Origin of the sequence: Serratia sp. OS31 (assembly GCF_014164835.1) — a bacterium.
Taxonomy (GTDB): Bacteria; Pseudomonadota; Gammaproteobacteria; order Enterobacterales; family Enterobacteriaceae; genus Serratia; species Serratia liquefaciens_A.
Window position 1 is genome coordinate 230,687 of the sequence record NZ_JACJFQ010000002.1, and the last position, 85,389, is coordinate 316,075.

Genomic DNA, 85,389 nt, shown 5'->3' on the forward strand with positions numbered 1-85,389 from the left:
TGAAAAGGCGTTCTACCAAATGATCAACCAAAAGCAGCTGCGCGCCGGCGATACCTTCAGCGAACTGCAGCTGTCGCGTGCGGTCAACGTGAGCCCAGTGGTGGTGCGGGAGTTTCTGCTGCACTTCAGCCGTTACAACCTGATCGACAGCGTCCGACGTGGTCAATGGAGCATGAAGAAATTTGATCAACGTTACGCCGAACAGCTGTTTGAATTGCGCCAGATGCTGGAAACGCACGCCCTTTCCCACTTTATCAATCTGCCGATGCACGACGAGCGCTGGCTGCAGGCCAAAGAGCTGCTGAGCCGTCACCGCCAACTGCGGGAAAACATCAGCGACAACTATCGCCTGTTTTCCCAGTTGGATCGCGATTTCCACGGGCTGATCCTCTCCGCCGCCAACAACCCGTTCTTCAACCAGTCGCTGGAGATCATTTCCGTGATTTTCCATTTCCACTACCAGTGGGATGAAACCGACCTTAAACAACGCAATATCGTCGCCATTGAAGAACACATGACTATTCTCAGCGCGTTGATCTGCCGTAACGATCAGGAGGCCATCAACGGACTGCACCGCCATCTGGACACCGCCAAGCAGTCCATGATCCGCTCTCTCAATCAGAGCATCGCCTGACCGGGGGTGGTGTTCTTTATTGATAAAAAACACCCCTACAGCATTTAAAACCGATAAAAAGCAGCAAAATATTGGCTGCTGCACGGAACCGCGACAAAACACACCGCCAACCCCATTTCGCCCACTAGGCTTACTGCCGACCACCTGCTAATGCACTTCCCAGGGGAATACCCGGAATAATAAATATTATTAATGCGAAATTCTGGAGGCAAATAAAGATGGAAAGAACCCAAACCGTCGATAGCGGTAAACCACAAACGGATCCCTATTCCGATCACATAATTCCTATGCCGCCGGAGGGCATGTTAGTCCGCTCGGCAAAAATTAAAAAAATCCAAACTACGGCCATGTTGTTGCTATTTATGGCGGCAATAATCAATTTTCTCGATCGCAGCTCGCTCTCAGTGGCGAACTCCACCATCCGGGAAGAAATGGGCCTGAGCGGCACCGAAATCGGCTTGCTGCTGTCGGCTTTCTCCTTGGCCTACGGCATCGCTCAGCTCCCCTGCGGGCCGCTGTTGGATCGAAAGGGCCCGCGTCTGATGCTGGGGATCGGGATGTTTGTCTGGTCGGTGTTTCAGACGCTGTCCGGCATGATCCATAACTTCACCCAGTTTATCTGGGTACGTATCTATCGGGCTGGGGATCGGCGAAGCGCCAATGAATCCGTGCGGCGTCAAGGTGATCAATGACTGGTTCAACATCAAGGATCGCGGCATGCCCATGGGCATTTTCAATGCCGCTTCGACCATCGGGCTGGCGATCAGCCCGCCGATCCTCACGGCCATGATGTTGGCCTTTGGCTGGCGCGGTATGTTCATCACCATCGGCGTATTGGGGATTGCCTTGTCGATCGGCTGGTACATGCTGTACCGCAACCGGCAGGACGTCAGCCTGAGTGCTCAGGAACAGGCCTATCTGAACGCCGGTAGCGTCAGCGCGCGGCCTGAACCGATGAACTTTCGCGAGTGGCGTGGGCTATTCAGGAACCGCACCATGTGGGGCATGATGATCGGCTTTAGCGGCATCAACTACACCGCCTGGCTGTATCTGGCCTGGCTGCCGGGTTACCTGCAAACCACTTACCATCTGGACCTGAAAAGCACCGGGCTAATGAGTGCCATCCCCTTCCTGTTTGGCGCCGCCGGGATGTTGTCGAACGGTTTCGTCACCGACTTTTTGGTTCGGCGCGGCATGGCACCGCTGAAAAGCCGCAAAATTTGCATTGTGGCCGGCATGCTGTTGTCCGCTTCCTTTACCGCGGTGGTTGCCCAGGCTACCACTACCTACAGCGCGGTGTTGTTGATCGGCATGGCGCTGTTTTGTATCCACTTTGCCGGCACCTCCTGCTGGGGCCTGATCCACGTGGCGGTAACCTCGCGCATGACGGCCTCCGTCGGCAGCATTCAAAACTTCGCCAGCTTTATCTTCGCCTCGTTCGCGCCGGTAGTCACCGGCTGGATCCTCGATACCACCCATTCTTTCAACCTGGCGCTCATCCTCTGTTCCTGCTTCACCCTGATAGGTGCGCTGTCGTATATCTTCGTGGTTAAACACCCGATCGTTGACAGCGCCGCCTGAGGATTTCACCCCGCCGCCCTCTCCCTCTGGAGAGGGCGGACTTTCAACTCAGGCTAAAGAAATCCAGCCCCAGCGCGGCCTTCACCTGCGTCAACGTCTGCCTGCTAACCTGATCGGCACGTTGGGTGCCGTGCTGCAGAATGCGCAACAGCTCGCCCTTGTCGGCCAGGTACTCGGCCCGACGGGTACGGATTGGCTCCAGCAGGCTTTGCAGGCAATCTTCCAACAGACGTTTGATTTTCACGTCCCCCAGCCCGCCACGACGATAATGCGCCTTCAGATCGGCAACCAGATCGGCATCCTCACAGAAAGCATCCAGATAGGTGAACACCATATTGCCCTCCACGCGACCGGGATCTTGAACGTTCAGGTGGCCAGGATCGGTAAACATGCTCATCACCGCCTTGTGCACCTGCTCGGCATCGGCGCCCAGAGTAATGGTGTTGCCGCGCGATTTCGACATCTTGCCCTGCCCGTCCAGACCCGGCAGCCGGCTGACATTGCTCAGCAGCGGCTGGCATTCCGTTAGCACCGGCCTGTCAACGATGCGATTGAATCGCCGCACGATCTCGTTGGTCTGTTCCAGCATCGGCAGTTGATCTTCGCCGACCGGCACGTGGGTCGCGCCAAATGCGGTGATATCCGCCGCCTGACTGACCGGGTAAACCAGAAAACCGGCCGGCAGGCTGCGGGAAAAGTCCTTTTCGATAATTTCGCTTTTCACCGTTGGGTTACGCTCCAACCGCGCCACGCTGACCAGATTGAGGTAATACATGGTCAGTTCGGCCAGTGCCGGCAGCGCGGATTGCAGGCAAATCGTGGTTTTCTGCGGATCGATGCCGACCGCCAGGTAGTCGGCGACCAGATTCAGCACGTTGGCGCTGATTTTTTGCGGATTGTTACCGTTATCGGTCAGCCCCTGCAGATCCGCGACCAGCACCGTTTGCTGATGCTGTTGCTGCAGCTCAACGCGCTGGCGCAAGGATCCGACGTAGTGGCCTAAATGCAGGGATCCGGTGGCGCGATCGCCGGTCAAAATGGTGTAACTCATTGCATTGCTCCTGAAAGTAAATACACCACCGGATCAACGCAATAAAAATGCCGCCAGAACCGGCGGCATTGAAAAGAGGTGTGAATACCCGTGCCGCCTTCAGAGGAGGCGCCACCAAGACTGGCTGTGAGTGGAGTGCATCGGCATATTCATGCTTTTAAGGTATCCCCCCAACGCGCCGGTTGTCAATCACCGCGCGTTGCCAGGCCGCAGCCTGTTCGCCGGCGATACGGCAGAATGCCTCGGTCAGCGCTGAGGGGGTGCGTAAGGCCAGCGCCAGCGTATAAGGCACCGGGCTGCCCGCACCGCTCAGTTCGCGAAACACCACGCCGGGTGATTTCAGGACCGCAAACAGGGCTGGCATCAGCGTAATCCCCACGCCACCGGCCACCAGCCCACCGATGGTTTGCATCTGCCGCGCCTCCTGGACGATACGCGGGCTGAACCCCGCCACCGCACAGGCCTGCAAAATCGCCGCGTGCATCCCCGGCCCATAATGCGCCGGAAACAGTACCCAGGGTTGATCGGCCAAATCGCTCAGCGTCACCTGCTGTTGCGTCGCCAAAGGATGGTGGTCCGGTAGCGCCAGCACCATGCGGTCGTATAAAAAAGGCTGAATCTGCAGGTCATCCTGCGGTGCCACCGGCAGCACCACCATGCCGATATCGGCACGATCGTCGCGCAGCGCGATCAGCTGTTCGGCGGTGGTGGCCTCCTGCAAATGGAACTCCGCCAGGGGATGCGCCTGACGAAACTGACGCAGGATCCCCGGCAGCAGGGCATTCACCGTGCTATCGACAAAGGTCAGCCGCAGCGATTCCGTCAGGCCACGCGCCGCACGTCGGGTATTGCCAAGGGTGCGCTCAAACTGCGCCAAGGTCCGCCGCGCTTCGATCAGAAACACCTGTCCTGCCTCGGTGATGCGCGTGATCCGGTTGCCGCGTTCCAGCAAGGGGACACCCAGCTCCTGCTCAATCTTTCTGATGGCGGCCGTCAACGGCGGCTGCGCCATGTGCAAACGCTCGGCGGCGCGGTGAAAGCTCATCTCTTCGGCGACGGCGACAAATTGCCGCAGTTGGCGTAGCTCAATCACGTGATACCTTTTTCGTATTTTGGAAGTATAAATAGAGTATTGGATGTATCGATAGCGAAAGCCAATACTTTCCGAACCCTCAAGTGCTGCGCCATTCCGGCGTAGACCCCGGGCACAGGAGAATCAGCTATGACGCAACGTACAGCGGTGATTACCGGCGGTTCCAGCGGTATTGGGCTGGCCATCGCCCAGCAACTGGTACAACAGGATTACCGTATCGCCATCGTGGCGCGTAACCCCCAACGCCTGCAACAGGCGGCACAGCAAATTGGCCACGGCACCCGCTATTATGCGGCGGACCTGAGCCAACGTGGCGCGGTGGAAGAAGTGGCCACTCAGTTGGCCGCCGATCTGGGCACTTTGGATGTGCTGATCAACAACGCCGGTTTTACCCGGGTGATTGCCGCCGATACGCCCCTGGCGCAGGCCGAGCAGGAATGGGACGCGGTGATCGACGGAAACCTGAAAAGTACCTTTCTGTTTACGTTGGCGATGTTGCCTCACCTGCGTAAACCGGGCGGCCGGATCATCAACCTGAGTTCGATTGCCGCCCAATGCGGCAGCGGCAGCGCCGGTGCTCTGGGCTACTCCGCCGCCAAGGCCGGCGTGCAAGGTTTTACCCTCAGCCTGGCGCGCGAACTGGGCGAAGCAGGCATCACGGTTAACGCTATCGCGCCGGGTTTTATCGCCGATACACGCTTTTTCGGTGCCGGTTTGCCGCAGGATCGCATTGACGCTATCGCGGCCGAAACGCCGATGGGGCGCACCGGCCAGGTAGAGGATATCGCCAGCGCCGCGCTTTGGCTGGCTTCGAAAGAGGCATCCTTCATCACCGGAACCGTTACCTCGATTAACGGAGGTGCGCGGGTCGGTTAAGAAAGCGTTACATTCCGCCATTTGCGTTCCCCGGGCGTCGCGTTAGGGTGAAGGGAGATAACCTGAGAAAAGGAACGCGATATGAAAATCGGATTTGCCGGCCTGGGCGGTATGGGCAGCGCGATGGCCGCCAACCTGTTGCAGGCTGGCTATGAGCTAAAGGTATGGAACCGTTCGCCCCAGGTAGCGCAGCCTTTGGTGAGCGCCGGGGCCTTGCAGGCACGGCAGCCGGAAGAACTGGCAGAGGTGGACGTGCTGATCACCATGCTGGCCAACGATGCCGCCACCGAGCAGGTAGTGGTGGAAAGCGGGCTGCTGCAACAGCTGCGGGCGGGAGCCATTCACGTCAATATGGCGACGGTCTCGGTGGCGTTGGCCAAACGGCTGGCGTTGCTGCACGCGGAGCGCAACGTCGGTTATATCGCCGCACCGGTGTTGGGGCGGGTGGACGTAGCCGCCGCCGGCAAGCTGAATATTCTGGCGGCGGGCGATCCGCTGTTGCTCGCCAAAGTGCAGCCGCTGTTTGAGGTGCTCGGCCAGCAGACCTGGCATTTTGGCGACCAGCCCGAACAGGCCAATATCGTTAAAATCGCCGCCAACTTCACGCTGGCCAGCGCCATTGAGGCGATGGCGGAAGGCAGTGCTCTGGTGCGCAACTACGGCGTCTCCGGCGCGGATTACCTGCACATGCTCAGCAGTACCCTGTTTGCCTCCCCGGCTTACAAGGGTTATGGGGGGTTGATCGCCGAAGAAAAGTTTGAACCTGCGGGTTTTAAATTAAGCCTGGGGATGAAAGACGTCGGCCTGGCGCTGGAGGCCGGCGCCAACAGCCACACGCCAATGCCGTTCGCCAGCGTGCTGAAGGACAACTTCCTCGACGCGGTGGCGCAAGGCGACGCAGATTTGGATTGGTCGGCGTTAGCCAAAGTGGCGGCACGCAGAGCCGGATTGAAATAACCTTTGATGGGCCCGGATCGCTCCGGGCTTTTTTTTACCTGGCCGTCAGAAACGAATTTCTGCCGTTGGCAGTGCGTCGATCAGAACACCAAAGCTTTCGATATTCGACAGTGTGGCGTTGTGATGAGCGCGGATCTGCAAGCCGGAGGCGTGCGCCTTGTCGTGGCTGGTATGCGCATCGGCCGCCAGCGTCACCGGATAACCCAGCGCGGCGGCGCGGCGAGTGGTGGTGTCCACGCAAAACTCGGTAGAATAGCCGCAGACCACCAGATGCGAGATACCATTCGCAATCAACAACGGCCCTAATCCGGTACGCAGGAATGAGTCCGGCGTGGTTTTCTCTACCCGATGATCGCTGGCCTTTACCTGCAAACCAGGATCAATTTGCCAGGCATCGCTCCCGTGCGCCAACTCATCATCCGGCGTTTGATGCTGAATGAAAATCACCGGCACGCCGGCCTGACGGGCAGCGGCGCTCAGGGTGTTAATACGAGCAATCGTCGCTTCGGCATCCGCCGGCGGCGGTGTAAACAACCCTTTCTGCACATCAATAACCAACAGCGCTGACTTCATGATTGGCTCCAGAGAAGAAATTCCGCCTCAGCATACCGGCTGACGCGGGCGGAAGATATGGTCAACGCCCTGCTCACGCAGTTTGTTAACCAACTCATGCCCCCCATTCGGCGTCGCATGCGCCAGCAGGCGCTCGGCTTCAAATACCGGGCTGGCCCAAAAGATATTGACCGGATCGCCATACTGTTTCGGCAGGCTCAGATGCTCGTGATACGGATAAAAAGAGGAAGACAGCACGTAGCCCTCATAGCCCTGAGGTGCCACTTCGGACTCCAGGGTATGCCCTTCGCCAAACCAGGTGATTTTTGACCAAGGCACGTGGGCGAAACCGGCCAACGCGCTGGCCATCTGTACCGCATTTTCTTCGGTCATGTATTGACCGTCGATGGCGATGCCCATTTCCATGCGGCGATAGCGGGAGGCGTCGTCGTTAAACAGGATCTCTACCCACGGCATCGGCCGAATGCTGACACCCAGGGTAAGAAAATAGTAGATGCCGTCGCGTTCATGCTGAGTGATCGCCATCGGCGGCCACTTGCCCTGATCGATGGCGTAGTATTTCACCGAGGGGCCAAAATGCTGCTCGTAATGCGCCTGATAATCGCTCTGCATCTTTGGCCAGGGATTGCCCTCCTCCCGCTGCCAGCGGCGCCAGAACTGACGGGTACTTTCCGCCAGCGCGTACTGGGTATTGGTAGAGGCGGAGCCGAGCGGATAAGCCAACGGGCTCTCTTTGATGCAGCTGGCGGAATAACATACCGAATGGTCGATGTACAAACTCCAGCCGGGGATCACCGCCAGCAATTGGCCGTAATACCACAGTGCCGCGCCGTCGTCGCTCTCGGTCCAAACCACCGTCAGCCCTTCCGGGTTCAGCGGCGCTTCCCCTTCCAGATTGCGGCAAAACTCGGCCGCCAGCATCGGTGGCTGCCCCAGCGCCAGTGCGGCACTGTCTTCCTGCTGCGGCGCAGCGGCCAGGTTACGCAGCCAGCAAGCGCGCACCTGAAAACGTTCGCTATTTTCTTCTGAAGGGTAAATATAAAAATAAGCAGCCCGGTGATCTTGCTGAACCACTGCGACCAGCGTCTGGTTCTCATTACTGACTTCAGCAAGTACGTATGACTCGTTCATATCACCTCAATAAGGTCAAAGCGCGACAGAATGAACCATGCTGCACGCTAAAATGGAAATTGGCTTTTATCCAGTGTAAAGCGCATTACCGCTCGGATCACCCGTAAAAGTCTCAAAAGTGCCCCGAAACATCAGGTTATTGGTAAGAATTATAGTCTGCGCCGATTCAGGCCTGTCGGTTAATTCGGCGCAGCGCGCGCTGGTATGAACCATTACGCATTGAGGCGCGCAGCACTTTACCGACGCCCCCTGCACCGGTGCGTACCAGACGACGGCGCAAGGTTCCGGGATGAAAATCAAACTGCTGTTGCGCCCAGTCAGGCAACAGGTCGATGCCCGCCTGCATCACCAAAGCGCCAAAAGGCCGGGCCAATGCGCTGGGGGCCGGCGCGGCCAGCAGAATACGCGCGACTTCCCGCGTGCGCTCATCGCACACCAATTGCGGGCGCATCCGTTGCAGATAATCCTCCACCGCCGTGCAGGAGGTCGGGATTTCTTGCGCCCCCAGGGCTGCGGCTACGCGTGCGGCCTCACGGTAATATTCGTCCTGCTTTTCGCGGGGAAGAGACGGGTTGCGGTAGCGTATATGGCTGGCCAAAAAGCGGCTGCTTTCCACCACGTGCACCCAGGTAAGCAACTCAGGATCGCTGGCGGCGTAAGGCCTACCATCGCTGCTGACGCCGTTGACCCGTAAGTGAATAGCTTTGACTTTGGCAATCAGGCGTTCGGCTTCGGCGGTGGGGCCAAAGGTGGTGACGGAAACAAACTGGCTGGTACGGCGCAGGCGACCGATCATATCTTCGCGAAAGTTGGAATGATCCCACACTCCCGCCAACGCCAGCGGGTGCAGCATCTGCATCAGCAAGGCGCTGACGCCCCCACACAGCATCGAGGTAAAATCGTTGTGCACCTGCCAGATAACCGACTGCGGGCCGAACAGGCCCGGATCCCCCGGCGGATTTTCAAAATCAATGCCGCCGAGCGCCAGCCCGGTCAGGCTGATGACCTGTTTTTCTATCGCTGCGCGTAACACTTCCATCCTGACTGGCCCCGTTTAGCTTCTGGCGGCCAGTGTAACATGAAGCGAAATACCGCTTTTAACTCCGCGGGTCGCTGTCGTTGAGCAGCACAATTTTGCCGGCAAAGCTGCGATCTTCCAGGCGACGGTGCGCCGCCGCCCCCTCTCTGAGCGGGAAGGTTTCGATGTGCGGGATAGCAAACTCCCCATTCTGCCAACTGCGGAACAAACGCTCGGCCCGTGTACTTCGCGCCTCTGCGCTATTGAGGTAAGTCCAGAGATCGCCCCCCACTACGCCTTTGGAATCCATCATCAGCTGATAAGCAGAGATCGCCGGTGCCTCGCCCCCGGCCATGCCGAAGGTGACCACCCGACCGCCGGGGCGCAGCGCGTCGATGCTTTGCTGTAGGGTGATGCCCACGGAGTCAAAGCCGTACTCAACGCCGCCGTCGGTCAGGGCGGCAATTTGCGTGACCCAATCCTGCTGATAAGTGAAGGCCGCCATTGCGCCGTTGTTTAACGCAATCTGCTGTTTATGCGCCGAAGAGACAACGGCGTAAACCTGCGCGCCACGCGCCACCAGCATCCGGGTAAGGATCTGTCCGACACCGCCGGCGGCGGCATGTACCAGGGCGCGATCGCCCGCCTTGACCTGAACGCTGTCATTGATCAGGTACTGCGCCGTCAGCCCCTGCAGCAAAATGGAGGCGGCTTCAACGTCGCTCAATGCCTGCGGCAGACGCAGCGCGTGCTCCACCGGCACATTGATGCGGGTAGCATGACAGAAAGGCACGTCGGCGAAGCCAATCCGCTCTCCGAGCTGCCAGCCCTGAACGCCCTCACCCAAGGCGATGATGGTCCCGACCCCTTCGTAACCGCCAATATGCGGGGGATTGCCGTGCAGTACGTAATTGCCTTTGCGGCGATAGATATCGGCAAAATTCAGCCCGGCGGCCCCCATCCGCACCTGTACCGCCCCCGCAGGCAGCGCCGGCGTCGGCAGCTCCAGGTATTCGAGCACGTCCGGCCCGCCAAATTGTTCAAACGCTAATGCCTGCATGTCGCCACTCCGGAAAATTTCCGCCAATAACACACTGACGGTCGATAGAATCATTATCGCAAAGCGCTATACTCGGCAACAGTGGCCAAAAAAGCATTCAGAAAACACCAGAGGTTTATAATGGATCGATTAACCAGCATGGCGGTGTTTGTGCGGGTGGTGGAAAAAGGCAGCTTCGTCGCCGCCGCCGAAGAGATGGCGATCTCGCCAACCATGGTGGGTAAGCACATCCGCTATCTGGAACAACGGCTCAATGCGCCACTGCTTAATCGCACTACTCGCCGCCAGGGGCTGACGGAGGCGGGCCGGGTGTTTTACGAACGCTGCCGCCGGCTGTTGGCCGATGCCGATGCGGCCGAAGCCAGCGCAAGAGCGTTGCTAAGTTCGCCCAGCGGATTGTTGCGTATCAGTGCGCCGGTCACCTTCGGCAACCGCGTTTTGACGCCGATCCTCACCGAGTTCCTGCAACGGCATCCGGAGGTGGAAGCGGAAGTGGTGCTGTCGGATCGCAAGGTGGATTTGATTGAAGAAGGCTACGAAGCCGCGTTTCGCATCGGGCCGGTGGCGGACGACGGCCTGGTGGCGCGCGCCCTGCCCGATTACCGCATGACGCTGGCTGCCTCGCCGGATTATCTGGCACAGCACGGTGAACCGGCACGGCCGGAGCAGCTCAGCGCACACAGCTGCTTTGGTTTCAGCCAGTGGGAGGGCAACCACTTCTGGCGGCTGTTGGGGCCGCAGGGTGAGATCAGCATACCGGTCAGGCCGCGGTTGAAAATGGACTCCGGCGAAGGGGTACGCCGGGCGGCGCTGGCGGGTTTTGGCATCGCGCTGCATGCCGGTCTGCTACTGGACGAAGACATCGCCACAGGCCGATTGGTTCGGGTACTGCCGGAGTATTCCCCCCTGCCGCGATCGATGCACCTGGTCTATCTGCCCGAACGACGGCAATCCGCCAAGCTGGAAGCCTTTATCGCCCTGACCGTAGCCAGACTGTGGGGCCGGGTTTAAAATAAGTGAGTCCAAATACGGGAGTTACCATGTTCACAATCCGAGCTCGCGCGGCAGAAGACAATGCGCAACTGGTGGAAATTTGGCAGCGTTCGGTACGCGCCACCCACCATTTTCTTACCGAAGAAGACATCGCCAAGCTGTATCCGCTGGTGCTGAACGATTACCTGCCCGCGGTCAACGTATGGGTTGCCGTGGACAATACCGACCGCCCCTGCGGCTTTATCGGACTGAGCGGCAACAAAGTGGAAATGCTGTTTATCGACCAGGATCAGCGCGGCAAGGGAGTCGGCAAGGCACTGCTGGAGCATGCAGAAACTTTGCACGATGAACTGCAACTGGACGTCAATGAACAGAACCCGCAGGCCAGCGGATTTTACCGCCACTACGGGTTTGAAATCACCGGGCGTTCGGCGCTCGACGGTCAGGGCAACCCTTTCCCGCTGCTGCATATGAAACTCGCCAAACGTTAATTCAAACCCATCGGCCGGGGTTGGCTCCGGCCGTCGTTTCACCATCACTTCCGCTCATCATTTGATATACCAAATCAGAATAACTAATAGAATTTACATTCTTCCTGTCACTATAAACCCCCGGTAGGATTGGCCCGTATTCACCCGGCAACAGAGGTTCCGTCTGCCCCTAATCCCAAGAAGCCGACCCTTTATCCGGCGCTCCGGGCGGAACGCTGTGATGTATTAATAAGGATTCACTTCTCTATGATCGTTCTTTCGAACGTTTGCAAAACTTTTGACAGCGCACAGGGCCGCGTTGTCGCCGTGGATGACGTCAACCTGGCGGTCGAGGCCGGGCAAATCTACGGCATCATCGGCTACAGCGGCGCCGGTAAAAGCACGCTGATCCGCTTGCTCAACGGGCTGGAAACGCCCAGCAGCGGCAGCATTCAGGTTGAAGGTTTCGATATCGCCGGAGCCGAAGGCAACGCCTTACGCCAGGCACGGTTGAAAATCAGCATGGTGTTCCAACACTTCAACCTGCTGTGGTCACGCACCGTCAGCCAGAACATTGCTTTTTCCATGCAAATCGCCGGCGTGCCCAAAGCGCAGATTAAACCGCGGGTGGCGGAACTGGTCGCGCTGGTTGGGCTGCAGGGCCGCGAAGATGCTTATCCGTCGCAGTTGAGCGGCGGACAAAAACAGCGCGTCGGCATCGCCCGCGCACTGGCCAATAATCCGGGGGTTTTGCTGTGCGATGAAGCCACTTCGGCGCTCGATCCCCAAACCACAGACGCGATCCTCGATTTGCTGCTGGACATCAACCGCAAGCTGAACCTGACCATTGTACTGATCACCCATGAAATGCACGTCGTACGCAAAATTTGCCACCGGGTGGCCGTGATGGAAAACGGCCGCATCGTCGAGGAGGGGCCGGTAATCGACGTGTTCACCCGGCCGCAGCAGCCGATCACTCAACAGTTCGTCAAACAGGTTTCGCAGTATCAGGAGACCGAGGAAAGCTTCAATCCGCTGCTGAGCCAGCATCTGTCGGGTGCGATATTCAAATTGACGTTTGTCGGCGTGCAGACCCATCAGGCGGTGATTTCCGAGGTGATCCTGCGTTACAAGGTGAGCGTTAACATCCTGCACGGCAAAATCAGCCAAACCCTGAATGGCACCTTTGGCGAGCTGTATATCCACGTCGAAGGCAACGACCTGCAAATCGACAGCATGCTGACGCTGCTGAAAGAGCAACAGATCGCCGTTGAGGTTATTAAACATGCTTGAGTCACTGTTCCCTCACCTGCGCATTGAGCAGTTGCTGAACGCCACCTGGGAAACCCTGTATATGACCGGGATCGCCGGTTTGGCGACGCTGGTACTCGGTATCGTCCTCGGGGTGTTGCTGTTCCTGACCTCCCGCGGTCAGCTGCTGCAAAACCGCGCCATCTATTCGCTGATTTCAGTGCTGGTCAACGTGTTCCGCTCCATTCCTTTCATCATTCTGATCGTGTTGTTGATCCCGTTCACCAAGACGCTGATCGGCACCATTTTGGGCGCAGATGCGGCACTGCCGGCGCTGATTGTCGGCGCAGCACCGTTCTACGCCCGCCTGGTCGAGATTGGCCTGCGCGAAGTCGACAAAGGAGTGATTGAGGCGGCGCGTTCCATGGGCGCCAAAACCAGCACCATTATCTTCCGCGTGCTGCTGCCGGAGTCCTCACCGGCACTGGTTTCAGGCATTACCGTCACCCTGATCGCGCTGGTGAGCTACACCGCGATGGCCGGGGTGATCGGCGCAGGCGGGCTGGGCAATCTGGCCTATCTGGAAGGTTTTCAACGCAACCACGGTGACGTAACGCTGGCCGCGACGCTAACGATTTTATTGATCGTTTTCGTTATCCAGTTCATTGGCGACACCCTTACAACCACGCTCGATAAACGATAAATAACCAGGGAATAATGATGATGAAAAAACAAATTATGATGCTGGCCTTCGCCTCACTGACCACGTTGGCCTCTTTGGGTGCCTCGGCGGAAACCAAGCTGGTGGTCGGCGCATCCAACGTGCCGCACGCTGAGATACTCGAGCAGGCCAAGCCGATTCTAGCGAAGGAAGGCATAGATCTGGTGATCAAACCTTTCCAGGACTACATCCTGCCAAACACCGCACTGGCCAGTCACGATATTGACGCCAACTATTTCCAACACGTGCCTTACCTGAATTCGGTGCTCAAGGATCACGCCGACGACAAGAGCTACGACTTTGTCAGCGCCGGTGCCATCCATATCGAACCTATCGGCATTTACTCCAAGAAGTACAAAAGCCTGAAGGATTTACCGGACAACGGCAAAATCATCATGCGTGACGCGGTGGCGGAAGAAGGCCGCATTTTGTCGATCTTTGAAAAAGAGGGCGTGATTAAACTGAAGCCGGGCGTGAGCAAGGTGGATGCACGCATTTCTGACGTGGTGGAAAACCCGAAACACCTGAAGTTCCAGGCCAATGTGGAAGGTGCACTGCTGCCGCAAATGTACAACAACGACGAAGGCGATGCGGTGGTGATTAACGCCAACTACGCCATCGACGCCGGGCTGAACCCGACCAAAGACCCGATTGCGGTGGAAAGCGGCGAAAACAACCCTTATGCCAACATCATCACCGTGCACAAGGCTGACGTGAACAAACCGGAAATCGTGGCGCTGGTGAAGGTGCTGCACTCCAAGGCGATTCAGGATTTCATCCGCGAGAAATACCAGGGCGCGGTGATCCCGGTTAACCAATAATTACCGACCGAGGCCGCAGTGATGCGGCCTTTATCCCTGTCGCGCGCCCTTCCCTAGACCTTATTGCCCACCTGACTCAGGCGCGGCCAGACCAGCATCAACGCATCAACCAAACGCAACAAGTCTTCACGGCTGGCGCCTTCACGTGCCTGAGTCGACATGCCCTCAATGGTGCAAATGATAAATTTGGCCAGCAGCGCGGTATCGGTTTTCACCAACAGTTCGCCCTGTTCTACCTTGCGGTCGAAGCAAGTCTTGAGGCTGGCCTCCTGCATATGATGTTTTTTGCGCAGCATCTCGCCCACATCATTCGAAGAAGATGATAACGCCGCGGAGGCACAAACCATCAGGCAGCCGGACGGTTTTTCCGGATCGGTGAACAGCTGCGCCAAAGAACGAACATAATCCTCGACGATGTCCGCCACCGGCAAATCCTGCTCCAACAGTTGGTCGATGCAGGTGGTGTATTTTACCAGGTAGCGCTCTACTGCTGCGCGGAATAGCCCTTCTTTATTGCCGAACTCCGCATACAGCGTAGGCGCCTTGGCACCGGTTACCTCGACCAGATCGGCCATCGAGGTGGATTCGTAACCATGCTGCCAGAACAGATCGAGTGCGCTTTCCAGCGCACGGTCGCGATCAAACTGCTTCGGTCTGCCACGCGTTTTTTTGGCGCAGACTTCTTCATTGATGCTCATAGACCCTCTCTTATCCCGCTCTGCAGCAGGGCTTGCCAATTAAATTAACGGTCATTATAAAAAAATATTGCGCTCTCGTCGAGAAGAGATTAACATTTAGTTATCGATCGTTAAGTAATTGACGACAACCTATTCAAATATACCCATTTACGTTGATAAAACAGGAAATAACATCATGAAAAACTTAAAAATGACGCTCGCAGCCCTTGCGCTGGCCTCTGTTTCATTCGGCAGCTTCGCCGCCGACCTGGTTAACAGCCAACCGGCAGATCAGCAGGAAGCCGGGGTGATCACCGTCAGCGGCGCTTCAGACCTCACCTCTCTGGAAGCCGGTTTGGCGGCCAAGGCTGACGCAGCCGGGGCAAAATCGTTCCAGATCGTTGGCGCAGGCGGCAACAACCAACTGCACGGCACTGCATTAATTTATAAATAACAATAAGTTGATTAAATGATGCTGGAGCGGCTACGGCTTTTGGCCTCCCAGCAAAAACCAGTCAGAAAGAAATTAATTAACGAACACTAAAAAAATAGTTGCAAAGCGTCGAACAGGCGTCTAACATTAAATTATCGATCGTTAATTAATTTAACGACCCAACAGACAAAACCTTCTACAGACTATAAAGATAGGAATAAGACTATGAAAAACCTAAAAATCACCATCGCATCCATCGCACTCGCCACCGCTTCATTCGGCAGCTTTGCCGCCGATCTGGTTAACGCTCAACCGGCAGATCTGCAAAAAGCCGGCGTAGTCACCGTCAGCGGTGCATCCGACCTGACCAGCCTGGAAAACAAACTGGCGGCCAAAGCGGATGAAGCAGGCGCTAAATCATTCCAGATCATCTCAACTACCGGCGACAACAAGTTGCACGGTACTGCGATCATCTACAATTAATGGCTGAATCAGTCATTGCGCAAAGAGGCGGCCTTGGGCCGCCTTTTGTTTTATGGATAGTGCTCAGTCACTTTGCAGGTTCTTGAGCAGGTAGATATTGCAGCCGTGGTGGCCGGTATTGCCACGTCTTTCCGTCAGCAGCGTAAAACCCAGCGCATAATACAATCCCAGCGCCTCTTTCAACTGCTCGGTAGTTTCCAGATAACAGTAGCGGTACCCCGCTGCCCGCGCCGCTTTCAGCGCCTGCACCACCATGTAACGCGCCATGCCTAACCCGCGTACGCTGGGTTTGAAAAACAGTTTTTGCAGCTCGCAGTAACCGACGTCACCGCCCGCCAAAGGGGCAATGCCTGCGCCCCCCACTACCTGGCCTTGCTGTTCCAGCACCCAATATTTTCCGCCGTTATCCTGGTAAACGCCGGTCAGGCGATCCAAATCGGGATCGTGCAGACTAACGCCTTCCATTTTATCCATGCCGTACTCGCGGAATACGTTGCAAATAATCCCCGCCATCGCGGCATCATCATCCTGGGTTATCGGACGAACCCGCAAAGCGGCGTCACGCTGCTTACGTGCGTTACGTAATGCCGAGGTCATCTTTTTCATCGCGGCGGTAGTGGCAGCCAACTCATCATCGTCCAACTGCGCCAATGCATCCTGCATAAAACCATCGGCATTGGTGTCTATCGCCACCAGCGTTTTACGGCCCAAACGGGTCAGTTGATTCAGGTTGTGGCGTTTATCGTGCGGATAGTTCACCGCTTCAATCATGCCTGCGGCAACCAGGCTACGCACCGCCCGGCTGGCACTGGCCTTATCGATGCACAACCGGGTGGCCAGTTCGGTCACGCCCAGGGGGAGCATGCTGATCTCAATCAGAATATGGATCTGTAATGGTGAAAAACGGCTGCCGTTACTCTGTTTATTCAGCATGCCCAGTTCTCTGACCAGGTTGCGCGACAATGCCCTGAAATCTCTGATGTTCACAATCAATGTCCCCGTTGGTACCAGCGCTGAAACACTTCACTTAGTTGATAGTGTTACCTAATATTCATTACCATAACGGATTTTTAAACGGCGTGAAATCTCAACCTGACGAAACACCTGCAGCAATCTGTCGCCTCACGCAGAATTACATTCTTGAATGGATTAAATTTATAAAATAAAAAGCCATAAAATATACATTTTACAAATAATAAACCCATCAAAAACCGGACAATTCAGCAAACCAGATAAAATACGAATGATATCCTTACACAATCCATTGTATTTGAATGAGTTATTTAATCCCCAATAGCGCCAATTATGTCGATATTCAGTTGTATTTTGTTACATATCCATGGCAGGATTGCCCCGTTTAAATAGCACCTATTATTTCCCCTGCCGTTTAAATTCCTGGCGCAAAACGGTCTGTCTTGCGCGCTTTTATAATCATGGAGAGATTGTATTCCGATGAAAAAATCACTCGTTATCTGTTCGGCCGCCCTTTCCGTCAGCCTGCTGGCAGGCTGTGCTACTGAATCCTCGCGCTCTCTGGAAGTGCCTAAAGTGGCGTCCTACAACACCAGCTACCAGGGGCAGCGCAGCCCTATCTCCGTCGGCAAGTTCGATAACCGCTCCAGCTATATGAACGGCATCTTCTCCGATGGCGTCGATCGCCTGGGCAACCAGTCAAAAACCATCCTGATCACCCATCTGCAGCAAACCGGCCGCTTCAACGTGCTTGATCGCGCCAATATGGATGAGTTGAAAACCGAAGCCGGCATTAAAGGCCAAACCCAGACGCTGAAAGGCGCCAACTACGTGATCACCGGTGACGTGACCGAATTTGGCCGTAAAGAAGTGGGCGATCACCAACTGTGGGGCATTCTGGGACGCGGTAAAACGCAGGTGGCCTATGCCAAGGTCAATTTGAATGTGGTCAACGTACAGACCTCAGAAGTGGTTTACTCCACCCAGGGTGCCGGCGAGTACCAACTATCCAACCGTGAAATCATCGGCTTCGGCGGCACCGCCAGCTACGATTCAACCCTCAACGGCAAAGTGTTGGATCTGGCCGTACGCGAAGCGGTCAATAACCTGGTTGCCGGTATCGAAACTGGCGCATGGCGCCCTGCTAACTAACGGAATAGAAGCAGCAATATGATAACTAAAAAAATGGGTGGGGCGCTGTTCGCAGCGACCCTGCTGGCCGGCTGTGCCGCGCCAAAAACGCTCTACAACTGGGATGGCTATCAAACTTCGATTTACCAATATTACCAACAGGATGGTCAAAGCCCTGAACAACAGATTTTGACGCTAAAAGAAATTGTCGAAAAATCTCGCGCCAAAAATAAAGCCGTTCCCCCTGGCCTGCATGCGCAACTCGGGCTGTTGTACAGCAAAACCGGCAATATCGAGCAAGCAATGACCGAGTTCAATACGGAAAAAACACTGTTCCCGGAGTCAGCACCGTTTATGAATTTCCTGATGGCCAAGGACAAGGGGAGCTTTAAATGAAACGTGCATTAGCTTTCTTCAGCGTCGCCGTTACCCTGCTGTTGAGCGGCTGCGCCAAACAAGCACCTTACGATTACGCGGCCTTCCACGAGAGCAAGCCGAAATCCATCCTGGTACTGCCGCCAGTCAATCAGTCACCGGATGTCAAAGCCAGCCACAGTGTCCTTGCCAGCACCACGCTGCCGTTGGCGGAAGCCGGTTACTATGTGCTGCCGGTGGCCGTGGTCGAAGAGACTTTCCAGCAAAACGGCCTGACCAACGCCAACGATATCCGTGCGGTCAGTATCCAAAAGCTGCATAAGATCTTCGGTGCCGACGCTGTGTTGTATCTGGATGTCACGGAATACGGCACCAGCTATATCGTTATTAACAGCGAAACGCGCGTTACCGTGAAAGCCAGGTTGGTCGATTTGCGTAACGGCAAACAACTTTGGGCCGGCAGCGCTACCGCCTCCAGCAACGAAAATAACAACAACTCCAGCGGCGGTCTGCTGGGTATGGTAATCAGCGCCGCCATCGCGCAAATTGCCGATACCATCAGCGACAAGGGATTCGATGTGGGCGCCATCGCCAACACCCGCTTGTTGTCGGCTACCGGTCAAAACGGCGCCATTCTGTATGGGCCGCGCTCGCCGCATTACGCCAGCCAACGCTAACTCCCAAGGGCGGCATAGGCTGCCGCCCAAACCTGGTTTCCCTTTTACCAAAAGTAGCCCATGCTGTAACAGTGATGGGGTGAGCTACCGCTCATCTTGCACCTCCTTTTGGCAAACAGGACGGCTTGCTCATGACGAAAAAAACCACGTTGCTGCAGTTTTTCCATTGGTACTACCCCGATGGCGGTAAGTTATGGCAAGAGGCCGCCGAACGCGCCGAGCAAATTGCCGGGCTGGGCATCACCGATCTGTGGCTCCCCCCTGCCTATAAAGGTGCATCCGGCGGCTATTCGGTGGGTTACGACAGCTATGATCTGTTCGATTTGGGCGAGTTCGATCAAAAAGGCAGTCGCGCCACCAAATACGGCGACAAAGAGGCGTTGGCCCACGCCGCCGCCCAGCTGCGCGAAAATGGGGTCCGGGTCATTTACGACGTGGTGTTCAACCATAAGCTCGGGGCCGACGAAAAAGAGCAGGTGCACGTATACAAAGCGGATGCCAACAACCGCAATAACATCAACGATCAAGGTTTCGACGCTCTGGCCTATACCCGCTTCACTTTTCCGGGCCGACAGGGTACCTATTCCAAATTCATTTGGGATTACAAATGCTTTGGCGGGGTAGATTACGTTGAGCAGCCCGATGAGAAAGGCGTATTCAAAATCGCCAATGATTACGGCGACGACGGCTGGAACGATCAGGTCGGCGACGAGAAAGGCAACTACGATTATCTGATGGGCGCCGACGTTGAGTTTCGCAATCCCGCAGTGACAGAGGAGTTGAAATACTGGGCACGCTGGCTGATGGAGACCCTGCCCTGCGACGGTTTCCGGCTCGACGCCGCTAAACACATCCCGGCCTGGTTCTTTAAAGAGTGGGCTGATCATGTGCGTGACAGCGCGCAGCGCGACCTGTTTATCGTCGCCGAATACTGGTCGCATGATTTGGCGGCGTTGCAACAGTATATTGACCTGGTCGAGGGCAAAGTGATGCTGTTCGACGTAGCCTTGCACCTGAAGTTTCATCAGGCATCGAAGCAGGGAGACGGGTTCGATATGGCGCAGATTTTCACCGACACCCTGACCGCCGCCGATCCGGCCCATTCGGTCACGCTGGTCGCCAACCACGACACTCAGCCGCTGCAATCGCTGGAAGCTCCGGTCGAACCCTGGTTTAAGCCGCTGGCCTATGCTCTGATCCTGCTGCGCGAACAAGGCGTCCCCTGCGTTTTCTATCCCGATCTGTACGGCGCCAGCTACAAAGATGAAGGCAGTGACGGCCAGGAATACCAGATTGATATGCCGGTTATCCCGGAGTTGGAAAAGTTGATCCAGGCGCGTCAACGCTTTGCCAACGGCGCGCAAACCGATTATTTTGATGATAAAAACTGCGTGGCTTTCACCCGCAGCGGCACCGCCGACGCCCCTGGCTGCGTGGTGGTGCTCACCAACGGGGCTGAAAGCGGCAAAGCGGTTTCGCTGGGCGATGCTCTGGCACACAAAAGCTGGCGAGACCTGCTCGGCAACCGTCAGGATGAGGTCACCACCGACGAACAGGGACAGGCGACTTTCCCGGTTAACGGCGGCAGCGTCAGCGTTTGGGTGTTGGCGGAAACCCTGTAGCGGGTGCGCCGTTGCGGCCATGTGTCGCAACGGCGGCAAACTATTTTTTGCCTTTCAGGTCTAAATTAGGGTAACACCTTAGCAAACCATTCACACCGGAGCCTAAATAGGGTACAAGGCTGCATGAAAATTCCAAAACGACTCCAGCCATTGGTAGATGATGGTTTAATCGACGACGTCATCCGCCGTTTGAAAAGTGGCAAAGAAGCCGACGTCTTTATCGTGCGCTGCGGCGAAGAGATCCGCTGCGCCAAAGTCTACAAAGAAGCAGAAAAACGTAACTTCAAGCAGGCCGTGAACTATCAGGAAGGCCGCAAAGTACGTAACAGTCGTGATGCGCGCGCCATGAGCAAAGGCTCTAAATTCGGTCGCCAGCAGCAGGAAGAAGCCTGGCAGAACACCGAGGTCGATGCGCTGAACCTGCTCGCCAAAGCGGGCGTCCGCGTGCCGCAGCCGGATATCTGTCTGGATGGCGTACTGCTGATGGAACTGATCACCGACGAAGAAGGCCTGGTAGCGCCGCGCTTGAGCGATGTTACCCTGACGCCGGAACAGGCACGGGCCGATCACGCGTTGATGATGAACTACGCGGTACGCATGCTGTGCGCCGGTCTGGTGCATGGCGACCTGTCGGAATTCAACGTGCTGATGGACAAAAACGGGCCAGTGATTATCGACCTGCCGCAGGTGGTGGATGCCGCCGCCAACAACCACGCCAAAAGCATGTTCGAACGTGATATCAATAACATGTCGCAGTTTTACGGCCAGTACGCACCGGAACTGCTCGGCAGCAAATATGCCAAAGAGATTTGGGCGCTGTACCAGGAAGGTAATCTGACGCCGGCGAGCGTGCTGACCGGTAAGTTTGTCGAGAGCAACAAACGCGCCGATGTCGGTTCCGTCCTGGAAGAGATTCAGGCGGCCAGCGAAGAGCACCAACGCCAACTGATGGCCCGCAACGAAGAAGATTAATCCCCCGGCCCTGTTTATCGGGCCGGGGTTTATTCGATCCTGAAAACGTCAGGATGGCGTTCCGTCGCGGCTTCGTGGTAAATGTCCCCCAGATAGCCGGCTATCTCGCTTTCGGTCAATTCATCCGGCAACACGATGTCGTAGCTACGCGCATACTTGCGCTCAGGCAAAGTCACGCGAAACAGCTGCCACCGATCCCCTGCCCGTTTGACGCCTAACAGGCGGCCAAACACATTAAAAATCATCATCCGCATTCCCTCCCATGCGTGTTTTAGGCTATAACACAAGCTAGTCCCGCCGTAGCGAAAAGGAAAGCCAATGACCGCCAATGCGCCGCAGTTCTGGCGTGATCCGCAGCTCCCCTTTGTGGAGGCCCGCGCCATTGAAGATGGCCGCAAGGTCTGTTACGCGCTGCACAGCCATGAAGTCTTTTCCATCGGCGCCATCACCGACGGCACCAGCATTTATATTAACGGCCGCCAGGAACACCAGGTCAGCACCGGCGATGTGGTGATCATCAACCCGCAGCAAGCCCACGCCTGCAACCCCATCGGCGACCAGCGCTGGTCATACATCATGTTTTATATCGATGCCGCCTGGCTGGGTAAATTGCAGCAAGAAATCGGCGGCGGCGACGGCCACTTTATCCCCTTCACTGAGGTGCTCAGTCATGATCCCGAACTGTTTGGCGGCCTGAACCGGCTGTATGCGCTACTGATCGATCCGCAGCGCTGCCATTTGGAAAAACAGATCGCTCTGGTGGAATACTTCAGCGATTTACAAACCTCGCAGGGGGACACACCGGTTCCGCCCAACGAGCACCCAAGGCTGGCGGCCGCGGCAGCCTTTATCAACGCGCATTGTACCCAGCCGCTTACGCTGGAGGCCATCTGCCAGGCGGCAGCGCTTTCGCCCTCTTACCTGATACGCGCCTTTAAACAGCGTTACGGCATGACGCCGCATGCTTATTTGGTCAACCAACGCATTCAGTTCGGTCACCGGTTGCTGAAACGCGGTTATCCGATCGCCGCTGCGGCCAGCGAAAGCGGTTTTGCCGATCAGGCGCACTTTCAGCGCACCTTCAAACTGCTGCTGGCCGCCACCCCCGGCCAGTACCAAAACCCACGCTAAATGCCGTCGGCCAACAGATAGCAGGCGCTGACTGCCAACAGCAGCGCCATCAAGCGATTAAAACGCCGTACGTTGCGTGCCTGCCGCAGCAGGCCGGTCAACATCGCGCCGGTGTAAGCCCAGCAGGCCACCGAGGCATAACAGATCACAAAGTAAATTACCGCGAACTGCCACAGCAGCAGGCGATCGCCATCGGCAATAAACGCTCCCAGACTGGCCACCGACGCCAGCCAGGCCTTGGGGTTCAGCCACTGCAACAGCGCGCCGTACCAGAAAGAAGGGGCTTGCGGTTGACTACCCTTCCCTAGGCGGCCGTCATCAAACGCCAGTTGATACGCCATAAACAACAAAAACGCGATGCCCGCCCACTGGATAACCTGCGTCAGCACCGGCCACAGCACCAACAGCGTGTTCAGCCCCAGACCTAGCAGGATCAACAGCAGAGTAAACCCCAGCGTGGCCCCCGAAACATGGCGCAGAGTGGCGTTGAAACCGAATTGCGCCCCCGCGCTCAGGGCAACGATATTGACCGGACCGGGGGTGATGGAAGAGGCCAGCGCAAATGCGGCCATGGAAAGATAGATATTCATTAAAGGCACCTGAGAAAGAGTTCACAGATGCCAGACTGACGGCTGGGCTTCTCGCTGTATTGAACAGAATTACCCTGGGCCGGTTCTAACCCGGCATCAGGCCGATAAAGCTGGTTTTCTTGCGTGGGCCGGTCATCAGCGCTTCCAGTTTCTCCACGCATTGCAGATAGTGCGGCGTCTTTTTGTGAGCGGCGACCGCCTGCTCGTCCCGATAGGCTTCGTAAATATAAAACCGCGTCGGGATGGATTCATCTTGCAATACGTCAAAGCGCAGGTTGCCCGGTTCTTCTATCGCTCCCAGATGATTGGCGCGGAAGACCTCAATAAACTCGTCGATTTTGTCCTGTTTAACGTTAATTTCTACCAGTGTGACGTGCATGGCGACTCCTTGTTAAACCTTGAAGGTCAATGTTCTTTCCAACCATAGGTTTAATCCCGCAGATTGCCCCTGCGCAAGGGTAATTTTGCTGCCTGGCTCACAAATACCGCCAGGCCTGTCGCTTCCCCCACCGGGGCAAACAGTACGGCATCTATAGTTAAGGTTCCTCCCCAGAGAGTGTGAGCTATGGATAACTATTTGATGGCGCTGGATGCAGGCACCGGCAGCGTTCGCGCGGTAATCTTCGATCTGGCAGGTAACCAGATCGCTCAGGGCCAGGCGGAATGGCGGCATTTGGCCGTGCCGGGCGTGCCCGGTTCCATGGAGTTTGACCTCAGCCACAACTGGCAACTGACCTGCCAGTGTATCCGCCAGGCGCTGCAAAACGCCGGTCTCTCTGGCCAGGCCATCCGTTCCGTGGCCTGCTGCTCCATGCGTGAGGGCATCGTACTCTACGATCGCGACGGCGTGCCGATCTGGGCCTGCGCCAACGTTGATGCCCGTGCCAGCCAGGAAGTCAGCGAACTGAAAGAGTTGCATAACCATAATTTCGAGCGCGAGGTTTACCAGTATTCAGGCCAAACGCTGGCGTTGAGCGCCATGCCGCGCCTGCTGTGGCTGGCGCATCATCGACCGGATATCTACCGTCAGGCCGCCACCCTGACCATGATCAGCGACTGGCTGGCGAATATGCTCAGCGGTGAACTGGCGGTGGATCCCTCCAACGCCGGTACCACCGGCATGCTCGATTTGGTCAACCGCGACTGGCGTCCGGCGCTGCTCGATATGGCCGGACTGCGTGCCGATATGCTGTCGCCGGTGAAAGAGACCGGCAGTGTGTTGGGGCACATCACCGAACTGGCGGCGCAGCAAAGCGGTTTGCTGCGCGGCACACCGGTGGTGATGGGCGGCGGAGATGTGCAACTGGGCAGTCTGGGGCTGGGGGTGGTGCATGCCGGGCAGACTGCCGTGCTGGGTGGCACCTTCTGGCAGCAGATCGTCAACCTGCCGGAACCGGCCACCGATCCGGAGATGAACATTCGCATCAACCCACACGTGATCCCCGGCATGGCACAAGCGGAGTCGATAAGCTTCTTCACCGGGTTGACCATGCGCTGGTTCCGCGACGCCTTCTGTGCCGAAGAGAAGCTGCTGGCGGAACGGCTGGGGGTCGATGCCTATAGCCTGCTGGAAGAGATGGCGGCGCGCGTGCCACCTGGGGCCTACGGCGTGATGCCGATATTTTCCGACGCCATGCATTTCAAGACCTGGTACCACGCCGCGCCGTCGTTTATTAACCTGTCGCTCGACCCGGAACGCTGCAATAAGCAGACCCTGTTCCGCGCATTGGAAGAGAACGCCGCCATTGTTTCCGCCTGCAACCTGGAACAAATCGCCAGCTTCTCCGGCGTACAGGTCCGTTCGCTGGTGTTTGCCGGGGGCGGTTCGAAGGGCAAGTTGTGGAGCCAAATCCTTAGCGACGTTACCGGCCTGACGGTGCGTGTGCCGGTGGTGAAAGAAGCCACCGCGCTGGGTTGCGCAATTGCCGCTGGGGTGGGGGCGGGACTGTATGAATCGTTGGCGCAAACCGGGGAACAGCTGGTGCGTTGGGAGCGAGAATATCAGCCGGATATGGCCAACCATGAACTGTATCAGAGGCAAAAAGAGACCTGGCAGCAGGTCTATGCCGATCAGCTCACTCTGGTCGACCACGGCCTGACCACCTCGATGTGGAAAGCGCCGGGCTTGTAATGCGTGAGCGGGTGCAGCCTGCTGCGCCCATCGCATAAGCTTATGCCAATTGAACATTTAGCCTGATTGACGGGCGAAGGCCCAGGCCGGGCTGGCCTCACGCGATTATTCCCCCTCAGAAACAGTGTAACCACCGCAAACGGATTTATCCGCCGCAGGGCTCTGCGTAAATTGTGATCTCTGTCACTCCGCGCTCACCGCGCGGTTTACGCATCCACCTGGGAAGAGCGGTACTATGCTGAATAATAATGAGAAACCTGCACCATCACCCTGGCTGGCGATCTTCTCGCTGACCGTCGCCTGCTTTGTGATGGTCACCACCGAGTTTCTGCCGATCGGCCTGCTGACCAATATCGCACCGTCGCTGGACGTCAGCACCGGCAGGGCCGGCCTGATGGTGACCGTGCCTGGTATCATCGCGGCGATCGCCGCTCCGGCACTGAGCCTGGCAGCCGACCGGCTCGACCGTCGCCTGCTGATGCTGGCGCTGAGCGTGCTGCTGGCGGTCTCCAACCTGGTCTCCGCAATGGCAGTAAACTTCCCCATGATGCTACTGGGCCGCGTGTTGCTGGGCATCTGCGTCGGCGGTTTTTGGGCCTTTGCCGCCAACTACGGCCGTCATCTGGTGCCGGAAGCCAGTCAGGGTCGCGCTACCGCGCTGATCCTGAGCGGCATTTCGGTCGGTGCCGTGTGCGGCGTTCCTGCCGGGGCATTGATTGGTGACCTGTTTGGCTGGCGTGCCGCCTTCTTTGGCAGCGCGGTGCTGGCGATCGGTGTGCTGCTGGCCCAACTGCGCCTGTTGACGTCGGTCCCTCCCACTCGCCCGGTCACCGCACGCGACCTGCTGTTACCCCTGCGTCTGCCGATGGCACGTACCGGGCTGATTGCCATAGTGTTACTGTTTATCGGCCACTTTGCCGCCTACACCTATCTGAAGCCGCTGCTGCAACAGGTGTTTGTCCTCAGCCCCTCGGCGATTTCGCTGCAGCTGTTGGCCTACGGTGCCATCGGTCTGCTCGGTACCTTCCTCGGTGAACGGTTGGCCGAACGCAGCCTGCGCGCCACCTTTATTCTGATCACCGCCATGTTGGCTGCCATCCTGATCGTCTCGCCGTTCCTCAGTGGCATCGCCGGTGCCACGCTGATGGTGATGGTATGGGGGCTGGCATTTGGCGCCGTACCGGTCTGCGCCACCAACTGGATGTTCGCCGCCGTCCCGCAGGCACCGGAAGCCGGCCAGGCACTGCTAGTCTGTGTGATCCAGATTGCGCTGGCTTCCGGCGCATTGTTGGGTGGCGAAGTGGTCGACTGGCAGGGCGTCAGCAGCGCCATGCTGTTTGGCGGTGCACTCACCCTGTCCGCCGCGCTGGTTTTCGGCCTGACCTTGCGTTCCGGTATGATTGGCGCTAAACAGTCATAATCATTATTCATCCGCAGAAACACACCCCGGCTTGCCGCCGGGATCAGACTGCTGACAAAGTCCTCTGTGCTTAAAAGTCATGTTTTGTGGACTAATAAAAACAAAGAATGATGTCTTCAGGTTTACCCCAAACACCCGAAAACCACGCTTTTCGGGTGTTTGTCATCAAATTCACCCCGGCTTGCCGCCGGGGTTTTGCACTGAGAGCGCTATGGATCATCATTTACTCGCTATTCGGGTGTTTAACCGCGTGGTAGAAACCGGCGGCTTCACCCGCGCCGCAGATTCACTGCGGATGCCCAAGGCCACTGTCACCAAGCTGATCCAGAACCTGGAAGATCATCTGCAAACCAAACTGTTCCAGCGCACCACCCGCAGCGTGTCGGTCACTGCCGAGGGCGAATGCTATTACCAGCGGACGGTAAAGTGGCTGGCGGAGCTGGAGCAGATGGAAGGCAGCATGACCGAGTCGCAGAGTGCGCCACAAGGCGTGCTCCGCATTGACGCCGGTGGCTCGACGGCACGGCAATTGCTGGTGCCGGCGCTGCCGGACTTTATCGCGCGTTACCCGCAAATTCAGATCGACCTGGGGGTAGGCGACCGTCTTATTGATCTGATTAACGACAGCGCCGACTGCGTGATCCGCAGCGGGCCACTGGCCGATTCCAGCCTGATTGCCCGTCGGCTGTTCGAGCTTGAATGGGTGACCTGCGCCACCCCTGCCTATCTGGCGCGCTACGGTACGCCGCAACACCCTTGCGATCTGGAGCTGGGTTTTCCACTGGCACATTACCGCCATGCGCTGAACGATCGCATCCAGCCGCTGCACTTTGTCGATCGGGGCAAGGAGATCGATATTCAGCACCGCTATCACGTCAGCGTCAACGAGGGAAATGCCCTGCTGGCGGCGGCGCTGGCCGGGTTAGGCATTATTCAAACCTTCCGCTTTATGGCTCAGCCGCATCTGGACAATGGCGAACTGGTCAGCCTGCTGCACGACTGGCAGCCACCGGCCGAGCAGATGTATGTGGTGTATCCCTCCAATCGCCATCTGAGCGCCAAAATGCGGGTGTTTATCGACTGGGCGGTGGAAGCTTTCAAATAGCCGAAACTGCAGCAGGTGGTGATGTGCCGCACGCTGTAACCGGGCGCTTTGTGGTATTATTTAACGCATTATTGTTATCACCCGACGAGCATACACCATGGCATATATTCCAAAAAACTACGCGAGGCTGGAGACCGGCTACCGCGAAAAAGCGCTGAAAATCTTTCCCTGGGTCTGCGGGCGCTGCTCGCGCGAGTTTGTTTACTCCAACCTGCGCGAACTGACGGTTCACCATATCGATCACGACCACAGCAACAACCCGGAAGACGGCAGCAACTGGGAAATGCTGTGCCTGTATTGTCACGACCATGAGCATTCAAAATACACCGAAGCCGATCAGTATGGCTCAACGGTTGTTGCCGGTGAAGATGCGCAAAAAGACGTCGGTCTCGCGACCCATAACCCGTTCGCCAACCTTAAGTCGATGTTGAAAAAGTAACTTTCGGGTATCGTCACAATTAGCAGCTTAATAACTTATTAAGCTGCTAAATTAAAAAAATCCTTCCGCATGTCCTCCCTTCCCAGAACATTCCTACTTACCCATTGACTCCGTTACCAGCAAAATAGGCTGTAAAGTTAATCGCATACTGGCTTGGCAAGCCGCCGTCGTTGGTGCATATTGTTCAGGCTCTGTTGTAGTTAACCTGTTTAGTTATCAACCTAATAAGCATATTAACTTAATAAGTTACCAGCTTAATAACTTGAGAGATGGCAACATGATTGTTTTGATTGGCTCGCAAAAAGGTGGCGTAGGGAAATCGACCAAGGCGGTCAATATCGCCGGATATCTGATCCTCAAGCAGGGAAAAACGGCCATCATCGTCGATGCCGACGATCAGAAATCAATCATGACCTGGTATAACGATCGCCAAAATGTTGAAGGTCTGCCGCATATTCCGGTGGTTGCCGCCTCGGGTAAAATCAAAGAGACGCTGCTGGAGCTGGATCGCCATTACGATTATGTGATTGTCGACACCGCCGGCCGCGACAGCGCCGAACTGCGCTCGGGCCTGTTGGCCGCCGATCTGTTCCTTTCTCCGCTGCGCCCGTCGCAGATGGATCTGGATACCGTCGGCTATCTGTCGGAAATGTTCGCCACGGCGCAGGAATATAACGAGAAGGTGAAAGGCTACATCGTGCTGAACATGTGCCCGACCAACATCTTCATTAATGAAGCCAACGAAGCGGCGCAGGTATTAAGCGAATACCCGGAACTGACGCTGGTCAGCAACCGCCTGTGCGACCGCAAGATTTACCGCGATGCCTGGGGCGAGGCGATTACCGTGCATGAGGCGCATAACGAAAAAGCGCAGGCGGAAATCGAAAGCCTGGTGAAGGAGGTGATCCTGTGAAAAAGCGCACCCCAACCCACCGCATGTCGGAAGACGAATTTATCAATAGCGCCACGTCGCACACTTTGCTGGTTCCCGCCCCCGAAGCCAAGCCGCAGGGTCGCAAACGCACTTACAAAGCCATTTCAGTCAGCCTGACCGATAATCACGTCGACGCCATCGATGAAATCATTGTGCAGGCGGCGCGTAACGGCGTGGTGCGCATTACCCGCTCCGATATCATCAAGCTGGCAATTGACGGCCTGGCGGAGAAGAGCGAAGAGCACCTGCTGCAACTGCTGAAAAAGCTGTAATAACCTCTTAACCTGCCAACTTAATAAGCCATTAGCTCATCAGGTTGGCAGGTAAAAACCCCTGTTCACGCAGTATCGCCTGCCCCTGTTCCGCCAGAATAAACTCGGCCAAGGGCTGTGCCAGTCCATCCAACAGACACAGACCATAGTCGGCCTCAATCGTCAGCGAAGGCGGTAACTGCCGCACCACCAGCTCGGGAAATCTCGCCAACGCCGCAGCATAGCTGGCGTAACCGAGGAAGATATCCGCCTGCCCGCTGTTGAGCAGATACTCAGCAGCCGGTCGGTCCGTCGGCAACGGCGCCGAGTCTGGGCCGCCCACCAGAGCCAAGGCCCGTTGCCGCAGGGCTGTCCCCTGCCCCGGCAACAGGGATTCAATACGTTCAAATAATTGCAGCGCATAGTCGCCGGAAGGGTCGGCGCCCGGCGTTGAGGTCGCTACCCGCCAGCGAGTGTCCAGCAGTACCTCCAGCAACGGGCGCTCGGTCAACCCGGCAATATTGCGCACCGTGGCGCATAACCGGTTGCGGGCAAAAGTTTGTACCCGTGGCGATAAATGCAGATCGACCAATCGCTGCGGATGCGCCAGATTGGCCGACGCGAAAATATGCGGGCGTTCTCCGGCTTCGATGCGCTGGCGCAGCAGGCCTGCGGGACCAAATACCGGGTCTACGACTTCGCCAGTTTGCGCCTGAAACGCAGCCAACAAGGGCCCAAAGGCCACGCGCAGGCTACCGGCGGCAAACAGCTGAATATTACCCATCCTGACGCTCCCTTTGGCTACGATACAGAGGCACCAGCGTTTCAAACTGCCGGCCTTCAATCTGCAAGGCTACCCGTTCAATCGCCAAATCAAACAGTGGTGACAAGCGCTCGGCCGTCAGCACCGCATCGCAGGGGCCGATTTGATGCTGCCCAACCGCCCCCAGCAACAGCGCGCGATCGGCCACCGCATGGGCATGATTGGGCTGATGGGTCGAAAACATCACCGCCATCTGCCGTTCCCGCGCCAGTGACGAGATCAGACTCAGCACCCGATCCTGGTGATGAAGATCCAATGCCGAAGTGGGTTCATCCAGTATCAGCACCTCGCAGCTCATCGCCAACGCGCGGGCAATCAGCACCAGTTGCCGCTGCCCGCCGGACAAACTGCCAAATTCGCGTTCGGCAAACTCCAGCATATCCAGTGACTGCAGGGCGTCTTTCGCCAATCGGTGATCCTGCGCCGAAGGGGAGCGGAACAACCCCACATAACGCGCTCGCCCCATCAGCACGATATCCAGCACCCGATAGGCAAAAGGCGCCGTGAAATGCTGCGGCACAAAACCGATGCCACCGACACATTCAACCGCCCCCTGCTGCAGCGGCAGGGTACCGAGCAGCAGCTGCATCAAAGTGCTTTTACCGCGCCCGTTGGGGCCCAGCACCGCCAAGACTTCGCCACGCGACAATTGCAGGCTCAGCGCATTAAACAAAGGCGCTTGGCCGGGCCAACCAAAGCTGAGATCCTCGACCTTCAGTAATGTCTCAGCCATGCCAGCCCCTCAGTTGCGCGCGACGCAACAACAGCGCAAACAGCGGTGCACCAATCAAAGCCGTCAGGATGCCCAATGGAATTTCACTGCTGCTCAGCGTGCGCGCAAGGTCGTCGATCAACACCATATACAACGCCCCTAAACACAGAGAAGCCGGTAACAGACGACGATGATCGGGGCCGACCAGCAGCCGGGCGACGTGCGGAATAACCAACCCGACCCAGCCAATGCTGCCGCTGACCGCCACCTGCGCGGCGACAATCGCGGCGCACAACGTCAGGATCAGCCAGCGGGTGCGCTCGACGTTAATGCCCAACGCGGCGGCATCTTCATCCCCCAGCGACAACAGATTGATGCGCCAGCGCAATGCCACCAACAGCCCGCCGGCCAACAGCAGCGGCAGGAACAGCATCAACAGTTTATTGTCGTCGGCGGTGGCGAAGCTGCCCAGCAGCCAGAACACGATGCTCGGCAATTTCTCTTCGGTATCGGCCAAATATTGCAGCAGGCTGACGCAGGCGGAGAAAAAGCCGCTGAGGATCACCCCGGCCAACACCAGCGACAAGATATTGCGCCGGGCGATGGCGCTGGTAATGGCAAAAATCAGCAGCAACGCCGCCATGCCGAACACAAAAGCCGACAGCAACAGTGCGATCATCGGCAGGCTGAGCAGAATCGCCAGCGTACCGCCAAAGGCCGCACCGGAAGAAACGCCGATGATATGCGGATCCACCAGCGGGTTACGAAAGACACCTTGCAGCGCGGCACCGCACAGAGCCAGAGAGGCTCCGGCCCCCATCGCCAATAGCACTCTGGGTACGCGTACGCCCAGAATCACCTGGCGTTGAACCGCGTCGATACCGCCCTGCGGGCCGGTCAGCGGCTCCAGCAGGATCATCAGACTGTGGGCTGCCGACACCGGGTAGCGGCCAATACCCAACGACAGCAGCGCGCAAAGCAACGTCAGCAGGAGCAGCCAGCCAAGCCTCATTGCTCGCTCTGGCAACAGCTGCTGCGATAATACTGCCGGTAGTAAGCATCCACCCGCTGTTGCAAATTAACGTCGCTAAAACGCTGCGGATACAGCTTTTTCGCCATCCAAAGTTCACCCAGCGCCAACGCTTCCGGCATCGGGTAGCCCCAGGCTTTGGCGTATTCCGGCATCAGATAGACGCGTTTATTTTTTACCGCGTCAATCCCCTGCCACTGCGGCGAACTGAGGATTTGCTGCACCACCTCGGGATAACGCTCCTGTACGAAAATCACCGCCGGGTTCCATTTCAGCACGTCCTCAATCGATACCTGCTTGAAGCCCTGAATATCCTTCGCCGCCACGTTTAGCGCACCGGCATGCTGCATCATCAGTCCGGTGTATTTGCCCGATCCATAAGTGGTTAAATCCGGATTGGCCATATACACCCGAACCCGTTGGTCCGCAGGCAGGTCTCGCAGCCGGTCGGCCACCAGAGTTCTCTGCTGAAAAACGTCCTGGATCATCGCCTCTGCCTGCGGCTGGTGCCCCATTACCGTGCCGATCAGGCGGATACCGTCCTGCAAGCCAAGGTTATAGGCCTGATCCTCATCATTGAGTACCGGGTTCATTTTCCCGGCCTGATCCGCCGCCTCACGGCGTAACGAAATAGCCACCACCGGAATACCGGCCCGTTCAATCTGGGCAATCATTTCCGGCGGCGCATAGTTGGCGACAAACACCACCTGCGGGTGCAGGCTGAGCAGGCTTTCGATGTTCACCGAGGTGAGATCGCCCGGCATCGGCATCTTCGCCAACCCAGGTGCCAGCCGCAGATAATTTGGCCCCAGCTGTTTCTTCCAGCTGCTGAGCACCCCCACCACCTGCGGCAGTGCATCGAGCTGCACCAGCAGGTTCAGCGTCTGGTGTTGCAACACCACCGCACGGGTAATGGTATCGGGTAATGTGACCTGTCTGTTGAGTTGGTCGGTGACCTGGCGATCCGCCTGCGCGGCGGAGGAAAATAAGATGAAAAGCAGCAACAGGCGTGGCAAGCGTTTGAACATGAGAGTTTCCGGTGGATTATCGTTATATATAAAATGATATAGCGATAGCCGTGGCGAAACAATCAGCGGGATCAAAACAACAGGATCCCCTGCGCAGCTATCAGAAGGGTAAAACATGGCAGGGGACGAAGTGCTAAAAATGACGAGCCCTCCCTCACAGCCATGAGGGAGGGTCATAAGGCAACTACTTCAGCGTAAAGCTCTGTGCCTGAACGTTGTCAGAATCCAGACCTACCATCACGTTAAACTTGCCCGGTTCCGCACCCCATTTCAGGCTGGCGTTATAGAACTTGAGATCCTCTTCGGTGATCGGCAGCTCAACGGTCTGCGCCTGGCCCGCTTTCAGCATCACTTTCTTAAAGTTGCGCAGCTCTTTTACCGGACGGCTGACCGAGGCGGTCACGTCCTGCAGATACAGTTGCACTACGGTAGCGCCATCATATTTACCGGTGTTCTTCAGCGTGACGCTGGCGGTGATCTTGCCGTTGCGCGCCATTGTCGGGCTGGAAAGTTTCAGGTCCGACAGGCTGAAGCTGGTGTAGCTCAGGCCATAACCGAAGGGATATAGCGGCCCGTTCGGCGAATCAAAGTAGCGCGAGGTGTACTTGCCCGGGTTTTCCTTGCCGAACGGACGGCCGGTGTTCAGGTGGTTGTAGTACATCGGGATCTGACCGACCGAACGCGGGAAAGTCATCGGTAACTTGCCCGACGGGTTGTAATCGCCGAACAGCACGTCGGCAACCGCATTACCGCCTTCGGTGCCGCTGTACCAGGTTTCCAGCATCGCATCCGCCTGCTGGCTTTCCCAACTCAGCGCCAGCGGACGGCCGTTCATCAGCACCAAGACCAATGGCTTGCCGGTGGCTTTCAGCGCGGAGATCAAATCACGCTGGCTTTGAGGAATGGTGATATCGGCCCGGCTGGAAGCTTCATGCGCCATGCCCTGCGATTCCCCTACTACCGCCACCACCACGTCGGCTTTCTTCGCCGCCTGCACCGCTTCGTCAATCATCTGCTGCGGTGGACGGGTGTCAAACACCACCGCCGGCTCATACTCGTTCAGGTAGTCGATAATGCTCTTGTCCTGAGTGACGTTGGCCCCTTTGGCGTAGAGAATTTTCGCCTTGTCGCCCACCGCACTTTCCAGCCCTTCACGGAGGGTCACCGACTGTTTAATCACCCCGGCCGCCGACCAGCTGCCCATCACGTCACGCTGGCTGTCGGCCATCGGCCCGACCAGCGCAATGGTCGCCTGCTTGCTCAGCGGCAATGTCTGCCGGTCATTCTTCAGCAGCACCATGGTTTTACGTGCGATCACGCGCGCTTCGGCACGGTGCAGGCGGCTTTCGGCATTGGTGTCCTGCGGGTCGGAACCGACCGGGCCAAGATGGGTGTAAGGGTCTTTAAACAGGCCCATATCATATTTGGTGTTCAACACGTCGCGACAGGCACGGTCAATGTCGCTTTCCGACACCAGCCCGTCTTTCACCAGCCCCGGCAGGTATTGGTCGTAATATTCGTCGCTCATGCTCATGTCGACGCCAGAGGTGATCGCCAGTCGTACTGCATCACGCGCGTCCGCAGCCACACCGTGTTTTATCAGCTCTTTAATCGCACCGTGGTCGCTGATGGTGATGCCCTTGAAGCCCCACCGATCGCGCAGCAGGTCCTTCAGCAGCCACGGGTTAGCAGTAGCCGGAATGCCATTCACCGAATTGAGCGACACCATAACGCCACCGCTGCCGGCATCCACTGCCGCTTTATAAGGTGGCAGATAGTCCTGATACATCCGCAACGGGCTCATGTCGACGGTATTGTAGTCGCGACCGCCTTCGGTGGCGCCGTACAGTGCGAAGTGCTTCACGCTGGCCATGATCGAGCCGGGTTTGGACGGGTCACCGTTTTGATAGGCGTCCACCATAACCTTGGCGATTTTGGAGACCAGCCAGGTGTCTTCACCGAAACCTTCAGAGACCCGACCCCAGCGCGGATCGCGGGTGATATCGACCATCGGCGAGAAAGTCATGTTCAGGCCGTCGTCGCTGGCTTCCTGCGCCGACACCCGACCGCTGAGTGCGATGGCTTCCAGATCAAAGCTGGCCGCCAACCCGAGGCTGATCGGGAACACGGTGCGCTGGCCGTGCACCACATCATAGGCAAAGAACAGCGGGATTTTCAGGCGGCTGAGCTGCATCGCCTGATCCTGCATGGCACGGATATCCGGCCGGGTGACGGTGTTGAAGATGGCGCCGATTTGTCCCTTGCTGATGCCGTCGCGGATCGCCTCTTTCGGGTTGTCCGGACCGACGCTGATTAAGCGCAGCTGGCCGATTTTTTCCTCCAGCGTCATCTGCTTCATCAGGTTGGAGACAAAGGCATCGCGCTGCTGGGCATTAACACCTTGCGTTATGGCGCTTTCCTGCGCAAAAACCGGGCTGATGGCCAGACCGGACAACATACTCACCACACAAAGCCATTTCATATTTTTTATCTCAGGCATGTTCCCGCCGCAGACGGCGACGGGGATGATTAATCGACGTGAAAAGGCAGTGTGCCATACTCCTTTTCACCGCAGAAATACTTTGTAATGTTAAAGGTTACAAGCTGTTAGCGCAGGTCGGGCGATAGTTTTTCAGCCGGGCACGGCTTTGCGCCGCCTCATCGCCGAGGAAATCCACCAGCGCGGTTAAGGTCGGCGGCAGCACTGCCCGTTCAGGATAGACCAAATAGTAAGCCGCACCGCTGACCACGCTGAGCGGGAACGGCGTCACGATACGCTGCGCCTGAATATCCTCCTCCAGCAAACACAAATCGCCGATGGCGATGCCAAAACCCTGCAGCGCGGCGCTCATCGCCAGATCGAGCGTATCGAAATGCTGCCCCTTGCCGGAGGGCAGCGTCTCCTGCCCCGCCGCCTTTAGCCACAACAGCCAGTCGCGGCGATCGCGTGTGGGATGCAACAGCGTCTTATCCGCCAGATCGGCCGGCGTTGGCGGACGGGATAAATCGGGCAGGTAAATCGGCGTGCAGACCGGCGTGAGAATTTCATCGAACAGATGATGTACCGCCAGCTTTTTCCCCTGCGGCTGACCGAACACCACGGCGGCGTCGAAATGTTCCGCGCCGAAATCCAGCCCGTGCGACACCGAAGCGGTCAGCTCTATGTGCATTTCCGGCCGTTCATTTTGCAGCCGTATAATGCGCGGCAACACCCAGCGCATGGCGCAGGTCGGGCATTTGATTCGCAGCGTGCCGGGCTGAGTGCCGACTCTGGTCAGCGCCTCATCCAGCAGCCCCAGGGCCTGCTGCACCGGGGGCAGCAGCATGGCCCCCTGCGGCGTCAGGGTCAGACCGCGCGCACGTCGGCTAAACAACGGATAACCCAAATGCTGTTCCAGCCCCAGTATTTGCCGGCTGACTGCGCCCTGCGTCAGGTGCAGACTCTGGGCGGCATGCGTGAAATTAAGGCGCTGGGCCACCACCAAAAAGGTTTTCAGTACGTCGAGCGACGGCAGTGATGACGACATGGCGAGCTCCTTGATATCCCCTGAAATTCCAAGGATTCCCCCAAATAATTGGAACGACATCAAGGCGGCCAGTGAACGCAACCCGATGAGCTGACATGAGTCAGTGATTCGGATAAGTAAGCGCAGCCAACGCCGAGATCGTTTCAAGAATGAAGGGGAATCAGTCATGATCTGATTGCATGGCAAGTATGACAAACTTTCCCTTGTTGGCCTACCGTCATTGATGCTTAATCAAGCGATACCCCCTTTCCCCTGGAGCCTCCCATGCAGAGCGCCTGCTCACAACGTTCGAAGTTGCCGGACGTCGGCACCACTATTTTTACCGTTATCGGCCAGCTCAGCGCCGAACACCAGGCTCTGAACCTGTCGCAGGGCGCACCGAACTTCGCCTGTGAACCGCAGTTGGTTGAGGCAGTGTCGCAAGCCATGCGCGCAGGACATAACCAATATGCGCCAATGAGCGGCGTGGCGGCATTACGCACCGCGCTGGCGGATAAAGTTGAACGATTGTATGGCGCGCGCTACGACGCTGACGAAGAAATCACGGTCATAGCCAGTGCCAGCGAAGGATTGTATTCCGCTATCAGCGCATTGGTGCACCCAGGCGATGAGGTGATTTATTTCGAACCGGCCTTCGACAGCTACGCGCCGATCGTACGCCTGCAGGGCGCCACTCCGGTGGCGATTAAACTGTCGCTGCAAGATCTGCATATTGACTGGGATGAGGTCGCTGCGGCCATCAACAGCAAAACGCGGATGATCATCGTCAACAGCCCGCACAACCCAACGGGCAGCGTGTTTGGCGAACATGATATCGAACGACTGACCGCCCTGACGCGCAACACCGATATCGTCATTCTGTCCGACGAGGTTTACGAACACGTGGTGTTCGACGGCGATATTCATCACAGCATGGCACGCTACCCGCAACTGGCCGAACGCAGCGTGATCGTTTCATCGTTTGGCAAAACCTATCACGTCACCGGCTGGCGCGTCGGTTACTGCATGGCACCGGCGGCATTGATGGACGAGATCCGCAAGGTACACCAGTTTATGGTGTTTTCCGCCGATACCCCGATGCAGTACGCCTTCGCCGAAGCCTTGGCTAATCCGCAAAGTTATTTAGGGTTGGCGGCTTTCTACCAGCAGAAACGCGACCTGCTGGCGAACGCCCTGCAAGATTCGCGCTTTGAATTACTGCCCAGCCGTGGCAGTTTCTTTATGCTGGCCCGCTTTAGCGGTTTCAGCAGCGAAAGCGACAACGATTTTGCGGTGCGTCTGATCCGCGAAGCCAAAGTCGCCACTATCCCGCTGTCGGCGTTCTACAGCGACGGCACCAATACCGGCATTATTCGACTGAGTTTTTCAAAAGATAACCAGACCCTGCTGGAAGGCGCACGCCGTCTGTGTCAGGTGTAATGCATTCACTTTTGCTTTGACCATGGGAAAAGGGCTCTGAATATGAAATCACTGAAAACGTTGATCGCCGCAGGCTGCCTGCTGGCCGCCGGTTCCACGCTGGCGGCGGAAAACACCTTGCGTTTTGGCCTGGAAGCGCTGTACCCACCGTTTGAATCCAAATCTGCCAGTGGCCAGCTCGTCGGTTTTGATATCGATCTGGGCAACGCCGTTTGCGCCGCCGCCCAGCTGAAATGCAGCTGGGTCGAAACCTCTTTCGACAGTCTGATCCCGGCGCTGAAGGCGCGCAAGTTTGACGCCATCAACTCGGCGATGAACGTTACCGATCAGCGTCGCCAGGCCATCGACTTCACCGATTCAATCTATCAGGTACCGAACCGCCTGATCGCCAAGGCCGACAGCGGCCTGTTGCCGAACGCCACCTCGCTGGCAGGCAAACACGTCGGCGTGCTGCAAGGCTCGATTCAGGAGACTTACGCCAAGGCTCACTGGGCGCCGCAGGGCGTGGACGTGGTGTCTTATCAGGATCAGAACCAGGCCTATCTGGACCTGACCGCCGGGCGTCTCGACGCCACGCTGGTGATGGCCCCGTCGGGACAAAGCGGCTTCCTGGCGCACCCGGACGGTAAGGGCTTTGCCTTCGTCGGCGATGCGGTCAGCGACGACAAAATCCTTGGCGAGGGCATTGCTTTCGGCCTGCGCAAAGGCGATGAGGCGCTGAAGAAAAAACTGAATGAGGCGATCGTCAAAGTGAAGCAGCAAGGCACGGTGAGCGAGCTGGCGAAGAAATATTTTGGCGATATTGACGTAACGGTGAAGTAAAAATCAGGGGCGAAAATCGCTTCGCCCCTGACTGTTTTAGCGATCGAATACTGAACTGTTCAACGCACGATCCTGCTGATGGCGCTCCAGCGCCAGCTCAATCAGACGGGTAATCAGTTGGCTATAGCTGATGCCGCCGGCGGCCCACAGTTTGGGATACATGCTGATATTGGTGAAGCCCGGCAGCGTGTTGATCTCGTTGATCACCACGTTGTTGTCCGGCGTCAGGAACACGTCCACGCGCGCCAAGCCAAAACATTCCAGCGCCCGGAAGGCTTTCAGCGCCACCTCGCGGATTTTGTCGCTCACCTCCGGCGTAATCGCCGCCGGTACCACCACCTGAGCGCCCTGCTCATTGATGTACTTGGTGTCGTACGAGTAGAAGGCATCGCTCAGCACGATTTCGCCACACAGGCTGGCCTGCGGTTCGTCATTGCCCAACACCGCACACTCGATTTCGCGGCCGACAATCGCCGACTCCACCAGCACCTTGTGATCGAAGCTGAACGCCAGCGCCACCGCGGCCTCATAGCCGTTGCGATCCTGCACCTTGCTGACGCCCACCGAAGAACCCTGGTTAGCCGGTTTAACAAACAGCGGCAGCCCCAGGCGTTCGCTGAGCTGTTCAAAAGTGAATTTGGCGCGGTTGCTGCGCGTCAGGGTTACAAAAGGCGCGACCGCCAGCCCGGCATCACGCAGCAGACGTTTGGTGACGTCTTTGTCCATGCTGACCGCAGACCCCAATACGCCAGCGCCGACGAACGGCAAATTCGCCATCCGCAGTAGCCCCTGCAATGAACCGTCTTCCCCCAGCGTGCCGTGCACGATCGGGAATACCACGTCGAGCTGGCCTAACGCACCGGCGCTACCTGACTCAATCAACTGCTGTTTTTCCTGACCGGGGATCAACGCTACATTTTTATTTGAGCGGTTCAACGCAATCAGCGCCGGGTTTTCCGCATTCAACAGGTAGTTGGACGCATCGTTGATGTGCCAGTGCCCCTGTTTGTCTATCCCCAGCAATGTGACGTCAAACTTCTCTTTGTCTATGGCATCCACAATGTTTTTTGCCGACTGCAGTGAAACCTCATGCTCCGCCGATTTACCGCCGAAGATCACCCCAACACGTAATTTGGTCACGCCCTAATCCTTCTGAAAAATCATGGCAAAAAAGTCGTTTATCACAATAAACGCATTGCCCCGTGGCAGCAATCGTTGCAACCCGGAAAATGACCACCCCACGGAATGCCAAATTGCGACCATCCAAAACGTATACACTTCGTATATTACTGCACTGAGGAGCAGCCTATGGGCATTGTGAAAATTTCAGACGCGCTGCATGACGATCTGCGCCTGGCTAGCCTGACGATGACGCGCTCGATCAACGCGCAGGCGGAATACTGGATCAAGATTGGCATGCTGGCGGAGTTCCATCCGGAACTGACCTACCCCCAACTGGTAAAAAAAATGATGAAAGATAACGCGATGACGTTAAAGGAGATTGTCGGGTGAAACAGATTGTGATCAAAACACCGGAAGAGATTGTCAAAATGCGTCACTCTGGCGCGCTGCTGGCAAAGGTGTTTGCTATGCTCGATGAGGTGATAGTCGAAGGCATCTCGACGATGGAGATCAACGACCGCGCCGAGGCCTTTATCATCGACGAGCTGAAATCGCGCCCGTCTACAAAAGGACAGTACGGTTTTCCCTATGTGCTCAATACCTCGATTGACGAAGTGATCTGCCACGGCGTTCCGTCGGCCAGCAAAATACTGCGCTCCGGCATGATCGTTAACGTCGACATTACGCTGGAACACGACGGCTATATTGCCGACTCCAGCAAAATGTACTGCATTGGGCAAATCACGCCGCTGGCCAAACGGCTGGTGAATAACGTGTATGAGTCTATGTGGCAAGGCATCCGCGTGGTGAAACCGGGCGCGACGCTGGGGGATATCGGCCATGCGATCCAACAGCACGCAGAAAAAGCCGGCTACAGCATAGTGCGGGAATACTGCGGTCACGGCATCGGCCGCGATATGCATGAAGAACCGGCGGTGATGCACTTTGGCCAACCGGGCACCGGTATGGTGCTGCAGGAAGGCATGGTCTTTACCATCGAACCCATGATCAATCAGGGTGACCACCGCATTAAGCAAAAGAAAGACGGTTGGACAGTGGTTACGCGTGATAAAAAGCTGTCTGCCCAGTGGGAGCACACCGTTGCGGTTACCGCCGACGGCGTGGAAATCCTGACGCTGCGCGACGAAGAGCGCCAGGCTGGTTACAAAGAACGATACTAAGTTATTAAGCCATCAAGCTACCAAGTTAATGACTTACTAAATTAATCACCTCATGGATTTCACCGGGCAATCGACAAAGCTGCCCGGTGGAAAACGATGGGGACGACAGGGAGATCGGCATGACGCAGTCCACCAGCGCCACCAACCAGGCGTTTCTCAGTAAGCTCAAAAGCATCGTCGGTGGCCCGCAGCTGCTGACCGGTGAACGCAGCACCGAACGTTACCGCAAGGGCTTTCGCTCCGGCGAGGGCCAGGCGCTGGCGGTGGTGTTTCCGACGCGCCTGCTGCAGCTGTGGCAGTTGCTTGAGGCCTGCGTCGCCGCCGATAAAATCGTCATCATGCAGGCGGCGAACACCGGTCTGACCGAAGGTTCAACGCCCAGCGGCAACGACTATGACCGTGATATCGTCATTATCAGCACCCTGCGCCTCAACCATGTGCAGGTGCTGGACAATGGCAAACAGGTGGTCGGCTTCCCCGGCAGTACGCTCAACCAGTTGGAAAAATTGCTCAAGCCTTATGGCCGCGAACCGCATTCGGTAATTGGCTCGTCCTGCATCGGCGCTTCGGTGATCGGCGGCGTGTGCAACAACTCCGGTGGTTCACTGGTCAAACGCGGCCCTGCCTACACCGAGATGGCGCTGTATGCCCAACTGGGTGAAGACGGTCAGCTGCGTCTGGTTAACCATCTGGGCATTAAACTCGGGGATACGCCGGAAGAGATCCTTACCCGCCTGGAGAAAGGCGACTACCGGCCGGAAGATGTCGAGCACGGCGAGCTGCGTGCCTCCGACAATGAATATGCCAGCCGTGTTCGCGACGTCGATGCCGATACGCCCTCCCGTTTTAACGCTGACAAGCGTCGCCTGTACGAAGCCTCCGGCTGCGCAGGCAAACTGGCGGTATTTGCCGTGCGGCTGGACACCTTCGAGAAAGAGGGTAAAGAGCAGGTGTTTTACATCGGGACCAACGACACTGCAGTATTGACCGAACTGCGCCGCCACATGCTGAGCAAGTTTGACAACCTGCCGGTTGCCGGCGAATACATGCACCGGGATATTTTTGATATCGCCGAAGTGTATGGCAAAGACACCTTTATGATGATCGACAAGCTCGGCACCGATCAGATGCCGACCTTCTTCACTCTGAAAGGCCGCATGGACGCCAGCCTCAACAAGCTGCCGTTGCTGCCGCATAACCTGACCGACCGCCTGATGCAGGGCCTGAGCCATCTGGCGCCCAGCCACCTGCCTAAGCGCATGAAAGAGTATCGCGAGCGCTTTGAACACCACCTGCTGCTGAAAATGGCCGGGCCGGGCGTCGAAGAGGCGCAGCAGTACCTGAGCCAATACTTTGCCGAGGCCAACGGGGCGTTCTTCGTCTGCACCCCGGATGAAGGCAAGAAGGCCTTCCTGCACCGCTTTGCCGCCGCCGGCGCGGCAGTGCGTTACCATGCGGTGCACGCCGACAAGGTCGAGGATATTTTGGCGCTGGATATCGCGCTGCGCCGCAACGATACCGACTGGTTCGAAACCCTGCCGCCGGAAATCGACAGCCAACTGGTGCACAAGCTGTATTACGGCCACTTTATGTGCCACGTCTTCCACCAGGATTATGTGGTGAAAAAAGGCGTCGACAGCCATGCGCTCAAGGAAAAGATGTTGGAGATCCTCAACCAACGCGGCGCAGAGTACCCGGCGGAACATAACGTCGGCCATCTCTACCCCGCCAAGCCGGATTTGCAGGCGTTCTACCGCAGCGCCGATCCCACCAACAGCTTTAACCCCGGTTTGGGCAAAACCAGCAAGCGGAAGCACTGGGCCGGTAACGGTCAATAACCCTTCCCCTTTGGCTCGCCGCTGCACCGGCGAGCCCTCCTTCCAGATGCATCCCTCTTTTTACAATTTTAAAGATGCATTTTTATTGCAACTTTAAAGTCTGCTGATTATCATGCGGTGTAAATAAGAATCAATAACAACTTTGTCATGACGGATACGTGACATCTGCCGTGACGTTCACCGCAAAATTAATGAGAAGGAACCTTCCATGAGCCAGACCCTCGATTCCGCCCAGCTGCTGTCCGCACTGGACAAAGTGATGGTGATCTCCACCACCGACCTGCAAGGCACCATCACCTATGTCAACGACCTGTTTTGCCAGCTCACCGGCTTTAGCCGGGAAGAACTGGTGGGACAACCTCACAACATCGTACGCCACCCTTCCGTCCCCAAGGCCATCTATAAAGAGATGTGGGATACCATTAAAGCCGGAAATATCTGGACCGGCATCATTCCCAACGTCGGTAAAGGTGGCGTGCTGTATGTGGTCGACACCACCGTGCAACCGCTCTATGACGCACAGGGCAAGATCGAGGCCTACATCAGTATCCGCCGTGTGATCAACGATCTGATGACCGATTTCGACTCCGTCGAATTCTCCAAAGAACAGTTCGACAACCACTACAATAAGTAAGAAACATGGCCGATATCATCGAACGTATCCTGATCGGCTACGGTTCGGAATCGGGCAAAGCCCAGGCGCTGGCAACGCGCTTGGGCGGGTTACCTTTTCTGCACCCCTATGCCCCCACCCTATTGACCCTCAACGAAATTTCTCCGGCAGATCTGGGCAAAGGCGACCTATTGCTTATCGTATCCAGTTCGTTTGGCGACGGTGAGCCGCCGGCTAACGCCGAGCTTTTTTTCGATGCTCTGGCACACACGCAAAACCTCGCACAGCTGCGCTACGCCATTTTCGGCCTGGGCGATACGGCTTACCCGCGTTTTTGCGGTTTCACGCAGTCGCTTGACGCCGGGTTGTCCGAACGCGGAGCGCAGGCCATCGTCAACCGCGTTGATGCCGACGTCAACTTCGAGAGCTTTTTCGCCACCTGGTCCGCCGTAGTGGAACAGGTAATTGCGGGGGACTTGCAGGCCGGGCGCGATCTGCATCTGCGCGTCACCGCTTATGGCGAGGACAATGCTTTTGCCGCCGGCCTGCTGGAGCGCCGCTCTCTCAGCGCCCGAGCGCCGTACGCCTGGCATCTTCGCCTGGATATCGCCGGCAGCGGCATCGGCTACCGCGCAGGTGATTCGCTCTACCTGCTACCGGAAAACGACGAGGCTTTACTGCTTCGTTTGGCCGCCTGGCTCGGCCGACCCGAAGCCAAAGAAGCGCTACGCCAGCGGGAGCTGCGTCAGATAAGCAAGGCGGTGCTACGCGAACTGGCGCAGCTTGCCGACAGTGAAGACCTCAAGGGAATGCTGAAGATCCGCCAGCGCAAGGCGTTGGAGGCTTACCTGTACGGCGCCGATCTGCTGGACGTACTGCAAGAATTTTGCACGCCGCAGTCGGTCACTCTGGAAGATCTGCTGAGCCTGCTCCCTGCTTGCCTGCCGCGCGCCTATTCGATCGCTTCGGCCTCGCGAGAAGACAGTCTGGACTTGTGCGTTCGCGAGGTCCGTTACGAACGTAATGGGCGTGCTCGAAGCGGTACCGCGACCGGTTGGCTGCTGGATCACCCTGGCCCCTTCCGTGTCTTCTGCCGCGCCAACCCCAGCTTCTACCTGCCGCCCGATCCGGAGATTCCCGTGCTGTTTATCGGTACCGGCACCGGCATCGCCCCCTTGATAGGCTTGCTGCGCGAAATGGCGCTCGGTGGCGAACAACGCGAAACCGCCTTAATCTTCGGAGAAAAACGCCGCGATGAAGACTTCCTGTACCGCGAAGAGCTTGAGTCGCTGTGCGAGGGTGGCGTACTGAATCGACTCATTACCGCATTTTCCCGCGACGGCGCCACGAAATACTACGTGCAGCACGCGATCGAAGAACATGCCGATTACGTGAGGGAGCTGTTGCTTAAGGGGGCGCACGTCTACCTGTGCGGCAATCGACAATATCTGGAACATGCCGTGGCGACAGCGCTGGAGAAAGCCTGCCGGACGGAAAACCTGTGCCAGACGCTGATAGAGCAGCAGCGCCTGCACCTGGAACTTTATTGAGAGGGGGCTCACCGCTCCGCGCGCAGCAGTAAAGAGACGATAAATGCGCCCCCCAGCCCCGCCGTAATGATGCCGATGGGCAGTTCCTGATGGGGGATCAGGCTGCGGCTGAGCATGTCGCCGCCGGTCAGCAGTATCGCCCCCAGCAAGCCGCACATCGGCACGGACAAACGGTGACGCACGCCCACCAGACGTCGGGCCAGATAAGGCACCATCAGCCCGACAAAACCGATCACGCCCGTCAGTGAAACGAGAAACGCCGTGGACAGTGCGCAGCACAGAAAGGTCTCGGTTCGCAAGCGCGCTACGTTGACCCCCATCGAATGGGCAGTCTGCTCTCCTGCCAACAGCGCGTCCAGCGCCCGCCAACGCAGCGCGGTAAACCCGACCAGCAGCACGAAACTCACTAGCGGAATGAACAGATTTTCCCAACGCGCCAGCCCCAACCCACCCAGCGACCAAAACAAGACCGAACCGGCCGCCCGCTGATCGCCGGAAAATACCAGATAGCTGGTGAGTGCGCTGAACAAAAATGAGACCGCCAGGCCGCAGACGATAAGCTGCTCGGCACGCCTGATCCGGCTGACGCGAAACAGTACCATCACCGCCATCGCAGACAAAATGCCGCCAGCGAAAGCGGACAGCGGCAACGTCAACGCACCCAGCGCATCCCCGAAGCGCGTGATGACCAGCACCGCGCCGGCAGAGGCGCCGGAGGAGAGCCCAAACAAAAAAGGGTCGGCCAGCTCATTGCGGGTGGTGGTCTGCAGCAGCGCGCCGGTCATCGCCAGCCCGGCGCCGGTCAATGCAGCCAGCAAGGCTCTGGGCACCCGCAGTTGCACGACGATGGTATCCAGCATGCCGGAGAGCGGGGCAGATGAAAGCCCCAATGCCGCCATCGTCTGCCGCCATGACAGCGCAACGCTGCCCAACTGCAGGCTCCAGATCATTAACCCGCACAATATCAACAGCGCCAGCGGTGCGAGCAACATAAACCGTCCGGTCGGCGCATTCATTTGGTGGCCGGCGCGTACAACGCCCGCGCCAGCTTTTCCACCGCGCCGATATTGGCCGGCCCCGGCGTCAGCTCCGCATACTGCAGTTTCAGGTAGCGGTGGTGCTGCACGGCAGGCGTCAATTTCATCAATGGGTGAGACTCGAGGAAGCGCCGCAGCGCATCGGCACCCGAGCCGGTCTGGTAATCCAGCAGAATAATGAAGTCGGGCTCTGCAGCCGCTACCGCCTCCCAGGACGCCGTCGTCCAGCTCGCAGGCAAACCGTCCATCACGTTGTGGCCGCCAGCCGCCTCGATAATCGCCGTCGGCATGGCGTATTTGCCACTGGTGAAAGGCTTCTCCTCACCCGAATCATAGACGAACACCTTGAGCGGCGGCTGTCCCGCAGGCCTGGCCGGAAGCGCGGCTAACCGGCGCTGCCATCCCTCAACCAACGCGGCGGCCTCTCGCTGCTTGCCGAAAATTTTGCCGAGCTTCAGTTCATCGTCATACAGCAGGTTCATATCGGCCTTCTGCGGCCGCCCGCCAGCCTGCACGCAGCTCTCGCCCAGCACCAGCGTTTTGATGCCGAACGGGGCGAGCTTCTCCGGCGTGACGTCACCGCCGATCTTCATGCCATAGTTCCAGCCGGCGAAGAAGAAATCCGGTTGTGCCACCAGCAACGTTTCCAAAGCGGGATATTTCGGTGCCAGTTCGGGAATGTGACCCATTGCGGCCTTGAAGTCAGGCGTCAGTTTGTACCAGCCGGTGATGCCGGTCAGCCCGACAATGCGATCCTGCAGGTGCAGTGCAAAGGCCATCTCAGCCATGTTGATGTCATTGATGACGGCGCGCTGCGGCGCCTGATTGAAGGTAACCGGCATACCGCAGCTTTCTACGGTGACGGGAAAATTTTCGGCCGCCGCCGACCTGGCGGCCAGCAACAGAAGCAGGATGAATACGCGTGCGTTCATGTTTCTCTCTGGTTTATCAAGCGCAATGTGGAACGTCAAAAATACGCAGCGTTTTGCCGCTGGCGGGATGCGCTACTTTGAAACTGTTCATGCCGAACACCGGAAAAATCACCCGGGTCTGCAACACCGCCTCAGGCGTACCGCAGGCCACCTGACGGCTTTCGTTAAGCACCAGGATGCGATCGGCAAACGCCTCTGCCACGGGCAGATCGTGCAGAACCGCAATCACGGCGATATCCTTATTTTTCACTAACGACAGCAGCGCCGAGCGCCCGGGCGGATCGAGATGATTAGTCGGTTCATCCAGTAACAACAGGCTGGGAGACTGCGCCAACGCTCGGGCCAGCGCAGCGCGCTGACGCTGACCGCCCGAGAGCCGCCCCAGCGGATGGTGCCTGAGCGGCGCCAGCCCGGTTTCCCCGATGGCCTCGTCAACGATACTTTTTCCCGCCGCAGAGCGTTCGCCATGCGGTAAACGGCCCAACGCTACGTAGTCCTCAACCAACAGCCGCAAATCCGGCAGATCGTTTTGTGCCAGAAAGGCGATGCTTCTGGCGCGTTCCGCCGCAGGCCAATCGGACAAGGCGCGACCGCGCCAGTAAATGCCGCCGCTGTCCGGCCGCGTTTCGCCGATCAGGGCGCGCAACAGGCTCGACTTACCGCTGCCGTTAGGGCCTATCACCGCCAGCTTCTCACCAGAGCGGAGCGCGAAATGGATGTTATCGAGTATCAATGCCTCACGGTGACCGATCAGGCTAACCCCATCGACACGGAGGATGTCGTGAACTGAATTCATTATGCATTTTCTGTTACGTTATAACATATAAATTCTTTTATCACGATTGCCCGCCTTCTGCAAAAGCGAATCGCAAAGTCTTTTGCCGCACGCGTTGCACATACCGGTCAACTTGGGTATGTTTGATGCGGATAGTTTCATTCACGGTTTTCAGGAACTCACATGACCTACCTGGCGCACAGCACAGATCCTACAGACGCGACCGCTCCGGCCGTCGTTCTGCTGTGCGCATCCTCAGCCCCACCCGCCGTTTTCTCTGTCGTTACCGCGGTAGCCGCTTACCCGCCACGCTCTGTGGTTGTGCGCTAAGCCAAGCCGAAGATCTCACCTCCAGCTTTACTTGATTTGCGCTCAGGCGTAGAACGCCGCGCCTGCTGGAGCTTATTATTTTCACGACAGGTGAAAACAAAATGCGATTCATTTCTCACTGGGCCAACGCCGGCCTGGCTACGCTATTCGTTCTGCTCTGGAGCAGCGGCGCAATTTTCTCGCGCTGGGGGCTGGAGCACGCTTCCGCCTTCGCTTTCCTTTTCTTTCGTTGCGCTATCGCGCTGGCACTGCTGTTGGCTATCGGCCTGTGGCAACGGCAATGCTTACCGGCTGCCGGCACCCGTCTTCGGGTGGCGCTGATCGGTCTGCTTATGATCGGCAGCTACCAGATTTGTTATCTGCTGGCGCTGGAACAGGGCATCACTCCCGGCGTGCTGGCGACGCTGCTCGGCGTTCAACCGATACTTACCCAGTTCGTTACCGAACGCCGCTGCTCAGGGTTGCGCGGCTTAGGCCTGCTGCTGGCGATGGCCGGACTGACGCTGGTGGTGTATCAAAGCCTGATGATTGCCCACTTCTCACTGGTCGGTATGCTGTGCGCCTTTATTGCGTTGGGGTGCATGACCGCCGGCACCCTGTTGCAAAAGGGCCTGAGCCAACCCCCGCTGGCGGTATTGCCGTTACAGTACGCGGTTGGCTTGCTGATGTGCACGCTGGTGCTGCCGTTTGAGCCGCTGCGGGTCGATTGGGGCGTGGCATTTGTTCTGCCGCTGCTGTGGATGGCGGTGGTGATTTCGGTGTTGGCCACCTTCCTGCTGTACCGGCTGATCCAGCGCGGCAACCTGGTGCAGGTCACCAGCCTGTTCTATCTGATCCCGGCGGTGACCGCCCTGCTGGATTATCTGCTGCTCGGCCATGCGCTGGCAGCCATCAGCATGCTGGGCATGGTGGCTATTCTGGGCGGTGTGATGCTGGTGTTTCGCCAACCCTAGACAGCAAAAGCCCCTCACGCCAGGCCGGCGTGAGGGGCTAACACTCAATCACTTCAGAACAACCAGGAACCATACCCCCACAGCAGCACCGTGACCCCGAGCAGTAACTCAAGCAACAGGATGCCGATGGCAAAGGTAGAGCTGGAGAAAATAAAGCCTTCTTTACTGTCGATATTCAGGAAGTGAGGTATACCCAGATTCAACAGATAGCCCGAATAACACAGGCCAATCACGCCGACAAACAGGCACAGCCACACTACGGGATACAGCGCCACGATGCCGCTGAGGAACATCGGGGTGGCGACATAGCCGGCAAACACCATGCAACGATGCAGGCTCGGGCGAACTTCATAGCGGCGCGCCATCCAGTGGATCACTTTCCCCATGATTGCCACACCCGCCAACATCAGCAGGTAAAATGCGACCGCCGTGTAAGAAGCCGTGAACATGTCGAGCCGGATAGCGTGCCCTTCGCCGGAGAGCCAGCCCAATTGGGTGGTCCCGATAAACGCGCAGATCACCGGGATCAACGCCAGCAACAGCACGTGGTGGGTGTAAAGGTGCGAGACGCTTTCGTTCTCGCTTTTAATGTGTTCGAACTCGGTGCTTGGATGCGCCAGAAGTCCCCAAACATGATTAACCATGAGACACCTCCTCCATCGCCGTAGGTCGCGATCGGCGAACGAATTTACCCCTCTGACGGATTGCTAACCGTGCGAGGATTGCGGCCACGGGGCTCTCTCCCCTGTACTAATTATAGTCTTTCGCTGAAAAAACGTTCAGAAAGCACAGACGCGGCGGCAGTTTGTTTTATAATTCCCGCCTGCTCTATCCGCCGTGAGGAATGCCATGTCATCCGCCATTACTGTCCGCCAGGCCGGCATCGTCGATGTCGTCGCCGGGCAAAATGTCACCGTCGTTCAGCCCTGCAATTTGTACGGCTGCCGACTCGGTGATGGGGTGTTCGTCGGGCCCTTTGTCGAAATCCAAAAAAACGTCAGCATTGGCGCCCGCAGTAAAATCCAGTCTCACAGCTTTATCTGTGAATATGTCACCATCGGCGACGACTGTTTTATCGGCCACAACGTGACCTTCGCCAACGATCTGTTCAAAGACGGCGCCCCCAATGCCGATCCGGCAAGCTGGGGCCGCACGCGGATTGGCGACGGCGTTTCCATCGGCTCCGGCGCCACGGTTTTGGCGGTAGAAATCTGCAGCGGAGCGGTGATCGGTGCCGGTGCGGTGGTCACCAAAAACATCACCCGCAAGGGCGTCTATGCCGGCAATCCAGCCCGCCTGCTAAGGGAACTGACGCCATGAGCGAAGCGATTCAAATTACCCCGGTCACCCAGTTGCCCGACGGATACTTGACCGGCTGCGACTTCAGCTTTCAGATTGCCCACTACGCCCAGCCGGTTTTCGGCACGCCGGTCGACGGTTGGCCGCTGTTGCCGGTGACGCCGTTTCGCAAGCACTACCCGCTGGCGCCGTTCGTCAATGATGAAAGCGAAACCTTTCTGGCACGTCATCGCGGGGAAGCGGTCGGCCATATCACGCTGAGCAATAACTGGAACGGCTATGCGCTCATCGAAGAGATTGTCGTCAGCGCTCACGTACGCCGGCTCGGCGTCGCCACGGCGCTGCTAGAGAGCGCACGGCTCTGGGCACATCGTCACGAAACCGCCGGGCTGATGCTGGAAACGCAAAATACCAACTTGCCTGCCTGCCGCTGCTACCAACGCTTTGGTTTTATTCTTGGCGGCATCGATCACCTGCTGTACCGCGCTCAACCGGACATCGCCGATCACGAAATTGCCCTGTTCTGGTATTTGCCGTTCAACAGCGAAATCGGTTATTAAGCGATCGCCTAACGTTGAGGCTATGTTTAAACATTAACCCTTCTGGCCTTGGTGAGAACTGTTATCATTTTAACGATCGCCTACCGAAACCATTGGAGGGTAAAATGTACAAGGTAGTTTCAATGATATTGGCTATTGCGCTTAGCGGTTGTGCAGATAAAATTCCGGTAGGGCAAACACCTGAGCCCATCACTACCCCACCTGCAGATCTCAAGGCCAGCATGGACAACGACACGTTAAACAAACTCAATGAGCTTCTTGCCCTGCGCGCCAAGGCAACGCCCGACCAACGGCAGGATAACGGCCGCATGATCGACCTGCTGTCACGACCTTTCCTCGGCACGCCCTACGTCGCCAACAGGCTGATTGGCTCACAGAATACGCCGGAAGAACTGGTGATTGACTTCCGCGGTCTGGATTGCTTCACCTACATCGATTATGTCGATGCGCTGCGACAGGCCGACAGCCAGGCAGACTTTGTGCAACGGCTGATTCAAATCCGCTATGCCAATGGCGACATCAGCTTCCCGCAGCGCAAACACTTTTTCACCGACTGGTCGCATCTGGCCAAAACCAACGTCACGGACATTACGGCCACGCTCAGCCCGCATGCGGTGACGCTGGTGAAAAACCTTAATCAAAAGTCGGACGGCAGCAGCTATCTGCCAGGACTGATAAACGTTCGACGCAGCATTACCTATCTGCCCAGCGAGGCGATTGACGACAAGGTCCTCGCCCGGTTGCACACCGGCGATTACATCGGCATTTATACCAACCTGGCCGGCCTCGACGTCACCCATACCGGTATCTATATCATGACCGAAAACGGCCCGGTGTTGCGCAATGCCTCGTCGCGTAAAGAGAATATGCAGGTGGTGGACTCGCCGTTTATGGAGTACGTCCAGGCTACGCCGGGCATCGTGGTGCTGCGCGCCAAATAACATTCCCCTCCCCCTTCTGGCTTTGCGCTTGCCGCTAACGGCGTAGCCTCTTGCAAGACGGGGGATTTAAAACTTCCCGTTATGAGCTATAAGCGTTTGTGCTGAGCAAGCGTTTGACTTCCCCGCAGGTTCAGGCTTAGCTAGCAGCACAAAACCAACTGATTTTATTGTTTTTTTCAGGGAGTACTCGATGACCAAAAGCTGGCGTTTTGCCCCTCTGCTGGCGGCGTTTGCCGCGGTGCTGGCGCTGCAGGGCTGTGAACAGAAAACCGATCGGAATCACATCAAGGTGGGGGTCATTAACGGCGCGGAACAGGACGTGGCGGAAGTTGCCAAGCAGGTGGCGAAAGAGAAGTACGGCCTGGATGTTGAACTGGTCGGCTTCAGCGGTTCGCTGCTGCCCAACGACGCCACCGACAAAGGCGAGCTGGATGCCAACGTTTTCCAACACCGGCCGTTCCTCGAACAGCAGAATAAAGATCACGGCTACAAACTGGTGGCGGTAGGCAACACCTTCGTGTTCCCGATGGCCGGCTATTCGAAAAAAATCAAATCGCTGAAAGAGCTGCAGGACGGCGCGGTTATCGCTATCCCGTTGGATCCCACCAACCTTGGCCGCGCATTGCTGCTGCTGGAGAAAACCGGTCTGATTCAGCTCAAACCGGGCAAGGGGTTATTGCCGACCTCGCTGGATATCAGCGCCAACCCGCATAACTACAAGATTATGGAGCTGGAAGGCGCACAGCTGCCGCAGCTGCTGGACGACCCCAAAGTCACCGTGGCTATCATCAGCACCACCTACATCAACCAAACTGGCCTTACGCCCACCAAGGACGGCATTTTTATCGAGGACAAGGATTCGCCGTACACCAACATCATCGTGACGCGTGAAGACAACAAGGACGCGCCGAACGTACAAAACTTCATCAAAGCCTACGAGTCGGATGAAGTGGCCAAAGCCGCCGAAAAGATCTTTAACGGCGGCGCGGTCAAAGGTTGGTAATACCGCGCTCCACTGGCGAGCACTTGTGAAGGTGCTCGCATTTTTAATCTTTCCCTAAGTTCAGTCCCTTCCCATCGCCGCCCTCGGTTCGGCAGCCAGCCAAAAGCATTCTGCAACTCATTACCGCCCCAAACGCCAGCCGCACCGCACCGGGCAAATCATCGGCCGCGCAACGCCCAACATTCTCTGCGTTCATCCCCGTTTACAGCCACATTTGCAGGGCGATGGCCAAAAATTGCTTTGGCAAAAGTGTCGACTACAATTCAATCGAAATACCTCCCTACAAAGTCATCATTCAATAATATTAGAGGTGATTATGTTACAGAAGCACGAAAATGTAATAAGTATGACTACGCTTAGCCATCAGGCCACCCAACAATTAACGCCGTCGTTTTCTGCCTTGCCCCATACGCAACACGCTGACGGGAAATACCGCTTACGGCGCTATTCGGTAGTCAAACATCTCAATGGCCATGTGGTCGAGGTTGGCCCACGCAATTTCGTTCAGTCCGATGAGATCAATCACTTCCAGGGCAATGTAGTACGCCATTTTGAACCCATTGATACCGACGTGTTGCAAAGCGCCGGCATGGATGAAATGTGTAATCTGTTCGCAGAAAGCAATGATTTACCAGATGGCGCGGAGATAGAAATTCACCAGATGCGCGTGGTCGCCATTCATAATGAAACGCAGGTCGCGCCGGAAGGGATCCATCAGGATGGTTTTGATCATATCGCGATGATTGCTATCCATCGGCAGAATATTGTTGGCGGCGAAATCATGCTATACGCCGATAATCACCAGCCCCCCTTCTTTAAAAAAGCGCTGGCGGACGGCGAAGCCGTTTTACTGGCAGACAGCAAGTTATGGCATAACGCCACGCCGATCAGCGCCATTGTCCCGGAAGAAGAAGGACACCTGGATATCTTTGTCCTGACTGCTCGCGGAGAAAAAGCATGACCTTTACGCCCGAGCTCGCCCGAGCCCAGTTTAGCGCGCTGACCCAGCATTATAACGATCAACCGGTGATCTTCTTCGATGGCCCTGGCGGGTCTCAGGTTTCGCGAGGCGTACTGGAAAAAATGACGGACTACCTGGGGAAATATAACGCCAACCTGGGCGGACACTATTTTTCCAGCCACCTGACCGGCGAAGTGATGAATCATGCCAGGGAATCGGTGCGCGCCTTATTAAATGCGCCGACGCCCGATAACATCATTTTTGGCATGAATATGACCTCGCTGACATTCCATCTCAGCCGAATCATTAGCCGTCACTGGCAGGCCGGCGATGAGATTATCGTCACCGAGCTGGATCACTACGCCAATGTCTCCAGTTGGCAACAGGCGGCAAACGATAAACAAGTCACCGTACATCAAATCCCCCTGCAACAATCAGACTGCTCTTTGGATACTGCCCGACTGTGCGAACAGATCACCGCTAAAACCCGTCTGGTGGCGGTGACCTACGCGTCCAACGTGACCGGCAGCATCGTCGATATTAAAACCATCACCGAAGCCGCTCACCGGGTCGGCGCTCAGGTTTATGTCGATGCGGTGCACTATGCCCCACACAATCTGATCGATGTGCAGGCATTGGGCTGCGACTTTTTAGTGTGCTCCGCCTATAAATTCTTTGGTCCGCACATCGGCATGGCTTATATCGCGCCGCAATGGTTACAGCGGCTGCACCCCTATAAAGTCGAACCGGCTACCGACGCGGGGCCGGGACGTTTTGAGACCGGTACTCAGAGTTTTGAAGGGTTGGCAGGGGTCACTGCAGCCGTTGAGTACCTGGCGCAATGGGGAACGCCCGGCGCGTCTTTAAGGCAGCGTTTGCAGGAAAGTTTTGCCGACTATCATCGCCATGAAGAGAACCTGTGCCGCTATTTTTTGCAGCGCTTGCAGCAAATAGACGATGTACAGCTGTACGGTTCCCCTCTGGCGGATAGCCAACGCCGCACGCCGACGTTTGCACTGACCTTTAAGCGCGATGCTCCTGAACAGGTGGCGCGCCGGTTAGGCCGGCACAATATCTGCGTCGGCAGCGGGCACTTCTATGCTCAAGGATTGATCCAACGGTTAAATCTGCAAGACAGCGGCGGCGTACTGCGCATTGGGATGATGCATTACAACACCCTGCAGGAAATCGACACGCTGTTTGAGCTGCTCGTCAGCGAAAGGTAGCAGCGCCTCAGTACACAGGTTCGCAAAGTCCAGCCTACTGGCTGGGCTTTGACGAAGTTCCCTACGACCCAGCCCCTTCTCCGTTGCCCAAAATATCCTTATCACTGCTATTGACCCTTACGCTGCGTCAGGCTTTAGTATCCCGGCACGCACAAGGGAGGAGCATACCGATGTTATTGAAAGTGGGCGACCTGGCCCGCCGTTCCGGCATTACCGTCCGGACGCTGCATTATTACCACAGTATTGGCTTGCTGGTTCCTTCTGCGCGTTCCGACGCCGGGTATCGGTTATACAACCGGGCTGACATCACTCGCTTGCACCACATTCAGGCGCTGCGCCGAATGGGGGTCACACTGGCAGAGGTCGGGGCAATATTGGCTCGTTCGGGGATGACGCTCACCTCGGTGATAGAACAGCAAATCGCCATGCTGGAGCGGCAGTTGGTACAGACCGCCGCGCTGCGCGATCGTCTGCAGCATATGCACGCTCAGCTCACCGCCGGGGACGAACCGGAACTGAACGACTGGCTGACTACGTTGGAGTTAATGACCATGTACGATAAATATTTTACCGCAGACGAACTGGCCCAGTTGCCTTTCTATCAGGCCGACCCGAGCCGCAATCAGGAGTGGGCCGAGCTGGTCGGCAGCATGCGCCAGTTGATCGATGGCGGCGTTGAGCCACAGACGTTGCAGGCTCAGGCGCTGGCTCGTCGTTGGATGCTGATGCTGGAACGCGATACGGCGCGCAATCCGGCGTTTCTCACCCGACTGAATGCCATGCATGCCGATGAACCTGCGATACGCGAACAAACCGGCATTACCCCGGCAATGACCGACTATGTGACCCGCGCATTCGCCGAAACCAAGCTGTCGATCTACCAGAAATACCTGTCGGCGGAAGAATACGCCTATGTGCGCCAGCACTACTTTACCCGCCTGCAGGAGTGGCCAGCGCTGATCGCCCAGTTCCATCAGGCGCTCAATGACGGCATCCCTCCCGAGTCAGATCGGGCAAAACGCCTGGCAGCGCAATGGCTTGAACTGTTCCAGTCCTATGCCGGTACCGATCCGGCCACCCAAATGAAAATCCGTCAGGCCATGGAGCAGGAGCCGACGCTGACGGAAGGCACCTGGCTGACCCCGCCGCTATTACGCTACCTGCAGCAGGCGGTGGCGCAGTTAATGCGTGGCTAGTTTGAGCTTCTCTTGATATCCGGTGCAGGCAAAACTCGTCATGCGCCGGTATTTGGCTTGGCGGATAGGCCTGTTTTTTTTTATCTTCAGCATAAGAAAGCCCAATTTACCTTGTCGCCGGACGCGGCGCATAATGCACTTATCTTCTGATTTCCAAGGTAAACAGGACTCACCATGCCCCCTATCACCCCGTTGATCCTCGTCGACGCTACGCCAAACGACCTCGCCGCTATTCAACAGATTTACGCTCATCACGTGTTGTTTGGCGCAGCCTCGTTTGAGGAAACGCCGCCAACGCAGGAAGAGATGCAACAGCGGCTAAGCAAGGTGCAGGAGGCCGGGTTGCCCTGGCTGGTGGCCAAACGGGCGGATCTTGTCGTCGGGTACTGCTACGCCACGCCTTATCGACCGCGTCCAGCCTATCGGTTTACCGTGGAAGAGTCGGTGTATATCGCCGAGGGGCAACAGGGTCAGGGCATCGGTAAAGCGCTCCTGAGCGAATTGATCGCCCGCTGCGAACGGGGGCCCTGGCGCCAAATGCTGGCCATCGTCGGCAATGCCGGGGAAAACCATGGCTCGCTGGCTTTGCATCAAAAACTGGGGTTTGGCAGCGTGGGGACGCTAAAGGCGGTAGGGTTTAAATTGGGCGAGTGGCGCGACACCCATATCATGCAGCGTGCGTTAGGCGAAGGTGACGTCAATCACCCCTGATGGGCTTGCCGCAGGCAATTTGTGAATTATCGACTACAGTAAATAATGATTTCATCAGGTTAGCGGAAACTCGCGCCGTCATTCAAATCAATTGGGAGAGACGAATGAAAATCATTCTGTGGATTGTCGCTATTATCTTTATCGTTGGCCTGCTCACCATCACCGGCGTGTTCAAGCTGATCTTTTAAATGACCCCGCGCCCACGGGCGCGGGATTAGCTTAGGCCTTTAAGCGTCCCCGGATCGCCCCCAGAGCCGAAACCACCAGCAGGACCATGCCGCCGGCAACCAGACCAAACACCACGTTGAGCAAGGCGGGGATCACGCCCTGCAGGATCTGACCGAAGGTCGGCACCACGGTGGCGTACGACGCCCAGTCCTCAAACAAATGATGCACCGGCGGCAGGCCGTGGGTCAGAATACCGCCCCCGACCATAAACATGGCGATGGTGCCCACCACTGACAGGGTCTTCATCAGGTAAGGTGCCGCACTGACAATACCGCTGCCGATCGAACGGGCCAGCGCGCTGCTTTTGCGGCTCAGATACAACCCCAAATCGTCGAGTTTGACGATCCCGGCCACAATGCCGTAAACCCCCACGGTCATCACAATCGCGATACCGCACAGCACAATCACCTGCTGGCTGAAGGTCGCCCCGGCCACGGTACCCAGGGTAATGGCAATAATCTCGGCGGACAGCACGAAGTCGGTGCGGATCGCCCCTTTCACCTTGCGCTGTTCGTAGGCCGCCACGTCTTCATTGGCGTTCAGCGCCTCTTGATTCTCTTCCCCGGCCTGTTTTTTGTGGGTCAGGCTGTGAAACACCTTTTCGAACCCTTCGTAACACAGGTAAGCACCGCCCACCATCAGCAGCGGCGTGATCGCCCAAGGGGCAAATGCGCTGATCAGCAACGCCAGCGGCACCAGGATCGCCTTGTTGATAAACGAGCCCTTGGCCACGCTCCACACCACCGGCAGCTCGCGATCGGCCTTTACGCCGGTCACTTGCTGCGCATTGAGCGCCAGATCGTCCCCCAATACCCCGGCGGTTTTTTTCGCCGCCATTTTGGTCATCAGCGAGACATCGTCCAGCAGTGAGGCAATATCATCGATTAAAGTCAGTAAGCTACTTCCAGCCAAAGTGGTTCATCCTTTTCATATTCACGAGTCACGATCTCTTCGCCGAGATTCATACTACAACATTAATGATTGTCGCTTTGCTAATGAATATTTTAGTGGAGAATTCACGATTGGGAGGAGAGATGGGGAATAACGGCGGGTATTGCTGGATGATTGATCATGTCGTTGCAGCCAATCATCCAGCAGGTGAAACCTTGTTGTTTTTCGGCGACCAAAGTCGCGCTCTTCAGAAGTGGCGATAACCGTTAAAAAGGATCACCCGGCATTCAGGCTGCTCTGATTATTTTTCAGGGCTTCCAGCGCACACTGCTGGTCAAGATCTCCGCCCGGTGCACCACCAATACCAATAGCACCGATGATCACCTCTCCGGATTTCACCGGTACGCCGCCCGCCAGCAACAATAAGCCAGGGATATCACGCAGGTTTGCCGCACCAGGGTTAGCCTGGGCATTTTTCATCACGTTTTCCGTCGGGTTTTTGGTGCTCACCGCAGTAAACGCCTTCATGCGGCTGGCCTCGATCGTATGCGGACCGGCATTATCCATTTTCTTGATGACGAGCGGGATACCGGCACGATCGACCAGAGTCACGGCGACATTATAATTTTTCGCACTGCAAGCCTGAATCGCGCTCTGCGCCAGTTTATCGGCCAGGTCGAGGGAAAGATTTTTTTCGGTCAGTACGCCGTTGGCCATACTGGCGAACGACGCCATGCTGCTGAGTAAAATAACGCTTGAAATGATGATTTTCATACTGGCTTGCCCCTTGCTTGTCCCTGATAGATGTAAGGGATAGTAAAAGGAGCTGCGGCTGCAAACTATTGGCGTGATTACCTACTCGTTTAAGTAGTTATACCTAGAACCCGGCAGCGACAGGCGCTGCGGCCCATGCTCGCGAATCACAAAGCGCCTTTACATTTTTTTCAGCAGCGCCAGCTCGCCATATTCGTTCATCAGTTTGGGCAGAGAGTTGACGTCCAGCTTGGCGAAGATATTGGCCCGGTGGGCCTCCACGGTACGCGGAGACAGTGCAAAAACGCGGGCGATCTCCTTGCTCGAATTCCCCTGCATAATATGCTCAAAAATATCCTGTTCCCGGGCAGTCAACGTAGCCAGCCGGTGTTGCATCGAGCGTATTTTTTGTTGCCGCTCCTGCAGCTTCTGCTGTTGTTCCAATGCGCTGCCGACCACTTCGAACAGCAAATCGGCGTCGATCGGTTTGGTCAGGAATTCGAAAGCGCCGTTTTTAAAGGCTCGCCGGCATAAATCAATGTTCGCATGCCCGGTCATGATGATCACCGGGATCGCCAACCCTTGCCGTTGCCATTCCTCCAGCAGCGTGAGCCCGGTTTTGCCCGGCATCCTGATATCCAGCAGCAGACAACCGGTTAACCCGTGCAGCTCGCCGACGCCTTGCTGAAATGCCAGCGCACTACCGTAAGTACGGGTTTGCCAACCGACGGTCCCCAGCAAGGCGCTGAGCGAGGAGAGAATGGCCGGTTCGTCGTCAATAAGGTAAATAGTTTGGTTCATCATCTCTCCTCAGGGTGTATCGGTAACCAGAGCCGGAAGCAGGCCCCTTGCCCGACAATATTCGTCGCTTCGATGGTGCCGTTAAGACGCTGGATCAGCGTATCCGTCAGGGCCATCCCCAATCCTATGCCCTGAGCGCGCGTGGTGAAAAACGGCATGAAAACATGCTGCAGAGCCTGTTCCGATAGCCCTGGGCCGCCGTCAGTCAGGGTTAAAGAAATTCCGTCATCGGTGGCCGTGGCGTTCAGGTTGATCCAGGCCGTCCCGGCCACATTATTTTCTTGCGCCTGGATCGCGTTGCTGACGATGTTATGCAAAATCTGCTCTATCCAAAGTGGCGGAGCAAACAGCGCGGGCAAACTGTCAGCAATGCTGCTGCTAATTTTGACTTTATTGCCACGAATTTCATTGTCCAACAGCGTCATCACTCGCGCCCAGAGAGCCCCGAGAGCGACAGGTTGATAATCTACCCGCTCGCTGGTCAGTTTCTGGCGAAACTGCTGCAATAATGCGTCGGTGCGCTTGATTTGAACGACGGCGGCTTCCAGCAACGGCGGCAGCTGTTCGGTGTGCTGTTGCCGAACCAGACGCAAGGCCGTTTGGTTATAGCTCAAAATCGCGGTAAGGGGCTGGTTAAGTTCATGCACGATACCGGCGGTCAATTCGCCCAAGGTATTCAGCCGCGTTATCTCGGCGTAATGGGCGCGCAAATCGGCGATATCACGCCGCCGACGGTTGGCACGGTATTGGTTGATCAGATATAACAGCCATCCCCAGAACAACGCGGGGGACAGGATAATGGGCCAGGGCAGCGTAGCCCAGTTGGGATCGTCACCAGCGGCCAGCACAAAAGGCTGCGACTGGCTGGCTACCACCTTGTCCCATTGCCAATAGTAGGAAGCCTGCGCCGCTCCCCTTTCAAACAAGGTCTGGCCGTTCCATCGCACCACCAGGTGTCGGAAGCTGTTTTCCCCCACCAGATCGTTCATCAATTGGTTCAGGTCGATCAGCAACGATTGGTTGCCGGCGTTGAGCCAGTAGCGCCCATTTTGCTCCACCACGATAAGCCGCCGTGGTTCAATGCCAGGATGAGAACGCCAATGGATGATTTGCGGAAAGATCCGCTGCACTTCCCGGCTGTATTGGCTGGCCGGCAAGAGCGGAATGATGGCGTCGTGCTGTGAAAGCTTCACCGTCACGTCGCGATAAAGAATACGAAAATCAGCGCTTTTCTCTTCGTACTGCTGCTGCAAGAAATAGGCTGTCAGCCCGCCGCTGGAGAGCAGAGTCAACGTTAACCAGCCCATTATCTTGAACATACCCATCCGTCCCTGCGCAAATTTTCTGAACGCTTAAATACCATAAAAGAGCGGGTGCGGGTATCTCAGCCGGCATCGCCGGCAGGCACGTTCAGTTGCCAGGACAGACCAAAACGGTCGTTCAACCAGCCGAAGCGCGCGCTGAAACCATAATCATCAATCGGCATAAGCACCTCACCGCCCTCCGCCAGACGCGCGAAAATCCGCTCCAAATCCGCCTCGGTGGCTAAGTTCACGTGGAGTGAGACCGCCGGGGTAAAGCTGAAATCATGGCTGACCGGGCTGTCGATAAACACCAGATTATGCCGTTCAAAATCAATGGTCGCATGTTTGACTCGCTGCGGCCCGTCACCGCTCTCTTCAAAATGCAGCAGTTGCTGAACCCGAAAACCGGCGAACAGCTCGCTATAAAGATTTATCGCCTGTTGGGCGTGGCCCTGAAACATGACGAAAGTAGAAACCTGGCTCATGGGATGCTGTCCTCACGTGCAATCACTAGGGTATTGATTGATGATAGCGGATGGATCAGCCTTCAAGGCGATTGAAAGGAGGAAAAATGACCGTCAATCATCGTCAGGCCCAATTGAGCGATCTTGCCGGCCTGCAGGCTCTGTACCGGGAATTACGCCCCCAGGATCAGCCACTGCGCCCGGATAATGCCCAGCGGACATTGCAACGCCTGCTGGACAACCCGGCGATTCGGCTGGTGGTCAGCGTGGTCGATGACCAACCGGTGGCGACCTGCACGCTGGCGATGGTGCCGGGGCTGGTGCATCAGGGGCAACCCTTCGGCATCATAGAGCACGTGGTCACCGCCCAGGCGTATCGCGGGCAAGGCATTGCATTAGCGATGCTTGAATACGCATTGCAACTGGCATGGCGGAAAGGCTGCTACAAGGTGATGCTGCTCTCCGGCCAGCAGCGCACCGGGGCACATCAACTGTATCTGCGCGCCGGGTTCGACGGCGATCGGGAACGGGGTTTTGTTATCCGGCGTCCTGAAGGACGGTAGCGGCCCGCGAGAAAAACCCGCAGGCCACAGAAGCCATTATTCGGTTTCGTTCTTCGCCAGTCGGGCGTCTTTCTGACGGCGGTAGTCGCGGGCCGCCGCCGGAATTGGCGTCACCTTACCGGTTTCGATCCAACTGCGCAGGCGGTTGGCATCGGCGAAGTGGGTGTATTTGCCAAAGGCATCCAATACCACCAGGGACACCGAACGGCTGCCGATCACGGTACGCATCGCCAGGCAATGCCCAGCCTCGTTCGTGAAGCCGGTTTTGGTCAACTGGATGTTCCATTTCGGGTTGTATACCAGATGGTTGGTATTGCGAAACGGCAGCGTATAGTTCGGATCTTTGAAGCTCGCCATACGCTCGGTGGTAGTGCTGAGCTGGCCGATCAGCGGGTATTGCTTGGTGGCGATCAGCAGTTTGGTCAGGTCACGTGCGGTCGAGACGTTTTTGATCGACAGCCCAGTCGGCTCCACGTAACGCGTGTTGGTCATCCCCAGCGATTTGGCTTTGGCGTTCATCGCTTTGATAAAGGCACCATACCCCCCCGGATAATGATGCGCCAGACTGGCGGCGGCGCGGTTTTCCGACGACATCAGCGCCAGCAGCAGCATGTCTTTACGGCTGATCTCACTGTTCAGCCGCACGCGCGAATAGACCCCTTTCATCTCCGGCGTCTGATGAATATCCACCGACAGCATTTCATCCATCGGTAGATGGGCATCCAGCGTCACCATCGCCGTCATCAGCTTGGTGATGGAGGCAATCGGCACCACTTCGTCCGGGTTGCGCGCATACATCACCTTATGGGTCTGCATATCCACTACCATGGCGCTGCCGGAGGCCAGCTCAGGCTGGGCGGCACGGGTGACGGCGTTATTTTCGCTGGCCAGCGCGCGCGGCGCGAAGCCTGCCCCTGCCTGCAAAGCGAGCAGGGCTAGAACCAAAACACGTTTTTTCACATGCATTACTCTGTCACTGAAGAAGATGAAGGTCTTATTTGGCCGAATTATATGTGAGGGATCTTCCGTTGGCACTGGGATTATGCCAGCCGATTTGTGACAAATTCTGTCGAAGAGATAATTGCGCAAACCGCGAGCGCTCTGGGATGAACGCCCGCGATGCAAAAGTTACAGTGCCGGTTGCCAGGCCGACTGCGGCAACAGGTACAAACCGGGTGCCTGGCGTTCGCCGTCGCCGACGATATGGCCTATGCCCGCCGCCATCACCGCCAGCGTCACATCGAAGGCATTCAGGCTGTCGCCGTAGCCCGCCGTCAGGTTGAACATCGAACCATTGGCCAGCAAATAAACCTGTCTGTCATCCAGTTGGTAGGCGTTCACAAACGGCATAGGCTCGCTGTGCGGCAGGCTCTGCAGGAAACCGACGTCAATTTCCGCCGTTACATGGCCCACGTTGAGGATGAACACCCCGTCTTTCGCCTGTTGCAGATGCTGCGCTGACAGCACGTTTTTCGCCCCGGTTGCCGTGGCAATTACATCAGCCTGGCCGACCGCACTGGCCAAATCAACCACCGCCCAGCCGTCATAACGCGCTTGCAGCGCCCGCGCCGGATCGATTTCCGCCACGATCACCTGCCCGCCGTAAGCTTTCGCCGCCGCCGCAACGCCCTGCCCAACCAGGCCATAGCCAATCACCAGCACGCATTTTTCATGCAGCGTCAAATGGGTGGTCTGGAAGAAGGTGTGCCAGGCGGTCAAGCCGACCATATGGCGGTTATGCAGCCCTTCTTTTACCGGCAAATCGTCCCAGTTAAAAATAGGGTAGCGCGGTGCCATACCGTTCAGTCGGCTGATGCCGGAACCCGTCGCTTCCAGCCCGGCGATAATCTGCGGGCCGTCGGCTGACTGGTGCAACCGGGTGGTCAGATCGGCACCCATTTCGCACAGGTGGGTAGGCCCCCAGGCCAGCGCGCGGTCAAACGATGCCGACCAATCGGCGTCGCTCATGTCGCGCCAGGCGTGAGCCTGTGCCCCTCGGCGCTCCAGCCAGGCGACCACGTCATCTTGCACCGTGGTCGGGTTGCAGGTGGTCAGATAAATGGCTGCGCCCTTATCCAACAGGCCCGCCACCAGCGGAGCCATTTTCAGATCCAGGTGCATATTGCACGCCAGACGCACGCCGCTTAAATCCGGCAGTGCAGCAACGGCCGCCCGGGTACGCGGCATGTGGCGCATCGCCCAGTTCAGCTCACTTTCAAAATCCTGATACATCTGTCGCTCCTCTACTGCGCCGCACCACCGGGGCACGGCAGAATGATTTAACCGCTGCGGCTCAGGCGCTTTATCGCCTGTGGCGACAGGCCAAACAGACGGATGAATGCCCGCCTCATACGCTCCGGGTCACTGAACCCGACGGCGCGGGCGATGCTCTCCAGCGCTTCGTGACCTTCTTCAATCCTTAGCCTGGCGGCCTCGACCCGTAATTGTTCAATCACCTTGGCCGGCGTCTGACCGGTTTCGGCGCGGAACAGGCGGCCAAACTGCCGCTCGCTCAGACAGGCGGCGTCCGCCAGATCGCCCACTGTCAGCGGATGATGGAGGTGTTCGCGAGCATAAGAGAGCGCGTTGCGAATGCGATCCGAAGACGGGTTGAGCTCCAGCAGCAAGGAATACTGCGACTGCCCGCCCGGACGGCGGTGATACACCACCAGTTGCCGCGCCACGCTGGCCGCCAGTTCGCTGCCGAGATCTTCCTCGACCATCGCCAGTGCCAAGTCGATACCGGCAGTGATGCCCGCCGAAGTCCAGATCGCACCGTCGCGGATATAAATACGATTGCTGTCGACGCGGATACGCGGATAACTCTGTTGCAGCCGTGCGGCATGGTACCAATGAGTAGTCGCGCGCTTGCCGTCCAGCAACCCGGCAGCCGCCAGTATAAATGCGCCGGTGCACACGCTGGCCATGCGCCGTGCCTGCCGGCTTTGCCGGTGCAGAAACGCCAATAGCCCCGCCGACTGGGTGGCGACGACGTTACCGCTGCCTCCGGCAATCAATAGCGTATCAAGGCGGTGCTCGCCAAACGGCTGAGTGAGCACTTCCACACCCGATGAGCTCGCCACGCTGCCACCCCGTTCCGAGAGTGGCAGACACCGGTAGGCCTGCGTCGCCGTAAACTGGTTGGCGTTATCAAAGGCCGCCAGCGGCCCGGCGAAGTCGAGCAGGTTAAAGCCGGGGAAGACCACAAAGCCGATATTTTTCATCATGGCGCTTTTTGAGGGTTATCCGTCATATCAGCCAAAAACAGGGTCGCTATTATGACCCAAAGCAAATGACAAAACTGAGGCGAATATCATGTCTGAACCATTAGTGATTGTTTTTCCGATCTATCAGGGCGTCACCCAGCTCGACTTTACCGGTCCACTGCAGTTTTTGCGGCACATGCCGGGAGCCGAAATTATCGTTGCGTCCATCGGTGGCGCAGATATCAGCGCCGAAGGATTGCACTTTACCCAGTTGCAGAAGCTGGAAGAAGTCACGCGTTGCGACGTGCTTTGCGTACCGGGCGGTGCCGGCTGCACCCAGGCGCTGGAAAACGACGCCTTTATGAACCAGATCCGCCGTCTGGGGCCGGATGCCCGCTATCTGACCTCAGTGTGCACCGGTTCGCTGATCCTGGCCGCTGCCGGTTTGCTGCACGGCAAACGCGCCGCCTGTCACTGGAGCATGCGCGAAAGCCTGGCGCTGTTCGGCGCCCTCCCCAGTCATGCACGGGTAGAACGTGACGGTAACGTCATCAGCGGCGGCGGCGTGACCGCAGGCATCGATTTCGCTCTGGCACTAATCGCCGAATTGCACGACGAAGATACCGCGCAAATGATCCAGCTGTATCTGGAATATGCGCCGGCACCGCCGTTCCAGGGGGGAACGCCGGAACTCGCACCGGCGCATATTCTGGCCAGGGTTCAGGCGCAGATGGCCGAGAGTTTGCGGCAACGCCGGGCGTTGGTCGCGCAGATTGCCGCCCGCGGCTAGCGCACAGGGCGTATACTTAGCCTTATGTGTTAAAGACATAGGGGATCAGAATGGCGGATTTAGCCCACTACATTACGGACTACGGTTATTGGGCGCTGTTTATCGGCTGTCTGGCCGAAGGCGAAACCATCACGCTGCTCGGCGGTATTGCGGCGCATCAGGGACTGCTGCATCTGCCCTGGGTCATTGCGGTGGTGGCGTTGGGGGGCACCCTGGGGGATCAACTGCTGTTTTTCCTGGGGCGTCGTTTTGGTGGGCGGGTCATTTCACGCATGAAGAGCCAGGAAAAACGCATCGAGCGCGCCAGAAAACTGATTGCACGCCACCCGATGCTGTTCGTGATTGGCGTACGTTTTATGTATGGCTTTCGCATTATCGGCCCGGTGCTGATCGGCGCCAGCAAGCTGCCGCCGTCGCGCTTTGTGCCGCTGAACATTCTGGGTGCCATCCTGTGGGCGACCCTCTTTGTGCTGCTGGGGTATTTCGGTGGCGAAGCGATCGGCCGTTTTATCTCGGGCTTCGACAAAAAGCTGACCAGCGTGCTGTTCTGCGCGCTGGTGATCGCCGCCATTCTGCTAGTGCGGTTTTGGTGGCGCCGTCGGCATGCCGATTAACCTTATCGGTTTAGCATCAGTTTCACCCCGAGCAAGGCCAGCACTCCGCCGCCTACCCGATCGAACCAGGCTTTAAAACGCAGGTAGGTGCGTCGGGGGCCCGGTGATGACAACACAAAGGCCACGAAGGCATACCACAGCACGTCAACGGCCAGAGCAATCATCGGCAGAATAATGTACATAAGCGGCGAAATTTTATGGCTGAGCAAGGCGGCAAACACGCTGCCGAACACGATGGCGGTGTTCGGGTTGCTCAGTTGGGTCAATAATCCCGTGGTGAAGGCCTTGCGGAGGCCCAGAGACTGCGCCCCGACGGCCTCCACGTTTAGCGGCTGGTTCGCCCCACGCAGCATTTTTAACGCCAGGTAGACCAGGTAAGCGCCCCCCAGCACTTTCAGCGTGGAATACAACCACGGCAATGCCAACAGCAATGACTGAAGCCCCAACAGAGCCACCAGTGCAAAAATAAAGCAGCCGACGCCCATACCCAGCGCCACTGCCATACCATCGCGGCGCGAAGAAGCCACGGCCGTACGAGCCACCAAAATAAAGCTTTGTCCCGGACTCATTGCCCCCAGCGCAATGGCGCCAGTAATACTCAATACCGATAAAACCGTCTCGCTGATCATGTTTTCTGCCCCCTTTAGATCCCCTTACTCAAAGTAGCGCAGCGTTGAAAGCTAAAGCAATCGGCAGCAGGGATTATTCTGCCTGCGATGCGTCGCGCATCAGGGCTACCAGTTCGCGGGCAGCCTTATCCAACGGCCTGCTTTTCAGCCAGATCAGGTGCATCGGCAATCGCAGTTCGTTTTTGGTGTTTTTGAATTTCAGACGGATCAGCCGCTCCTGCGCTAACAGCGGTGCGGTCAGCGACAGGGGGAAATTGCCCCAGCCCAAACCGGCCTCCACCATGTTCAGCGCCATCGGCAGGCTGTCGGTACGCCAGTAAGATTCCGCCACGCGTGGCCGCAGATCGGCGATCGGCAAATCACGGCTGGCCACCATAATTTGCCGCACGTTGACCAAATCCTCGAGAAACAGCTCATCCGGTGCCCCCTGCAACGCCGGGTGCCGTGGCGAAAGCATGGCAACCAGCGATTCCGCGCCGACGAAGTGAAACTGTTCCTGGCTGTTGATGTTAAGCCCGCCAAACGCCAGGCAAACGTCGACCCGCTCTTGATGCAGCATATGCACCACGTCATCCTGCGGGGCGGTCAATACTTCGATATTCAGCAGCGGATAGCGCTCCGCCAGCGTATTGACCGCCGTCAGCAGGCCACTGCTGTTGATGTCCGAGGCAACGCCAATCGACAAGGTGCTCTCCAGCCCTTGCGACAGTTCGATAGCGTGGTTCTGCAACTGTTTAAGCTGGTCGGCTATCAGTCGTGCATGGGGTGCCAGCGCCAATGCCAACGGGGTCGGCACCGGCTCACGGTGCGAACGGTCAAACAGCTGAAACCCCAGTTCCGCCTCCATGTTGGCGATCCCCATGCTGACCGCCGAAGGTACGCGCCGCAGTGAACGAGCCGCGGCGGAAAATGAACCGCGATCCAGCACCGCCAGAAACAGCTCAATGTTGTCGCTGGAAAAATTCATGCGTTATTTATCAGTATATCTGATAGCTCCTGACTTTTTCTATCAATGTGATTGACGTTATCTTACCCGCCAGACGGCAAAAGGTCACCCGACCACAAAGCCAGGAAATCAGTCAGGAGATGAGTAATGCAAGGCGTTAAACGCAAACTGGTGTATGTCACCGCCTATGAAATTATCGGCATGGCGATCTCGGCGCTCGGGCTGGCGCTGCTTTCCGGCAGTGCCCCCAGCAGCACCGGGCCGCTGGCGGTGATCATTACCACTATCGCCGTCAGCTGGAACTTCATCTACAACTCGCTGTTCGAGCTGTGGGAAAGTCGCCAGGCTTCACGTAGCCGTACGCTTAAACGCCGCATTCTGCATGCCATCGGTTTTCAATTGACGTTGGTGGTTTACCTGATCCCGCTGATTGCCTGGTGGATGGGGATTACGCTGTGGCAAGCGCTGCTGCTGGATATGGCGCTGATCGTGATTATTCCGTGCTACACCTTTGTGTTTAACTGGGTGTTCGACAAGGTATTCGGTCTGCCGACTTCGGCACTGCCGGCCGGTGAATCCGCCTAAAAATCGGCCAAATATCTCCGTTTATTATCTCCCGCCTGCGGACAATATCACCACAGGTTGGGAGGTCTTATTATCCCCTCCTTTCACCTCATCCATTAATAAGAAAAATTCCCTGTAGTTTGCACGGTAATTATTATTATGTGATTTTAATCACTTTTTATTCCTCGATATTTCCGTCTTGATAAAATCAACCATCTTATTGAATAATATATTCTTTTATATTTAGAACAAAAAATAAACACGCTTGTTCACAATTTATGCGCAGGATTTTTTGCCACATTTACTGAGAAAAGGTAGCATGCTTCGCCGTTATTTCGTGGCGGCTTGTATACACAATAAACAGCAGAATGATGCCATGACCTCATTCTCATAACGATTGTCCATAGCAATCGTTTGCTCTGAAGCCAGAGCAGGGTAATTCCATAGACAGGTAAACAGGACGGATAATGCAATCAAATAAAAAGTCTGCGCATGACAAGCACGCAGCCAGAAGACGATGGTTAGACTCCCATGAATCCGGTTATCACAAGAGCATGGGCAACCGGCAAATACAGATGATCGCTATCGGCGGCTCAATCGGTACCGGCTTGTTCCTCGGTACCGGGGGCCGTCTGGAATTGGCCGGCCCGGCGCTGGCGCTGGTGTATCTGGTGTGCGGCATTTTCTCTTTCTTCATTCTGCGCGCATTGGGTGAATTGGTTTTGCATCGCCCGTCCAGCGGCAGCTTCGTGTCTTATGCCCGTGAGTTTCTCGGCGAAAAAGCCTCTTACGTCGCCGGGTGGATGTATTTCCTCAACTGGGCGATGACCGGCATCGTCGATATCACCGCGGTGGCGCTGTACATGCACTACTGGGGGACCTTCGCCGACGTCCCGCAATGGCTGTTCGCGCTCTGCGCCCTCGGCGTGGTTGCCACCATGAACATGATCGGCGTGAAGTGGTTCGCCGAAATGGAGTTCTGGTTCGCCCTGATCAAAGTGGTCGCCATCGCGTTGTTCCTGGTGGTGGGGGTGGTGTTCCTCGGCACCGGCACCCCGGTAGCCGGCAACACCACCGGTCTGCACCTGATCACCGAAAACGGCGGCATGTTCCCGCACGGCCTGCTGCCCGCATTGGTGCTAGTGCAAGGCGTTATCTTCGCCTTCGCCGGGATTGAGCTGATCGGTACCGCCGCCGGCGAGTGCAAGGATCCGGCCAAAATGATGCCAAAGGCCATCAACAGCGTGATTTGGCGCATTGGCCTGTTCTACGTCGGCTCGGTAGTGCTGCTGGTACTGCTGCTGCCGTGGAACGCCTACCAGGCAGGTCAAAGCCCGTTCGTCACCTTCTTCAGCAAGCTCGGCGTGCCTTATATCGGCACCATCATGAACATCGTGGTATTGACCGCCGCACTCTCCAGCCTCAACTCCGGGCTGTACTCCACCGGCCGTATCCTGCGTTCATTGTCGATGGGCGGTTCGGCACCGAAATTTATGGCTAAAATGAGCAGCCAGCAGGTGCCCTACGCCGGGATCCTGGTGACCTGCGGCATCTATGTGATTGGCGTTTTGCTGAACTATCTGGTGCCTTCGCGGGTGTTTGAGATCGTGCTGAACATCGCCTCGCTGGGCATTATCGCCTCATGGGCGTTTATCATCGTGTGCCAGATGCGTCTGCGCAAAGCCGTGCGGGAAGGCCGCGCCCAACCGGTATCCTTCAGAATGCCCGGCGCGCCCTTCACCTCTTGGCTGACGCTGGCGTTCCTGCTGGCGGTCGTCATTATGATGGCGTTCGACTACCCGAACGGCACCTGGACCATCGCCACCATTCCGGTGCTGGCGGTACTGCTGACGCTGGGCTGGTTCGGCCTGCGCAAGCGGGCCCAGGAAGTGAAGCTGGAACAGCAAGCTCACGAAGAAGCCCACCATTAAGCCGTTAACAAAGTGCTCTGTTGTTTCGTAGTAGGGGCGCGGCATGCCGCGCCCTACCGCATAATCAATAGGTTAAATCGGGTCGAACATGTTCGCCCCCTACCGGTTGAGCCCTCATGCGGGCTTGTCAGCCATCTGAATTTTTTATTCTTAGAGTCGACCGTAAAAGGTCATTCTGGCACTCTCTGACAGCGCGATATCCGGCTGGGCATTGTAGGCCAGCACCACCAGCATGCGGGTGGTGTCGCCTTCGGTTGGCGTGACGCGGTGCATGGCATTGCGTCCCCGGAACAGCACCAAATCCCCTTCTTCGATCGCCAAGGTCTTAACCGCCCGTTCGCCGTCCAATACCTGCGATACGCCAGCATAATTCATCTCCCCGCGATCGGCATCCCGCAGGTTTTCCACGTACTCGAACTGCCCACCGGCCTGAGGTTTCTGGATCAGCAGCGTGATGGCAAAAGACGAATTGTCAAAATGCCAGCCCAGCTCCTGCCCGCGATGAGCATAGTGCAGATTGATTGAAGACAACCGATCGGCGTAAGGGTACAGCTGCTGTTCTTGCAGTACCGCACAGAGAAAATCGCGGAAGGATTGCGCATCGTACAACGTTCGCAGCGGCGACTGCACCGGAATATCCTCGTCGGTAATACACCCCTTGGAAGAAACCACCAGCCGGTTGCGTGGGTGATCGGACGGCAAGGCGTCGTCCTGCGGTTTCAGATAGACATTGTGCTTGTTGGCGGCATAAAACGCCGCAGGGCTGTGCTCTGCCCCCTCCAAACGCACCGTCGCCAGCGCTGCGGCGGTCAAAAAGCCCGGCAGCACCAGTGCCCCCGCCCTGTCCAGCGTAGCCTTGCAACGGGCCTGAAAGGCTGCATCACCAATCGGGTTAGCGGATAAATCAATGATATGAGCAAGTTGCTGCATGATGAGCTCCTGGGGCGTAAAGGCCGAATAACCCCACTGTAGCGAATGTCAGATTGCCGTAATAACAAAAATACGTTAAGGATGAGCTAACCAATTCTTAGCGATAGCCGCCATGAACGCACCTTCCCGCAGCCGCCTGCCCAAACTGAGCGCCATTCTGGCGTTTGAAACCGCCGCCCGTACCGGCAGCCTGGCGCTGACCGCTGCCGCCGTCAGCCAGCAGATCCGCCAGCTCGAGCAGCATCTGGGCATTATGCTGTTCATTCGCGCCAAGAGCGGCGTTACGCTGACCGAACAGGGGGCGGACTATCTGGCTTACGTGCAGCAGGCCTTTGAAACGCTGCGCGTGGCGCAGCAGCATGTCGATCGCCAACGGGGCCAAGAGGCATTGACGATTTTTGCCTTGCCGGCCCTGGCGTCAAAATGGCTGAACCCGGCCATCGGCAAGTGGCTGAACCAGCATCCGCAGACGGATATTCGCCTGCACGCCACTCACGCCGAGGTCGATTTCGCCGGATCAACGGCGGATTTTGCCCTGTGCTTTGGCGATCAGGACTACCCATTGTTGGAAAAGGTGCGGCTGTTTCAGGATAGCGTGCAGCCGGTTTGCAGCCCGCAGTTACAGAGGATCGGCGACTGGACTCAACAGCCGCTGATTCAGGTGGATTGGGGGAAGGAGAGCCAGTTTCTGCCGGGCTGGCATGAGTGGTTCAGCGCTGCCGGATTGCCGCCGCCGCAGCGGCGCGGCCTGACTTATAATCTGACTTCGCTGGCGATTGACGCCGCGGTTGAGGGCCACGGCGTTTTGCTCGGCCAGCAGCAGCTTATCCAGCGTGAACTGGCTCAGGGAACCCTGGTGCCGCTGGCCGAACCGACGCTACCGCTGAGCAAGCCCTACTATGTGGTTTACCCGCAACGCACGCTGGACAAACCCAAAACCGCCGAGTTTCTGGCGTGGTTGCAAAGCATCGCGCCGGCGGACAGCGCGCGGTAAGCGCCGTCGCAATGTTTACCAGGTTTTGGACATCATCTCGCCCAGCAGCAGATTCGTCGCACGCGGCAGATAAACTTCGTTGCCTGCGCCGGGTGTGAGCGTCAGTTCACCAATGTAGATTTTATCGCGAGTGAGATAAAAATCGACGCGGCAATAATCCAGATCCGCCGAGACTGCTTTCGCGACCTGGATCATTTCATCCCAAAACGCCGGTTTCTCGTTCAGCGTATTGATCTGTGGAATGTCCGCTTGAGTGAAAAAGCAGTGGTGCGCGTGCTGATCCAAAAACTCCAGTGAAGTCGGCTCAGGCCCGCCACGCAACAGCTCCACGAACAAATAAGACTGTTTGCCGTTAAAGACATGCACCTTGTAATCAATCAGCTCACCGTCACATTCAATATCCAGTAGCTCCTCAACGATAATTTTCTGCGGAATATTAGCGTAGTGTTTTTCTCGAAATCTTTTCCAATAGGTTATTTCAGACCACTCACTAAGAATCTTCGCAATATCATGATAGGCAACCTTGCCTTTATCCTTGACTATTTTCACCTGCTGCGATGCATTATTTGTTTTGATAACAAATGATTGTGGCAAGGCCAGATAGTCCTGTTCGGTAAAGTTATCGGTGATCATGATAATTGGCGTTAGGTACTTATCTGAAACCCGCTGGGAAATATACTCTCTGACCGCCATCTTATCCGCTAACATACTGAAATCATTATGCGGGTAGCGCATGCGCTGATAAATCTTCTCTGAAAATGTTTTCGGGTTATTGAAGCTGACCCAAGAGCCGTGGGCGAGATAATGGCTGACTTGGTAATAGATAAAATCGGGCGCGGCCCGATAGAGTCGTTTTGCGAGTTTTCTCATTCTTCTCTTTCTTCCATGAACATAGCATACGCAGGAATGCTTCTCACATTCCGATTATTGCAGCTCAATTATAAAACCCTGCGGGGCATCCCTTACAGTGGGTAAGGGAATAATCGGACGATTCCTATTATTAGAGGCTACAGGGAAAGTACCAATGAAATTAAAATTCATAGATATCAATATTGTGAGAAATGCTTTTTGGATGATTTCCGAAAAGATGGTGTCTATTCTGGGGGTCATTTTCATTACCGCCTATATGGCGAAATATATCGGCCCGGAAAGCTTTGGCAAGATCACCTTCGCTACCGCTATTTTCGCCATTACCCAAACCCTGGCGCTGCTGGGCTCCGACACCGTACTGTTCAAGCGGATCAGCCGCAACCCAGGCTCGGGAACCGCCCTCATGTTTTCCACCAACCGGCTGCGACAAGGCTGCTTTGTGCTGCTCTCTGCGGCAATACTGATTTACACCGGGCTGCGTGAAGATTTCATTACCTTTTATTTTTGCGCTGCCACCTTTATCGCCAGCTTCTTCTCGCTCAGAGACGTGTTCACCATTTATCACGACGCCCGGCTGGAATCACGCTTCAATACGCTGGCCAACGTCGCCGGCTTGGGCAGCGCTCTGCTGGTGCGTTATCTGATTGTTTATCTCGATCTGCACCTGTATTTCCTGGCGATCCCAATCGTGATGGTTTACTTGATCCCTTACCTGATCCGCCACCATATCTACCACCGTCGTTATCCGCGTTTTGTCGCCCCCAAGCGCGTGCGGCGTAAATATGTGCGCTATTTGCTCGCCAGCGGCCTGCCACTGGCGGTTTCCAATGTTTCGATCGCCATCTACACCCGGCTGGCGCAGCTGTTCCTGATGTGGTTCGTCTCGGCGCAAGCGCTGGGCATTTACTCGGTTGCCATCACCCTGGCGACCGCCTGGATGTTTGTTACCGACGCGGTGATCACTTCGTTTTTCGCCAAAATCTTCGCCTACCATCGCGATGACGCAATGCGCACCGCCGCCAAACTGAATGGGCTGGTGCTGGTCATCGCCGCCGCCATCGTGGCCGGTATCGTTTTGCTCGGCAAACCGGTCATCGTGTTGCTGTACGGGGAGCAATATTTAGCGGCTTATCCGGCAATGGGCATCTTGGCGATTTCTACTCTGCTTTCCGCGTTGGGCACCGTAGCCTACAAATACATTGTGCTGTTCTCCGGCTATGGCTTCCTGTCGAAGAAAATGTTCCTGGTGTTTATCATCAACATCCCGCTGTCGTACTGTCTGATCCGCCAGTACGGCATGATGGGCGCCGCTTACAGCACCCTGCTGACCGAGCTGTTGTCACTGACCCTGCTTAACTACTTCTTCCGCCGTGGCGCGGTATTGCAAATGCACCTGCGTTCTCTGAACCCCTGGACCTACCTCAGACGCCCCCAGCACGCCGGTTGAATAGGGGGTAAGGCCTCGGCCCACTGCCAAGGCGCTCCTGTGAGGGGCGTCATCAGCTCGACAATCCAGCCGCACATTTATCTGCCTGACAGGGTCAATTTATGGGATAGTTTGCGCCCGGTACATGCGAGGAAGAAAGTCGATATGGGTCTCCCTGACAGGCATATTATTATTGTGGGCGCAGGCATTGTTGGCGCGTCAATCGCTTATCACCTGGCCAACCGCGGGGTGAAGGTTACCGTGCTTGATCAAAACCACCCGGCTTCAGGCGCCACCGGCAGCTCTTTTGGCTGGATCCACAGCACGGTGAGCGAGGATGCGCCAGACGTGCTGCTCCGCCGCGCATCCGTGGCCGACTGGCACCGGCTGGAAAAAGAAGTCCCGGAACTTTGGCTGCATTGGGCCGGTGCGCTGAGTTACGACTCTGACACATTGGCAAGTCAGGCCAAGGAAAAAATGCTTGAACAAGCCGATATCGCCCGGCTCGAACCGGCGCTGAATACCCCGCCTCCACGAGCATACTTCGCAAAGCAGGACGGTGCCGTTGACCCTATCGATGCCACCTGCGTTCTGCTGGAGAAAGCCTGCAGCCTCGGAGCCGTATTAAAAACTCAGACGCCAGTCCTTGGATTCACCCGTGAAGGCAACGCCATTACCGGCGTTGAAACCCCGCAGGGTACATTCAACGCGGACTGTGTCGTGCTGGCCTGCGGGACGGGTATTTCTCCCTTGCTAAGCGCCATGGCAATCTCGCTTCCCGTTTCGGCCTCGCCGGCAATTCTGTTGCGCTATGGCACTCCGGATCGCGCCATCAACACTCTGCTGTCAGGGGATGATATGGAGGTTCGCCATGCCCGCAACGGCGATATTCTGGCCGCCGAAGATTACCCGGCAACGGGCGGCATTGACGAGATAGCTTCCGACGCCCTGACGGCAATCACCCGCCGACTGAAAGGAACGGGATCCGCACGCCTGCTCTGCCAATCGGTGGGACAACGGCCCGTCCCCGAGGACAAATGCCCCGTCATGGGGTTTATCAGTGAGGTTACTGGGCTTTATGTGGCCGTGATGCACCCGGCGGTCACCTGTGCCGCCACGGTGGGAAGGATGGTCAGTGAAGAGCTGATCGGTGGGAACAGCAGCGAAATCCCCGCGAGTTATCGACCCGCTCGCTTCAGCAATCCCAAACTAAAATGATCCTCGTATTGCCGCCATAGGTCGCTGAACCAGCCCTCATCGTCGCCGAGCCGGTTAATCAACGCCACGGCGGCGTCACACTGACGGCTGGCCATTGCCAGCAAGCCGGCATCGCCCTCCTCCAGTACACACAGCAGGCGCGCCATTTCCACCAGATACTGCCGGGCAAATGAGATGTCGTAATCGGCAATGTTTTTGCTGTTGTCGATCAAGTCACACAGTTTGATGGTCTGCGCCTGTGGGCAGGCCAACGCACTGTGGCGAAGATTGGCGTTTTTGCGGTGTATGCGCTCACCACCGTAGCTGCGGGTTTGCACATCCGTCAACATCTCCACATAACCCTCGACCGTCGGGCCGAACTCGCGGCGAATTTCTGCCAGCGTCACCGGGGTATCTTCCACCGTGTCGTGCAGCCAAGCGGCCGCGATCATTTCCGGCGTAGGATCCGCCTGCTGCAGCAGAGCCACCACTGCAGCCGGATGGATGATATAAGGTTCACCGGTAAACTTGCGTGTCTGATTGCATGACTGATGGGCCTCAGTGGCAAACCGCCGGGCCTTTTGCATTAAGTCCATAGAGATTCCTTATCTGAATGGCCTCATTTTAACGACTCTCGGCCGAGGTAAAGAGTTCGTTTGGTTATGAGTTATGCCGATTTTAAACACAGCGCCACCACCTTCGCCAACGGCAATGCGCTGAAAATCACCAACCCGATCGCCTGTGAAAAAAATACCACCCTGCGCACCAGCACCGGGCAGGCGTTGATGTCAGTTAAAAAATCCGTTCCGCCCCAGCACAGCGCGGCGGTCAGCCCCATCACGATATCCACTCGATGCTCCCGTCAGATTTTCGTCTCAAAAGTAAGCAAAATTTCACTTGTGGAACATCGATAGATTGGCAATATGGTTGAATGAAACTCAAGCTGAACGCTCAACCTCGCCTGCCGTCGCTGAAAGCCTTGCATACCTTCGAGGTCGCAGCGCGCTGCGCCAGTTTTACCGAAGCCGCGGAAGCGTTGAACGTGACGCTGGGGGCCGTCAGCCGTCAGATACGTCACCTGGAGAACGAATTGGGCGTGGAGCTGTTTCACCGCAAGGGCAATGCGGTAACCCTCAACGAGACGGGAAAACGGCTGGCGACCGACGTTACCCGCGCATTGACGCTGCTGCAAAAAGCCAGCGATCGCGCCCGGCCGGACAACAGCAAAGGCTAAAACTGACTTGTCCCCTGGGGATCGCCACTCATTGGTTGGCCACAAGCTTGCCGGCACTGCGCCGTGCCGATCCCGATGTTGCGCTGGGCCTGGATGCCAACAGCCGTCTGCTGCAGGCGGCCGATAAACCAGCGGCGTTCTGACACAGCACTTATTGCTCCCACAGGGGCGAAAAATCCCTCTATTTTATAATCAAATTTTTTGCTGCGAGACAAACCGTGGATAGACAACGCTACCTGCAACATATTGGATTCGCAGGCATCCCCCAACCAGACCTCCTGACGCTGCAACAATTACACCGTGGCCATATGCTGAGGGTTCCCTTTGAGAACCTGAGCATTATTTACCATCAGGGCATTCATCTGGAAGAACAGGCGCTATTCAATAAAATTGTCGAACGCAACCGCGGCGGTTTTTGCTATGAGCTGAACCGGCTGTTCGCCCTGCTGCTGAAAGACATCGGTTTCAAGGTGCATTTTATTTCCGGCGAGATCCGCGCCCGCGACGGCAGCTTTGGCGCACCCTTTGATCACATGGCGCTGATGGTAGAGCTGGATCAACCGTATCTGGTAGACGTGGGGTTTGGTGATTCCTTCCTGACGCCCTTAAAGATAACCACCACCGAACAACAGCCGCAAACCACCGGCACTTTCCATCTGGAACAGGAAGGCGACATCTACTATCTGGAACGCCGCAATGGCGACAACCGTTCGCATGCCAAAACCCTGTACCGTTTTACGCTGCAAAAACGCGAGCTCAGCGAGTTTGCCGACATGTGCGAATACCACAGCACCTCGCCGCAGTCACACTTCACCCAAAAGCTGGTGTGCTCCCACGCTACAGAAAATGGCCGCGTGACGATCAGCGAAAACAAGCTGATTATCACCGAAGATCACCACCGCCGGGAGTCAACGCTGCATTCGGAACAAGAACGCCGCGAAGCGCTGATGCGCTACTTTGCTATCGATCTGGACAACTGACACTCTGGATTAGCTATGCTCTGGCCCGATAGCGGCAGTATAAGAAGGGCTAAGCCGCCGGCAGGGAAATAACGCCACTTTCAACAGGGGAATATTTCCCCTATTTTTTATCTCCGCACCAATTAAATATTTACATCCTTCCGTCACCAGCCAAGTATAAGAAACAGACTATTGACAATTTAATTCACGCCCATGAAACCGACTTAATAATAGCAATTTATAAAATTTTACAATTGGCATATTATTTTGTTTATAAAGCGATTTTAACGATATATATCCCACAAAAAACATCCATGATAGCGCATGGCACTGATATATTGCGCCAGATAGGGTAGTCTTTATCTGGCAGTCGCAATTATTTAAACGACGTACCCCAAGGAGCTATGCATGAGTGACAATGAAAACAGCAAAACGCAGATTGATAATTTACGTGATGTGGTTTCTCAGCTGAAGGAAATGAGACACTATGCACAATCCAATACCGAGACGCTGTCTGCGCAATGGCTGGCTTTCGATCAGGGCGAATATAAACATAAGGAATTCGCCGGGGCCATTGGTGACTTGTTGAATAAACAGGGCGCCTGCCTTGAAGGGTTGGAAACAACCATTCAGGATATCGAGATAGAAATAAATCGTCTCGACAGCGAGACCTGATAATACGAATTTACGTTAACCCGCTTTAGGCGGGTTTTTATTATTCCGAGCGGCAAATTACCCGGGCGATATCTTTTGAATTATTCAAAGTGCGCACTTCGCCGAACAGCTCGGTCGCCTCGTCATATTCTTTACGCAAATAACCCAGCCACTGTTTGATACGCGCCACGTGATAAAGGCCGGTATCGCCCTGCTTTTCCAGATGAACGTATTTTTGCAGCAGTTGTACCACCTGCGGCCAGGGCATGCGCGGTTCGTTATACTTCACCACCCGACTCAGGTTCGGCACGTTAAGCGCACCGCGCCCCAGCATCACCGCGTCACAGCCGGTGGTTTGCAGGCAATCTTGCGCACTTTGCCAGTCCCAGATTTCGCCGTTGGCGATCACCGGTATGCTCAGGCGTTGGCGGATCTCGCCAATCGCCGCCCAGTTGATGCGTTCCGCCTTGTAGCCGTCCTCTTTGGTGCGGCCATGCACCGCCAGTTCGGTGGCGCCCGCCTGCTGGACCGCATCGGCAATTTCGAAACTGCGGCTGTCGCTGTCCCAACCTAACCGAACTTTTACCGTGACCGGCAGATGATCCGGCACCGCCGCACGCATCGCTTTGGCCCCCTGATAAATCAGCTCCGGATCTTTCAGCAGCGTCGCACCACCGCCGCTGCCGTTGACCAGTTTGGACGGGCAGCCACAGTTGAGATCGACGCCATAGGACCCGAGTTCAACCGCACGGGCGGCGTTTTCCGCCAGCCACTGCGGATACTGGCCCAGCAATTGGATACGCACCAAGGTACCGGACGGCGTGCGGCTGGCATGATGCAGTTCGGGGCACAGACGATAGAAAGACTTGGCGGGTAACAGCTGATCGACCACGCGCAGGAATTCGGTGATGCACAGGTCGTAGTCGTTCACTTCGGTGAGTAACTCACGCACCAAAGAATCGAGAACGCCCTCCATCGGAGCCAATAATACGCGCATGATTACCCCTGCTAAAAATGACGCGCAATGATACGGGCGAACACCCGCATCAGACAAGCATCCAGGGGAAGAAAAGCCGCCTAATTCAGACGGCGTATCGGTTCATCGGCGAGAAACGCCACGATGTCTTCGATCGCTTCGCGGAAATAAATGCCGTAGTTATCATCCGCCACGTAGCCCAGATGCGGCGTCGCCAGCACGTTGGGCAAACGGCGGAAGATATCGTCGAGCGGCAGAGGCTCGACTTCGAACACATCCAGCCCGGCCCCGGCAATCCGCTGGTTCTGCAAAGCGTCAATCAACGCGCTGCGGTCAACAATGGCTGCACGTGAGGTGTTGATCAGGTAAGCGCTATTTTTCATCGCCTGCAGTTCCTGCTGCCCGACCAGCCCACGGCTGCGCTCACTCAGCACCAGATGAATGGAAACAAAGTCGCTTTGTTCAAACAGCGCCTGTTTAGACTCCGCCAGAATCACCCCCTGCTGCGCGGCTTTTTCCGCCGTCAGATTTTGGCTCCAGGCCACCACACGCATGCCAAATGCCTGAGCTACCACCGCCATCTGGCTGCCAATCTTGCCCAGGCCCAACAGCCCCAGGGTTTTTCCCTGCAGCGTCACGCCCAGCGTCTGCTGCCAGGGGCCGTTATTACGCAGCCCGGCGTTTTCCGGCACGATATGCTTCGCCAGCCCAAGCAGCAGCGCCCAGGTCAGTTCCATCGGCGCCGCCGACCCGCTGGCGGTGCCGCAGACCACAACGCCACGTTGCGTTGCCGCAGCCAGATCGACAGAGGCATTGCGCATACCCGAGGTGATCACCAGCTTCAACTTAGGCAAACGCACCAACAGCGACGCCGTGATTGGCGTACGCTCACGCATGATCACCAGAATGTCGCAATCCTGCAGGTGCACGGCCAACTCCGCTTCGTCGGTAAAATGCTGGCTCATGGCAGATACCTCGACCCGATCGGCAATAACCGACCAGTCCGCCATGCCAAGCGCCACCTGCTGATAATCATCCAGAATTGCACACTTCAGTTTCATCTTCGACTCCGAAAAGCAGAGGCGGTCAATCAGCGCGTACGTCGATCAGCACCGGGCAGTCGGCGTTTTCAATCACCAAAGCGCTGTGTGAGCCTCTCAACAAACGGTTAAAGGGGGAAAGATGCCTGCGGCCCATAATGATCATGGCGGCATTCAGCTCCTTAGCCTGAGCCACGATGGTTTCCGCCGGCTCCCCGGCCACCACCCGCCCCCGCGCGCTGACGCCGGCATCCTTCATTTCGCTCAGCGCCTGGCGCACTACGGCCGCCGCTGCGCTTTCCTCATCCTGCGCGCAGCTAAAATCCGCCGGGTCTTCACCGACGGTAATGTCATAAGCGCCCGTCGTGGAATAGCTGAGATCCACACAGCATAGCACCACTACCGCCGCCCGTTGGGCCAACCCCTGTTCTACCGCCAGTGAAATAACTTTGCGAGCGGTGGCGGAGTTATCAACCGCGACCAACAGCGTCTTCATTATCTTCTCCCGTTAATCTCGCGATGCGCCTTTGCCAATCTCATCGATCAGCGCTTCTTTACACTTGAGGATCTCCTCGCGATAGCGAGCTTCGTTCTTGATTAAGCGGCTGCTGGGCACTAACAGGCTGATGGAGAAACGCCCGAGAATGGTGTCGATAGCCACCGCCATGGTGGATATGCCTTCCAGCGTTTCTTCCCTGTCGTAGGACAGGCCGGTGCGGCGTATTTCGGCCAGGCGTTCCATCAATCCCGGAAAATCACGTACGGTCAGGTCAGTCACCGCCTTATAGGCTTCACCCAGCAAATCCCGCGCCGCATCATCACTGTTCAGCGCCAGCAACGCGCGCCCGCCGGAGGTGCTGTACAGTGGCAGATTCATGCCGATGCGCGGCACTACGCGCAGTTCCCGATCCGCCACAATGTAGTGCACGACTGCCAACTGTAAACCGCTGGCTCGCCCCAGAGAAACCGTCTCGCCGGTGGCGTCGCTCAATGCCTGCAGCCAGGGGGTGGCAATCGCCACCATTTCTGTATGTACGCTGGCAATCAGTCGCAATAACGACGGCCCCAGGCGCACGCCGCCAGCGCCTCCTCGCACCAGTTGCACAGAATCCAACGCATTGACAATGCGCTGCACGGTAGAACGCGGCAGATCGACCACCGCAGCGATTTCTCCCAGGCTCATGCCGTTCGGTTTTTCACCCAACGCATCGAGGATCTTCGCCGCGCGAGTGATGACCTGAATACCACCGGTCTTTTCGTCATCACAACAGGTTGTAGGTTCAGACATTGAGGTTCTCTCCCTGACTTTTTGCCCACACTGTAACATTTTTTCATACCCTCAGGCACGATGTACCGCATTGCAATACAGCGAACCACAATGTAGCATGCATCACATTGTACCATCATGCAATACAGTGAATCGTTAGTTTCGTTTCCGGAGTCACGCTATGAATGTTCAGCCTGCGCCTGCCATCGCACCGCACCCTTTTACCTTGCGCCTGGCCTTAGGCCTGGTAGGGGTGCTGATTGCTGCCCTGACCTCAGGGTTGAACGATCGGGTAAGCGATCTGGCGCTGGCAGATATTCGCGCAGCCATCGGCATCGGTTATGACCAAGGCAGTTGGATCACCTCGTCCTACCAGGCGGCAGAGGTGGCCGCCATGATGGTTGCCCCCTGGTTTGCGGTGACTTTCTCACTGCGATGTTTTGCTCTGGTGATGGTCAGCGGATTCGCTGCGGTCGGCGTACTCCAGCCCTTGATCTCTGACCCCACGCTGTTTATTGCGCTACGAATCGTTCAAGGCCTGTTTGGCGGTGCCCTGCCGCCGCTGCTGATGACGGTCGCGCTGCGTTTCTTGCCGCCGGGCATCAAACTTTACGGCTTGGCCGCCTACGCGCTCACCGCCACCTTTGGCCCCAACGTGGCGGCGCCGTTGGCGGCACTGTGGACGGACAACCTGGGCTGGCAGTTTGTCTTCTGGCAGGCTATCCCACCGTGTTTCGTCGCCATGCTGCTGATAGGCTGGGGATTACCGCAGGATCCATTGCGTCTGGAACGTTTACGCCAGATGGATCTGTTCGGCATGCTGACCGGGTGCAGTGGTATTGCGCTGTTGATTTTGTCGTTGACTCAGGGAGAGCGACTCGATTGGTTTAATTCACCGCTGATCTGCCTGATGCTGCCGGTCTCTGTCGCACTGCTGGTGACGTTTTTGATTAACGAGTGGTTTCATCCGTTACCCTTGTTCAAACTGCAAATGCTGCAGCGAATCAACCTTTCTTACAGCTTGCTGACGCTGGCAGGCGTGCTGGTATTGGCGCTTTCCGGCTCGTTATTGCCATCTTTCTACTTCTCGCAGGTGGGCGGGTTCCGCACCGCTCAATTTGCGCCGCTGGCGCTGGCCATCGGCTTGCCGCAGTTGCTGATAGCGCCGTTTATCGCCGCCCTGCTGAATCTGCGGTGGATTGATAGCCGTTGGATGCTGACCGCCGGTGCCGCACTGATCATGGGTTCTTGTCTGCTTGGTATGCAGTTAACCGACGATTGGGCACGGCAAAATTTCTGGTTGCTGCAAATCATGCAGGCATTTGGCCAACCGATGATGATTTTATCGGTTCTGCTGACCTCCACCAGCACGGTGCTGGCACCGGAAGGCCCCTTCGCTTCGGCGATGTTTAACACAGTGCGCGGTTTTTCAAGCGTGGCGGCGGGCAGTCTGGTCGAAAATTTCATGAGTCATCGGGAAAAATTTCACTCCCAGGTGTTGGTGAACCGAGTAGGCAATCACCCCTGGCTGATGACCGCAGAGAATGCAGAACAGGCCAGCGGTGCCATGCCGCTGTTGCCGGACGGCTCGGTCAGTTCAGCGGAAAACCTCGGGCATTTTTCGACGCTGGTAAAACATCAGTCGGTGATCCTCAGCATCAGTGACGCCTATCTGCTGATCATTTGCTGTGCACTGCTGTTGGTGCTGCTGACCGTCTGGTTGCCGACGCGCGTCTACCCGCCGCAAACACTTTTACCTTTAGTTCCAAAAACATCAGGATCATAACCATGAGCTTTACTCCTGCAAAACGAACCTTAACTCTGGCGCTGCTGCTGGTCATCCTGTTGGCTATCGCTTTCTTTATTTATTCATCGCTTAACCGCCACCATTTTCGTACCGACGACGCGGTGGTGACAGCCGATTACACACTGGTGGCTCCCAAGGTTTCCGGCTATATCCGCAGCGTCAACGTGACCGATAACCAACAGGTTAAACCCGGCGAAGTGTTGGCCACTATCGACGACCGGGATTATCGCGTCGCGTTGGAAACCGCAGAGGCCAATCTGCAAATTAGCCAGGCCAAGCTGGCCAATATTCAGGCACAGCTGGAACAACAGCAGGCCAATATTGCCCAGCAGGAAGCCGGCGTCAGCGCCAGCCAGGCCACGCTCAATTACGCAGGGCAGAATGCTGACCGCTATCGCCGGCTGCTAAAAACCGGTACCGCTACCGCAGATGAGCAGCAAAAATCCGCCTCCGCAATGCAAACCGCCGCGGCACAGCTGAAGCAAAATCAGGCTGCCGTGGTCTCTGCACGCAAAGAAGTCGGCGTATTGCAGGCCAGCAGAAAACAGGCCGAAGCTGACATTGCCGCCTCACAGGCCAGCGTTGACCAGGCCCGCCTGAATCTTTCCTATACCCAAATCGTCGCGCCCATTGCCGGCACCGTAGGCCAGCGCGCCGTGCGCGAAGGGGCCTGGGTCTCTGCCGGTACAAGGTTGCTGGCGGTAGTGCCGCTGCAGCAGAGCTATGTCGTCGCCAACTTCCTGGAAACCCAGTTGGCCAATGTCTCCGCCGGCCAGCCGGTATCAATCCGCGTAGATGCGCTGCCCGGCGTAACGCTACGCGGTCATGTCGACAGCATAGCGCCTGCCACCGGCGCTACCTTTGCCGCCATCAGTGCCGATAACGCGACCGGCAACTACACCAAAGTGGTGCAACGCCTGCCGGTGAAAATTCTGCTGGAGCCGAACCAGGCTGACCTGGCACGGTTGCGGGTCGGTATGTCGGTGGTGCCGGAACTCGAAATGCGCTGAGGGATTTCGCCCCTCGCTTTGACGCGATCATCTGGATTTTCACGTAAAAAAAAGCCACCGTAAACGGTTAATGCCGGTCACTTAAGGTGACCGGCATTGTTTTTTATAGGATATTTTCGTTTCAATGATTTCAGTTCCCGGGGATACCTGCGCTCCCTTCGACCTGGTAGCACCAAACT

The 85,389-nt window shown here is 56.9% G+C and carries 91 protein-coding genes and 1 pseudogene (1 of these 92 running past the window's edge); 52 read left to right on the forward strand and 40 right to left on the reverse strand.

The window, feature by feature from the left end; all coding sequences use genetic code 11:
* On the forward strand, positions 1-634 hold the 3' portion of the coding sequence (locus H5P17_RS03390) for a GntR family transcriptional regulator (RefSeq protein WP_182821249.1). Its footprint begins 272 nt before the window's first position; 634 of the gene's 906 nt are visible here — the last part of the coding sequence; its start codon lies off the left edge, out of view; the stop codon is at positions 632-634.
* 218 nt (positions 635-852) lie between these two features.
* A pseudogene (locus H5P17_RS03395) lies at positions 853-2,215 on the forward strand (MFS transporter).
* A gap of 43 nt (positions 2,216-2,258) precedes the next feature.
* On the opposite strand, the gene trpS reads toward H5P17_RS03395, so the two are convergent.
* Positions 2,259-3,266 (reverse strand): tryptophan--tRNA ligase, encoded by a 1,008-nt coding sequence (gene trpS, locus H5P17_RS03400; protein ID WP_182821251.1) that lies wholly within the window; start codon positions 3,264-3,266, stop codon positions 2,259-2,261.
* A 157-nt stretch (positions 3,267-3,423) separates the two neighbouring features.
* Positions 3,424-4,359 carry a LysR family transcriptional regulator gene (locus tag H5P17_RS03405; protein WP_182821253.1) on the reverse strand — a complete coding sequence of 312 codons (936 nt, stop codon included), beginning with the start codon at positions 4,357-4,359 and terminating at the stop codon, positions 3,424-3,426.
* A gap of 129 nt (positions 4,360-4,488) precedes the next feature.
* Between H5P17_RS03405 and H5P17_RS03410 the strand changes: the two genes are divergently transcribed.
* Together H5P17_RS03410 and H5P17_RS03415 are read left to right on the forward strand one after the other, a co-directional pair.
* Positions 4,489-5,235, forward strand: a complete 747-nt coding sequence (locus tag H5P17_RS03410; RefSeq protein WP_182821255.1) for an SDR family NAD(P)-dependent oxidoreductase — start codon at positions 4,489-4,491, stop codon at positions 5,233-5,235.
* An 81-nt stretch (positions 5,236-5,316) separates the two neighbouring features.
* On the forward strand, positions 5,317-6,192 hold the full coding sequence (locus tag H5P17_RS03415) for an NAD(P)-dependent oxidoreductase (RefSeq protein WP_182821257.1): 876 nt from the start codon (positions 5,317-5,319) through the stop codon (positions 6,190-6,192).
* Between the two features lie 45 nt (positions 6,193-6,237).
* On the opposite strand, the gene H5P17_RS03420 is transcribed toward H5P17_RS03415, so the two are convergent.
* The 4 genes from H5P17_RS03420 to H5P17_RS03435 form a co-directional block, all read right to left on the reverse strand.
* Entirely contained in the window at positions 6,238-6,765 is a 528-nt protein-coding gene (locus tag H5P17_RS03420; RefSeq protein ID WP_182821258.1) for a cysteine hydrolase family protein, read from the reverse strand.
* 27 nt (positions 6,766-6,792) lie between these two features.
* Entirely contained in the window at positions 6,793-7,896 is a 1,104-nt protein-coding gene (locus H5P17_RS03425; RefSeq protein ID WP_044549096.1) for a suppressor of fused domain protein, read from the reverse strand.
* A 166-nt stretch (positions 7,897-8,062) separates the two neighbouring features.
* On the reverse strand, positions 8,063-8,935 hold the full coding sequence (locus tag H5P17_RS03430; protein ID WP_182821260.1) for an oxygenase MpaB family protein: 873 nt from the start codon (positions 8,933-8,935) through the stop codon (positions 8,063-8,065).
* Positions 8,936-8,993: 58 nt separating this feature from the next.
* Positions 8,994-9,974: a quinone oxidoreductase gene (locus tag H5P17_RS03435; RefSeq protein WP_044549094.1), complete on the reverse strand. Its 981-nt coding sequence runs from the start codon at positions 9,972-9,974 to the stop codon at positions 8,994-8,996.
* Positions 9,975-10,094: 120 nt separating this feature from the next.
* Between H5P17_RS03435 and H5P17_RS03440 the strand changes: the two genes are divergently transcribed.
* The 5 genes from H5P17_RS03440 to H5P17_RS03460 all read left to right on the forward strand — a co-directional run bounded on the left by H5P17_RS03440 (position 10,095) and on the right by H5P17_RS03460 (position 14,230).
* Positions 10,095-10,985 (forward strand): LysR family transcriptional regulator, encoded by an 891-nt coding sequence (locus tag H5P17_RS03440; RefSeq protein ID WP_182821262.1) that lies wholly within the window; start codon positions 10,095-10,097, stop codon positions 10,983-10,985.
* A gap of 29 nt (positions 10,986-11,014) precedes the next feature.
* Complete coding sequence (locus tag H5P17_RS03445; RefSeq protein ID WP_044549090.1) at positions 11,015-11,458, forward strand: acetyltransferase; 444 nt, start codon at positions 11,015-11,017, stop codon at positions 11,456-11,458.
* A 246-nt stretch (positions 11,459-11,704) separates the two neighbouring features.
* Positions 11,705-12,730, forward strand: coding sequence for a methionine ABC transporter ATP-binding protein (locus H5P17_RS03450; protein ID WP_182821264.1), 1,026 nt, complete (start codon positions 11,705-11,707; stop codon positions 12,728-12,730).
* The gene (locus H5P17_RS03455; RefSeq protein ID WP_182821266.1) at positions 12,723-13,391 is read left to right on the forward strand and encodes a methionine ABC transporter permease; all 669 of its coding nucleotides are present in this window, start codon (positions 12,723-12,725) and stop codon (positions 13,389-13,391) included. Before H5P17_RS03450 ends, H5P17_RS03455 begins: the two co-directional genes overlap by 8 nt.
* Positions 13,392-13,408: 17 nt before the next feature.
* The gene (locus H5P17_RS03460; protein WP_370570024.1) at positions 13,409-14,230 is read left to right on the forward strand and encodes a MetQ/NlpA family ABC transporter substrate-binding protein; all 822 of its coding nucleotides are present in this window, start codon (positions 13,409-13,411) and stop codon (positions 14,228-14,230) included.
* A 53-nt stretch (positions 14,231-14,283) separates the two neighbouring features.
* Here H5P17_RS03460 and H5P17_RS03465 read toward each other — a convergent pair whose 3' ends face one another.
* Complete coding sequence (locus H5P17_RS03465; RefSeq protein WP_182821269.1) at positions 14,284-14,928, reverse strand: TetR/AcrR family transcriptional regulator; 645 nt, start codon at positions 14,926-14,928, stop codon at positions 14,284-14,286.
* A gap of 175 nt (positions 14,929-15,103) precedes the next feature.
* Here H5P17_RS03465 and H5P17_RS03470 point away from each other — a divergent pair, with 175 nt between their 5' ends.
* Together H5P17_RS03470 and H5P17_RS03475 are read left to right on the forward strand one after the other, a co-directional pair.
* Positions 15,104-15,361, forward strand: a complete 258-nt coding sequence (locus tag H5P17_RS03470) for a YdgH/BhsA/McbA-like domain containing protein (protein WP_182821271.1) — start codon at positions 15,104-15,106, stop codon at positions 15,359-15,361.
* A gap of 204 nt (positions 15,362-15,565) precedes the next feature.
* Complete coding sequence (locus H5P17_RS03475; protein ID WP_182821273.1) at positions 15,566-15,823, forward strand: YdgH/BhsA/McbA-like domain containing protein; 258 nt, start codon at positions 15,566-15,568, stop codon at positions 15,821-15,823.
* A gap of 63 nt (positions 15,824-15,886) precedes the next feature.
* Here H5P17_RS03475 and H5P17_RS03480 read toward each other — a convergent pair whose 3' ends face one another.
* Positions 15,887-16,810 (reverse strand): helix-turn-helix domain-containing GNAT family N-acetyltransferase, encoded by a 924-nt coding sequence (locus H5P17_RS03480; protein WP_182821275.1) that lies wholly within the window; start codon positions 16,808-16,810, stop codon positions 15,887-15,889.
* 465 nt (positions 16,811-17,275) lie between these two features.
* Between H5P17_RS03480 and H5P17_RS03485 the strand changes: the two genes are divergently transcribed.
* The 5 genes from H5P17_RS03485 to H5P17_RS03505 all read left to right on the forward strand — a co-directional run bounded on the left by H5P17_RS03485 (position 17,276) and on the right by H5P17_RS03505 (position 21,572).
* Positions 17,276-17,947 carry a CsgG/HfaB family protein gene (locus H5P17_RS03485; RefSeq protein WP_182821277.1) on the forward strand — a complete coding sequence of 224 codons (672 nt, stop codon included), beginning with the start codon at positions 17,276-17,278 and terminating at the stop codon, positions 17,945-17,947.
* An 18-nt stretch (positions 17,948-17,965) separates the two neighbouring features.
* Positions 17,966-18,322, forward strand: a complete 357-nt coding sequence (locus tag H5P17_RS03490) for a DUF4810 domain-containing protein (RefSeq protein WP_182821278.1) — start codon at positions 17,966-17,968, stop codon at positions 18,320-18,322.
* A complete protein-coding gene (locus H5P17_RS03495) occupies positions 18,319-18,978 on the forward strand; it encodes a DUF799 domain-containing protein (protein ID WP_182821280.1) in 660 nt (219 codons plus the stop codon). Before H5P17_RS03490 ends, H5P17_RS03495 begins: the two co-directional genes overlap by 4 nt.
* A 131-nt stretch (positions 18,979-19,109) precedes the next feature.
* On the forward strand, positions 19,110-20,600 hold the full coding sequence (gene amyA, locus H5P17_RS03500; RefSeq protein WP_182821281.1) for an alpha-amylase: 1,491 nt from the start codon (positions 19,110-19,112) through the stop codon (positions 20,598-20,600).
* 123 nt (positions 20,601-20,723) lie between these two features.
* Entirely contained in the window at positions 20,724-21,572 is an 849-nt protein-coding gene (locus H5P17_RS03505) for a PA4780 family RIO1-like protein kinase (RefSeq protein WP_020825803.1), read from the forward strand.
* A gap of 29 nt (positions 21,573-21,601) precedes the next feature.
* Here H5P17_RS03505 and H5P17_RS03510 read toward each other — a convergent pair whose 3' ends face one another.
* Positions 21,602-21,820, reverse strand: coding sequence for a hypothetical protein (locus H5P17_RS03510; RefSeq protein WP_044549071.1), 219 nt, complete (start codon positions 21,818-21,820; stop codon positions 21,602-21,604).
* 70 nt (positions 21,821-21,890) lie between these two features.
* Here H5P17_RS03510 and H5P17_RS03515 point away from each other — a divergent pair, with 70 nt between their 5' ends.
* Positions 21,891-22,703: an AraC family transcriptional regulator gene (locus H5P17_RS03515; RefSeq protein ID WP_182821283.1), complete on the forward strand. Its 813-nt coding sequence runs from the start codon at positions 21,891-21,893 to the stop codon at positions 22,701-22,703.
* Here the strand turns inward: H5P17_RS03515 and H5P17_RS03520 are convergent.
* Both H5P17_RS03520 and lsrG read right to left on the reverse strand, forming a co-directional pair.
* Complete coding sequence (locus tag H5P17_RS03520) at positions 22,700-23,293, reverse strand: LysE family translocator (RefSeq protein WP_044549067.1); 594 nt, start codon at positions 23,291-23,293, stop codon at positions 22,700-22,702. The genes H5P17_RS03515 and H5P17_RS03520 overlap by 4 nt on opposite strands.
* An 85-nt stretch (positions 23,294-23,378) precedes the next feature.
* On the reverse strand, positions 23,379-23,672 hold the full coding sequence (gene lsrG / locus H5P17_RS03525) for a (4S)-4-hydroxy-5-phosphonooxypentane-2,3-dione isomerase (protein WP_020825799.1): 294 nt from the start codon (positions 23,670-23,672) through the stop codon (positions 23,379-23,381).
* A gap of 186 nt (positions 23,673-23,858) precedes the next feature.
* On the opposite strand from lsrG, the gene lsrK reads away from it, so the two are divergent.
* The 6 genes from lsrK (at position 23,859) to H5P17_RS03555 (ending at position 29,594) form a co-directional block, all read left to right on the forward strand.
* Positions 23,859-25,424: an autoinducer-2 kinase gene (gene lsrK, locus H5P17_RS03530; protein WP_044549065.1), complete on the forward strand. Its 1,566-nt coding sequence runs from the start codon at positions 23,859-23,861 to the stop codon at positions 25,422-25,424.
* A 235-nt stretch (positions 25,425-25,659) separates the two neighbouring features.
* Positions 25,660-26,844, forward strand: a complete 1,185-nt coding sequence (locus tag H5P17_RS03535; RefSeq protein WP_182821285.1) for an MFS transporter — start codon at positions 25,660-25,662, stop codon at positions 26,842-26,844.
* Positions 26,845-27,055: 211 nt separating this feature from the next.
* Positions 27,056-27,949: a LysR family transcriptional regulator gene (locus H5P17_RS03540; RefSeq protein WP_182821287.1), complete on the forward strand. Its 894-nt coding sequence runs from the start codon at positions 27,056-27,058 to the stop codon at positions 27,947-27,949.
* Positions 27,950-28,046: 97 nt separating this feature from the next.
* Positions 28,047-28,388, forward strand: coding sequence for an HNH nuclease YajD (yajD, locus tag H5P17_RS03545; protein ID WP_020825794.1), 342 nt, complete (start codon positions 28,047-28,049; stop codon positions 28,386-28,388).
* A gap of 277 nt (positions 28,389-28,665) precedes the next feature.
* A complete protein-coding gene (locus H5P17_RS03550; RefSeq protein WP_020825793.1) occupies positions 28,666-29,301 on the forward strand; it encodes an AAA family ATPase in 636 nt (211 codons plus the stop codon).
* Entirely contained in the window at positions 29,298-29,594 is a 297-nt protein-coding gene (locus tag H5P17_RS03555; protein ID WP_044549060.1) for a hypothetical protein, read from the forward strand. Before H5P17_RS03550 ends, H5P17_RS03555 begins: the two co-directional genes overlap by 4 nt.
* A gap of 31 nt (positions 29,595-29,625) precedes the next feature.
* Here the strand turns inward: H5P17_RS03555 and H5P17_RS03560 are convergent, their stop codons facing one another.
* From H5P17_RS03560 to H5P17_RS03585, 6 genes are all read right to left on the reverse strand, one after another.
* Positions 29,626-30,357, reverse strand: coding sequence for a substrate-binding domain-containing protein (locus tag H5P17_RS03560; RefSeq protein ID WP_182821289.1), 732 nt, complete (start codon positions 30,355-30,357; stop codon positions 29,626-29,628).
* Positions 30,350-31,129 carry an ABC transporter ATP-binding protein gene (locus H5P17_RS03565; protein ID WP_182821291.1) on the reverse strand — a complete coding sequence of 260 codons (780 nt, stop codon included), beginning with the start codon at positions 31,127-31,129 and terminating at the stop codon, positions 30,350-30,352. Before H5P17_RS03565 ends, H5P17_RS03560 begins: the two co-directional genes overlap by 8 nt.
* Positions 31,122-32,120 (reverse strand): iron ABC transporter permease, encoded by a 999-nt coding sequence (locus H5P17_RS03570; RefSeq protein ID WP_044549055.1) that lies wholly within the window; start codon positions 32,118-32,120, stop codon positions 31,122-31,124. Before H5P17_RS03570 ends, H5P17_RS03565 begins: the two co-directional genes overlap by 8 nt.
* A complete protein-coding gene (locus H5P17_RS03575) occupies positions 32,117-33,166 on the reverse strand; it encodes an ABC transporter substrate-binding protein (RefSeq protein ID WP_182821293.1) in 1,050 nt (349 codons plus the stop codon). The genes H5P17_RS03570 and H5P17_RS03575 overlap by 4 nt, the downstream gene beginning before the upstream one ends.
* 184 nt (positions 33,167-33,350) lie before the next feature.
* Positions 33,351-35,648 carry a beta-glucosidase BglX gene (bglX, locus tag H5P17_RS03580; protein WP_182821379.1) on the reverse strand — a complete coding sequence of 766 codons (2,298 nt, stop codon included), beginning with the start codon at positions 35,646-35,648 and terminating at the stop codon, positions 33,351-33,353.
* A 115-nt stretch (positions 35,649-35,763) separates the two neighbouring features.
* The gene (locus H5P17_RS03585) at positions 35,764-36,693 is read right to left on the reverse strand and encodes a LysR substrate-binding domain-containing protein (RefSeq protein WP_182821295.1); all 930 of its coding nucleotides are present in this window, start codon (positions 36,691-36,693) and stop codon (positions 35,764-35,766) included.
* Positions 36,694-36,957: 264 nt separating this feature from the next.
* Here H5P17_RS03585 and H5P17_RS03590 point away from each other — a divergent pair, with 264 nt between their 5' ends.
* Together H5P17_RS03590 and H5P17_RS03595 are read left to right on the forward strand one after the other, a co-directional pair.
* Positions 36,958-38,112 carry a pyridoxal phosphate-dependent aminotransferase gene (locus tag H5P17_RS03590; RefSeq protein ID WP_182821297.1) on the forward strand — a complete coding sequence of 385 codons (1,155 nt, stop codon included), beginning with the start codon at positions 36,958-36,960 and terminating at the stop codon, positions 38,110-38,112.
* A 42-nt stretch (positions 38,113-38,154) separates the two neighbouring features.
* Positions 38,155-38,934 (forward strand): ABC transporter substrate-binding protein, encoded by a 780-nt coding sequence (locus H5P17_RS03595; RefSeq protein ID WP_020825784.1) that lies wholly within the window; start codon positions 38,155-38,157, stop codon positions 38,932-38,934.
* A gap of 36 nt (positions 38,935-38,970) precedes the next feature.
* Here the strand turns inward: H5P17_RS03595 and ddlA are convergent, their stop codons facing one another.
* On the reverse strand, positions 38,971-40,074 hold the full coding sequence (gene ddlA / locus H5P17_RS03600; RefSeq protein WP_182821299.1) for a D-alanine--D-alanine ligase: 1,104 nt from the start codon (positions 40,072-40,074) through the stop codon (positions 38,971-38,973).
* A 168-nt stretch (positions 40,075-40,242) separates the two neighbouring features.
* Between ddlA and H5P17_RS03605 the strand changes: the two genes are divergently transcribed.
* The 5 genes from H5P17_RS03605 (at position 40,243) to H5P17_RS03625 (ending at position 45,238) form a co-directional block, all read left to right on the forward strand.
* On the forward strand, positions 40,243-40,446 hold the full coding sequence (locus tag H5P17_RS03605; protein ID WP_020825782.1) for a ParD-like family protein: 204 nt from the start codon (positions 40,243-40,245) through the stop codon (positions 40,444-40,446).
* A complete protein-coding gene (gene map / locus H5P17_RS03610) occupies positions 40,443-41,237 on the forward strand; it encodes a type I methionyl aminopeptidase (protein ID WP_182821300.1) in 795 nt (264 codons plus the stop codon). Before H5P17_RS03605 ends, map begins: the two co-directional genes overlap by 4 nt.
* 119 nt (positions 41,238-41,356) lie before the next feature.
* Positions 41,357-43,075 carry a D-lactate dehydrogenase gene (gene dld, locus H5P17_RS03615; RefSeq protein WP_182821302.1) on the forward strand — a complete coding sequence of 573 codons (1,719 nt, stop codon included), beginning with the start codon at positions 41,357-41,359 and terminating at the stop codon, positions 43,073-43,075.
* Between the two features lie 208 nt (positions 43,076-43,283).
* Positions 43,284-43,709 carry a PAS domain-containing protein gene (locus H5P17_RS03620; protein ID WP_044549045.1) on the forward strand — a complete coding sequence of 142 codons (426 nt, stop codon included), beginning with the start codon at positions 43,284-43,286 and terminating at the stop codon, positions 43,707-43,709.
* Positions 43,710-43,714: 5 nt separating this feature from the next.
* On the forward strand, positions 43,715-45,238 hold the full coding sequence (locus H5P17_RS03625) for a sulfite reductase flavoprotein subunit alpha (RefSeq protein WP_182821304.1): 1,524 nt from the start codon (positions 43,715-43,717) through the stop codon (positions 45,236-45,238).
* A gap of 8 nt (positions 45,239-45,246) precedes the next feature.
* On the opposite strand, the gene H5P17_RS03630 is transcribed toward H5P17_RS03625, so the two are convergent.
* Genes H5P17_RS03630 through H5P17_RS03640 form a run of 3 tightly spaced genes read right to left on the reverse strand, consistent with a single transcriptional unit; the run spans position 45,247 to position 47,940 of the window.
* Positions 45,247-46,254, reverse strand: coding sequence for an iron ABC transporter permease (locus H5P17_RS03630; protein WP_182821306.1), 1,008 nt, complete (start codon positions 46,252-46,254; stop codon positions 45,247-45,249).
* The gene (locus H5P17_RS03635; protein ID WP_182821308.1) at positions 46,251-47,207 is read right to left on the reverse strand and encodes an ABC transporter substrate-binding protein; all 957 of its coding nucleotides are present in this window, start codon (positions 47,205-47,207) and stop codon (positions 46,251-46,253) included. Before H5P17_RS03635 ends, H5P17_RS03630 begins: the two co-directional genes overlap by 4 nt.
* 16 nt (positions 47,208-47,223) lie before the next feature.
* The gene (locus H5P17_RS03640; protein ID WP_182821381.1) at positions 47,224-47,940 is read right to left on the reverse strand and encodes an ABC transporter ATP-binding protein; all 717 of its coding nucleotides are present in this window, start codon (positions 47,938-47,940) and stop codon (positions 47,224-47,226) included.
* 473 nt (positions 47,941-48,413) lie between these two features.
* On the opposite strand from H5P17_RS03640, the gene H5P17_RS03645 reads away from it, so the two are divergent.
* Complete coding sequence (locus tag H5P17_RS03645) at positions 48,414-49,265, forward strand: DMT family transporter (RefSeq protein WP_182821310.1); 852 nt, start codon at positions 48,414-48,416, stop codon at positions 49,263-49,265.
* Between the two features lie 53 nt (positions 49,266-49,318).
* On the opposite strand, the gene H5P17_RS03650 is transcribed toward H5P17_RS03645, so the two are convergent.
* Positions 49,319-49,909: a Yip1 family protein gene (locus H5P17_RS03650; protein ID WP_020825776.1), complete on the reverse strand. Its 591-nt coding sequence runs from the start codon at positions 49,907-49,909 to the stop codon at positions 49,319-49,321.
* A gap of 205 nt (positions 49,910-50,114) precedes the next feature.
* Here H5P17_RS03650 and H5P17_RS03655 point away from each other — a divergent pair, with 205 nt between their 5' ends.
* The 8 genes from H5P17_RS03655 to H5P17_RS03690 all read left to right on the forward strand — a co-directional run bounded on the left by H5P17_RS03655 (position 50,115) and on the right by H5P17_RS03690 (position 57,162).
* Positions 50,115-50,585 (forward strand): acyltransferase, encoded by a 471-nt coding sequence (locus H5P17_RS03655; protein WP_044549038.1) that lies wholly within the window; start codon positions 50,115-50,117, stop codon positions 50,583-50,585.
* Entirely contained in the window at positions 50,582-51,124 is a 543-nt protein-coding gene (locus H5P17_RS03660; protein ID WP_182821312.1) for a GNAT family N-acetyltransferase, read from the forward strand. Before H5P17_RS03655 ends, H5P17_RS03660 begins: the two co-directional genes overlap by 4 nt.
* Positions 51,125-51,228: 104 nt before the next feature.
* Positions 51,229-52,065 carry a DUF1460 domain-containing protein gene (locus H5P17_RS03665; protein ID WP_182821314.1) on the forward strand — a complete coding sequence of 279 codons (837 nt, stop codon included), beginning with the start codon at positions 51,229-51,231 and terminating at the stop codon, positions 52,063-52,065.
* A 190-nt stretch (positions 52,066-52,255) separates the two neighbouring features.
* Positions 52,256-53,068 carry a MetQ/NlpA family lipoprotein gene (locus H5P17_RS03670; protein ID WP_182821316.1) on the forward strand — a complete coding sequence of 271 codons (813 nt, stop codon included), beginning with the start codon at positions 52,256-52,258 and terminating at the stop codon, positions 53,066-53,068.
* Between the two features lie 346 nt (positions 53,069-53,414).
* Positions 53,415-54,029, forward strand: coding sequence for a 2OG-Fe dioxygenase family protein (locus H5P17_RS03675; RefSeq protein WP_156033791.1), 615 nt, complete (start codon positions 53,415-53,417; stop codon positions 54,027-54,029).
* Entirely contained in the window at positions 54,026-55,255 is a 1,230-nt protein-coding gene (locus H5P17_RS03680) for a cysteine desulfurase-like protein (RefSeq protein WP_182821318.1), read from the forward strand. Before H5P17_RS03675 ends, H5P17_RS03680 begins: the two co-directional genes overlap by 4 nt.
* Positions 55,256-55,425: 170 nt before the next feature.
* Positions 55,426-56,451: a MerR family transcriptional regulator gene (locus H5P17_RS03685; protein WP_182821320.1), complete on the forward strand. Its 1,026-nt coding sequence runs from the start codon at positions 55,426-55,428 to the stop codon at positions 56,449-56,451.
* Positions 56,452-56,625: 174 nt separating this feature from the next.
* The gene (locus tag H5P17_RS03690; protein ID WP_182821322.1) at positions 56,626-57,162 is read left to right on the forward strand and encodes a GNAT family N-acetyltransferase; all 537 of its coding nucleotides are present in this window, start codon (positions 56,626-56,628) and stop codon (positions 57,160-57,162) included.
* Between the two features lie 219 nt (positions 57,163-57,381).
* Here the strand turns inward: H5P17_RS03690 and H5P17_RS03695 are convergent, their stop codons facing one another.
* From H5P17_RS03695 to H5P17_RS03715, 5 genes are all read right to left on the reverse strand, one after another.
* A complete protein-coding gene (locus H5P17_RS03695; protein ID WP_044549025.1) occupies positions 57,382-58,302 on the reverse strand; it encodes a DUF808 domain-containing protein in 921 nt (306 codons plus the stop codon).
* A 255-nt stretch (positions 58,303-58,557) separates the two neighbouring features.
* Positions 58,558-59,055: a heme-binding protein gene (locus tag H5P17_RS03700; RefSeq protein WP_182821324.1), complete on the reverse strand. Its 498-nt coding sequence runs from the start codon at positions 59,053-59,055 to the stop codon at positions 58,558-58,560.
* A gap of 159 nt (positions 59,056-59,214) precedes the next feature.
* A complete protein-coding gene (locus H5P17_RS03705; protein ID WP_044549022.1) occupies positions 59,215-59,835 on the reverse strand; it encodes a response regulator transcription factor in 621 nt (206 codons plus the stop codon).
* Positions 59,835-61,154, reverse strand: coding sequence for a sensor histidine kinase (locus tag H5P17_RS03710; protein ID WP_182821326.1), 1,320 nt, complete (start codon positions 61,152-61,154; stop codon positions 59,835-59,837). The genes H5P17_RS03705 and H5P17_RS03710 overlap by 1 nt, the downstream gene beginning before the upstream one ends.
* Before the next feature lie 65 nt (positions 61,155-61,219).
* The gene (locus H5P17_RS03715; RefSeq protein ID WP_044549018.1) at positions 61,220-61,624 is read right to left on the reverse strand and encodes a VOC family protein; all 405 of its coding nucleotides are present in this window, start codon (positions 61,622-61,624) and stop codon (positions 61,220-61,222) included.
* 86 nt (positions 61,625-61,710) lie between these two features.
* Between H5P17_RS03715 and H5P17_RS03720 the strand changes: the two genes are divergently transcribed.
* A complete protein-coding gene (locus tag H5P17_RS03720; RefSeq protein ID WP_044549017.1) occupies positions 61,711-62,166 on the forward strand; it encodes a GNAT family N-acetyltransferase in 456 nt (151 codons plus the stop codon).
* A gap of 36 nt (positions 62,167-62,202) precedes the next feature.
* Here H5P17_RS03720 and pbpG read toward each other — a convergent pair whose 3' ends face one another.
* The 3 genes from pbpG to H5P17_RS03735 all read right to left on the reverse strand — a co-directional run bounded on the left by pbpG (position 62,203) and on the right by H5P17_RS03735 (position 65,390).
* Entirely contained in the window at positions 62,203-63,132 is a 930-nt protein-coding gene (pbpG, locus tag H5P17_RS03725; RefSeq protein WP_044549015.1) for a D-alanyl-D-alanine endopeptidase, read from the reverse strand.
* Positions 63,133-63,294: 162 nt separating this feature from the next.
* Positions 63,295-64,398, reverse strand: coding sequence for an adenosylhomocysteinase (locus tag H5P17_RS03730; RefSeq protein WP_182821328.1), 1,104 nt, complete (start codon positions 64,396-64,398; stop codon positions 63,295-63,297).
* 47 nt (positions 64,399-64,445) lie between these two features.
* Positions 64,446-65,390 carry a GlxA family transcriptional regulator gene (locus H5P17_RS03735; protein WP_182821383.1) on the reverse strand — a complete coding sequence of 315 codons (945 nt, stop codon included), beginning with the start codon at positions 65,388-65,390 and terminating at the stop codon, positions 64,446-64,448.
* Positions 65,391-65,481: 91 nt separating this feature from the next.
* Here H5P17_RS03735 and H5P17_RS03740 point away from each other — a divergent pair, with 91 nt between their 5' ends.
* Positions 65,482-66,162 carry a DJ-1/PfpI family protein gene (locus H5P17_RS03740; RefSeq protein ID WP_182821330.1) on the forward strand — a complete coding sequence of 227 codons (681 nt, stop codon included), beginning with the start codon at positions 65,482-65,484 and terminating at the stop codon, positions 66,160-66,162.
* 50 nt (positions 66,163-66,212) lie between these two features.
* Positions 66,213-66,776 carry a DedA family protein gene (locus H5P17_RS03745; RefSeq protein ID WP_182821332.1) on the forward strand — a complete coding sequence of 188 codons (564 nt, stop codon included), beginning with the start codon at positions 66,213-66,215 and terminating at the stop codon, positions 66,774-66,776.
* A 2-nt stretch (positions 66,777-66,778) separates the two neighbouring features.
* On the opposite strand, the gene H5P17_RS03750 is transcribed toward H5P17_RS03745, so the two are convergent.
* Complete coding sequence (locus tag H5P17_RS03750) at positions 66,779-67,405, reverse strand: LysE family translocator (RefSeq protein ID WP_182821334.1); 627 nt, start codon at positions 67,403-67,405, stop codon at positions 66,779-66,781.
* Positions 67,406-67,478: 73 nt separating this feature from the next.
* Entirely contained in the window at positions 67,479-68,372 is an 894-nt protein-coding gene (locus H5P17_RS03755; RefSeq protein ID WP_182821336.1) for a LysR family transcriptional regulator, read from the reverse strand.
* Positions 68,373-68,498: 126 nt separating this feature from the next.
* Here H5P17_RS03755 and H5P17_RS03760 point away from each other — a divergent pair, with 126 nt between their 5' ends.
* Both H5P17_RS03760 and ansP read left to right on the forward strand, forming a co-directional pair.
* Entirely contained in the window at positions 68,499-68,936 is a 438-nt protein-coding gene (locus tag H5P17_RS03760) for a PACE efflux transporter (protein ID WP_044549007.1), read from the forward strand.
* Positions 68,937-69,382: 446 nt separating this feature from the next.
* Entirely contained in the window at positions 69,383-70,846 is a 1,464-nt protein-coding gene (ansP, locus tag H5P17_RS03765) for an L-asparagine permease (protein WP_046374222.1), read from the forward strand.
* Positions 70,847-70,996: 150 nt separating this feature from the next.
* Here ansP and H5P17_RS03770 read toward each other — a convergent pair whose 3' ends face one another.
* Positions 70,997-71,776 (reverse strand): 2OG-Fe(II) oxygenase, encoded by a 780-nt coding sequence (locus tag H5P17_RS03770; RefSeq protein ID WP_182821338.1) that lies wholly within the window; start codon positions 71,774-71,776, stop codon positions 70,997-70,999.
* A 112-nt stretch (positions 71,777-71,888) separates the two neighbouring features.
* On the opposite strand from H5P17_RS03770, the gene H5P17_RS03775 reads away from it, so the two are divergent.
* Positions 71,889-72,770 (forward strand): LysR substrate-binding domain-containing protein, encoded by an 882-nt coding sequence (locus tag H5P17_RS03775; protein WP_182821340.1) that lies wholly within the window; start codon positions 71,889-71,891, stop codon positions 72,768-72,770.
* 15 nt (positions 72,771-72,785) lie between these two features.
* Here H5P17_RS03775 and H5P17_RS03780 read toward each other — a convergent pair whose 3' ends face one another.
* Positions 72,786-73,640, reverse strand: a complete 855-nt coding sequence (locus H5P17_RS03780; protein ID WP_182821342.1) for an ATP-grasp fold amidoligase family protein — start codon at positions 73,638-73,640, stop codon at positions 72,786-72,788.
* Positions 73,641-73,794: 154 nt separating this feature from the next.
* On the opposite strand from H5P17_RS03780, the gene H5P17_RS03785 reads away from it, so the two are divergent.
* Together H5P17_RS03785 and H5P17_RS03790 are read left to right on the forward strand one after the other, a co-directional pair.
* The gene (locus H5P17_RS03785; RefSeq protein ID WP_182821343.1) at positions 73,795-75,087 is read left to right on the forward strand and encodes a flippase; all 1,293 of its coding nucleotides are present in this window, start codon (positions 73,795-73,797) and stop codon (positions 75,085-75,087) included.
* Between the two features lie 144 nt (positions 75,088-75,231).
* Positions 75,232-76,284 (forward strand): FAD-binding oxidoreductase, encoded by a 1,053-nt coding sequence (locus tag H5P17_RS03790; protein ID WP_182821345.1) that lies wholly within the window; start codon positions 75,232-75,234, stop codon positions 76,282-76,284.
* Here the strand turns inward: H5P17_RS03790 and H5P17_RS03795 are convergent.
* Together H5P17_RS03795 and H5P17_RS03800 are read right to left on the reverse strand one after the other, a co-directional pair.
* Complete coding sequence (locus H5P17_RS03795) at positions 76,245-76,859, reverse strand: HD domain-containing protein (protein ID WP_182821347.1); 615 nt, start codon at positions 76,857-76,859, stop codon at positions 76,245-76,247. The two genes, H5P17_RS03790 and H5P17_RS03795, sit on opposite strands and share 40 nt — an antisense overlap.
* A gap of 71 nt (positions 76,860-76,930) precedes the next feature.
* Positions 76,931-77,113, reverse strand: a complete 183-nt coding sequence (locus H5P17_RS03800) for a hypothetical protein (RefSeq protein ID WP_255477853.1) — start codon at positions 77,111-77,113, stop codon at positions 76,931-76,933.
* An 81-nt stretch (positions 77,114-77,194) separates the two neighbouring features.
* Here H5P17_RS03800 and H5P17_RS26790 point away from each other — a divergent pair, with 81 nt between their 5' ends.
* From H5P17_RS26790 to H5P17_RS03815, 3 genes are all read left to right on the forward strand, one after another.
* Positions 77,195-77,497, forward strand: coding sequence for a LysR family transcriptional regulator (locus H5P17_RS26790; RefSeq protein WP_269321557.1), 303 nt, complete (start codon positions 77,195-77,197; stop codon positions 77,495-77,497).
* Between the two features lie 218 nt (positions 77,498-77,715).
* Positions 77,716-78,477 (forward strand): arylamine N-acetyltransferase, encoded by a 762-nt coding sequence (locus H5P17_RS03810; protein WP_182821349.1) that lies wholly within the window; start codon positions 77,716-77,718, stop codon positions 78,475-78,477.
* Between the two features lie 387 nt (positions 78,478-78,864).
* A complete protein-coding gene (locus H5P17_RS03815) occupies positions 78,865-79,131 on the forward strand; it encodes a hypothetical protein (RefSeq protein WP_182821351.1) in 267 nt (88 codons plus the stop codon).
* Positions 79,132-79,171: 40 nt separating this feature from the next.
* Here H5P17_RS03815 and dusC read toward each other — a convergent pair whose 3' ends face one another.
* From dusC to H5P17_RS03835, 4 genes are all read right to left on the reverse strand, one after another.
* Positions 79,172-80,107 (reverse strand): tRNA dihydrouridine(16) synthase DusC, encoded by a 936-nt coding sequence (gene dusC / locus H5P17_RS03820; RefSeq protein WP_044548992.1) that lies wholly within the window; start codon positions 80,105-80,107, stop codon positions 79,172-79,174.
* 80 nt (positions 80,108-80,187) lie between these two features.
* Positions 80,188-81,147 carry a D-2-hydroxyacid dehydrogenase family protein gene (locus H5P17_RS03825; RefSeq protein ID WP_182821353.1) on the reverse strand — a complete coding sequence of 320 codons (960 nt, stop codon included), beginning with the start codon at positions 81,145-81,147 and terminating at the stop codon, positions 80,188-80,190.
* A gap of 25 nt (positions 81,148-81,172) precedes the next feature.
* Entirely contained in the window at positions 81,173-81,622 is a 450-nt protein-coding gene (locus tag H5P17_RS03830; protein ID WP_182821355.1) for a universal stress protein, read from the reverse strand.
* A 12-nt stretch (positions 81,623-81,634) separates the two neighbouring features.
* A complete protein-coding gene (locus H5P17_RS03835) occupies positions 81,635-82,414 on the reverse strand; it encodes an IclR family transcriptional regulator (protein WP_182821357.1) in 780 nt (259 codons plus the stop codon).
* Positions 82,415-82,574: 160 nt separating this feature from the next.
* Here H5P17_RS03835 and H5P17_RS03840 point away from each other — a divergent pair, with 160 nt between their 5' ends.
* Both H5P17_RS03840 and H5P17_RS03845 read left to right on the forward strand, forming a co-directional pair.
* The gene (locus tag H5P17_RS03840; protein ID WP_182821359.1) at positions 82,575-84,179 is read left to right on the forward strand and encodes an MFS transporter; all 1,605 of its coding nucleotides are present in this window, start codon (positions 82,575-82,577) and stop codon (positions 84,177-84,179) included.
* A 2-nt stretch (positions 84,180-84,181) separates the two neighbouring features.
* Complete coding sequence (locus H5P17_RS03845) at positions 84,182-85,210, forward strand: HlyD family secretion protein (protein ID WP_182821361.1); 1,029 nt, start codon at positions 84,182-84,184, stop codon at positions 85,208-85,210.
* Positions 85,211-85,389 lie beyond the last annotated feature (179 nt).

Bases quoted from the DNA above. Each gene is read 5' to 3' on its own strand.
- trpS (WP_182821251.1), bottom strand. From the start codon at position 3,266: ATGAGTTACACCATTTTGACCGGCGATCGCGCCACCGGATCCCTGCAT.
- H5P17_RS03410 (WP_182821255.1), top strand. From the start codon at position 4,489: ATGACGCAACGTACAGCGGTGATTACCGGCGGTTCCAGCGGTATTGGG.
- H5P17_RS03415 (WP_182821257.1), top strand. From the start codon at position 5,317: ATGAAAATCGGATTTGCCGGCCTGGGCGGTATGGGCAGCGCGATGGCC.
- H5P17_RS03420 (WP_182821258.1), bottom strand. From the start codon at position 6,765: ATGAAGTCAGCGCTGTTGGTTATTGATGTGCAGAAAGGGTTGTTTACA.
- H5P17_RS03425 (WP_044549096.1), bottom strand. From the start codon at position 7,896: ATGAACGAGTCATACGTACTTGCTGAAGTCAGTAATGAGAACCAGACG.
- H5P17_RS03430 (WP_182821260.1), bottom strand. From the start codon at position 8,935: ATGGAAGTGTTACGCGCAGCGATAGAAAAACAGGTCATCAGCCTGACC.
- H5P17_RS03435 (WP_044549094.1), bottom strand. From the start codon at position 9,974: ATGCAGGCATTAGCGTTTGAACAATTTGGCGGGCCGGACGTGCTCGAA.
- H5P17_RS03440 (WP_182821262.1), top strand. From the start codon at position 10,095: ATGGATCGATTAACCAGCATGGCGGTGTTTGTGCGGGTGGTGGAAAAA.
- H5P17_RS03445 (WP_044549090.1), top strand. From the start codon at position 11,015: ATGTTCACAATCCGAGCTCGCGCGGCAGAAGACAATGCGCAACTGGTG.
- H5P17_RS03450 (WP_182821264.1), top strand. From the start codon at position 11,705: ATGATCGTTCTTTCGAACGTTTGCAAAACTTTTGACAGCGCACAGGGC.
- H5P17_RS03455 (WP_182821266.1), top strand. From the start codon at position 12,723: ATGCTTGAGTCACTGTTCCCTCACCTGCGCATTGAGCAGTTGCTGAAC.
- H5P17_RS03460 (WP_370570024.1), top strand. From the start codon at position 13,409: ATGATGAAAAAACAAATTATGATGCTGGCCTTCGCCTCACTGACCACG.
- H5P17_RS03465 (WP_182821269.1), bottom strand. From the start codon at position 14,928: ATGAGCATCAATGAAGAAGTCTGCGCCAAAAAAACGCGTGGCAGACCG.
- H5P17_RS03470 (WP_182821271.1), top strand. From the start codon at position 15,104: ATGAAAAACTTAAAAATGACGCTCGCAGCCCTTGCGCTGGCCTCTGTT.
- H5P17_RS03475 (WP_182821273.1), top strand. From the start codon at position 15,566: ATGAAAAACCTAAAAATCACCATCGCATCCATCGCACTCGCCACCGCT.
- H5P17_RS03485 (WP_182821277.1), top strand. From the start codon at position 17,276: ATGAAAAAATCACTCGTTATCTGTTCGGCCGCCCTTTCCGTCAGCCTG.
- H5P17_RS03490 (WP_182821278.1), top strand. From the start codon at position 17,966: ATGATAACTAAAAAAATGGGTGGGGCGCTGTTCGCAGCGACCCTGCTG.
- H5P17_RS03495 (WP_182821280.1), top strand. From the start codon at position 18,319: ATGAAACGTGCATTAGCTTTCTTCAGCGTCGCCGTTACCCTGCTGTTG.
- amyA (WP_182821281.1), top strand. From the start codon at position 19,110: ATGACGAAAAAAACCACGTTGCTGCAGTTTTTCCATTGGTACTACCCC.
- H5P17_RS03505 (WP_020825803.1), top strand. From the start codon at position 20,724: ATGAAAATTCCAAAACGACTCCAGCCATTGGTAGATGATGGTTTAATC.
- H5P17_RS03510 (WP_044549071.1), bottom strand. From the start codon at position 21,820: ATGATGATTTTTAATGTGTTTGGCCGCCTGTTAGGCGTCAAACGGGCA.
- H5P17_RS03515 (WP_182821283.1), top strand. From the start codon at position 21,891: ATGACCGCCAATGCGCCGCAGTTCTGGCGTGATCCGCAGCTCCCCTTT.
- H5P17_RS03520 (WP_044549067.1), bottom strand. From the start codon at position 23,293: ATGAATATCTATCTTTCCATGGCCGCATTTGCGCTGGCCTCTTCCATC.
- lsrG (WP_020825799.1), bottom strand. From the start codon at position 23,672: ATGCACGTCACACTGGTAGAAATTAACGTTAAACAGGACAAAATCGAC.
- lsrK (WP_044549065.1), top strand. From the start codon at position 23,859: ATGGATAACTATTTGATGGCGCTGGATGCAGGCACCGGCAGCGTTCGC.
- H5P17_RS03535 (WP_182821285.1), top strand. From the start codon at position 25,660: ATGCTGAATAATAATGAGAAACCTGCACCATCACCCTGGCTGGCGATC.
- H5P17_RS03540 (WP_182821287.1), top strand. From the start codon at position 27,056: ATGGATCATCATTTACTCGCTATTCGGGTGTTTAACCGCGTGGTAGAA.
- yajD (WP_020825794.1), top strand. From the start codon at position 28,047: ATGGCATATATTCCAAAAAACTACGCGAGGCTGGAGACCGGCTACCGC.
- H5P17_RS03550 (WP_020825793.1), top strand. From the start codon at position 28,666: ATGATTGTTTTGATTGGCTCGCAAAAAGGTGGCGTAGGGAAATCGACC.
- H5P17_RS03560 (WP_182821289.1), bottom strand. From the start codon at position 30,357: ATGGGTAATATTCAGCTGTTTGCCGCCGGTAGCCTGCGCGTGGCCTTT.
- H5P17_RS03565 (WP_182821291.1), bottom strand. From the start codon at position 31,129: ATGGCTGAGACATTACTGAAGGTCGAGGATCTCAGCTTTGGTTGGCCC.
- H5P17_RS03570 (WP_044549055.1), bottom strand. From the start codon at position 32,120: ATGAGGCTTGGCTGGCTGCTCCTGCTGACGTTGCTTTGCGCGCTGCTG.
- H5P17_RS03575 (WP_182821293.1), bottom strand. From the start codon at position 33,166: ATGTTCAAACGCTTGCCACGCCTGTTGCTGCTTTTCATCTTATTTTCC.
- bglX (WP_182821379.1), bottom strand. From the start codon at position 35,648: ATGAAATGGCTTTGTGTGGTGAGTATGTTGTCCGGTCTGGCCATCAGC.
- H5P17_RS03585 (WP_182821295.1), bottom strand. From the start codon at position 36,693: ATGTCGTCATCACTGCCGTCGCTCGACGTACTGAAAACCTTTTTGGTG.
- H5P17_RS03590 (WP_182821297.1), top strand. From the start codon at position 36,958: ATGCAGAGCGCCTGCTCACAACGTTCGAAGTTGCCGGACGTCGGCACC.
- H5P17_RS03595 (WP_020825784.1), top strand. From the start codon at position 38,155: ATGAAATCACTGAAAACGTTGATCGCCGCAGGCTGCCTGCTGGCCGCC.
- H5P17_RS03605 (WP_020825782.1), top strand. From the start codon at position 40,243: ATGGGCATTGTGAAAATTTCAGACGCGCTGCATGACGATCTGCGCCTG.
- dld (WP_182821302.1), top strand. From the start codon at position 41,357: ATGACGCAGTCCACCAGCGCCACCAACCAGGCGTTTCTCAGTAAGCTC.
- H5P17_RS03620 (WP_044549045.1), top strand. From the start codon at position 43,284: ATGAGCCAGACCCTCGATTCCGCCCAGCTGCTGTCCGCACTGGACAAA.
- H5P17_RS03625 (WP_182821304.1), top strand. From the start codon at position 43,715: ATGGCCGATATCATCGAACGTATCCTGATCGGCTACGGTTCGGAATCG.
- H5P17_RS03630 (WP_182821306.1), bottom strand. From the start codon at position 46,254: ATGAATGCGCCGACCGGACGGTTTATGTTGCTCGCACCGCTGGCGCTG.
- H5P17_RS03635 (WP_182821308.1), bottom strand. From the start codon at position 47,207: ATGAACGCACGCGTATTCATCCTGCTTCTGTTGCTGGCCGCCAGGTCG.
- H5P17_RS03645 (WP_182821310.1), top strand. From the start codon at position 48,414: ATGCGATTCATTTCTCACTGGGCCAACGCCGGCCTGGCTACGCTATTC.
- H5P17_RS03650 (WP_020825776.1), bottom strand. From the start codon at position 49,909: ATGGTTAATCATGTTTGGGGACTTCTGGCGCATCCAAGCACCGAGTTC.
- H5P17_RS03655 (WP_044549038.1), top strand. From the start codon at position 50,115: ATGTCATCCGCCATTACTGTCCGCCAGGCCGGCATCGTCGATGTCGTC.
- H5P17_RS03660 (WP_182821312.1), top strand. From the start codon at position 50,582: ATGAGCGAAGCGATTCAAATTACCCCGGTCACCCAGTTGCCCGACGGA.
- H5P17_RS03665 (WP_182821314.1), top strand. From the start codon at position 51,229: ATGTACAAGGTAGTTTCAATGATATTGGCTATTGCGCTTAGCGGTTGT.
- H5P17_RS03670 (WP_182821316.1), top strand. From the start codon at position 52,256: ATGACCAAAAGCTGGCGTTTTGCCCCTCTGCTGGCGGCGTTTGCCGCG.
- H5P17_RS03675 (WP_156033791.1), top strand. From the start codon at position 53,415: ATGACTACGCTTAGCCATCAGGCCACCCAACAATTAACGCCGTCGTTT.
- H5P17_RS03680 (WP_182821318.1), top strand. From the start codon at position 54,026: ATGACCTTTACGCCCGAGCTCGCCCGAGCCCAGTTTAGCGCGCTGACC.
- H5P17_RS03685 (WP_182821320.1), top strand. From the start codon at position 55,426: ATGTTATTGAAAGTGGGCGACCTGGCCCGCCGTTCCGGCATTACCGTC.
- H5P17_RS03690 (WP_182821322.1), top strand. From the start codon at position 56,626: ATGCCCCCTATCACCCCGTTGATCCTCGTCGACGCTACGCCAAACGAC.
- H5P17_RS03700 (WP_182821324.1), bottom strand. From the start codon at position 59,055: ATGAAAATCATCATTTCAAGCGTTATTTTACTCAGCAGCATGGCGTCG.
- H5P17_RS03705 (WP_044549022.1), bottom strand. From the start codon at position 59,835: ATGAACCAAACTATTTACCTTATTGACGACGAACCGGCCATTCTCTCC.
- H5P17_RS03710 (WP_182821326.1), bottom strand. From the start codon at position 61,154: ATGTTCAAGATAATGGGCTGGTTAACGTTGACTCTGCTCTCCAGCGGC.
- H5P17_RS03715 (WP_044549018.1), bottom strand. From the start codon at position 61,624: ATGAGCCAGGTTTCTACTTTCGTCATGTTTCAGGGCCACGCCCAACAG.
- H5P17_RS03720 (WP_044549017.1), top strand. From the start codon at position 61,711: ATGACCGTCAATCATCGTCAGGCCCAATTGAGCGATCTTGCCGGCCTG.
- pbpG (WP_044549015.1), bottom strand. From the start codon at position 63,132: ATGCATGTGAAAAAACGTGTTTTGGTTCTAGCCCTGCTCGCTTTGCAG.
- H5P17_RS03730 (WP_182821328.1), bottom strand. From the start codon at position 64,398: ATGTATCAGGATTTTGAAAGTGAGCTGAACTGGGCGATGCGCCACATG.
- H5P17_RS03735 (WP_182821383.1), bottom strand. From the start codon at position 65,390: ATGAAAAATATCGGCTTTGTGGTCTTCCCCGGCTTTAACCTGCTCGAC.
- H5P17_RS03740 (WP_182821330.1), top strand. From the start codon at position 65,482: ATGTCTGAACCATTAGTGATTGTTTTTCCGATCTATCAGGGCGTCACC.
- H5P17_RS03745 (WP_182821332.1), top strand. From the start codon at position 66,213: ATGGCGGATTTAGCCCACTACATTACGGACTACGGTTATTGGGCGCTG.
- H5P17_RS03750 (WP_182821334.1), bottom strand. From the start codon at position 67,405: ATGATCAGCGAGACGGTTTTATCGGTATTGAGTATTACTGGCGCCATT.
- H5P17_RS03755 (WP_182821336.1), bottom strand. From the start codon at position 68,372: ATGAATTTTTCCAGCGACAACATTGAGCTGTTTCTGGCGGTGCTGGAT.
- H5P17_RS03760 (WP_044549007.1), top strand. From the start codon at position 68,499: ATGCAAGGCGTTAAACGCAAACTGGTGTATGTCACCGCCTATGAAATT.
- ansP (WP_046374222.1), top strand. From the start codon at position 69,383: ATGCAATCAAATAAAAAGTCTGCGCATGACAAGCACGCAGCCAGAAGA.
- H5P17_RS03770 (WP_182821338.1), bottom strand. From the start codon at position 71,776: ATGCAGCAACTTGCTCATATCATTGATTTATCCGCTAACCCGATTGGT.
- H5P17_RS03775 (WP_182821340.1), top strand. From the start codon at position 71,889: ATGAACGCACCTTCCCGCAGCCGCCTGCCCAAACTGAGCGCCATTCTG.
- H5P17_RS03780 (WP_182821342.1), bottom strand. From the start codon at position 73,640: ATGAGAAAACTCGCAAAACGACTCTATCGGGCCGCGCCCGATTTTATC.
- H5P17_RS03785 (WP_182821343.1), top strand. From the start codon at position 73,795: ATGAAATTAAAATTCATAGATATCAATATTGTGAGAAATGCTTTTTGG.
- H5P17_RS03790 (WP_182821345.1), top strand. From the start codon at position 75,232: ATGGGTCTCCCTGACAGGCATATTATTATTGTGGGCGCAGGCATTGTT.
- H5P17_RS03795 (WP_182821347.1), bottom strand. From the start codon at position 76,859: ATGGACTTAATGCAAAAGGCCCGGCGGTTTGCCACTGAGGCCCATCAG.
- H5P17_RS26790 (WP_269321557.1), top strand. From the start codon at position 77,195: ATGAAACTCAAGCTGAACGCTCAACCTCGCCTGCCGTCGCTGAAAGCC.
- H5P17_RS03815 (WP_182821351.1), top strand. From the start codon at position 78,865: ATGAGTGACAATGAAAACAGCAAAACGCAGATTGATAATTTACGTGAT.
- dusC (WP_044548992.1), bottom strand. From the start codon at position 80,107: ATGCGCGTATTATTGGCTCCGATGGAGGGCGTTCTCGATTCTTTGGTG.
- H5P17_RS03825 (WP_182821353.1), bottom strand. From the start codon at position 81,147: ATGAAACTGAAGTGTGCAATTCTGGATGATTATCAGCAGGTGGCGCTT.
- H5P17_RS03830 (WP_182821355.1), bottom strand. From the start codon at position 81,622: ATGAAGACGCTGTTGGTCGCGGTTGATAACTCCGCCACCGCTCGCAAA.
- H5P17_RS03835 (WP_182821357.1), bottom strand. From the start codon at position 82,414: ATGTCTGAACCTACAACCTGTTGTGATGACGAAAAGACCGGTGGTATT.
- H5P17_RS03840 (WP_182821359.1), top strand. From the start codon at position 82,575: ATGAATGTTCAGCCTGCGCCTGCCATCGCACCGCACCCTTTTACCTTG.
- H5P17_RS03845 (WP_182821361.1), top strand. From the start codon at position 84,182: ATGAGCTTTACTCCTGCAAAACGAACCTTAACTCTGGCGCTGCTGCTG.